This window comes from Neptunicoccus sediminis, from assembly GCF_001719615.1.
GTDB classification, from domain to species: Bacteria; Pseudomonadota; Alphaproteobacteria; order Rhodobacterales; family Rhodobacteraceae; genus Amylibacter; species Amylibacter sediminis.
Window position 1 is genome coordinate 1 of sequence record NZ_MDVX01000001.1, and the last position, 114280, is coordinate 114280.

The window sequence follows — 114280 nt, forward strand, 5'->3', positions numbered from 1 at the left end:
CTCTTCAGATACTATCAATTTCAAAGAGCCAGAGACAATAAACAACCGATGCGCCCATAACTTTAGGCGCGCCCGCCACTCGATGTCTCTATTTTGGAACCTTAGCTTCTAGCAAACCCTGCCGTCCGCGTCCAGTCCGTGTTACCGTCAGTTCCGAGTGTTTGTCCCTCGTTGCCTCCGGTGAAGCGGTGTTTAGGCCGACTGCCCGAGACCCGCAACCCCTTTTTACAGAAAAATCACAATCTTTTTGGAACCCCCTTATTTTATGGGCGTTAATCACCTCAGACACCTAAAATCCAAACCCGCAAATCCAACCAAAACCGCCCCAAATCCAACCACCCCCCCAAATCACCCGCAATTCGACCCCAAATCACCCGGAATCACCCGAGTCACCCCGACCCGAAACATCCAGAACCGGGAATCACGGGCGACTCGGGGGGCAAATGGAAAAGACCCGCCACAGGATAACTGTAGCGGGCCTTTTTATCAGATCAGCGATCCGGTCCGGATCGGGGAGATTGGCGAGCTGTCGATCAGGAGACTTCGCCAAAGCACATGTATTTCAGCTCCAGGAAATCCTCCACGCCGTATTTGGAACCTTCCCGCCCGAGACCGGATTGCTTCACCCCGCCAAAGGGGGCGACCTCGGTAGAGATCAGTCCGGTGTTGATTCCGACGATGCCGGTTTCAAGCGCCTCGGCCACACGCCAGATGCGGTTCATAGAGGTAGAGTAGAAATACCCTGCCAGCCCGAATTCCGTGTCGTTGGCCATGGCGATGACATCTTCTTCACTGTCAAAGCGGAACAAGGGGGCGAGCGGTCCGAAGGTTTCTTCCCGCGCGACCGCCATGTCGGGGGTCACGTCTGTCAGGACGGTCGGTTCAAAGAAGGTGCCGCCCAATGCGCTGCGCTGCCCGCCAAGCGCGACGGTCGCGCCCTTGGTTTTGGCATCCGCGATATGGTCTTCCACCTTGCGCACCGCCGCATCGTTGATCAGCGGACCCGTGGTGACGCCGTCCTTCATACCGTCCCCCAGCGACAGCTTGCCAATCGCGGCCTGAAGTTTCTCTGCGAAAGCGTCATAGACGCCCGCCTGCACATAGATGCGGTTGGCGCAAACGCAGGTCTGGCCGTTGTTGCGGAACTTGGAGATCATCGCCCCGTCTACCGCTGCATCCAGATCCGCGTCATCGAACACAATGAAAGGCGCGTTGCCGCCCAGTTCCAACGACATCTTCTTGATGGTGTCGGCACATTGCTGCATCAGGATTTTGCCCACACGGGTCGAACCGGTGAAAGTGATCTTTGCCACTTTGGGATTGGCGCAAAGTTCCTGTCCGATTTCCGCAGAGCGCGAGCTTGGGATGATGTTAAGCACACCTGCCGGAATACCGGCCCGTTCCCCCAGAACCGCCATAGCCGTCGCAGACAGCGGGGTAAGTTCGGCAGGGCGGGCCACAAAGCTGCACCCCACGGCCAGCGCCGGCGCGACCTTGCGGGCAATCATCGCATTTGGAAAGTTCCACGGCGTGATAGAGCCGACAACGCCAACAGGCTGTTTGATCACAACGATGCGTTTGTCCCGCTGGTGTCCCGGAATCACATCGCCGTAGATGCGTTTGGCCTCTTCCGCGAACCATTCGATAAAGGAGGCCCCGTACAGGATCTCCCCCTTGGCTTCGGGAAGGGGCTTGCCCATCTCGGCGGTCAGGATCGCAGCCAGATCATCGGCATTCTCGACAATCAGGTCGTACCAGCGCCGCAGCACAGCGGCGCGTTCTTTACCTGTCCATGCAGCCCAGTCTTTCTGGGCTTTATGGGCGTGGTCGATCGCAGCGGCGGTTTCTGTCACGCTAACATCTGTCACATCCGCGATTTTTGCGCCTGTAGCCGGATTGGTCACAGCGAAACTTGCGCCGTTGCTTACCCATTCCCCGTTAATATAGGCCCGCGGCTCCAGCAGGCTTTGGTCTTTCAGTTCAAGCATGCCTCAGCCCTTCTTTGCGGCTTCGATGGATTGCTCCAGCAGGTCGAGCCCTTCGGCAAACACATCATCCGGAATGGTGATCGGCGCAAGGAAGCGGACCACATTGCCGTAGGTGCCACACGTCAGCAGGATCAGGTTACGCTTAAGCGCTTCGGCCCGCACGCGATTGGCGAAATCTGCATCCGGTGTGCTGCCGTCCGCTGTGTTGAATTCTGCCGCAACCATGAAGCCCGGCCCGCGCACGTCTACCATCTGCAGTGTGGTCTGGCGGATTTGTTCCAGACGCTGTTTCAAACGGGAGCCAAGCTCGTTGGCGCGATTGCACAGGTCTTCTTCCTCGATCACGTCCAGAACCGCATTCGCCGCAGCGACCCCCATCGGGCTGCCGCCATAGGTGCCGCCCAGTCCGCCCGGATTGGCCGCATCCATCAGATCGGCACGCCCCGTCACAGCGGCGAGCGGGAAGCCACCGGCGAGACCTTTGGCCATAGTGGTGATGTCAGCACAGACATCGTAACCATCCATTGCGAAAAGGTTGCCGGTGCGTGCAAATCCGGTCTGCACCTCATCCGCGATCATGACGATACCATGTTCGTCGCAAAGCTCCCGCAGACCGCGCATCAGTTCTGCCGGTGCTTCGTAGAAACCGCCCTCGCCCTGTACGGGTTCGATAATGATTGCCGCAACACGGGCCGGATCAAGGTCCGCCTTGAACAGTTTGGTAATCGCACCGAGCGACTGTTCAACTGGCACATTGTGCAAATCAATCGGGAACGGCACGTGATAGACATCGGGCATCATCGCGCCAAAGCCCTTTTTATACGGCTCCACTTTCCCTGTCAGGCTCATCCCCATGAAGGTCCGGCCGTGAAAGCCGCCGCCAAAAGCGATAACCGCCGGACGGTTGGTGGCAATTCGTGCCACTTTGATCGCATTCTCAACGGCTTCGGCGCCGGTGGTGACAAAGACAGTTTTCTTGTCAAAATCGCCCGGAACCTTTTCGTTCAGACGCTCTGCCAGGCGCACATAACTTTCATATGGGACAACCTGATGGCAGGTGTGGGTAAAGGCGTGAAGCTGCTTTTCCGCCGCTGCAATTACTTTGGGGTGGCAGTGGCCGGTGTTCACCACGGCAATCCCTGCGGCGAAGTCGATATAGCGGTTGCCTTCAATATCCCAAATCTCGGCGTTGAGGGCGCGTTCGGCATAGACTTGCGTCATCATGCCAACCCCGCGCGAGATTGCAGATTCGCGACGGGAATTTACCTCTGCATTTTTCATCTGAGTTAACCTTCTGTAACTTGTGTGTGTTGTGAAAGCCCCTCGCAGGGACGGCGTGTTTTGATGGTATCGGGGATAAGGCGGGGCAAGTCATGCCCCTTTTGTTATGCGGATGTTATGCGGTCCGAGCGTTTTGCTTGAAGAAGTCTTCAAACATTTGCGCGTAATCAACGGAGTCCAGACTGGCCTCCAACCCCGCCTGCGCCTTGTCGAGCACCTCAGCAGGCAGAATATCGCCGCGGGCCTTAAGAAGATCGCCCATGAACGTGGGGGTGAACTCGGGGTGGGGTTGCACGGTCAGCGCACGGTTGCCATAGGCCAGCATCGCATTGGCGCAAAAATCGGTGGTGCCGATGATCTCGGCGTCAATGGGCACTTGGGTGATCTGGTCCTGGTGCCAGGCCATAATCCGGTCGTTGCGCCCGTCCGTACGGTTATAAGTCACCGGACCCACCTGCCAGCCGCCGCTGAATTTCTCCACCTTACCGCCCAGCGCCTGTGCAAGAATCTGATGGCCGAAACAGACCCCGACAATCGGGATCGCAGCGGCATAGGCCCGCCGCAGGAAATCTTCGAGCGGTGGAATCCAGTCGTGATCTTCATAGACGCCGAATTTCGATCCGGTGATCAGCCAGCCGTCCGCATCCATCACGGTATCGGGGAACACGCCGTCGAGAACCGGATAGGTGTCAAAGCTGAACCCCCGCCCGTCCAGCAACCGCATGAACAAGTCGTTATAGTCGCCGTGTTTCTCCCGCATCTCTTCGGGGGTGTGGCCGGTCTGTAGAATTCCAATCTTCATCGTCATACCTTTACAGTCTACCCACTTCGACGCCCTGCGCGCCTTTGGCCTTGGCCAGAAGACACAGCCAGTCATGGGCTACGGTTGCCGCCGCGATTGCGGTGATCTCGGACACATCATAAGGCGGAGAGACTTCGACCACGTCCATGCCGATCAGGTCCAGCCCTTCCATCCCGCGAATGAACTCCAACGCCTGCCAGGATGCAAGCCCTCCTGCAACCGGCGTGCCGGTTCCCGGAGCAAAGGCAGGGTCCATCCCGTCCACATCAAACGAGATATAGACGGGTGCATCCCCTGCCCGTTCCCGCGCCACTTCAATCGCAGCATCAATGCCGTTGCGATGAATCCACGGACTGGTCAGGATTTCAAAACCGAAATCATCGTCATTATAGGTGCGCAGCCCGACCTGCGTGGACTTGGACACATCAATGATCCCTTCGCGCGCAGCCCGCAGGAACATCGTGCCGTGATCCATCCGCTTGCCGTCATCGTCCCATGTATCACAATGGGCATCAAACTGGATCAGCGCCACCGGCCCGTGCTTTTCCGCATGGGCCTTTAGCAGCGGATAGGCGATGGAGTGATCCCCGCCCAGCGTCAGCAGCTTGGCACCGCTTTCAATAATCCGCGCGGCATGGGCCTCAATCGCGGGGCGCACGGTTTCGGGGTGATGGGGGTCCAGATGCACATCGCCATAATCGACCACCGACAGGGTCTCAAAAGGGTCGAACCCGAAGGGAAAGGCTTTCAGCTCTGCCAGTTGGACCGAAGCCGCGCGGATCGCCTGCGGGCCAAGCCGACAGCCCGGACGAAACGTCACCGCATTGTCAAACGGCACGCCGGTGACAGCCACATCTACACCTTCGAGGTTGCGGGAATAGTTGCGGCGCAGAAAGCTGAGCGCGCCGCCATAGGTCATTTCTTCCCAGCGTCCTTTGGTGGTGTCGCTGCGCAAAAATGCCTGATCACCGTTCTGCGCCATGTTTCTTACTCCTGCTGATTTGAAGGGCGGCAGCGATGATCCCCAGGGAAACGATGCCGATAATAATAGTGGCCAATGCGTTCACATCGGGACTGACTCCCAAGCGCACTTTGGAAAAGACGACCATGGGCAGGGTCGAGGCGCCGGGACCGGACACAAAGCTGGCAATCACCAGATCATCCAGACTGAGCGTGAACACCAGCAGCCAGCCCGACAGCAAGGCAGGTGCGATCACCGGCAACGTCACATCAAAGAACACCCGCACGGGTTTCGCCCCCAGATCCTGCGCCGCCTCTTCAATCGACAGGTCCATGTCGACCAAGCGGGACTGGATCACCACGGCAGCATAGGCCGCACCGAAAGTGGAATGGGCAATGATGATCGTCATCATCCCGCGCCCGCCCGGCCAGCCGATCAACCCCTGCATCGCTACAAACAACAGCAACAGTGACAGACCGATGATCACTTCGGGCATCACCAGCGGCGCGGTGATCATCATGCTTAGCAAGCCTTTGGTGCGAAACTTCTTGAAGCGGATCAGCACGAAAGAACCCACCGTCCCGATCACAATGGCAAGCGTCGCACTGATCAGGGCAATCTTGATGCTGACCCAAGCCGCCTCAAGGATTTGGGGGTCGCGGAACAGTTCTGCATACCATTTGGTTGAAAACCCGCCCCAAACCGTCACCAGCTTGCTTTCGTTAAAGCTGAAGATGACCAGCGACACGATCGGTGCATAAAGGAAGATAAAGCCGAGCAGCGCGACAATCTTCAAAAATCTGGATTGCTGACCCATCACTGCACCTCCGCTTCGGCGGCCTGCGCCTTGCGCAACAGCATGATCGGAATGACCAGCACTACCAGCATGACAATTGCCACAGCCGAGGCAATCGGCCAGTCACGGTTGGAAAAGAACTCGTTCCACAAAACCCGACCGATCATCAGCGTATCCGGTCCACCCAGCAGGGCCGGGATGACGAATTCTCCGACAGCGGGAATAAAGACCAGCATACATCCCGCGATAATCCCGCTTGCAGACAGGGGCAGGGTTACGGTGAAAAATGTCGTCACCGGACGCGCCCCCAGATCGGCAGACGCCTCCAGATAGGATTGGTCCAGCTTCACCAGATTGGCAAACAGCGGCAGGATCATAAACGGCAGATAGGTATAAACGATGCCGATATAGACGGCGAAATCCGTTTGCAGCATGACCAGAGGCTCGTTGATCAGGCCAATCTTCATCAGGATGTTATTGATAATCCCGTTGCCTTTCAAAAAACCGATCCACGCATAGACGCGCAGCAGAAAAGAGGTCCAGAACGGCAGGATCACCAGCATCAGAAGGATGTTTCGGGTATCCGGCGCAGCGCGGGCAATCAGATAGGCCATCGGATAGCCGACCAGCAGGGTGATCACCGTCGACACAGCCGCAATCTTCACCGACTCTATATAGGCGGACAGATACAGCGGATCATCAAACAGGAAGAGGTAGTTGCCAAAGTTCAGCGTGATGTTGAGAAAACCGTCATCCCAGTTCCACAGCGGCAAATAGGGTGGACGGGCAATGGCGGCTTCGGACAGGGAGATCTTCGCCACCACAAGAAACGGCAGAAGAAAGAACAAAAACAGCCACAGGACCGGAATGGCAATCACCAGCCCGCGGCCACGCAGCCCGATCCGGTGCAGCGCACGGCCCAGAAAGGCGCCACCGGGCAATTTTCCGTTAAGGGTTTCCTCTTGGCTCATGCTGTCACCACGACACCGGCGCGGCCCGCCCAGCCCAGATTGACCCTGTCGCCATAGGTCGGCGCATCCTCGTTGGAACGGGTCCGGTTCGACTGGCTGACGCGGACACGTTTGCCGCTGTCCAGCAACACGTGATAAACGGACACATTCCCCATGTAGGCGATTTCATCCACTGTGCCGGTCGTTCTGTTGCGCATCTCGCCCAGATCGGCCTTGCTGATCTCCATCTTTTCGGGGCGCACGGCGATAGCGATCTGCTGGCCTTCGACGCCGCTGACCGCATATGGCACATAGATGTCGGTGCCCGCCTCCGGCGAGGCGATCACCACATGGTTTTCGCCGTCCTCTTTAATGCGTCCTTCAAACAGGTTCACCGAGCCGATGAAATCCGCCACAAAACGGTTGCGCGGAAATTCGTAGATTTCATGGGGGGTGCCGACCTGTACGATCTCGCCCTTGTTCATCACCCCGATCCGGCTGGACAGGGTCATTGCCTCTTCCTGATCATGCGTCACCACAACAAATGTTACGCCAAGGCTTTCCTGAATTTTTATCAACTCGAACTGGGTTTCCTCGCGCAGCTTCTTGTCGAGCGCGCCCAGAGGTTCATCCAGCATCAGCAGTTTGGGCTTTTTCACCAGCGAACGGGCCAGCGCGACCCGCTGGCGTTGCCCGCCCGAAAGCTGGTGGGGTTTACGGGTGGCAAAACCGTCCATCTGCACCAGCGACAGAATATCGGTCACGCGAGTCGCGATTTCCTTTTTCGGCAATCCGTCCCGCTTTAGCCCGTAGGCAATATTCTTTTCCACCGTCATATGCGGGAACAGCGCATAGGATTGGAACATCATATTGGTCTGGCGGTCATAGGGGGCAACGCCCGCCTGATCCTCTCCGTCGATGATGATCTGGCCCGAGGTGGGAACCTCAAACCCCGAAAGCATCCGCAACAGGGTGGATTTACCACAACCCGATCCACCGAGCAGGCAAAATATCTCACCTTTGTACACATCGAGCGAGACATTCTCGACCGCCACAACAGAACCGAACTTCTTGGTGATATTCTTGATCTGCATGAAAGGAACGGCATCCGGCGTGTCCCATGGTTTAGCAGCAGTCGATGGTTGGCTGGTGGTCATAAAACTGTCCCTTGGATGATCGGGCCGGGCGCGCCGCCAGTCAGCGTAACGCCCGGCCTTTAGATTATTGTCCGGTCTTGATTGTGGTCCATGCACGGGTCAGGGACCGGTCATAACGGGGGGTATGGGGCCGCAGGGAGAACAGGTTGGCCTGAACCTCCTTGGACGGATAGATACCCGGATCGTTGCGCACCTCGTCATCCACGAACTCTGTCGCAGCCGTATTCGGGTTGGCATAATAGACGTAGTTGGTCACAGCCGCCGCGATTTCGGGCTTGAGGATGTAGTCGATGAACTTCAGCGCGTTTTCCGCGTTTGGCGCATCGTCAGGGATGGCCAGCATGTCAAACCCGACCTGTCCGCCTTCTTTGGGAATGGCATAGGCCACTTCGACACCCTGATTGGCCTCGGCTGCACGATCACGGGCCTGCAGGACATCACCGGAATAGCCGACAGAGACGCAAATATCGCCATTGGCCAGATCGTTGATGTACTGGGAGGAATGGAAGTAACGGATATGCGGGCGCACAGACAGCAGCAGATCGGTGGCTTTCTCAAGGTCGGCCTTGTCTTCGGAGTTCGGGTCCAATCCGAGATAGTTCAGCGCAGGCGCCATGATTTCTGACGGGCTGTCCAGCACTGCAATCCCGCAATCCGCCAGTTTCGCGGCGGTTTCAGGATCGAAAACCATGTCCCAGCTGCCGATCTTCTCTGCGTCGATCCGTTCTTCCACGGCTTTAACGTTATAGCCCAATCCGGTGGTGAACATCATATAGGGAACGCCGTGGGTGTTGTCGGGATCGTTCACCGCCAGAATCTTGAGGATCTGCGGGTCGAGGTTGCCATAGTTCGACAGGGCGTCCTTGTCGATCTTTGCGAACACACCGGCCTGTGCCTGACGTGCCATGAACTCGATAGAGGGAACCACAACGTCATACCCGCTGGAGCCGGTCAGCATCTTGGCTTCCAGAACCTCGTTGCTGTCAAACACATCGTAATTCACCTTGATGCCGGTCTCGGCCTCAAAATTCGCGATGGTGTCTTCGGCAATGTAATCCGACCAGTTGTAGACGTTCAATTCGCCCTCTGCCAGCGCACCACCCGCGCCCAGCGCAACTGCGGCACATGTCATCATTATTTTCTTCATCTTTTTCTCCCTGAAATTTGTGAAGTGAGTGTATTCAAACCCCGAGCCGGTCACGCAGCCCGTACCACCAAGACCCCATGACAGAGTAAGGCACACGGAACAGACGACCGCCCGGAAATGGATACCAAGGCACGTTTTCGAACACGTCAAAGCGGGACACGTCCCCGTCGATCGCTTCGGACAGAATGCGCCCGAACGTGTGCGAACCGGTGACGCCATGACCGGAATAGCCATGGGCGAAATAGGTGTTTTTACCGATGCGGCCCATCTGGGGCACCCGGCTGAAGGACAGGGCGAAATTGCCGCTCCACGCGTAATCCACCTTTACCTTCTTCAGTTGCGGGAACACTTTTTCCATGTTGCCCCGCAGCTTTGCTTCGATGTCGAGCGGATCGGCGCCACCGTAAACCGTGCCACCGCCAAACAGCATGCGCTTGTCGCCGGACAGACGGTAATAATCCAGAATGTAGCGAATATCTTCAACGCAGGCGTCTTGGGGCAGCAGCGAATGGGCCAGTTCTTCGCCCAGTGGCTCGGTTGCCATGACCTGCGTGGACACCGGCATAACGCGGGATGTCAGTGTCGGCACCACATGCCCCAGATAGGCATTGCCGCAAAGCACCAGCGTCTTGCAGGTCAGCGACCCTTGCGTGGTGGTCACAACAGGACGCGCCGCCTCTGTATCCACCGCCGTCACCATAGACATCTCGTAGATTTTACCGCCCAGCATCTCAAACGCCGCCGCTTCCCCAAGCGCGAGGTTCAGCGGGTGCATATGGCCACCGGAATGGTCAATCAGCCCGCCCTCATAAAGATCGGAATTGATGTGTTCGCGCAATTGCGCCTTGTCCAGCATCTCTTGGTTGTTGATGCCGTAGCTTTCCCAAAGGGTCTTGCGCTCTTCCAGCTCTTTCATATGGGCTTTTGTCAGACCTGTGAAAATGTTCTTGTCTTTCAGATCGCACTGTATGTTGTAGGTCTTGATCCGCTCGCGGATGATCTCGCCGCCTTCCTGAACCAGACCGGCCACAAAGGTAGCCGTGTCCTGACCGTAGCGTTTCTTGATTGTCTGAAGGCTGGCATTCAAACCGTTCACGATCTGCCCGCCATTGCGCCCCGAAGCGCCCCAGCCAACACGCGCACCTTCTACGATGGCCACGTTATACCCTTTTTCAGCCAGATGCAGCGCGGTGGACAGGCCGGAATACCCTGCCCCCACAACACAGACATCCACCTCATGCGCCCCCACCAGCGGCGGGCGCTCCGGTGCGGGATTGGCCGACGCTGCATAATAGCTGTCGGTGTGGCGTCCGTCGCCGGCGTAATGTTTCTGATTGGTCCCCATCACACGATCTCCAGATAGGAATGATATTCAAAGTCGGTTACATGCCGCGCAAAACGTTGCAGCTCTTGCGCCTTGCATTCGACCAACAGCGTCTGAAGCTGGGCCGAGAAGATGTCGGGCACATGGGGACCTTCGGCAAAAGCCTCAATTGCGCTGGCCCAGTCGAGCGGCAGATGCGTCAGCTTTTGACGATACGCATCCCCCGTGATCGGCGCAGCAGGCTGCATGTCCCGCTCGATCCCAAGCAACGCTCCCCCGAGAATGCTGGTCAGCACCAGATAGGGATTGGCATCGGCTCCGGCCACGCGATGTTCGATCCGCCGCGCCTTGTGACTGCCACCGGGAATGCGGATCGCCGCGGTACGGTTTTCATAGCCCCAAGCCACCCCTGTCGGCGCATGGGCGCCGGGCATCAGACGGCGGTAGGAATTTTCATGGGGCGCAAAGGTCAGACTGTTCTGCTGCATGGTCGCCAGCAAACCCGCAACCGCGCTCAGCATGGTTTGCGACCCTTCTTCGCCGCCGTTGTCAAAAACATTGTTACCGTTTTCATCCAGCAGGGAAAAATGCACATGAAAGCCGCTGCCTGCGCGGGCCCCGTAGGGTTTCGCCATGAAAGTCGCCGCAAACCCGTGTTTGCGGGCCACGCCGCGCACCAGCCGTTTGAAAAGCACCGCATCATCCGCAGCTTTCAACGGGTCATTCACATGCAGAAGGTTGATTTCAAACTGCCCTGCCCCGTTTTCGGAGATTGCAGCATCCGCTGGAATGCCCTGATCGGCGCAGGCCGCATAAACATCATTCAGAAACGCATCGAAATGCTGCAATTCGTCCAGCGACAGAACCCCGTCGGAATCTAGCCGCTTGCCCGTCACCGGAGAGTGCGGCGCACGGGGTTGATCGCCGGAGGGATCGCAGAGGTAAAATTCCAGCTCAGTTGCAACCACAGGGGTCAGGCCACGGGCCGCATAGCGTTCGACCACAGCGTTCAAGGCACGGCGCGGGTCGGATAGAAACGGCGTGCCATCCTCCTTGCGCATCCACAGCATCGCCATCGCAGCAGGGCGGTCCGTCCATGTGATCGGCAGCAGGTCACGTCCGGTGTGTTCACATATCCCGTCCGAATCACCCGTTTCGAACACAAGCGCACTGTCCTCGATGTCTTCCCCCCAAATATCCACGCTCACCACGGACAGGGGCATCCGGATACCGCCTTCGATAACCTTTTCGGCCTGATCCACAGGAACCCGCTTCCCGCGCAGAGTTCCGTTCAGATCACAAACACAGGCGAAGACCGACTCAATGTCGGGGTGGCTTTTCAACCAATTTTTAACGTCTTGAACAGGCATAAACTCTCCTTTGTGATACCGATTTAACATATGTGATACCATTTGTGAACTTGGTATTTTCTTTTTTACATCACAAAGAGAGTTTCATACTGTAAGACAAGACAACGCCACACAGCGTGGCCGCCCTGAACACGCCGGATATATCACTGTGAACATTCCAGAACTTCCCGTTGATCATGACATTACAGATCAGGAATCCGTTTATGCCCGCCTGCGCCATGCGATCATGGTGGGCACCATTGAACCGGGAACAAACCTGACCATGCGCGGTCTTGCGGAGGCAATGGGGCTCAGCCCCACCCCCGTGCGAGAAGCGGTCCGGCGGTTAAGCTCTGAAAACGCGATCGAAATCCTTCCCAACCGGCGCATGGCTATTCCCGAAATGACACTCGGGCGGTTTGAAGAACTGGTCGCACTGCGCGTCACTCTGGAAGTTCACGCCGCTGAACGATCCCTCCCATACATATCTGATTACGTTATAGAAAAACTAAAGGAAATTGATGAAGCAATGGACGAGGCACTGCGGGAAGAGAACCTCGACAAGCTGACAATTCTCAACCAGCGGTTCCACCGGATGCTCTATTCCGTCAATCCCAATCAGGTCTGCGTGCCCGCCATCGAAAGCGTCTGGCTTCAGCTTGGACCGTTCCAGAGACAAGTGGTCAAACGGGTCAAGGAATTCTATAAAATCGACCGTCACAAAGAGATCCTGACCGCCCTGCGCGCCCGTGATGTCGCCGCCCTTATGAATGCCACCGAAAGCGATATTCGTGAGGGAAGCAGCCGCAGCGGACGGCTTGTTCTGACCGAAAACCTGACCACGCGCTAACCCTCGACACGCAATGATTGTCACCCGCCCAGACAGTGCGCTGCTGGAAGACATCTTGTTCTGCGCGATGATTTTGTGATACCTTTACAGTTAATGGTATATCAAAATGGTGAGACTCATGACCGAACTTTCAAAAGCCGACTGGCACGCCAAAGCGGAACAGATTCGCAACGCAGCACAGGCGGGCGCGAAAATGATAATTAACGGCCGGAAAGTTGACGCAGCATCGGGCCGAACCTTTACCTCTATCAGTCCGATAGACGGACGGCCGCTCGCGCAAGTGGCCTGCGGGGCAGAGGAAGACGTGAACCGTGCCGTTCAGGTCGCCCGCGCTGCATTCGAAGACGGACGCTGGGCCAGCCGCCCCCCCGCCGAACGCAAACTGGTTCTGCGCAGGTTCGCAGACCTTATTCGCGCACATCGGGAAGAACTGGCCCTGCTCGAAACGCTCGACATGGGCAAACCCATTGCGGACAGCACCTCAATTGATGTGCGGGCGGTGTCGAATTGTTTTGACTGGTACGGCGAGGCCATCGACAAAATCTATGACGAAATCGCCCCGACTGCGGCCTCTGCGGTTGCGATGGTCACGAAAGAACCGCTGGGCGTGGTGGCAGCGGTTGTGCCGTGGAATTTCCCGATGCTGATGGCCGCTTGGAAGGTCGCACCCGCGCTTGCCACTGGCAATTCGGTCATTCTGAAACCCGCCGAACAATCGCCCCTGAGCGCGATCCGCCTGGCCGAACTTGCACTGGAAGCCGGCATCCCCGAAGGGGTGTTCAATGTCGTCACCGGGGACGGTCCCGAAGTCGGACGCGCGCTTGGACTGCATATGGATGTGGACGGGCTGTTTTTCACCGGCTCCACACAGGTTGGTAAGTATTTTATGGAGTATTCCGCACAATCCAACCTGAAACGGCTCGGGCTGGAGCTGGGCGGCAAAAGCCCCAACATCATCCTGTCGAGCTATCGCGACACAAAACATGCTGCCAGCACCTCGGCCCATTCTGCCTTTTTCAACCAAGGGGAAATGTGCACCTGCCCCAGCCGCCTGATCGTTGAACGCTCTATTCAGGATGAAGTGGTTGAGACACTGCTGACCATCAGCCGATCCTACGCCCCGGGCGATCCGCTGGACCCCGAAACCAGCATGGGCGCCTTGGTAAACGAATCCCATGCCAACCGTGTCCTCGCCTTTACAGACCACGCAAGAACCGACGGCGCAGATGTGATTACGGGCGGCAAACGGGCGCGCACCGAAAGCGGCGGAAGCTATGTGGAGCCAACCATTTTCAACAATGCCACAAATGACATGCGTATTGCGCAGGAAGAGATTTTCGGCCCCATGTTAACCGTCATTCCGGTGGACAGCGTGGAAGAGGCCATCAAAACCGCAAACGACAGTTGTTATGGTCTGGCTTCGGCGGTCTGGACGGATGATCTTGCCACGGCGCATCGAGTCTCCAAAAGCATTCGCGCCGGTCTGGTTTATGTGAACTGCTATGATTGCGACGACATGACAACACCCTTCGGCGGCTTTAAAGAATCCGGCATCGGGCGGGACAAGTCATTGCATGCACTCGATAAATATGTGGAGCTCAAGACCACCTGGATGAACATTGAGGGTCGGCCTTAACCAGTTAAGGCCGCGTGATGTAGCCAATCGGCAAACCCTTGCATTGTCGCACTTGGCTGGCGTCCGGCGGGGCGGATCAGCGCATAAGGCGTTGTTCCCTCCAGCCCCTGCGGGTGAATTTGGCGCAAACTGCCGGATGCCAGCGCGGACTGCACAAAAATATCCGGTAGCAAAGCCACGCCCAACCCCGCTTCGGCAGCGGAAATCACCATATCAAAATGCTGCACCCGCGGCCCTTTCAGGCTGTCGGGGGGCGGAGTGCCCAGACGGGAAAACCAATCATTCCAAAGCTCTGGCCGTGTCGCCAACTGGATTAACGGATAGCCCGCCAGCTGGTCCGGCGACACGTCCGCCGCCTTTCCGACCAGCTTGGGCGCCGCCACGGTGATCAGGGTTTCATCCAGCAAATGCACCACATCGGTCCCTTTTCGCGCCATCACCGCCCTTTGCAGCGCCGCATCGAAAGGGCTTTCGTCAAAATCTACCGGATGTAATGCCGAGGTAAGGTCGATCGAGACCTCGGGATGGGTCTCCAGAAACTCTGGCAAGCGCGGGATTAACCACGTTGAGGCCAGCGTGGGCAGCACCGCCAGACGCAACACATCGCCGCCCTTGCCAAACGCCATTGTCATCCGCGCGGATCTGTCCAACGCGGCGAGAATTTCGCGCGATTCATGCACCATCGCCCGTCCCGCATCCGACAGATGTAACCGTTTGCGCACCCGGTGGAACAGCTGCACACCAAGCCGGTCCTCAAGGGAGCGGATCGCGCGGCTGACTGCACTTTGCGTCAGGTTTAACGCAGCTGCCGCACGGGACACGGAGCCGAGATCGCCGCAAAACACCAGCGCACGCAGCTCCGGTATGCTGGGGGTGTAATTCGGGCGTAGCACCATAATATTACCAAAACTCATCAACTGTGGAATTTCTATCGTTATCAAGCTTACGGTCAATTTGCTAGTCAGAGGCAAAGAAAAGGAAACATCTTATGACTCTGAAAGCCAAAGACGCCCCCGATTTGAACCGTTTTAACTGGGAAGACCCCTTCGCGCTGGAAACCCAGCTTAACGAAGAGGAACGCATGTTGCGCGACGCGGCCAAAGCCTATGCGCAGGACAAATTGCAACCCCGCGTGATCGAGGCGTATCGCGAAGAGAAAACCGACCCCGAAATCTTTCGCGAAATGGGCGAAATGGGCCTGTTGGGTGTGACCATACCGGAAGAATACGGCGGGCTGGGCGCGTCTTATGTGGCCTATGGTCTGGTGGCACGGGAAGTGGAGCGGGTGGATTCCGGCTATCGTTCGATGATGTCGGTGCAAAGCTCTCTCGTGATGTATCCGATTTATGCTTACGGCTCTGAAGAACAGCGCAAAAAGTACCTGCCAAAACTCGCCAGCGGAGAGTGGATCGGATGTTTCGGCCTGACCGAACCCGATGTTGGCAGTGACCCGTCGGGTATGAAAACTGTGGCGAAGAAAACTGCCGATGGCTACCGTATCTCCGGTGCCAAAATGTGGATTTCAAACAGCCCGATTGCGGATGTATTTGTGGTCTGGGCCAAATCCGAAGCCCACGACGGCAAGATTCGCGGCTTTGTTCTGGAAAAAGGCATGAAGGGTCTGTCTGCTCCGAAGATTGCGGGCAAACTTTCCCTGCGGGCCAGCATCACCGGCGAAATTGTGATGGATGGCGTTGAAGTTTCAGAAGATGCGTTGCTGCCGAATGTGGAAGGTTTGAAAGGCCCGTTCGGCTGTTTGAACCGCGCCCGTTATGGCATTAGCTGGGGCGTGCTTGGCGCAGCGGAATTCTGCATGGAAGCCGCCCGCCAGTATGGTCTGGACCGCCAGCAGTTTGGCAAACCTCTCGCGCAGACACAGCTGCATCAGTTGAAACTGGCCAATATGTTGACAGACATCAGCCTTGGCCTGCAAGCCAGCCTGCGTGTAGGCCGATTACTGGACGCAGCAGAGGCCGCGCCCGAGATGATCTCGGTTATCAAACGCAACAACTGTGGTAAGGCGCTGGAAATCGCACGGATCGCACGGGATATGCATGGCGGCAACGGCATTTCGGAAGAGTTCCAGATCATGCGCCACATGGTGAACCTTGAGACTGTGAACACCTATGAAGGCACCCATGACGTGCACGCCCTGATCCTTGGACGGGCTATCACCGGCCTGCAAGCCTTTTACTAATCCTTAAAATGCGCGCCCCTGAAACGGGGGCGCCCTTTGCCTTTTTTGAATGGAATGTTTCATGTCAAACAATGGTCTGATCCTCACCATCAATCCGGGCACCACAACCACGCGGCTTGGCCTGTTTCGTCCCAATGGCGCAGAAGTCACCCCCGTGCAGGATACAACGATCGAGCACGACGAGACCCGCATGGCAGGGTTTGCGACAATTTCCGACCAGCGGGATTTTCGCGCAGCAGAAATTGCCAAGTTTCTGGCAGCACAACCCGCTGACACGCGACTGGCAGCGGTCGCAGGACGGGGCGGCATGCTTAGCCCGGTTCCCGCAGGTGTAATTGCAGTGAATGAAGATCTGGTTAATTTCGCACTGCACAGTCCACGATATAATCATGCGTCCAACCTCGGGGCGCCTTTGGCCAAATCTATTGCAGACCGGCACGGCGTTGACGCCTTTATCGTTGATCCGGTTTCGGTCGATGAACTGCCGCAGGTGGCCCGTCTGTCCGGATTTCCCGAAATTCCACGGTTCTCCTTTGTGCATGCGCTGAACATTCGCGCCTGCGGTCGCAGGTTTGCGGCTGAAATCGGGAAGCCGTTTGACCACCTTAACGCGGTGGTGGCCCATATGGGCGCGGGCATTTCAATTGCAGCCCTTAAAAAAGGGCGCATTGTAGAGAGCACGAACCGGATGGAGAACGCGCCGTTTTCACCGGAACGGGCCGGCGGGTTGCCGGTGATGCCTTTAATAGACCTGTGTTATTCGGGGAAATATACCGAAGCCGAACTGAAGCGAAAACTCTACGGCAACGGCGGTGTGTTTGCCTATCTTGGCACCAAGGACATACGGCAGGTTGAGGCGCGGATCGCGAAGGGCGACAGTCAAGCGGCCCTTGTGCTGGATGCGATGATCTACCAGATCACCAAGGCAATCGGCGCTATGGCCGCTGTGGTGGATTTTGCGCCGGACGGAATATTGCTGACCGGCGGCATGGCCCATTCCGAGCGGATTGTTAAGACACTGCAAGCAAGCTGCGGCTCCCTTGCCCCGATCCGCGTTTACGCAGGCAGCCATGAAAGCGAGGCGCTCGCGCAGGGGGCAGCACGGGTGTTGGCCGGTGTGGAAACTCCGATGAATTGGCCGGTGGAACCCGTAAGAGAAGGGATCGCAGTATGATCCGCAGCTTTGACGCACTAGAGTCCGAAATGTCCCGACGACCGCCTTTGCGGGTTGTTGTTGCAGGGGCGGATGATGATCTGGTTTTGCAGGCTCTGGAAACCGCGGCGGCACGCGGCCAGATCCGTTCGGCAACACTGATCGGTTCAGCTGCGGAAATCCGGCGGCTTTTGCCGTCTGCTTTGGACCCGTTTGCGCAGATTGTGGATGCGCCGGACCCCGAAGTTTGCGCCGTCAAAGCGGTGGCTGCCATTCGCGAGAGAGCGGGGGATGTGCTGGTGAAAGGCACCCTGAACAGTGCTGCCTATCTGCGGGCTGTGGTGGATAAATCCTGCGGACTGCGGCGTGCGCCGGTTCTGTCGAATCTGACGCTGGCCGAGATGCCCTCGCTCGACCGGCTGATCGGTGCGACGGACAACGGCATCATTCCTGCCCCCACGCTGGAGCAGAAACGGGCAATTCTGGAAAATGCCAATGGCCTGTTCGCAGGGCTTGGAAACACCTGTCCGCGGGTGGCTGCGATTGCTGCTTCGGAAAAAGTGTCAGAGCGTCAACCGGCCACCACTGATGCTGCGCAACTGGCGGCCGCATCCCGTCGCGGCGCGTTTGGTGGCATGCAGGTGGATGGACCCTTTGGCTATGACGTAGCCGTGTCGCAGGCCGCTGCGCAGCGCAAGGGACTGGACGGATCAGAGGTAGCGGGCAAAGCGGATCTGATCCTGTTTCCGAATATTGAATCCGGCAATGCCACGGTAAAAGCGTGGAAACTGCACGGCGGCGCACGCACCGCCAGCATCGTTCTGGGCGCTGCTGCGCCGGTTTTGTTGAACTCCCGCTCTGACGGCGCGGATCAACGGCGACTCGGGCTTGTTCTGGCACAGGCGGCACTGGCTGGAATGGAGATGCAGTCTTAAATCGCGGCACGGCGCGACCAGTCCGGATTGAACCATATCCCATCCCGCACGTTAGGCCACCGAAGACCGGGAAAACCGCAACGCAGGAGAGGATTTTGAAATGGCAGAGAATTCCGATTTTGACAAACGCATTACCCGACATTCCAAGTCGACAGGTTCAGGAAGTCCGGATGTTTGGGGAATTTACGAGCCGGACACAGGCTCTATCCAGTATATATGCGCCGATCCCGAGACCAAGAAAGCCGCATTGATTGACGTGGTTCAGGACTTCGATCCCAAGAGCTTTGAGTTATCGACCGATGCGATGGACCATCTGCTTGATTTCGTGAAGGAAAAGGGGCTGACCGTTGATCGCATTCTCGACACCCATCCCCATGCGGATCATGTTATGGCCTCGGCCCTGTTGAAAAAACGTACCGGCGCGCGCAACGGTATCGGGGAAAAAGTAAAGGACATCGCGGATCTGTGGCGCGACCTGTATCACCTGCCGGACGCATTTGACGTGGAGCGTGATTTCGACGATCTCTTCGCAGATAAGGATACGTTCAAGGTCGGCAATCTGGATCTGCGCGTGATGCTTTCGACAGGGCACACGATGGGGTCGATCACCTATGTCTGCGGTGATGCGGCCTTTGTCCATGACACCTTCATGCAGCCCGACAGCGGAACAGCCCGCGCGGATTTTCCCGGCGGCAGCACCGAGGAGCTGTGGAATACGCTTCAGGCAATTCTGGACCTGCCGGAAGAGACACGACTGTTTATCGGTCACGATTACGGATCAGACACCCGTGATACGCCGGAATGGGAGGCCACAGTCGCAACCCATAAAACCGAGAATATCCATCTGAAGGATGGACAAACAAAAGAAGGCTACATCAGCCTTCGCGATGAGAAAGACAAGACACTAGACCTGCCCGACCGGATGCTGGCCGCGCTGCAACTGAACCTGCGGGCCGGACAGTTGCCACAGGCCGAATCCGATGGGCATCATTATCTCAAACTACCTGTAAACAAATTCTAAAGGAGACACGTTATGGCTAAATCAATGAAAGATCTTGTCGCGGATGCCAAGAGCCACGTGACAACTGTCAGCCCCGGAACCGCCCTGAGCGCAAGCAAGGATAGCGGCGACCTGATACTCGACGTGCGCGAGCCGGACGAGCTGCAAAATGACGGGCGGATCGACGGGGCCGTACATATTCCACGCGGACTGCTAGAGGCCAACGCCGATCCCGATACGGGTAAGGGCAATGACCGCCTGCTTAATTATCGCGGGTCGGACCGCAAGGTTCACCTGCTCTGCGCGTCGGGTGCGCGGGCCACACTGGCGGCGGATTGCCTGCGCCAGATGGGGTATAACACCACCGTGATCGAGGGCGGCTTGGCAAACTGGAAAAAAGAGGATCTTCCGGTTCAGTCCTGATTTTACCATCGCAAAATCCGGCGGGTAGCGGCCGCCAGAAAACATGCGAAAGCCACCAAACCAGCGTGGCTTTCGCGTGCACAGGCGCCACAAGACCGGCTTTGCAAAATGCAGCACTCGCCCGCTTTGCCGCGCATTTTCTTTATTTTACTTGAGAAATTAATAGTAATTTAGGCAAATCTCCTCCTAAACTCGGGGATGAGGGTCTCACTCAACACCCTGAAGTGCCCATAACACCCCTCGGATTCTTTTCTGGTAGCCTCATTTTTCAGGCATGTGCTTCGGGACAACAGGAGAACGAAATGCCGACAAAATTATTGATTGGTCTGGACGGCGAAGGGTCCGGCGAGCGCGCATTGCACCATGCAAAACGATTGGCAAAACTGATCGGAGATTGCGAGATCGTTGTGGCCTATGTCATCGAATGGTCCCCTTTTACTTTTCAAACGGCAGAGGAAAACGCCAAGCGCCACCAGCGCCGCGAGGAGGAATTGAACCTTGCCCACAGCCGCGTGGTCGATCCCGCCGTCACCCAGTTGGTTGACGAAGGCTACACCGCCAGCGGCGTGGTGCGTCACGGGGACGTTGCAGAGACATTGAACAAGATTGCAGTAGAAGCAGGCGCAGAACAGATCGTCGTGGGACGCAGCTCGGAAGGCGGGTTTACACAGCGTCTGTTCGGCAGCTCTACCGGTAATCTTGTCATGCACGCCAGCATGCCTGTCACAGTGGTCGGATAAGGGGGTATTATGAGACATCAAACAACACTCTGGTCCGGCGCGGCACTGGCCGCGGTCTGCGCCAATCCCGCTTTCGCCCAAGAAGCCGTAAGCCTTGATGAAAAGGTCAATCAGACTTTCGCAGCCTTCACCGGCCCCTTTGTCAGCCTGATTTTCGCCCCCTTCCCCGGCACCTCCTTTCCGTGGATCGTGATGTGGCTGGTGGTCGCGGCGACGGTGTTTACGCTCTACTTCGGGTTCGTACAGTTCCGCTTTTTCAAACATGCAATCCAACTGGTGAAGGGCGATTATTCCGATCCCCATGACGCGGGCGAGGTCAGCCATTTTCAGGCACTAGCAACCGCGCTATCAGGCACGGTGGGGCTTGGTAATATCGCCGGTGTCGCCGTGGCGGTTGGCATCGGTGGTCCGGGGGCAACCTTCTGGATGATTCTTGCGGGTCTATTGGGTATGGCATCCAAATTTACCGAATGTACGCTTGGGGTGAAATACCGGAACGAATATCCGGACGGCACCGTTTCCGGTGGGCCGATGTACTATATTTCCAAGGGCTTTGGCGAATTGGGCCTACCCGGAGGCAAGTTCCTCGCAGTGCTGTTTTCGGTCTTTTGTATTCTTGGTGCGCTTGGGGGCGGGAATATGTTTCAGGCCAATCAGGCCCATGCGCAGATCACCGGAATCGTCGGGGAATATCCCGGCTGGATCACCGGTATCATCTTTGCCGGTGTGGTCTTTGCCGTGATCGTTGGCGGGATCAAATCCATCGCCAATGTTACCGAAAAAGTCGTGCCGTTCATGGGGCTGCTCTACGTGGGTGCCGCACTAATCATCCTGCTGATTAACTACGACAAGATCGGCTGGGCCTTCGGCCAGATTTTTGCCGGTGCCTTTACCGGACTTGGCGTTGCCGGAGGTATGGTCGGCGCGTTGATACAGGGCTTCAAACGGGCGGCCTTTTCAAACGAAGCGGGCGTCGGGTCGGCTGCGATTGCCCACTCTGCCGTGCGCACGAAAGAGCCTATTACCGAAGGTTTCGTGTCCCTGCTGGAACCGCTGATTGACACTGTTGTCATTTGTACAATGACGGCGCTGGTGATCACCATTTCCCAACAAATGGTCATTGATCCGGCCACTGGAAACTATGTTCTGAACGAGGCCGGAACCGGCATTGCCACCGTCAATGACACCTCAGGGGTTGCCCTGACCTCTGCTGCATTTGCAGCGGGGCTTAGCTGGTTTCCCTATGTTCTGGCGGTTGCGGTGATCCTGTTCGCCTTCTCCACCATGATTTCATGGTCCTATTACGGTCTGAAAGCATGGACCTACCTGTTTGGCGAAGGCCAGACATCCGAACTGGTGTTCAAAGTGATCTTCTGCGTCTTTATCGTCATCGGGGCGGCGGCCTCGCTGGGTCCGGTTATCGACTTCTCGGATGCGGCGATCTTCTCTATGGCTGTGGTAAATATCTTCGCGCTCTACTTCCTGATGAAACTGGTTAAGGCCGAACTGCATTCCTACGCCAGCCGGTTGCAATCAGGCGAGATCCGCAAATTCTCGGACTGACGATTTGCAAGCCCAAGCCACAGGCGCAGGGTCTCTCTGCGCCTGTGACGAATTAAATCCCTGCTTGATTGGTTTGTTGACTTATTAAGTCAGGTAATAGTAAACGGGGGCCTGACAGCCAGCGCCCCGCCAGCGACCCTTTGCACAAACTTTGGTGATTGCGATGCTGGCGCCCCTTCAGGCCACTTACACAGAAACCTTTTCCACCGCGGCACAGTTCCTTCTGGACGGGGGACCGTCAATCTGGGCGATCTTCGCCTTGTCGGTGCTGGGTCTGACACTGACGCTGTGGAAAACATGGCGTCTGGCATTGTCCGGCGCGTGGAACCGGCGGGGCATTACAGACGCGCTTGGCGAATTGCGCAACGGAAATATCAAGGCCGCACTGTCCCTGACAGGGCGTTTGCGCGGGGTGCGGGGCCGTTTTCTGACTGACGTTATCAACACCCGGCAAGCCCTTCCCGAAGGGGATGCAAAAGACGAAACCGCGCGAATTGCCAAGCGCCAGCTGGCCCGTGCAGCCTCCGGTCTGCGCCTGCTGGAACTGGTTTCCACCATCGCACCGCTTCTGGGGTTGCTGGGTACGGTTCTCGGCATGATTGCCGCATTCCAAGCCCTTCAGGAAAGTGGCAGTCGCGCCGATCCTGCCATTCTCGCAGGTGGTATCTGGGAGGCCCTGCTGACCACTGCGGCGGGCATGGCGGTGGCGATCCCTGCTTCTTTTGCGCTGACATGGTTTGAAAGCGTGGTGGACTGCCTGCGCCGCGATCTGGAGGATATTGCTACGCAGGTCTTCGTGATCCAGCAGGGTTTCGGGCCTGTCACCAATCCGCGCAAAGACACCGCAAGACTGGCAGCAGAGTGATGGTTTTTGCTGACCAGCCACAGCCGAGACGCAAGCCAAGTCTGACGCCGATGATCGACGTGGTGTTTTTGCTGCTGGTGTTCTTTATGCTCGCTTCGCAATTCGGACTGGATCAGGTGGTCCGCCTGCCGCTGGCCGCTGCGGGAAACGGGGCGCAAAGCTACTCCGGTCCGCCACGGCTGGTCACAATCACGCGGGAAGGTCTTCGCCTGAACGGGGTCGAAATCGCTTTGGCCGATTTGCCCGATGCCCTGCAAAGCCTGACCGACACCCTGAACGATCCCGTCATTCTGCGCGGACAGAATGCGGCCACGTCGCAGCAGGTTCTAGACGTGCTTGGCCCGCTGCAAGCCGCCGGATTCACCGCTGTCGTTCTGGTGGAGTGACCTGATGGATTTCGCATCCCCCCCGAAACGCAGTACCGGCGAGTCTATTGTGCCCATGATCAACGTGGTGTTTCTGCTGCTGATCTTTTTTCTGATGACATCCGAAATAAAACCGCCGGAGCCGTTTGAAACCACCCTGCCCGCCGCCAGTGCGCTTGGCGTGCCGGAGTCCGAATTGACCCTTCACGTCTCAACACAGGCGCAGGTGCGGTTTGAGGATTTCGCAGGAGACACCGCATGGGCACGTCTTGGCGGACGGCTGGACCCGCAGACAGCGGTGAAACTGCGCATTGATGCAGAGCTACCCGCGCCCGATCTTGCCAAAGTGCTGCGGCGGCTCGCCCCTCTTGGTGCCGGTTCGGTCGAAATCGTCGCGGTGCCGCAATGAAGGTCTATGCGGAAATGCTGGTGTTCGGGGCCATTGCAATATCGGTCCATGCGGCTGGCTTTTGGGTCGCGCCGGAAACGGGTGAAGATGGCGGTGGCCAGCAGGGGGAGATGATGCTGTCGCTGCACGGTGTCACGCCGCAAATCGAAGCTATGGTCGCAGACTGGACGCGCCCGCCGGATGTGCAGGCCGATCAGCCTGCGCCGGTGTCCAGCCCCGTGCAAACGGTGCAAACCGCCCCTGCACCCCCGCTTGAAGTGTCACAGTTTGCACCCGTGCAATTACAGGCGCCCGAAGCAGCACAAGCGGATGATCCTGCACGCGAAACGCCATCCATCAACACGCACAGCGCACCCCAGCTGCCCAAAGTTGACCCGCCGCCAAAGGTACGGCCAAAACCGCGGCCCGTTCCAAAGCAGGCAACAAAAGTCAAACCGAAGCCGAAGAAAACCGCTGCCAAGGCACAACCGGAGCAAGCGCCTAAAACCGCGCGCAAAGCGCAAAAAGCACAGGATGCCCAGCAGCAACAAAAAGCTGCGGGCGCAGGCAGCACGCAAACAGCCGGAACCCGCGGAAAGGCCAAAGTCAAATCCGGCAATGCGAAATCCGCAGCGCGGGCGCTGGATGTTTGGGGTGCGCAGGTGCGCCGCGCGATTGAGCGGCGTAAAAGGCCCGTGCGCGGACTGAAGCGCCGCGCCGCGCTGGTGCTGGAGGTTACGGTTGCTGCGAACGGTCAGGTGCTCAGCTACCGGATCGTGAAATCCTCTGGCAATGGCAAGGCGGATAAGGCGGCGCTGCGGGCGGTCAACGGGGTGCGAACCCCGCCGGCGGTGCAGGGTGTGGCGGTTTCGAAGCACAGTTTCCGCATTCCCATGCTCTTTAACCCTTAGCGCATTTCTATAGTTGACAAAAATACTAAGACTCTTGATACACAGCCGAAAGTAGCCACCCGACTCGCGTTAGGAAGTGAAAAACAACAACGCGAGAGGGAATGGATTATGAAATCCAACAGATTTATGCTGGCGGTTGTCGCCGCGATCACAGCGCAGGGCGCCCATGCCCAACAATCCACCGAGGTGGATCCAATCGTCATCAACGCCGGTCAGGACAAAGTTGCCTCCGATGTGCCGCAATCCGTGACGGTGGTTAATCAGGAACGGCTTGACGAAACGCAGGCCGCCACCATCGGTGATATTCTGGCGCAGGTGCCCGGTGTATCCGGCGTTGGCTCCAGCAGCCCGCTTGGGCAGTCCTTTAACATTCGCGGCGTCGGGGCCGGTCTGAACGCGGCGGAATCCTCTATCCTGACGCTCGTCGATGGGGAGGAGCTTTATTACGAAAGTTACCGTCAGGGATCGCTTTTTGTGGAACCCGAACTGCTGAAACGGGTCGAGGTTTTGCGCGGTCCGGGGTCTTCTACGTTATACGGTTCCGGTGCGATGGGTGGCGTGATCTTGATGGAAACCAAGGACGCCAGCGATTTTCTGGAAGGCGATGACAAATTTTCCGTTCGCCAGAAGCTGACCTTTGAATCCAACGAGGATAAATTCCAGTCAACCACGATTATGTCCTTTGCGCCGGACAACAAGTTCGACGCGCTTCTGGCGCTGTCCTATTCCGACATCGGCCAGAGCGAGGACGGCGATGGCAACACACTGATCCGCACCAACGCCAAGATCACCAACTTTCTGGGCAAGGCGAATTACACCGAAGGGGCGCACAGCTTTGGTGCCTCCTACCAGCATCTTTACAGTGACGGGGAAAATCAGGACTTTAACCAGTTGGACGGCCCACAGGTTGGCCGCTTCCCCGGGTTCACAGGTTGGGGTGTCGGGGACATCACAACAGAGTCCCAAGTGGCACGGCTGGAATACGGCTTCGCTCCAGAGGACAGCCGCTTTTGGGATCTTACAGCCACCCTGTCCTACACCAATTCCGCCAAGGACGTGCAGCAGGGCAGTCTCGCGGCTGAACCTGTGGGCGCTACATTGCTTGGGGAACGCTCTTACGAGTTGTGGAAACTCAAGGTCGAAAACCTTGCCGACCTCTCTACGGAACGCTTTGATCACTACCTGACCTTCGGGGTGGCCGCATCGCGCAAGGACCGCTCGGCCGATCCGGTGTCCTCTTCCCATGCAGAGGCGATCACCAAGACCTATGAAATCTACGCCCAAAGCGAACTGTCCCTGACCGACCGCCTGACCGTCAACACCGGCCTTAGGATCGACCATCAGAAGATTTCGCCCAAAGCCACATTTACCGCCACATCGCAATCTGTAACCGCAACCGCTGTGGAACCGCAAATCGCGGCGATCTACCGGTTGAACGACAACTGGAACCTGTTCGGGTCTCTGTCCCGCGTGAACCGGCTGCCCACAGACGACGAAATCTTTGACGCCTTTAGCGGCGGGCTGCCCAATCTGGACCTGAAAGCCGAGAAAGGCATGAACTACGAAATCGGCGCCTCTTACAGCGGGCAGGGCCTGTTCCGCGCCGATGATGCTGTCGATTTCAAACTGACCGCGTTTTATAACGATATTGAGGATAAAATCATCCGCACCGGCGGCGGTGCCGGGGTGATCGGTTTCGACAATATCGATTCCGCAATCATCAAAGGGATCGAAGCAGAAGGCCGCTATATTGCGGGGCGTTTCTCGGCCTCTGCGGGTCTGTCGGTGCTGGACGGTCAAGGGCCGAACGGGGCAAAGTTGGACACGATCGCAAACAACACCCTGACTCTCGGGTTTGGCTATCAGGTTCGACCGGACCTCAAGCTTGGCATCAACAGTGTCTTTGCCGCAGATCGCAGCCAGTCCCGAGGCGATTTCGACGGCTATAACGTGCACAACATCTACGCCACTTACCGCCCCGATCAGGGCGCATTTGAGGGGCTCGAAGTGCGGTTCGGCGTCGATAACATCACCGATGAGACCTATCAGCCCGCGACCTATCTGTCGCAAGCCGCCAAAGGGCGGAACTTCAAACTTTCCCTCGCCAAAACCTTCTGAACCGGAGACCGCAATGCTGGACCAAACTGTAACAGAGACTTTCCAAAACTTTCAGAACCTGATGCAAGAGAAAGGTGCGATGCGTGCTGTCGATGCCGCGCGGGAACTGGGCATCAGCGAGGCAGAACTGGTTGAGGCCAAACAGGTCGGCGGCGCAGCAAAACGCCTGCGCCGCGACGATACCCGCGGCTTCGCGGAATTGCTGGAGGGCATGGTCGGCCTTGGCGAAGTTATGTGCCTGACCCGCAATCAACACGCCGTCCACGAACGCTACGGAGAGTTCGACAATGTAAATATCGGCAAGGTGATGGGGCTGGTGTTAAACCGGACCATCGACCTGCGAATTTTCATGAACCGCTGGGCCTTTGGCTTTGTCATCAAGGAAGAAGTCAGCTCCGGCCTGCGCATCTCCTTGCAATTCTTCGATAAATCCGGCGTGGCCGTTCACAAGATCTACCCGACAGAAAAAACCGATCGCGCAAAATTCGACGCGCTGGTGGCGGGCTGGGTTGATGAGACACCTGCCAGAATTGAAACGCAAGCCGCTGATCCAGCACCCGTTGACGGGCCGGACAGTGACGTGGACACGGCCGCCCTGCGCACAGACTGGGACGCCATGACCGATGTGCACCAGTTCTTCGGAATGCTGAAGAAACACAAGGTCGGCCGGTTGCAGGCACTGCGTCTGGTGGGCGAGGATATGGCCTACCGCGTGCCCAATGAAGCCGTAACTTGGGCGCTGGAACGGGCCGCCGAAGCAAGTTTGCCGGTGATGGTGTTTATCGGAAACCCCGGCTGCATCCAGATTCACACCGGCGAAATCGAGAACATCAAGGCAATGGGTCCTTGGATCAATGTGCTCGACAAGAAATTCCACATGCACTTGCGTCAGGACCAAGTGGCAGAAGCATGGATCGTGCGCAAGCCTTCAAAAGACGGGATTGTCACCTCGCTTGAGGCGTTTGACGAGAATGGCCAGAGCTTCTTTCTGATGTTCGGGGAGCGGGGCGAAGGCAACGCGGAACTGGACGGCTGGCGCAGCATCCTAGACGGTTTAGGGCGGGCCTAACATGTTGAAATCCTTCACACTCGCCGCTGTCCTATGCCTGACAACCACAACGGCGGCTTTGTCCCAAACCTATGAACGGATCGCTGTTGCAGGGGGCGACATTACCGAAATCGTCTACGCCCTTGGCGCAGGAGATCGCATCGTCGCGGTGGACATCACCTCCGGTTTTCCGGCGGATACAGAAACGAAGGCGCAGATCGGCTATGTCCGCGCCCTCTCTGCGGAGGGTGTGCTTTCCCTGTCGCCCGACCTTTTGATCGGCGCGGATGATACCGGACCGGACCATGTGATCGACACGTTGCAATCTGCGGGTCTGACCGTGGCGCTTGCCCCGCTCGGGCAGGGGGCCGAACAGGTTGCCACGAAAATCCGCTTTGTCGGGGAAACGCTCGGCTTGGGGGATCAGGCTGATGCGCTGATCGCCCGATACACAGAAGATATGGCGCAGTTGAAGGCCCGCGTTGACGGGCTGACACACCGACCCAAGGTCCTGTTTATCCTGTCAGTTCGAGAGGGCGCCCCCGTGGTGGGCGGGCAGGAAACCTCGGCCAATGACATCATCGAACTGGCAGGCGGCACAAACGCCGCTGCTGCCTTTTCAGGATGGAAGCCGATGAACGCCGAGGCCCTGATCGCGGCCAATCCCGATTTTATTCTGATGTCTGGCGTCCACGCAGAGAACATCGGCGGCAGCGATACGGTGATGAACCGGCCCGATGTGCAACAGACTGCGGCGGGTAAAGCGGGCAATCTGATCAAGATGGACGGGTTAAAGCTGCTCGGGTTCGGGCCGCGCACCCCTGAGGCCGTGGCAGAGCTGATGACCCATCTGCATGGGAACGGGACTTAAGCTGTGGCCATCACTGACGCGCCCCATCGCAAGTTCCCTGCATTTAACCGACAGCAAAGCATCTTTGCGGGTCTTGTCAGCGCGGTTTTTATTATTGCGCTGGCCGAAATCGCTCTTGGGCCGGTGTCTTTGACCCTGTCCCAGATCGTGGAGGCGGTTTCGGGTAAGGCCGACCCGATGCCCACGGCTATCGTTACGCAAATCCGCGCCCCCCGTTTGGTGCTGGGTCTGGGGATCGGGCTGTCGCTGGCGATTTGCGGCGCGGTGCTGCAAGGGCTTTTGCGCAATCCGCTGGCGGATCCGGGGCTGATCGGTATCTCCGGCGGAGCCTCGGCTGCGGTGGTGGTGGTGATCGTGCTTGGCGATTTGGTTATCGGGGAAATCCCCGCCACTTTGCGTCCCTATCTTCTGCCTGTTGCCGCCTTTTGCGGTGCGCTTCTGGTCACGGCGCTGATCCTGGGGCTGTCCAGAAAAGACGGAGAGATGTCGGTCGGGCGGCTGATCCTTGTGGGGGTGGCAGTCAATTCCATCGCGGGCGCGGGCATCGGGTTTCTGACTTATATCTCCACCGACACGCAACTGCGCGACCTTACATTCTGGTCGATGGGCAGCCTTGCAAAATCCGGCTGGCCTGCCGTACTGGTCAGCGTTGTGATCATGGGGGGCAGCAGCCTCGCGCTGTTGCGCTTTACCCGTGCGCTGGACCTTTTCCAGCTTGGCGAAAGAGCTGCCTTCCATTCCGGTCTGGATGTGATGCGGATCAAGTTTGCTGCCTGCGGGATTTGTGCGCTGGCGGTGGGGGCCGGCGTGTCGATTGCCGGACCAATCGGTTTCATCGGACTGGTTGCGCCCCATATCGCGCGGATGCTGGTGGGCGGTGCCCATCGCGTGCTGCTGCCTGCATCTGCCCTGACGGGGGCGGTGCTGCTGCTGGGCGCGGACCTGTTGGTGCGAAATGTGGCACCGCCACAGGAACTGCCCATCGGATTGGCCACATCGCTGATCGGCGGGCCGTTCTTTTTGTATCTTCTGCTGCGGACGGGCAAATTATGATCACAGGACGCAATATCGACGTGGCCTTCGGGCGAAAAACAATCCTGCGCTGTGTGGATGTGGATGTGCCCTTCGGCAAGCTGGTCGCGCTCTGCGGGCCGAACGGGGCGGGGAAATCAACGCTGCTCTCGGCACTGGTCGGAGATGTGCCCACAGCCCGCGGTGACATCCGCTACAACGACACCGATTTGCACCGGATGGATGCGGCTGACCTGTCCCGCCGTCGCGCTGTGCTGGAACAGTCCCCGACCCTATCAGCAGCTTTCAGCGTGGCCGAAGTGGTCCGCCTGTCGGTCCCGATCGAATATGCCCCCGCAGAAACCGAGTCTTTGGTCACAGAAGTCACCGCGCAACTGGGACTAACCCGTTTTATCGACACCCCCGTACCGAAACTGTCCGGCGGGCAAAGGCACCGCGCCCATCTTGCCCGTGTGCTGGCGCAACTGACCGCGAACCGCAGTCTGTTTGGTCCGGGCTATCTGTTTCTGGATGAACCAACCGCAAGCCTTGATATTCAACACCAGATCGAAGTGATGAAAATCGCCCGCGTATTGGCACGCGGCGGGTCCGGTGTTCTGGTGGTGTTACACGATCTCAACCTCGCCGCGGCCTTTGCCGATTCGATCTGTCTGATGCGCGATGGTGCTGTTGTGGGTTCTGGCACGGTGGCAGAGGTCTTTACCGCCCGAATGCTCTCTGACGTCTATGCCACGCCAATTTCTGTAGAGAAAACAGAGGGCGGCCCGCTGATAATCTTGCCGGATTATCACTCTGCCGCCTAAATAAGCTGAGTAATTAAGTCGGAATTGACAAAGTTGAGCCTTTTAGTAAGTAATAGGTTTAATGTGACCAAACAAAACCAATCCGGACGTATTTTCATGACCACGCCTTCCCCCGCGAACGAACCGGCCTCCAGCAGCCTGCCGGACGACGGCCAGCCGGTCTATGACGCCCGCAAGATGCTGGCGGGCAACGCAACGGCCCGTATCCAACTGGACGATCAGACCTACATCCTGCGTCTGACCCGTCAGGGAAAACTCATCCTCACCAAGTAAGCCAGATCGCAGCGCACAATCCTGCGCTCCAGCCCCAGCCAGAGTGACAATTATGCCCAAGACCCCTTCCCCCTGCATTGACGTCTGCAAGTTCAAACGCGGCGGTCATTGCATTGGCTGTTCGATGACCAAAGAGCAGAAATCCATGTTCAAATCGTTGAAAAAAGAAAAACACCAGCACGCCTTTATAGACATGCTGGTGTTTCAACAGGCGCAGCTTGGCAAATTCGGGCACTGGCCCGAAGCCTATCGCGCAAAGTGCCGCAAAAAGGGCGCGCCCAATCCACTGGACGCGCTGACCTCAATCGAGGTGTGAGCGCAGCATCCAGGCAAATTTCTCGTGGGTCTGACCCCGCGCAATACACAGATCTTCTGTCAGCGTATCTCCTGCCTCGGCAGCGAGTGCGCCACATCCGGCCAAAGTAGCCGCCAGCGTTTCCTGTGCTTCCAGCAGCGCCGCGATCATTTCCTTGTCGGTGGCCTTGCCTTCATGTTCGGACACTTTGGAACGTTTGATCATCCCGGCCAAAGTGCCTTCGGCGTGGACGTTCAGCGCCCTGATCCGTTCGGCAAGATCGTCCTGCCCCACGAAATGGTCTTCGTAGATTGTCTGGAACAAGTCGTGCAACGGGCCAAAGGCCATGCCGGTTACGTTCCAGTGGAAATTCTGTGCCAGCATTGTCGTCACAGCAGTTTCCGCAACGCTCTGGTTCAGCGCATCTGCGATGGCTTCTCTGGCGGAGGGGGTGAGGTCTGTAGCAGTCTGTGTCATTGAATTATCCTTCATCAAGCGCGCACAAGCGGGGCATACCGGGGGAGCAGACGGGTGGCTGGCATCAGGCTGGCTTCCCTAGGGAAAAGGTAAAGCACAAATCCGGATGGACTGCAAGAGTTTAGAATCATTCTAAATCGAAAAGCGCGACACTAAAGCGTGAATCGCCCCCCGAACCGGCCAACCGCCCCGCGGATCAGGAACCGGATAGAGCGCTGCATCGTTTTGGCGATGCGACTGCGGACCAGAAACTCGACCGACGCCATATCCCCCTGCTCTGCCGCGTCCAACACCTGCAACAACCACTGCTCGTCAAAGCTCTCCTCTGTTTCGCCAACACCGTAGAACCTCGGCTTGCGCCCCAACCCCTGATGCAGACTGCGCAGCAGCGCCTCTTCAAAACGAAGCGAGCTTTGGGCTTCATCCACGCACAACAGGTTGCAAGCTGCGGAGACATCGACACGGGCGCTCGCACGGCAGCGCATGGCCGACAGCCGCAAGCGGTTTAACCGGCGCGTTTGTGCAGGGCTGCGCAGGGGCTGCCGCAGATCAATCGCCGGCTGTTGAACAGGGGTTTTCAGTGGAATCATAGCAAGGTCACGTCGCTCACGTTTTATCTCTGACTAAAATAATCAGAAATACAGAAACTGCAACCGACAGAAGTGCCGCAGGTCAAAAGCCGGCGGTATCAGGCGTTCAGACTGGCGATGAGTTGTTGGAACTTCTCCCCCTGCACCGCCACATGATCCCGCAAGGCACGGGCAGCGGCTTCTCCGTCACCGTTTTGTAGCGCCGCGACGATCAGCTCGTGCTCCGCCATAGATTGGGGCATCCGTCCGCGAAACCGCAATTGGGTCCGGCGATAGGGTTTCAGACGGTTCTGCAACCGCCGCGCCTCTTTCTCCAGAAAACTGTTCGCCGCCCCGCGATAGATCGTCTGATGGAAAATCTCGTTCTCGGCGTAATAGGTTTCCAGATCCTGCCGGTCGATCGCCTGCAGACACCGTCCGTTGGTTTCATCCAGCAGCGCCAGCCCCTCGTCGCTGATCCGGGACGCCGCAAGCCGCCCGCAGGCCGCCTCAATTTCCGCCATTGTTTCAAACATTTCCATCAGGTCCACAGGACCGGGCAAACGCACGAAAACCCCCCGACGGGGGATTTGTTCCGCGAATCCGGACAGAACCAACCGTTGCAAAGCCTCTCTGATCGGGGTGCGCGAAACGGCAAAGCTCTCGGCCAGCCTGATTTCATCCAAACGGTCCCCGTCTTTGTAATCCCCGCTGAAAACAAGCTGCTCCAGCGTCTCTGCGATCTTTTCCGCGCGGGTCAATTCGGTGTCCAATTCAGCGCCATCCTTCAGATTGAGTGCCAGCTTACATTTCTTGTATACAAAAATCTTGACCCTGAATGCAATACTGTGACTAATACCCGCAGCAACGGGTAACCGTTTGCACAGGATTTCCGGCGACCACCGGATTTGCGCATATTTAACGGGAGGAATATCATGAAAGCGAATTTTTTAACGACCGCCGCGGCGCTGGCAGCCCTTTGTCTGGGCGGTGCAGCACAGGCCAAAGAACTGCGACTGTCCCATCAATGGTCCAACAAGGACGTGCGCCACAAGGTGGCCGAGATTGTTGCCAACGAAGTTGCCGCCGCCGATGTGGATCTGGACATCAAGATTTTCGGGTCCAAATCCCTGTTCAAACCGCGCGAGCAGTATCGCCCGCTCAGCCGTGGCCAGCTTGATATGACGGTGCTTCCGCTCAGCTATGCAGGGGGCCAACAACCGGCCTTCAACCTGACGCTGATGCCCGGCCTGGTGAAAAACCACGATCATGCCGCCCGCCTTTCCAATTCTCCGTTTATGGAGGCGCTTGAAGAGAAAATGGCCGGCGACGATGTAATGGTTCTGGTGCATGGCTATCTGGCGGGCGGTTTTGTCGGCAAGGACAAATGCATCACCAAACCGGCTGACGTAGAAGGGTTGCAAACCCGCGCAGCGGGCAAGGCCTTTGAACAGATGCTGGCGGGTGCAGGGGCGTCCATCGCGTCTATGGCATCATCCGAGATTTACAACGCCATGCAAACCGGCGTTCTGAACGCGGCCAATACGTCTTCGTCTTCTTTTGTGTCCTACCGGATTTACGAACAGGCGAAATGCTACACCCCTGCGGGTGATGTGGCGCTTTGGTTCATGTATCAGCCGCTGCTGATGAACAAATCCACGTTTGACGATCTGAATGAAGCCCAGCAAAAGGCCCTGCTCGACGCATCCGCCAAGGCCGAAGCCTATTATCTGGAAGAAGCCAAGAAACAGGACGCAGCCTCTGTAAAGGTATTTGAGGATGCAGGCGTAGAAATTGCCCAGATGTCGCAGGAAGATTTCGACGCCTGGCGCGCCATTGCGCAGGAAACCTCTTACAAGCAGTTTGTGACCGAAGTACCGGACGGGCAAGCGCTTCTCGATATGGCGCTGGCTGTAGAATAAGCCACAACCGTTCAGGCAGCGGCGCGTTCGCTGCCTGACACACAGACCTCTCCGGATCGCCCCACATAACGCAAGGACGCTTTACATGGCTGGCCATACCCCTTCTGCTGCGACATCCCAGACGGGCAGCAATGCTTTTCTGCGCGCTGTTGCCGCCCTCTCCACCCTGTCCGGCTGGATCTCTGCCGCGATGATTGTCGCCGCTGTTGCGATCACCTGTCAGATGATTGTCGTGCGCTTTGTGCTGAACGGTTCCACCGTCTGGCAGACCGAAGCGGTGATCTATCTGGCCATTGCCGCGACGCTGATCGGCCTGCCCTATGTGCAGCGATTGCGTGGTCATGTGAATGTGGATCTGGTGCCGCTGGCCCTGCCGAAAAGGGCACGGTTTGTTCTGTGTATCTGCACGCTCAGCCTGACCATTGCGATGGTTTGCGTCATGCTGTGGTACGGGTTCGAGTTTTGGCATCTCGCGTATGAGCGTAACTGGAAGTCCGACACGATCTGGGGCGTGCGTCTGTGGATTCCCTATATGGCGCTGCCCGTAGGCTTTGCCCTTTTCCTGTTGCAACTGATTGCCGATCTTGTGGCTGTCATCCTTAAAATCGATCAACCTTTCGGACTGGAGGACAGCTGAATGGACCCTTTGATCCTCGGCGCTATTGTTGCCATTTCCACTATTCTTATCCTGTTTTCCGGCGTCTCTGTTGCCATCGGCCTGCTGCTGGTCTCGACCCTGTTTCTGCTGGTGTTTGACGGCGTCCGCTCGCTTGAACTGCTGCCGGAAATCCTGTTTGGCAAACTTGACAACTTTGCACTGCTGTCGATCCCGATGTTCATCATCATGGGCTCTTCTATCGCCTCAACCCGCGCAGGCGCCGATCTGTATGAGGCATTGGAGCGCTGGCTGACCCGCTTGCCCGGTGGTCTGGTGATCTCCAACCTCGGGGCTTGTGCGCTGTTTGCTGCGATGTCCGGTTCCAGCCCTGCCACCTGTGCCGCGATTGGGAAGATGGGCATCCCTGAAATGCGCAAACGGGGCTATCCTGACGGCGTGGCCGCCGGTTCCATTGCGGCAGGTGGCACGCTGGGCATCCTGATCCCGCCCTCTGTCACGATGATCGTTTATGGCATCGCCACGGAATCCTCTATCGGGCGGCTGTTTCTGGCGGGCGTTATACCGGGGCTGATGCTGGTGCTGCTGTTCATGATCTGGTCGCTTTATTCCACTTGGGCGTCGGGCAATAAATCCCTGCTCAGCACCCGCAGCTATTCGTGGAAGGAACGCTTGGAAATCCTGCCCCGTGTGCTGCCATTTCTGCTGATCATTCTGGGGGTGCTTTACGCCATGTACGGCGGCGTTGCGACACCGTCCGAAACTGCGGCTGTCGGGGCGCTGCTGTGTCTGGTCATCGCCATGGTGATCTACAGGTTGTGGAATCCCAAAGACCTTTGGGTGGTTCTGCGGGACAGCACACGGGAGAGCGTGATGATCCTGTTCATCATCGCCGCCGCCGGTGTGTTTTCTTATATGCTGTCAAGCCTGTTCATCACCCAGTCCATTGCCGAATGGATCGGCACGCTGGAAGTGAACCGCTGGGTTCTGATGGCTGCTGTGAACGTCTTTCTGCTGATCGCGGGTTTCTTTTTGCCACCCGTTGCGGTGATCCTGATGGCCGCGCCGATCTTGTTGCCGATTATCACCGCTGCCGGTTTTGATCCGATCTGGTTCGCGGTTGTACTAACCATCAATATGGAAATCGGCCTGATTTCCCCGCCGGTGGGTCTGAACCTTTACGTGATCAACGGCATCGCGCCTGAAATTTCGCTCAAGACCATTCTGATGGGGTCTCTGCCCTATGTGGGCTGTATGGTGCTGGCGATTATCCTGCTGTGCCTGTTTCCCGGCCTTGCCACATGGTTGCCCGATGCGGTGATGGGGGTCGCGAGATGAGCTTTTTCTCTGAAATGGTCGCGACCGTTTTTGAAAGACGCTACAAGCGCGGCCTTCTGAAAGATGCGGACGGGCGGTCCTTGGAGGATTTGTCCGAGGCCCTGCTTAGCAGTCAGGGAGAAGTCTCGGGTGCGACACTGGCGCGGAGCATTCTGGACCGCTACGCCCGCCTGACGCCGGATGAAAAACACCAGTTTTTCACCTTTATGGCCAAGGGTCTGGAGATTGATCCGGATACCGTTGTCTCAACGCTGAACGCCTATAAAGCCGCGCCTTCCAAGCAAAGCTACCGCGATTTCGCCACGGCTTGTGAACCCCGCCGGCAAGAACTTGCACGTCGGATGAATCAGGTGCCCGGTGCTACGGCGCAACTGGTGGCCATGCGAAACGACCTGCTAAAGCTGATGCGCAAAGACCCCGCGCTAGAGCCGGTGGACGTGGATTTCAAACATCTGTTTTCCTCATGGTTTAACCGCGGCTTTCTGGTGCTGCGCCCGATCAGCTGGAGCAGTCCTGCCGATATTCTGGAAAAGATCATCGCCTATGAAGCGGTCCATGCGATTGACAGTTGGGACGACCTGCGCCGCCGCCTGAAACCCACCGATCGACGCTGCTTCGGCTTTTTCCACCCTGCAATGGCCGAAGAGCCGCTGATTTTTGTTGAGGTCGCCCTGACACGGGGCATCCCTGACTCTGTTCAAGACCTGCTGGCCGATGGCCGCACAACGATAGAGGCTGAAGACGCGGATACGGCCGTGTTCTATTCGATTTCCAACTGTCAGACGGGCCTTGCAGGAATATCCTTTGGCAACTCTCTGATCAAACAGGTGGTTTCGGATTTGTCACAGGAACTGCCCGGCCTGTCTACATTTGTAACCCTTTCGCCCATTCCCGCGCTGAACGGCTGGCTGGAAAACCAGAATGCAGACATAAAACTTGCACAAGAAAATCCGGCGGAAACTGCGGCGCATTACCTGCTGGAAGCGAAACGGTCGGACGGTATGCCCTATGATCCGGTCGCCCGCTTCCATCTGGGCAATGGTGCGATGGTGCATAAGGTTCACGCGGGGGCCGATACCTCGGCCAACGGGCTGAAACAATCGGGCGGGACGATGGTAAATTACCTTTACGATATTCAGAAAATTTCGCAAAACCACGAGCAATTCGTAGGACAGAAAACCGTCGTAGCCTCGGGCGAGGTGCGCCAGATGGCGGCCGCCGGATCTGCGATCAGGACAGGAGACCGACCATGAACAACCCGCTGTACGACACTTTTTTCGGCAAGCATCGCGGCAAGACCACACCGTTTCTGCGGCTGGCGGACGGCACGGTCATCACCCATGACGGTTTTTTGCAAACCGCTGCGCAATACGCCAACCTGCTGACCGATCTTGGCGTAAAGGCGGGCGACAGAATTGCGGTCCAGATTGCCAAATCGCCGCAATCGCTCGCGGTTTATTGCGCTTGTGTGCAGGCGGGAATCATTTTTCTGCCTCTGAATACGGCCTATACCGCCGAAGAAGTGTCTTACTTTGTCGAAAACAGCGGTGCCCGCGTTTTGCTCTGCGATGAAAGCCGCGCAGGTGATCTTAACAGCGTTGCCAAAGCCGCCAACGCCATACTGGAAACCCTGAATGGCGACGGCAGCGGATCATTCACCACCAAAGCGGTTGAGCATCCGGTGCGCTTTGACACTGTGGCGCGGGGCGAGGATGATCTGGCCGCTTTCCTTTACACTTCGGGCACCACCGGACGCTCCAAAGGGGCGATGCTGACACAGGCCAACCTGATGTCCAATGCGAAAACACTGGCGGAAGAATGGCGTTTTACCGAACAGGATGTGCTGCTGCACGCCTTGCCGATATTCCACACCCACGGGCTGTTTGTGGCGACCAATATCACCCTGTTTGCCGGCGGGCAGATGATCTTTCTGCCAAAATTCGATCTGGACCAGATTCTCGCGCATATGCCGGATGCGACCACCATGATGGGCGTGCCGACTTTCTACACCCGTCTGCTGGATGATGCGCGGTTCACCAAGGATCTGGCTCAACATATGCGCCTGTTCGTGTCCGGGTCTGCCCCCCTGCTGGCGGAAACCCATGTGGCCTTTGAGACCCGCACCGGCCACCGGATTCTGGAACGCTATGGCATGACGGAAACCAATATGAACACCTCCAACCCTTATGACGGGGAACGCCGCGCAGGAACGGTCGGATTTGCCCTGCCGGGTGTGGAGGTGAAAATCACCGATGCCGACACCGGCGAGATCCTGCCCCAAGGCGAGATCGGCCAGATCGAAGTGCGCGGACCCAATGTGTTCAAAGGCTACTGGCAGATGCCGGAAAAGACCGCCGAAGAACTGCGCGAGGACGGATTTTTCATCACGGGCGATCTGGGGCAGTTCGATGCGGACGGCTATTTGCAGATTGTCGGGCGCAACAAGGATCTGATCATTTCGGGCGGATACAACATCTATCCGAAAGAAATCGAACTGCTGCTGGACGAAGAGGAAGGTGTGCTGGAAAGCGCTGTCATCGGCGTGCCCCATCCCGACTTTGGCGAGACTGTTGTAGGGATTCTGGTGCCACGGGCGGGGGTGGAGCTTGATCTTGACCGGATCAAGGCCAGCGTTGGCACGTCTCTGGCGCGGTTCAAACAGCCGCAAAAGCTGATTGTGCTGCCCGAACTGCCGCGCAACACAATGGGTAAGGTGCAAAAAAAGGCGCTGCGAGAGGATTACGCAGAGCTGTTCGCCGCCAAGTGACAAGCGCAAAAGCACAGGCAAAGGGGCGTCGGAAACGGCGCCCTTTTTCGTTGCAAAGGATTCCGCGAAAATCGCAAGCTATTGTGATCCTTCAAGAAACGAGATTAAGACCCTGCAGATATGAAGCTTCATAATTGCAGGGTGATACATCCTGTGACAGCGCATCCCGTAGCACTTTGCGTCAGGGGTCACTCCCACGCCGCAAGCAATTCCGGCGAGACCGCGTGATCGCTGCAAAATGCCAGCAACCGCTGCAAATCCGCATCACGCCACGCACGCTTATGGGCGCTGGAATTGTCGAACAACACCGTTGCAACGACCGTCAGAAACAGCTTTCCCAGCGCACCTACAACATAATTCTGATGACAGTCTTGCAGGCTAAAACCGGACACGCCGGACGCCTGTAATTGCTTGTGATAGTGCCGAATCAGATCCGTCTCACCCGCCCGCCGCTGCGCCGGCGCCAAAGAGCTGATGAGGAAATATGCCAGATCGCTACCCCCGTTGCCGCGCCCGGTAAATTGCCAGTCCAGCACAACCGCGCCCTTTGGTGTGAACAGCACATTATCCACCTGCAAATCCCGATGGATGCAGGTCTGCGGCCCCTGCCCCAGCAATTGTGCGAACCGCTGCGGCTGTACCGCCAGTGCGTCCCCGAGCCTGCGGAACCAGTGGGGCAGGTTCTGTTGCGGCAGTATTTCCGCCAGTCGCGCAGGATAGTCTGCCCAGCACTGCGGGAAATCGAATTCCGACAACCAACCGGATTGCGCCGCCCCAACGCCCCAAAATTCTCCGTGAATCCGCGCCATCGCGGAGATTACCGAATGGGCATCCTCCAGCGGGCACCCCTTTACAAAATCTACAGACCGCGCCGTTGGAAAATCCTCCAGCAGCGTGATGCTCTGCCCTGACGCCCTGTCAAAATCCGCATATAAATACTGCGGCACAGGCAGATCCCGCCCCGATGCACAGGACCTATAAAACCCGACTTCCCGCCGGTTTGCCTGCGCCAGTGCCTTGCGAAACTCCGGCCGCCTGGCCGATAGTTTCGCGATGATTGTTGCAGGCCCGCCCGAACCGGCCCACGCCACCCCGAGCCGGATCAGGCTCCCTCCGGTAAAGCTCTCATCCTGTCCGATGCGCTGCGCCGTGCAGGATGCTACGCTCCGGCCCAGCGCGTCGGACAACCAGTCCGGCGTGATCTCTTCCGCGTTTCGGGGGATGGGCAAGGGCATCGGGCAACCGTCAGGCAACAGAACATTTCCGCGCAGGCTTACGCAGATTTCCGCACCTTGACCAGCACTCCCTTGCCCCGTGCGCTTAGCTGCCGCGATAGGTGGAATATCCGAACGGGCTTAGCAACAGCGGCACGTGGTAGTGGGCATCTGCATCATCCATGCCAAACCGGATCGGAATTTCATCCAGAAACAGAACCTCCCCCGCGGCCACGCCGCAGGCCCGCAAATAGTCCCCGGCATAAAACACCAGTTCATAGGTTCCGGTCTTGAAACTGTCAGAAGGCAGGATCGGCGCATCTGTGCGACCGTCGTCATTGGTTGCCATCTCAACCACCAGTTCCCGCGCCGTACCGGACAGACGATAGAGCGCGATCTTGATGCCCTCGGCGGGAACCCCGCGTGCTGTGTCCAAAACATGTGTCGATAGCCATCCAGCCATGCCGTGCCCTTTCTGTGCAAACCTGAAACCCTGCTGCCTATTCAACCACCTCGCAGGCGGTGGCGCAAAGGCATTTCTGCGGCCAAACAGAACAGCAGTTTCAATCTTTTTTTGATAAACCTGACTGGCATTTTCGTATAGTTTGGCAAAGAAACACCAAAAAGAAGTCTGATCATGAACCGATATTCACGCAATATGCAGGGCTACGGCCCAAATCCGCCTGTCGCAAACTGGCCGAACGATGCCAAAATCGCGGTTCAGTTTGTGATTAACTACGAAGAGGGCGGCGAAAACTGTCTGCTTCACGGGGATGCCGCATCCGAGGCTTTCCTGTCCGAAGTGGTCGGCGCCCAGCCCTGGGTGGGGCAGCGTCACTGGAACATGGAGAGCATGTATGAATATGGCGCACGGGCCGGTTTCTGGCGGCTGCACCGTCTGTTCACAGGGGCCGACATTCCGGTCACGGTCTACGGCGTGGCGACGGCGCTGGCCCGCTCCCCACATCAGGTGGCGGCAATGCAATCCGCCGATTGGGAAATCGCCTCCCACGGTCTGAAATGGATCGAATACAAGGATTACGAAAAAGAAGCCGAACGTGCCGATCTGGAAGAAGCCGTGCGCCTTCACACCGAAGTCACAGGCGAGCGTCCGCTTGGCTGGTACACGGGGCGCTGTTCATCCAATACGGTAGACATCGTGTCCGAAGAGGGTGGCTTTGACTATTGCTCTGACACCTATGACGACGATCTGCCCTACTGGCGGGAACATGAGGGCCGTGACCAGCTTATCATTCCCTACACTCTGGACGCCAATGACATGCGGTTTGCATCGGCGCAGGGGTTCAACTCCGGCGACCAGTTCTTCACCTATCTGAAGGACAATTTCGACGCGCTCTATGCCGAAGGCAAGGCGGGCGCCCCCAAGATGATGACCATTGGTTTGCACTGCCGTCTGATCGGGCGGCCCGGTCGCATCCAGTCCCTGAAACGCTTTGTGGATTACGTCAAATCCCAACAGGATGTCTGGTTTGCACGTCGAATCGACATCGCGCGGCACTGGCAGAAAAACCACCCGCCGGTCCACGTCGACATCCGCCCGACCGAAATGGACAAACAGACGTTTGTCTCCCATTACGGCAGCATATTCGAGCATTCCCCCTGGATCGCCGAAGGCGCACATGATCTGGAGCTTGGCCCCGCCCATAACACCGCCATCGGGTTACATTCCGCCCTGTGCCGCGTGTTCCGCAGTGCCAGTGACGAACAGCGCCTTAACGTGCTGAAAGCGCACCCTGATCTGGCGGGCAAACTTGCAGCGGCCAAACAGCTTACAGCCGAGAGCACTTCCGAACAGGCTTCGGCCGGGCTTGACGCGCTGACAGATGCAGAGCGGGAAACCTTTCAGGCGTTGAACAGCGAATACACCGGAAAGTTCGGCTTCCCCTTCATCATTGCAGTCAAAGGGCTGACCAAGGACGATATTCTGGCAGCTTTCAAAACCCGCATTCACAACGACCGCGACACCGAACTGGCAACCGCTTGCAAACAGGTGGAGCGGATCGCCCTGTTGCGGCTGACAGACATCCTGCCGTAAAGCAATAATGCTCCGGCGGTCGCAAACCGCCGGAGCATTTGTCAGTCTTGTAAGGGATCATACCGTCCCACTGCAATCTGTAGTGATCAGCCTGACGAGTGATCCGAATTTGCCAGTTTAGAGGTAAACCGCGGGCTCATAACCAGCTTTTTCACCAGCAACCGCGCCTCTATTCCGATGTATTCCTGAAACGGCACAAACGGAATGTGGCTTTCGATCAGAATGGTGCTTTCGCCCACCTGAAGGTTCGGGAATATCTCATGCGGAATATCCTTGTTCCGCGTGAGCGCGGGATAGGTGCCAGTGCCAACGCTCCAGTCGATTTCAAGCCCGTCTTCCGTGTTGTCGATATTTGAGATCCGCATGTAGGTATCGCTGCTATCCACCCCCATAATGGAGGCAAACAGCGTGTTCATATCCTTGATGTACTGGTCGTCCACCTCTGTCTGGCGGGACAGAATATCCGCCACCGTGTAGGTGGCCTTCACCGAACGGGTCCAGGTGCTATAGGCATCAAAGAAGGTGAATGTGCCTGCAAACCAGAAGGCGACCAGCGGCAGGATAAACATAAATTCGACCATTGTCGCACCGGATTCGTCCCGTTTCAGGGCATTCAGGCGGTTTGTTAACCGTTTCAACAGTCGCATCAGTCAGGCTCGTTCACAAAGGCAGTATCCGCAACAAGAGGAATGCCGGTTTCAGAGGTGCCCGGAAACAGGGCAATGCCGTTGGGCATCAGCGGGTCGATGATAATGCAGGCACGAATATAGACGATCTCGTTGCGCGATCCCGGCGACCATGTGGTCACAGGTGCTATATCGTTTTCCTTGTCATAGCATTTGTAGTTCTTGGCATAGCCCACGGATGGATTGAAACGGTCCATCTCAAGGAAAAGGGTATCCGAGCAATCGTTAAACACCAGTGCTTTATCGCAGATTTCCTCCTTGATAAAATCGTGGGTATATAGCGGGCTGGCGAAAAGCCGTAACTCCCGCACCGTAATGTCGAGCGCCCGCTCCAGCATCATCTGTTTGGTCATGATGAGACCGGTTTCAAACACCCAGAAAAATCCGGTGAGAAACGTCGTCGCCACGATTACAAATTCGGCAGTGGAGGATCCGCGCTCGTCGTCGCGGAACCCCCTGAGTTTGTTAATGAACTTGAACATGACCTGCTCGCTTTATGCTTATGATTATTGTGTCAGTTTCAGTTTCTGGATGGACGCCGCGATAGAGGCGAACACGGTGGTAATGTCAGTTCCGGCAGCCGGATAGAAATGGCTTTCGGTGCTGGCACAGTCTTTCAGCTTGCCGGACGTGGTGTCGTTTGTCTCATAGCCGATTGTGTAGACGATGATCCCGGAGTTTTCGGCTGCGGTACAGGCTGATGACATCACCGTATCGGCCTCGCCCATGTTCCGGCTGGACACATTTACCAGATCGTTCAAAGCGTTTTCCCGTGTAATGTTGTCGTAATAATCAGCCGGCATTTTGCCCCAGGCTTCATCCCACGGAAGTTGCCGGTAAGAAACCGTACCCAGCGCGGTTTTGATCAGATTGAACGTCGTAGAAGAAATCCAGGAGTCATTCGAAATATCAAACAGGCTGCCGGTGGAGGGCTTGCGCAGATAGAAGTTTGTCACCTCGACCGGATCGCCATAATAGCAGGTGATCCCGTACTGGCCGCAGTATTTTTCATATTTGCTGCCTGTGTAGGTTCTGCCGTAATAGGTCAGGTGCGTGAACGCGCCTGGTTCTTCTTCAACCACTTCCCAAAGATCGGAAAGTCCGGTGCGATATTCATCCTTGAAGCGGAACTCATACGTATTGGCACCATCGCCCATCAGAATGATCACCTTCAGGGTCTCATGATCGGTGTAATCCGCCGGAATTCCAGCCAGGCCCGGATTGATGTCACCGTCAGCGATCAGGCCATCGGCAATAGGACGGAAGGAAGGATCAAGAAGGGCAAGGCCCCATTTCATGCCCAGATGTGCCGCAGTCCAGCCGCTGGTGCCAAGGCTGTCAATCTTTGTGTGCAGATTGGATTCGCTGCTTTCATAGGGCATGATTTCATATTTCGACTCCCCCATGCAGGTTTCATAACTGCTGTTGAAATCCTGAAAATCACCATACAAAGCGGTAAACACGCCCTGTTTCAGGCTGGAAGTCGGATCAATCGCCACTTCGCTGAAGCTGGCATCGGAGAAATCCAGACAGTTTGACAAAGTATGCGTTACCGCAACATTCAACCTGCTGAAGATCGAATCCGGCGGCGTCACGTTGTGGTTGAACGGAACGACAGAGATCGAAACAGTGTCCGGGTCCACACCGGTCAACATGGTCGTCACGAACTCTTTCGCAGCGGTTTTTAGGTTGCGCAGCTTGCTGCCAGCCATAGAGCCGGAAACGTCAAGCACCAGAGAAATTTCGAGGTTCGGGATCCGTTCGGAAGCTGCACTGCGCGCGGTGATCGGCATTTCTTCGATACCGGCCATAGAAAGAAACCACGTATCCAGATTGGCCGTAGCCGTCGCAGAAACTGTCCTTGCGTTGGTGGCGACAATCGAATTCACGTCTACCGTAAAGGCATCAATCGTGACCACTTTGGACATGTAGTCCTTTACAACCACATCGGGGTCTTGCGTCTGTTTCAGCGAAGCCGCTGCAAGAACCGCACGATCCAGATTGTACTGAATGGACGACCGCAGGTTTTCATGACGGGCAAGATCAACGGCCGTACCACCGACCAGGAACATTGCCGAAAATACGACGAGTATGAATACGATGATGGACCCTTTTTCATCATCCTTATACCCGCGATTAACCAGTTTCTTCTTTAATGACGTCAGCATGTGACACCCCTCTCTCTGATACGCGCTCAGAACGGTCCGAGGGAATCACCCAAGGGCCAGAATACTATTTAAGCTTGATCAATATGCCTGAGATGCGGGGCGAAAATACGGCGGATAAGCACCGTTTCGGAAACAATAAAGGCTGGATTACAAACAATTTCATTCATTTTGAGAAGGCAGATTTTCCGGTCAGACAGGGTCCAACACGCGGATTCTGTTAACTTTATAAGTATTTTGGAAAAACGCGCCAAATTTTCCTAAAATCAGGTTTTGGCCAATTTGTCGGTATATTTGGAAACACTCTGCACGGACGATGACACATTCCGGCCGCATTTCCGAAGCATCCGTTCCCTTGGGTTTCAGGCTGATTCCATTCCCCTGATCGGCAAAAACCCGATCAAAATCACCCCTGAGACTTGCCACCGCCGCCCAATTATGGCTGTAAGCCCGCATCGGCCCCGTGGCTCAACTGGATAGAGCAGCCCCCTCCTAAGGGGCAGGTTGCAGGTTCGAATCCTGCCGGGGTCGCCAGAATCCGGGGATGCAGTCTCCTGCATCTCCGGTTAACTTTTCAGATCAGGCGGCCATAACCTCTGGCAGCGCGACCACGGCGATCATTTCGACGCGCATGCCCGGACGGGCGAGCGATGTGCCGCCGGTGGCCCGTGCGGGTGGTGCCTTGGCGCAGACCCATTCGTCCCAGACAGCGTTCATGCCCTGAAAGTCGTCCATATTGGCCAGCCAGACCTGTACGGAGGCAATATCGGCCTTTTGAGCACCCAGATCGGCAACGACCTTATCCAGTTTAGCCAGCACCTGACGGGTCTGCGTGGTGATGTCGGCGGTCAGGTCGTCGGGCACCTGCCCTGCCAGAAACGCGATGTTTCCGATGGTGACGGCCTGGCTCATACGGGGGCCGGGGTTGAGGCGGGAGAGTGTCATGACAGGTCCTTTGTTAATCATTGTCACTGAGGTTTGATCCAGCACCAGCGCGAGAGGCTTCTGTGGCAGGCACAGTGGTGCGCATGGCAAATTTGTTCAGCACTGCAACGGTTGCAGCAGTGGTCTGGGCGTTGGGACTTGTGGTCGGGCAAGGCTGGTGGCAGGGGGCTTTCTCTACGCCCAGTGTCAGCGAAAGCTGCGACACACTTAAGGCGTCTGCCGCCGCATCGAGCCATTTCTCGGCCCCGTCGATACGCAATTGGCCGCCGTCCCAACACAGCACAAACGACAGATCGTTCCTGCGCCCGAGTTCCGACAAAAACGGCACCAGCAGGATCGGAGCGTTTACCGGCCCAAGGGAAAGTGCGGATTCGGGAGCCGGTCCTTCGGGCAGGTCCGCGTAATCGCAAAGTGTGGCGCCAAGGATGATCGGACAGGCCGCCTGCCCTTTCGCGTTCTGCCACGCGCCCGGTGTCACAGCAGGGCACAGATCCTCCCAGTCCAACCCCTCGGCCTGTTCCAGATGACTGCGCAATTGGGTCGGGCCGTCGATGCCGTGGGACACCAGCCAAGCAGCGGCAAACCCCGCTTCTTCGGCCATGCCCCAGCTCATACCGACACCGCGGGCCGCTTTGGTACAAAGCGCTGCCGCTTCGTTGCAGGACAAAGGCGCGTGTTCGTTTCCTGCAAACTGCGGGGCGGTTTCGCCTCGGGTCTGGTCGTGGGGATCGGCGCTCATACGTTGGCCTCCTGCTTGATTTCGTCAGGGAAAGGGGCGCCGGCAAACAGGTTGATCCGCACCCATCTGTCAGAGCGGGGATCGAACTGGCTTGCACCGAAAAACGCCAGCTTGCAGCGCAACAGGTCAATTGGCAGCATATCCGCCGCAATCAGATTGTCCCGCACTTCGGCATAGGGGTGGGATTGCGCGATCTGGGCCCGCCGGACGGCGTAGCGGTGCTCGGGGTGGGACAGCAGAAGTGCTGCCACCGGCTGACTGGCATCGTAATCTTTAACAGTGTCGTAAAGCTCTGAGATCAGACGGGCGATACACAGGGGTTGTTCCAGCGTAGCGCCTTCTTCAGTGGCGCGCTCTCCCAAGCGGGGTTCGAGTTTTTCTTCGGAAACATACCAGAACCGCGCCACATTTTCAGGGGTGCTAAAGTCTATATCAAGCGCCCAGCGGTAGTCCGTTTCCAGACATTGACGCAGCGCGGCCACTGTCATGGCCCCGTTGATATGAAAGCTCGCCGCCTCATCCGCGCCCATGTGATCGGCCAGTTCATCCACCAGCGCGCCGTGGGGTTCCAGCATCAAGGACAACAATGTCTCTTGCCCTTCAAGGCTGAGCGTCGCAGCCCCCCAAGACCACAGCGCATCCCAAGGGTGGTCTGTTGTCCAGTCCCAAGAGCCAAGCGAGTCCTCGATCAGCGAAAGATCGCGGCGCAGCTCTGCCAGTTTGGCAGTCTGGACCGGATGTTCGGAATGCCAGATCTGGGCGTTTTCCTTGGCGAGGTGCAGCACACGGGTCAGGTCTGACACCGCTTGCGCGCGGGCGGCGGGTTGCGCCCGCACCCGTGCCAGCGCTTCTTCGCGGGCCATGATCCAGTTGTTCAGCAGAACAGGGTGGCGCACAATAAACGGCGCCATGCCCAGTCCGGTGGAATTGCCGACGCCAAGACTGCGGCGGGTGGCGCGGTCCAGTGTTACCGCCTGTGTACCGCCACGCGCCGCAGCGATATGTTCGACGATATCCACTGTAAAGGCGCGGATCAGCCAGACGGTCAGCATTTCCACCTGAAAGGGCGCGGCCAGTTCGGGACGCTCTGCGATATAGATCCGGTCTGATGCGCCGAATTTGCCAGAGCCATAGACCGCTGTGGTGCGCATCAGATAGCCCACCGCGCGGATTTCTTCCGCGTCGGGTTGGCGTCCTTGTGAAAGCGCCTCAACCACATGGTTGAACAGGCGCACGGAACGGTTGGCACGGGCCAGCGTCAGTTCTTTGGATGTGACGCGACCGGCCTCCTGATAGGGGACGTTTTGCGCCAGCCTTTGGATGTCCGCGTCTGTCGGGTCGCCGTCAAACAAGGTAAAGGTCGCATCCCAAGCGGTGGCGATCACCCTGTCGGAACGCATTTCGGGCGGCAGGTCATGGGCGAAGGCAACAAGGCTATAGGTGCGTCCGGCACTTTTCACGCGGTACACCCCGTGGCCGACGCCTCTGGCATCCACCTTCCAGACCGGACGGTCAATGTCCCAATCCGCCCCCCGCAAGCGGCGCAACATCACGCGCAGGAACGACAAGCGTGTGGGATGACCGCATCCCATACGGGCCAGTCGCATCACCTCGGCTGCGGGACGCCTGTAGCGGGCTACGTCCTGCGTGGTGATCGAAGGTGTGACAGACATCGCGGTTCCCCCCAGAGACCTAAATTCGGTGAAGGTATGGCGCCCTCCGGCGCCATACCGTTTGCATCAGACCGGTGCAGTCGTGGCCGTTGGCTTGCGCCCCAGCATCCATGTAATCCGCAGGGCGTCCCACAGGGAAGGTAACAGCAGAAGCGACACAGGCACAGCCGTCACAACGATGAAGCTTTGCAGCTTGCCGATGCCCCCGGCGCCGGTAGAGATCAGGATCAGAGCCATCACACCCATCGCCAGCCCCCAGAAGGCGCGCATGGCGCTGGAAGGTTCGCCGTCGGACATGGTGGTCGAGATCACATAGCTCATGGAGTCGCTGGTGGTGGCGACAAAACACATGGTCAGCACCAGAAACAGCACCGACAGAATCATCCCCATAGGCATCGCCTGAGTAATCGCCAGCAGACCCGCAGGCAGGTTAAAGCCTTCAAACGGGCCGGAGATCACGCCGGGTTCCGCGATTTCAAAGAAGATGCCCGAACCGCCGATGATCGTGAACCAGAAGTTGGTGATCAGCGGTGCCATCACAGACAGGGTCAGAATGATCTGACGGATAGAGCGACCACGGCTGATACGGGCGATAAAGATCGCCATCAGCGGACCATAGCCCATGAACCAGCCCCAGAAGAACACAGTCCACCAGCCCAGCCAGCCTGCATCCCCGAACAGAGCCGCGTCACCGCGATAAAGGGTCAGATCAAAGAAATGGGTCAGATAGACCTGCATACCGCCAAAGAAGCCGGCGAAAATTTCTGTGGTGGGACCGGCAATCAGCATGAAAACCAGAAGGATCACAGCAAGCACAACATTGATCTGCGACAGGAGTTTGATGCCTTTGGCAAGGCCGGTGATCGCAGACACGGTGTAGATCGCAACCAGTGACAGAATGGCAATGGACTGGGTAGTGAAATTATCCGGAATGCCAGTCAACTCGTTCAGACCATAGGACAGTTGCAGCCCCAGAAAGCCGATTGGCCCGACCGTGCCCGCCACAACCGCAATCACGCAGGACGCATCTGCAATCAGGCCAATCGGCCCGTGCAAGGCACGCTCTTTGAACACCGGATAAAGCAGGGTGCGTGGTGCCAGCGGCAGACCTTTGTCATAGTGGTAATGCATTAGCATCACAGTGGTCAGCGACCCGAGGATCGCCCAAGCCAGAAAGCCCCAGTGCAGGAAACTCTGGGCCAGTGCAGCATTGGCCTGTGCTTCGACGTCCCCGCTCAGATCGCCAAACAGGGGCGGTGTGGACAGGAAATGGGCGATAGGTTCGCCTGCGGCCCAAAACACACCGCCACCGGCAAGCAGGGTACACATGATCATGGAGCCCCAGCTGAAGCTGCTGAACTCTGGCAGGGCAAGACCGCCCATGACCGTTTTGGACCCCGGCAGCACGCAAAGGACCAGACCGATCAGAAAGGTCGCCAGCAAAAGGATTTGCCAGTAAAGGCCGAAATACTTGGCCGAGAAGGCAAAGGCGCTGTCCACCAGTGCGGACAATCCTTCGATATTAAAGAAAGCATAGGCGCAAAACAGCGCGATGAACCCTCCGGTGATGGCGAAAAGCGCCTTGTCTATCCGGCCGGTTGGCTGGCCTGTTGTTCTACTCGTATCGCTCATCTTAGTCCTCCACAAAGCGATTGCACATGGCCTGCTGGCCGCGAAAAAATAGTCTTAAGGGACGGATTGCGCCCCGAAGCTCTGTTCAAAAAATTTCAACCAGTTGTCGCCCATCACGCCGTCGGTCGTGGTCTCATCCAGTCCTGCGGCCCGCAAACCGGCGCGGATTCCCGCCAGATCGCGGTTGTCATGGAACCAGTCAGGCATGGGCGGGAAACCGGCATTGTCGGCACTGCCTTCGCCATAGTCGATGACCTTGGTCCAGCGCCCGACCCGCATCCATTCAACGATACTGTCAGGCTGGTCCTGACACAGATCCGTGCCAATCCCGACCTGCCCTGCGCCCACCAGATCAACCGCCAGCGCTGCCATATCGCACCATGACTGGAGCGTGCATTGGCTGGCGTCTTTCAGGTGATGGGGATAGATCGACAGCCCCAGAAACCCGCCGCTTTTGCCCAGCGCGCGCAGCAGATCATCGGATTTGTTGCGCAGGGCGGCGTGCCAGCTGGATGGATTGGCATGGCTGATGGTGATGGGACGGGTGGAATGCTCAATCGCCTCAAAGGTAGAACGCTCACCCGAGTGGCTCATGTCCACTACCAGACCGACGCGGTTCATTTCGGCCACCACCTGACGGCCCATGCGGGTCAGTCCGGTGTCATCATCCTCGTAACAGCCTGACGCCAGCAGCGACTGGTTGTTATACGTCAGTTGCATAAACCGCAGACCGAGCGTGTGCAGCACCTCAACCAGCCCGATGTCATCTTCGATACAGGACGGGTTTTGCGACCCGAAAAAGATCGCTGTGCGGCCGGTTTCACGGGCGCGGCGTACATCGTCAGCGGTGCGGCCCTGAAAGATCAGGTCGGGGAATTGTTCAAACCAGCGGTTCCATTGCTCGATCACCAGAACCGTTTCGCGAAAGGTCTCGTGGTAAGTGATGGTGACGTGGACAGCGTCCACGCCCCCCGCACGCATCTCGCGAAAGATTTTCTCAGACCAATTGGCGTATTGCAAACCGTCGATCAGATAGCTCATGCCGGTTCACCCGCCGAAACGTAAGCGGTTTTGACCGTCGTGTAGAACTCGGCCGCATAAGTGCCCTGTTCGCGCGGTCCAAAGCTCGACGCGCCACGACCGCCGAAGGGCACGTGATAGTCGGTGCCCGCTGTTGGCAGATTCACCATCACGGTTCCCGCCCGCATGTTCGCGCGGAAATGGCTGGCACGGGCCAGTGAGGTCGTCATGATACCGGCGGTCAGACCGAACTGGCTGTCATTGGCAACCGACAGCGCCTCTTCGTAGCTGTCCACCTTTTGCACGGCGGTGATCGGCCCGAACATCTCTTCGCGGTTGATCCGCATATCGTTGCGCGTGTTCACAAAAACCGCAGGCGCCTGATAGAAACCTTCGGTCGCCATTTCCAGACGCTCTCCACCACAGAGCAGCTCTGCCCCTTCGCTCTTGCCGGTTTCGATATAGTCGAGGTTCTGGCGCAACTGGCTTTCGCTGACGACAGGGCCGATTTGCGTGCCTTCTTCTAGCGCGTGACCGACCTTGAGCGCCTTGGCAGCGGCGACCAGTTTCTCAACAAAGGCATCGTGCAGGCTGCTGTGTACGATCAGTCGGCTGGCCGCGGTGCATTTCTGCCCTGTCCCGCCAAAGGCCGAACCCGCAGCATGGGCCACGGCAAGATCAAGCTCCGCATCATCCATCACGATCAACGGATTCTTCGATCCCATTTCCATCTGCACCTTGGTCATGTTCTGCACGGCAGCAGCGGCAATGCCACGGCCTACAGGAACCGAGCCGGTGAAGCTGATCGCATCCACCTGCCCGCCTTCGACCAGACGCTGGCCCACATCACGGCCCGGTCCGGCCACAAGGTTGAACAGGCCCTTTGGAATGTCCTGACGGGCGATGATTTCTGTCAGGGCAATGGCACTGGCCGGTGTCACATTGGCCGGTTTCCACACAATCGCGTTGCCAAAGGCCAGCGCAGGGGCGATTTTCCAGGACGGCGTGGCCACAGGAAAGTTCCAGGGCGAAATGATCGCCACCACGCCCACCGCTTCGCGGCGCACGTCAATTTCAATCCCCGGACGTACACTTTCGGCTAGATCACCGTGCTGACGCAGGCATTCGGCGGCGTAATAGGTAAAGAACTGTCCGGCGCGGTAAACCTCGCCCTTGCCCTCGGCCAGCGGTTTGCCTTCTTCGCGGGACAGCATACGGCCGATTTCTTCGGCGCGGGCCATCAGTTCGGTACCGATAGCCATCAGCACATCGTGACGCTTCTGGATACCCGCAGCCCACCATGCCGGCTGGGCACGACGGGCCGCAGCAAGCGCTGTGTCCAACTGTCCGGCATCCGCCTGTGCATACATGCCGATCAAATCGGATGTGTCAGAGGGGTTGCGGTTTTCAATCTGGCTGGCCCCGTCGGTCCAGGAACCATCAATGTAAAGTTGCGTGCGATCGGTCATGACACTCTCCTATTTGGTTGGCTTTGGTCTAGACCCTCGGAGAGATTTCAGTCACTATGAATTTATTGAAGGTTCTTTCAGGAAAATTGAATGTCAGTAAAGCTTGAGATGCTCCGCACCTTTGCAACGGTCGCAGCTCAAGGCACGTTATCCGGTGCCGCAGCGGTTTTGGGGCGCACGCCCTCTGCCATTTCCATGATGCTGGCCCAGTTTGAACAAGAGGTCGGCGCCCCCCTGTTTGAAACCGACCGCAAGAGCCGTCTGTCCCCCCTTGGCCAACTGGTGCTTGAGGAAGCCCAACGCGCCACCGAAGCCTTTGACAACAGCGTCGATGCGATCCGCCGCCACGCCCTGTCCACGGCAGGTATCGTGCGCATCGCGGCCGTGCCCTCTGCGACTGTGGCGCTGCTGCCCGATGTGATCGACGCCTTTCGCAAGGCCCGTCCGGAGGTGCGCATCGAAATCAGCGACGTGGACAGTGCGGCGGTGCGCGCCCGCCTGCATCGGGACGAGGCCGACATCGGTATTGTCTCGGCAAGGCCCGGCGACCCGCTAGAGGGCGTGCGCATCCTGTCTGATGACCTTGGAATTGTCTGTGCCGAGGGCGGTGCCATCCATCAGGCCCATCTTGCCACCAAAGGCGCGTCGGACTGGAGCCTGTTGCGCCTGGAGCCGCTGATCTCTAACCCGCTGTGTGATCTGGTAGAGGATGCAACCGTCGATGCCCTGCGGGTGGCCAGTGTACTGGAGGCCCGCAATACCACCGCCATCCTGTCCTTCGTGCGGCGCGGTTTCGGGGCCAGCATCCTGCCGTTTGATGCCGTGCGCAACCAGCCCGATGGGGTTGAGTTCTTTGTACCGGCCCATACGCTCAGCCGGCGGGAATTGCGAAAGATCAAGCAGGAGCAGGACAGTCTGCGCGGCCCCGCGCTGGATTTCTGGGAACTTCTCAACCCGTGACAAAACTCTAAAGAACTTCAACCGGATGGCAGCCTGTCACATCATATTCTGCCTTGAAAACCACTTCAGCTTTTCTATTCTGAAAGAGAGTTGTCGGAAAATCGCGTGTGATCATTAGAAAATACCGGACGAGTATCGGGAGAGCCTAACAACTGTGTACCTGCATCGTCTGGTTTAGACATCATCCACAGAACTTCATAAAGTTACAGTTTGAAGGGTTGATTAACTAGGGAGAGGGATATGTCCAAAGTTGAGCGTTGCGCTGTCAGAGTATCCGGCTCTGGCGAAACTGCCATTGTGTTCCTTCACGGCTACGGCTGTGACAGCGGCATGTGGAGCAAAGTCGCGCCTGATTTTGAATCCCGCTTCAAAGTTATCACCTACGACCTGATGGGCTATGGCCAGTCCGCCATCGAGCACTATGACCGCGCCCGCTATGCCACGCTTGACGGTCATGCCGAGGATCTGATCGACATCCTCGACGAACTCGACCTTAGCGATGTGATTGCGGTGGGCCATTCTGTCAGCGCCATGACCATTGCTTTGGCGTCAAACCTGCGCCCCGATTTGATCGCGAAGAACGTTATGATCTGTCCCTCGCCAAGTTATATGAACGACGACAATTATATAGGCGGATTTGAGGAACGGGACCTGTTGGGTCTACTCGACATTCTGGACGTTAACTATCTTGGATGGGCCAGTGATATGGCCCCTGCAATTATGGGAAGACCCGAGCGCCCGGAGCTTGGTGAAAAACTGACCGAAAGTTTTTGTCAGACCGATCCCGATATTGCCAAACACTTTGCCCGCGTGACCTTTCTAAACGACCACCGGGAAGACGTGAAAAACATTGCGCAACCCACACTTGTGTTGCAGTGCCGCGACGACATTCTTGTGCCCGACACGGTGCGCGCATGGCTGAATGACAACCTGCAACAGGGCGAACAGGTCCTGCTGGATGCGACAGGCCACTGCCCGCACATGAGTTTTCCGGAGCAAACCTCCAATGCAATTCTGGCCTATTTGCAACCGACTGTCGCACGATGAACAAAAACATCCAGCCTCTCTCTGATCTGGACCTCTGGCCCGGTGGCTTGCTGGTGATGGACGGTGACGGGATGATCATCAAAACCAACGCGACCCTGCGGACGTGGCTGGGGCAGGACAGCGCGGCGCAGGTCAGCGGGGCCCGCTTTGTGGATATACTGACACGGGCGAGCCGGATCTTCTTTGAAACCCACCTCCGTCCGATCCTGATCGTCGAAGGGGCATTCTCGGAAGTGTCCCTTGAACTGGAGCGACCCGATGGCAGCCGGTTTGGCGTTTACGTCAACGCCGAGCGGCCTAACGGACAGCTCGGCGTGGCCTATTTTTGCCTCTATAGAAACGAACAGCGCCAGTCCTTTGAACGCGAACTGGTAGAACGGCGCAGGGAAAGCGACGAATTTCGTATATTGGTGGACTCTTCCCCCCATGCCATCGTCTCGTCGGATAGATTCTTCCGGATACACGCGTGGAACCCGGCTGCAGAACAACTATTTGGCTATTCAAAGGAAGAAGTGCTTGGCCAGCGGTTCGACCTGCTGCTGATACCAGAAGACGAACTGGATGAACTGCACAAAAGGGTTGCCGACGTCATCGCAGGAGAGGTCCTGCGCAGTGAAACCCTCAGACTGCACAGATCCGGACAGAAAATTCATGTAGAACGAAGCTTTGCGGCCATACGGGACGAGAACCAGACCCACGCGGGATTTGTCACCATGTACAGCGACATTTCCGAACGCAAGAAAGCCGAAACGAAAATTGAAACCCTTCTTCACGAGATCAATCACCGCTCTAAAAACCTGCTTTCCATCGTAGAGGTGATCGCCCGCCAGACCGCGCGGTCTCACGCAGGGGATGAATTTCTTCCGGTCTTCTCTAACCGGCTGCGCAGTCTGGCATCCAATCAGGATATTCTGCTCCGCAGCGGTAGCACCCATGTGGATCTTGAAGAACTGGCGCGGGCCCAGTTCACCCACCTTGAGGATGTTCTGGACACTCGGGCAAAGCTCTCCGGTCCGCCGGTGCATCTGAATGAATCCGTGTCACAGGCGATAGGGATGGCAATTTTTGAACTGGTGACAAATACTGCGAAATATGGCGCCCTCTCACAAGAGAACGGCGGGGTGAAGCTGACATGGGAGATCACCACTGGTGAAAACCCTGATCTGAAGATGTACTGGCTTGAAACCAACGGCCCCCCTGTCACCGCCCCCACCCGAACAGGGTTCGGTTCGCAGGTGACGGGACTTCTGCTCGAAAGCACCACGTCGGGCGAAACCCGTCACGACTTTGCCACAGACGGTCTGCGCTGGAGCTTTACCGCGCCGGTGGAAAACCTGACATAGCAAGGCGGCAGCGAAACCGTTGCCAGCGCCGCGAACTGCGCCATATCTCTTGCGTCAGGGCAGAAACCACGGCACGGTAACTGCATCACAAAAGGAAAGCTCTATGGGTATTACAAGCGTATTTGTCCTTCTTATCGTCGGTGCAGTTGCTGGCTGGCTGGCCGGAAAAATCGTCAAAGGCTCCGGCTTTGGCCTGATCGGAAATATCGTCATCGGCATCCTTGGCGCTTTCATCGCGACCCTGCTGCTGCCTGCCATCGGACTGCCGGTCGGGGGCGGAATGCTCGGCTCTATCATCAGCGCCACCATCGGTGCGGTGATCCTGCTGTTCCTGCTTCAGCTTCTCAAACGCAAAAGCTGATCAGCGCCCGAAGGTCATAGAGGCCCAGAAACTTTCGTAAAACGGCGTATCTTTGGCTTCGGGCCGCGCGATATGAACTGCGTTAAGCAGGACAAAGCCGCTTTCGGGCACGTCCACCTCGGCAAATCCGGCCTTATCCGTGTGTACCCGCCCCGTGGTCACGTCACCGGATTTCATGAACACATTGATCGGATAGTCCGCCACGGCCTCCCCCTGCCAGAGCAATTGCACCCGCACCCGATCCGTGTCTGGTGCATAAGGAGAGCCTTCGACCACCAACTCGAACGGCAGGCCAAGCACCTGATCACGGCCCCCGTCATAAGGGCCAACCTGCACCAGCGCCTTGGCGTTGCGGGTATAGGTCTCGGTAATGTCGATCTCGGGCCAGCCTTTTTCGCGATGCGCCTTTAGCACAAAATCCAGCCCTTCCGCCTTGAGGTATTTCTCCAGAAGGTCGGGATCACGATAGGTCAAACGGTTCGCGTTAGAATGATAGGCAAGGATGTTCAAGCCCGTCACAGGCTCTGCCACTTGTAGCGCGGGGCTGTCCCCGACAATTCCTTTGTGATCCAAAGTGCCCTGACTGTTCGTAATAGTAAAGGACTGGAACTGCGCGGGAATATAGGGAAATGTGGACCCTTTCAACTCGGACCCCACCTTGAGAAAGGCCATCATCCGCCCGTCCGGCGCCACGGTGAAATCCAGCGGTTCGATCCAATACTCATGCGCCAGTGATGGACCCGCTAATCCAAATGCCATAAACACGGCACACGCCTTCAACCAATTCATAACAGAAGTCCCCTCATGATCTTTCCAAAACCATATAGCGCGTTGCTTCTCATAGCCACTCTTGCCGCATTTTTTATCTCTCTCAGCCCGTTGCGCGCCCATGAAGCCACCCCTTCGATTATCGACATGGCCCTGAACGGCACCGAAGTGACCCTGTCGATCAATACCAACCTGGAAGCCATCATCGCGGGCGTCGCGGATGAGACGAACACGCAAAACGCCCAAGCCGGTGAGGAAGAATACCTGCGGCTGCGCGAAACAGCGCCAGAGGAACTGTCAGAGGCTTTTGCTGCCCTGCGCCCCTCGTTTGATCCGACGCTCAAACTGTCGCTTGATGGCACGCCGGTAGAGCTGAACTATGTGGATCACAGCATCCCCCCCGTCGGAGACCCCGCAATTGCCCGCGTCTCGACCCTGACCTACAATGCGACCCTGCCCGCGGCGTCCGGCACGTTGACATGGGATTTCCCCGCCGATTACGGCGATAGCGTCCTGCGGGTGTCGCTGCCCGATACCGTCGATCCGGTGATCGCGGATTACGTGGCAAGCGGTGCGACAGCCTCCGTGGATCTCGACAATATCGCCCCGCAAACCACCACAGAGGTCGTGTGGGATTACATCGTGGCGGGTTTTGACCATATCATCCCCAAAGGTCTCGACCATATCCTGTTCGTGATCGGGCTGTTCCTGCTCTCGGCCCACCTGCGCCCGCTTTTGATGCAGGTTACAATGTTCACGCTGGCCCATACGATCACACTGGCGCTCGGCGCACTTGGATATGTGAACGTACCTGGCAACATTGTTGAGCCGCTGATCGCCGCCTCTATCGTTTTCGTCGCAGTGGAAAATATCTTTACCGAGCGGCTTACCGCATGGCGCCCGATCCTGATCTTCGGTTTCGGTCTGCTGCACGGGCTTGGCTTTGCATCTGTGCTGGGCGATTTCGGCCTGCCCACGGCACAATTCATCCCTGCGCTGATCGCCTTTAACATCGGCGTGGAAATCGGCCAGCTTGCCGTGATCGCCATCTGCTTCCTTGCGGTGGGCATCTGGTTCCGCAACAAACCGTGGTATCACAGCCGCATCGTTGTTCCCGCCTCGGCCGCCATCGCAATCATGGCCGCCTATTGGGTTCTGGAACGCACCGGCTTTATCGCCTGAGCCTTCTTCTGGCCCTAAATATCCCGGGGGTCCGGGGGCAGCGCCCCCGGGTACCTTTCCGCCTTAATGATCCGAATAGGGATCAAGAGAATCCCGCAAACCGTCCCCTAAGAAATTGAAGGCCAGCACGACCACAATCACCGGCAGCATCGGGATCGCGGTCCAGGGGTAAATCTCGATCGACGCAAGGTTCTGCGCATCGTTCAGCATCACCCCCCAGCTTACCGCCGGCGCCCGCAGCCCCAGCCCCAAAAACGACAGCGCCGTTTCGCCAAGGATCATGGCAGGGATCGACAACATGGCGCTGGCGATCAGGTGGCTGGCAAAATTTGGCAGCAGGTGCTTGCGGATGATCCGGTTCGGCTTGGCCCCCATCATTTCAGCCGCACGCACGAATTCCTCTTCCCGCAGGGCCAGAAATTTGGAACGTACTGCCCGCGCAAGGCCGGGCCAGTCCAGCAGCCCCAGTATGATCGAGATCACAAAGAACACCGCCACCGGACCCCAATGGCTCGGTACGGCGGCAGACAGGGCCAGCCACAAGGGGAGTTCAGGCAATGAACGCAGGACTTCAATCACCCGCTGCACGCCCCAATCGGTACGCCCGCCAAAATACCCTGCAAGACCGCCGATGGTGATCCCCAGTATGAACGACACGGTAATCCCGATCAGACCCACAGTCAGGGAAAGTTGCGCACCATAAAAGATGCGCGAGAATATGTCCCGCCCCAGACGGTCCGCCCCCCAAAGGAACACTGTCGCCCCTTCGGGTGCGCAGAACAGATGGGTTTCGGCACGAAACAACCCGAGAAAGTTATAGTCATCCCCCTTACAGAAATACTCCAGCCGCGCCGGATTTTCGCGGTCCTGCACATAGTTCCAGCGAAAGTTCTCAAGATCTGCTTCGGCGGTGATCGGATAGACATAAGGTCCGATGAAAGAGCCTTCATGGAACAGTCGCACCATCTGGGGGGCTGCATAAAGGTGATCTGCGTTCCGCTCGTTCGGGGTGTAGGGCACCAGAAATCCCACAAACGGCAGGCTGAGATAGGCCACCAGCAGGAAGATACCCGACCATAGCCCGAGTTTATGCCGTTTGAACTTGCGCCAGATCAGCTGCCAGCTCGGGGCATCCAGGTCGGGGCGATCCAGCGACTTGATATCCTCATGCGGATCATAGGGCGCATCATCGACGTAGTGATTGTTCGGCAGCACACTCATTTCCTGCGCCCTCCAAACCGGATGCGCGGATCAAGCAGAACCAGCAAAACATCGGAAATCATCGTTCCCACAAGGGTCAGCGCGGCGACGAACAGCAGGATAAATCCTGCCAGAAACTGATCCTGCGATTTCAGCGCGGTCAGTAGCGCCGGCCCAATCGTCTGCAAGCCAAGCACGACGGAAACCAGCACCGAACCAGACACAAGCGAGGGCAGCAGGTTGCCAATATCCGCCACAAACGGGTTCAAAGACACACGGAACGGATATTTCAGGATCGCCTTCACCGGAGGCACCCCCTTGGCCCGCGCCGTATCCACATAGGGTTTTGACAGCTCGTCCAATAGATTGGCCCGCAACCGCTGCATCATGGCGGCAGCCCCTGATGTGCCGATCACGAAGGTCGGGATGATCAGGTGCAGCAACACCGATTTGATCTTCTCGGGGGACATGGGCTGTCCTTCAAACTCCGGTGCCATCAGGCCGCCGATGGGCAGGTCCAGATATTTATGCCCGTAATAGAACAGGATCAGCGCCAGCAGAAAATTCGGCGTTGCCAGCCCCAGATACCCCACAAAAGCCGACGTATAATCCACCCATGTTTTGGATTTCGCCGCGGCCAGTACACCCAGCGGCAGCGCCACCAGATAGACAAACAGCACCGCCGCCACATTCACCAGAACCGTCAGCCACAAGGCCCCGCCGACAATTTCCGCAACGGGGCGGTCAAATTCGAACGACCAGCCGAAGTCCCCTTGGATGATGCCGGAAAACCCGTGCGGACCGGGCCAGAAGCCCATCCAGATCAGGTATTGCTTCCACAGCGGCTGATCGAGCGAGTATTCCACCCGCAGAAACTCCACCTTGGAAATGCCGTCCGCCTGCCCTGTGGCCCGCAGCTCGGCAATCAGGTTGGACAGATAATCACCCGGCGGCAGGTTCATGATGAAAAACACCAGCGCCGACACCACCACAAGGGTCGCCAGCATCGTGATGAAACGATAAATCGAATACCGCAGTATGAGCATCAGTTTGTGACCTCTGGCGCAAAGAAGAATTCATCCACCCGGTGTATTCCGAAATGCGCCCCCGGATCCCAGGCCCAAAGCCCGGCCTCCGGCACATTTTTCAGCTTGTTAGACACCACGACAGGTTGCGGGGCTTCGGCCAGAATGCCGATGGCGTATTTTTCTTCAGCGTGGATTTGTAACATCTCCTGCCAGATCGCCACCCGCCGTGCGCGGTTGTTGGTCCGCTCCCATTCGGCGGCAAGATCCATCAGACGCGCCGCTTTGGGCATGTCCACAGGCTCCCCTGCTTCGGCATTTGTTTGATAGTACTGCCCCCATTTCGGCCATGCAAAAAAGTCCTGAGCACGGGGCGCAAGATAGTCGGGTGACGTATTGGGGGTTGGGATGCCATTGTCCCAGCCAAACCAGACCGCCGCCATCGACTGGCCGGAATAGACGTGCTGGCGCAGAATATCGCGGTCAAGCGGGCGCATCACCAGTTCCACACCGATATCGCGCCAGGTGTCTGCGATGATTTGCAGGGCGTTTTCGACTTCCTGACGTTCGCCCGCGGTTTCCACCAGAACACGCATCGGGCGGCCATCGTCCAGAACGCGAATGCCGTCGCCCCTGCGGTCGGTAAAGCCCAGATCGTCGAGTATCCGGTTCGCCCGTTCCGGATCATATTGGGCAAAACTGTGAAGGTTAGCCTCGCTATAAAACGGGCTGGCAGGCAGGGCTGTCATGTTCCCCTCAGAGGCCAGCCCGAAATAAAGCGCACGATTGATCATACGGCGGTCAATTCCCAGAGACAGCGCGCGGCGAAACTGCACATCGCGCAGGATCTCGCGCCAGATTGGATCGGCATGGTTCAGGTTCAGATAGATCGCAATCTGGCTTGCCGTGCCGTTCGGCCACAGGTGCACCTTGTATTCCTGCCCTTCGGATTCCCCCTTCTTCAGCACCGCCACATCGTTAAAGTCGAGCCCGCGTGCCTGAAGATCCACCTCTCCGGCGTTGGTTTTTGCCGCCACCAAACCGGAGCCGACGATGCTCATCTCGACGGTATCAATATAGGGCAGTTGCAAACCGCGACTGTCAATCCGGTGATAATAGGGGTTGCGCACAAACAGGCGGCGGCTGTCCATGCCGGTATCCGCCGGTATCCACGGCTGCAATGTCGGCAGGCTGGGGTTGTCGAATTTATACATGTTATCGCGCTTGTTGTGCAGCGCGGCCCAGCTTCGGACCTTCTTTTTCGCCACAGCTTTGGCCAGCTTCACCGGATCGGCGTATTTGGTGTGAAACTGTTTCAGATAGGCCGAGGGACGGTAGATAAACGGTGGTCTGGCCTGCGCAAGATGGGGCAGAAATCCGGGATTGGGTTTGGACCAGCGAAAGATCACGGTGGTTTCATTCGGGAACAATACCCGCGGATATTCCCCGTCCACCCGCAGGAACGACGGCGGGCCGCTGGGCGAGAGTTCGGGGTTATTGGCCACGTCATACCACCAGTAACGAAAGTCATCCGAAGTGAAAGGCGCACCATCGGACCAGCGGTGGCCTTCGCGCAGTTTAAGCACGAAAATCCGCTCCTCTGCGACTTTTACATCCGCCAGAATATCCGGCACGAGGTTATATTTCGCGTCATAGCCCACCAGCCGTGCGTAGCCGTAAACGACCATCTGCCGCACATCCTTGGAGCGCGTGACCATCGTGCGCAGATTGCCACCATGCTGGCCGAACTGCCGCCCCTTCGCGGCGAGATCGACCACCACCGGATTGCGCGGCATTCGCATCTCGATCGGGTCGAGCGCACCGGACCTAACCTCTGTTTCCCAAAAGCCGGTTTCCTGCATCACCACATCTTCCGCCAACGCGGCAAAAGGTGCTGCGGCCAATGCGGCGACAAGACACAAGGATCTGATAAAAGGCTGCAACATCATGGGTTCACCCGGACCATATGGCCCGGCTCCGTCTCGATCAGTGGCGGCAGTGTCGTGCCATGCATGGCAAAAGCTTCGGGCCAGGTATGGGGATCCCCCGCGCCCAGCGCCACTGTTTGAAGGTTGATTTTCTGGGTCACGTCTGCCTCAAGACAGGCGGCGATCAGGGCCTTTGTGTAGGGATGACGGGGTGCCGTGAACAACACATCCGGCGCCGCCTGTTCCACAATCTGCCCCTGCCGCATGACCGCCACTTCATCCGCAATCCGCGCGACAACCGCCAGATCGTGACTGATGAACAAGTAGCTAAGACCGAAATCGTCGCGGATTTCTTCCAGCAGTTCAAGCACTTGCATCTGCACCGACAGATCGAGCGCGCTGGTGGGTTCGTCACAGACCAGAAGGCTCGGGTTCAGGGCGAGCGCGCGGGCAATGGACAGACGCTGGCGCTGGCCGCCGGAAAATGCATGGGGAAAGCGGCGCAACATGTTCTTGTCCAGCCCGACTTTCTCCAGCAGCTCTGCCGCGCGATCCTTTTGCTCCTTGCGGGTGCCGATCCCGTGAATTCGCAGGGGTTCGGTCAGAATATCAATGATTTGCATGCGCGGAGACAGGGAGCTGAAAGGGTCCTGAAACACCATCTGTGCCTCACGCTGGAAGGCACGGCGCTCTGTTGTGTCCAGATGCGCCACATCGACGGGCAAAGCGCCTTTCTCTGCCCAATAGCGGATCGCTCCGCCTTCGTCTGCCGGCGTCGCGCCCAAGGCGATATTCGCAACGGTAGATTTGCCCGAGCCGCTCTCGCCCACAATGGCAAAAGTCTTGCCCCGCTCCACCGTCAGGCTGACGTTTTGCACCGCCTGAACCTCGCGGTTCTTGCCAAAGAAGCTGCCCGCGCGGGAAATGAACGTCTTGTTGATCCCTTCAAGCTGCAGGATCGGGTCCACAACGGGCCGCGCCGCAGAGGGTTCGGCGCTATGGGGGATGGCAGGGGCCGCCGCCAGCAGCTTTTTTGTGTAACCGTGGGCCGGCGCACCGATCACGATGTCGGTCGGCCCGCTTTCCATCACGCGCCCTTTGCGCAACACGCAGACCTGATCCGCGATGTTTGCGACTACCCCCAGATCATGGGTGACAAAGATCACCGCCATGCCGGTTTCCTGTTGCAAGCTTTTAATCAGTTCCAGCACCTGCGCCTGTGTGGTCACATCAAGCGCCGTGGTCGGTTCATCCGCAATCAGCAATTCGGGCCGCGCAATCATCGCCATCGCAATCATCGCCCGCTGGCGCATGCCACCCGACAGTTCAAACGGATAGGCTTCAAACGCCCGTTTCGGATCCATAAATCCCACACGGCGGAATTTCTCGATCACTTCGCCTTTTGCGCTGGCACGGGAATGGCCGCGATGCAGGGTCAGAACCTCGGCCACCTGATGACCGATCCGGTGCAGCGGTGACAGGCTGTGCATAGGTTCCTGAAAGATCATGGAAATCCGGTCGCCCCGCACATCCCGCAACTGTTTTTCGGACAGGGCGAACAAATCCACTGGTGCAGCATCCGCCGGATTGAACACAGCCGTGCCGGAATGGATCACCGCAGAACGGGGCAACACCCGCAGCAAAGAGCGACAGGTGATCGTCTTACCCGATCCGCTCTCTCCTACCAGAGCAAGCGTTTCGCCCCGATTGATCGAAAACTTTACGTCCGTAATTATCGGGGGATGGTCTCCAAACCCGATCGACAGGTCGTCAACCTGCAAGAGCGGCGCGGTCTCGGCGTTCATTCTGATGTCCCGTTTGTTCATGGCCTCTTTCAAGGCCGCAGCACCAGTTAACGCGCGGTGCAAGAAAAAAACAAGGACTGCGGTGGGTTACAGACGCAAATCGACGGCTGATTTGGGCAAAATATGCTTTAGATCGTAGATGACGCTGGGAGACGCACAAAGACCGTTGATCCTTGCGGGATCGTCTTTGGCAAAAACATCATGGGCTACCGCCAGAACAATCGCGTCATAGCGGCCCTGATCCGGTGTTTCCACCAGATCAATACCATAGATCTCTCGGGCCTGTTCGGGATCAGCCCAAGGGTCATGCACATGCACCGTTACCCCGTAATCCTGAAGCTCTGCCACCACATCCACCACGCGGGTGTTGCGCAGATCCGGACAGTTTTCCTTGAACGTCAGCCCCATCACAAGGATCTCGGCCCCTTCAATCGCGACACCTTTGCGGATCATCGCCTTGATCAGTTCAGAGGCCACAACCTTGCCCATCGCGTCATTGATCCGGCGCCCTGCCAGAATGACTTCGGGATTATACCCGACCGCCTGCGCCTTATGGGTCAGGTAATAGGGATCGACCCCGATGCAATGCCCGCCCACCAAACCGGGTTTGAAGGGCAGGAAATTCCACTTGGTGCCTGCCGCCTCCAGCACGTCGGCGGTATCAATTCCCAAGCGGTGAAAGATCATCGCCAGTTCGTTAACCAGCGCGATATTGAGGTCGCGTTGGGTGTTTTCAATCACCTTGGCAGCTTCGGCCACGGCGATGGACGGGGCTTTGTGGGTGCCCGCAGGCACAATCGCGGCATAGAGGCTGTCAATAAAATCCGCAGCCTCCGGCGTGCTGCCGGAGGTGACTTTGATGATCGTTGGCAAACGGCTCTGCATGTCACCGGGGTTGATCCGCTCCGGACTGTAACCGACAAAGAAATCGCGGTTAAACACCAGCCCTGACGCCGCTTCGATTACCGGAACGCAGTCTTCTTCGGTGGCGCCGGGATAAACCGTGCTTTCAAAGATCACCACATCGCCTTTTGACAGGACATCGCCCACAGACCGGCTCGCCGCCAGCAAGGGGCCGAGATCGGGGCGTTTATGGGCATCCACAGGGGTTGGAACCGTCACCACGTAGACGTTGCAATCGCGGATTTCTTCCACCGCATCGACAAATTGCAGGTGCTGTGCCTGCGCCATTTCATCCGGCGTGACCTCGCGGGTGAAATCCTCGCCCTTGCGCAGGCTGGCGATCCGTCCGGCGTTCAGGTCAAACCCGACCGTCGGAAACAGGCGTCCGAACTCCACCGCCAGCGGCAACCCGACATAGCCAAGACCGATCACGGCGATTCGGGCTGATTTCATATCCAACATGGCAATGCTTCCTTCTGTGCATCACACAGAATAATAGTCCCGATACCAATCGACAAAGGCACGCACGCCATCGTGAACATCTGTTTCAGGCGTATAGCCCACAAGTTGTTTCAACAATTCGCAATCTGCCCAGGTTGCAGGCACATCGCCTGGCTGCATATCCATGTAATTCCGCTCGATCTTTTGACCAATGGCCTGTTCGATCTCTTCCACGAAATCCAACAGACGCACCTTGTCCGAATTGCCGATGTTAACCACACGGAACGGCGCAGCGGGCGACAGGCTGTCGTTTTCCAGAGGCGTCCAGTTCTCACGTTCCGCCACCCGCGGGGGCGGTGCCTCTACCAGCAGGCTGATGGCGCGGACGAGATCGGTTACATAGGTGAAATCCCGCTCCATATCGCCGTGGTTGTAGACATCAATCGGATCACCGTTCAGACCGGCCTTCACAAATTTGAACAGCGCCATATCGGGACGCCCCCAAGGGCCGTAAACCGTAAAGAAACGGAACATGGTTGTGGGCAGTTTCCACAGATGGGCATAGGAATGCCCCATGTTTTCATTGGCCTTTTTCGTCGCCGCATAAAGCGTCATCTGCGTATCGGTCTTTTCAACCTCGGTGAAAGGCATCACCTCATTCGCGCCATAAACGCTGGAGGTGGAGGCCATCAGCAAATGGTCCACCGCCAGTTCGCGGGCCAGTTCCATGATGTTAAAGGTGCCAACGAGATTGGTTTCGATATAGGCGCGGGGGTTTTCAATGGAATACCGCACGCCGGCTTGGGCCGCGAGATGGACGATCACATCCGGCGCAAATTCCATCACCGGCGCCTGCAATTCCCCAAAATCGCGGATGTCCACTTCAAGGGCGCTGAAGCCTTCGTTCTGGGACAACATCCCGTGGCGGCGACGCTTGAGGTTCACGTCATAATAATCGGTCATCGCATCGACGCCCAGCACCTGCCAGCCCCGGTCCAGCATGACCTGTGCCAGATGAAAGCCTATGAACCCTGCGCTGCCCGTAATCAGAATTTTTGCCATGGTTTGCCCTTTTGCAGAAACACCCAAGCCTTAACTGCCATAGGCGCCTACTGCAATCAGGCTAATTCGCTTGAAACAACCCCTGATTTCGCTAGAACCACCGCTTATCAGGAACGTCATCTTCCAGCAAAAGGCTTTAATATGCAGTTAACTATGATTGGCACCGGTTATGTGGGGCTCGTTTCAGGGGTTTGTTTTTCCGACTTTGGCCACGATGTAATTTGCGTCGATAAACTACCCGAGAAAATTGAAGCTCTGGAAAATGGCATTGTTCCGATTTTTGAGCCCGGACTGGATGATCTGATGGCGCGTAATGTGGCGGCGGGTCGTCTCGGGTTTACACTCGATTTCGCAGACGCCGTTGCCAAAGCCGATGCCGTGTTTATCGGTGTTGGCACCCCGACACGCCGCGGCGATGGCCATGCGGACCTGACCTATGTTTATGAAGCAGCCCGCGAAATCGCCCGCGCCATAGACGGCTATACGGTTGTTGTCACCAAATCCACTGTTCCGGTCGGCACCAACCGCCGGATCGAAGAGATCATCCGCGAAGAAAATCCGGATGCGGATTTTGATGTGGCGTCCAATCCCGAATTCCTGCGGGAAGGTGCCGCGATTGAGGATTTCATGCGTCCCGACCGCGTTGTGGTTGGTGTGGAATCCGACAGAGCCCGTGACGTTATGGCGAAAATCTACCGTCCTCTGGCCGTTCGCGAGGCGCCAATCGTCTACACCGGATTGGAATCCGCCGAGATGATCAAATACGCTGCCAACGCTTTTCTGGCCACCAAGATCACCTTTATCAACGAAATTGCCGCCCTGTGCGAAAAGGTCGGTGCGGATGTGAAATCCGTTGCCAAAGGCATGGGCATGGACAACCGGATCGGCTCCAAATTCCTGAACGCCGGTCCCGGCTATGGCGGTTCCTGCTTTCCAAAAGACACCAAGGCGCTGGCACGGATCGGTCAGGAATATGCCAGCCCGATGGAGATCGTTGAGTCCGTGATCGACATCAACGAAGCCACCAAGCGGCGGATGATCGACAAGATCATGGAGCTTTGCGACGACATTGTGAACGGCAAGAAGATCGCTGTTCTGGGTGTGACCTTCAAACCGAACACCGACGATATGCGCGACAGCCCGTCCCTGACGATTGTGCCCGCACTGGTCGGCGCCGGTGCAAATGTGCATGTGGTTGATCCCCAAGGTTATAAGGAAGGCAAAGACCTGCTACCCGGCGTGACGTGGGAAGAAGATGCCTATGCTGCAATGAAAGATGCAGAAGCGGTTATCCTGATGACCGAATGGAACGAATTCCGCGCACTTGATCTGGACCGTGTGGTCAGCATCATGAAGACGCCGAAAATGGCCGACCTGCGCAATGTCTATGATCCGGCCGAGGCTGCAAACCACGGCCTGACCTACGTAAGCGTCGGACGTTAAACGGCGGTCTTTGGTGAAACCGTTACGCGGCCATGCTATCGGGGGACAGGCTGTTCGGCCTGCCCCCGTTTTTGTATCGAGATAGCATGACAGACGCACCGCCACCCCCCTTTCCAAAGCCCGCTGACGGCAATGCCGGTGAAGTGTTTGCGGTGTTCTTGAAACTTGGCCTGACCTCTTTTGGCGGGCCAATTGCCCATCTGGGGTATTTCCGTGACGAGTTGGTTACGCGGCGACAGTGGCTGACAGATGCGGATTACGCGGATCTGGTGGCGCTCTGCCAGTTCCTGCCCGGCCCTGCCTCCAGTCAGGTCGGCTTTGCCTTGGGTCTTATGCGGGCAGGATGGGCCGGAGCCTTTGCGGCCTTCGCCAGCTTCACCTTTCCATCGGTTTTTATCCTCTTCGCCTTCGCGCTGGGCGCTACCGCCGTTTCCGGCCCGATCGGAAGTGGCGCATTGCACGGCTTGAAAATCGTCGCCGTGGCCATCGTCGCGCAGGCAGTCTGGGGCATGGCCCGCACGCTTTGTCCGGATCGCACCCGTGCCACTATTGCTGCGGGTGCAATCGGTATCCTCGCCCTGTTCTCCGGCGCGACCGCCATGGTCGCCGCCATCCTGTTTGGCGCGGTAGCAGGGCGCCTGTTCTGCCACGGCACGGCACGTTATGCGCCCGCGCCGCCCCTGCCGGTTTCGCGCACCGCAGCAGCATTTTGCCTGATCCTAGCTGTCGGGTTGCTGGCTCTGCTCCCCCTGCTCGCCCCGTTTTCCCCAAGCCTGAGTGTCTTTGACAGTTTCTACCGTTCTGGTTCCTTGGTGTTCGGCGGCGGCCATGTGGTGCTGCCCCTGCTGGAAGCCGAAGTGGTGCAAAGCGGACAGGTTTCGGCGGATGCGTTTCTGGCAGGCTATGGCGCAGCGCAGGCTGTGCCCGGTCCGCTGTTCACCTTTGCGGCCTATCTCGGCGCTGTACTTGACAGCGAACCAAACGGCATAACCGGCGCAACACTGGCGCAAACTGCGCTGTTTTTGCCCGGATTTCTCCTACTGACAGGTGTGCTCCCCTTCTGGCAGAGCCTGCGGAACACCCCAAGCGTGCAAAGCCTGATGCAAGGGGCGAACGCAGCGGTGGTCGGTATATTGGGGGCCGCACTTTATTCACCTGTTTTTACCAGCGCCATCGGCGGAATGCCGGATTTGGCGCTGGCGGTCGGCTGCTTCGTTCTGCTGATGGCCTGGAAGACACCGCCTTGGGCCGTTGTAATGCTTGCGGCCGGTGGTGGTGTGCTTCTTAACCTCGCGGGCTAACCTGTTCAGGTGCGGTAAAAATAATACCTGTCCGGCGCGATATGATCCGGCCCTTGCACCTGATCGAACCCCTCCAGCGGCTGACCTGAAACGATCATCCCGCCCCGCACCATAATCTTGGCAATCAACGGGCTGAGCCGCGCGGCCTCGGCCACGTCTTCCTCTTTCACGCCATAGCCGAAGTCATAATGGGCGAGCACGATTCTCGCGTCCATCTCTGCCAGTCGTGCGAGCCCTTCCTCGGCCTCGCCTTGCAGGAAGTCCAGTTCCGGTGGCACACAGGAGGGATGACACTGCAACACGCGGTCCATCACCCAAATGCGCCGGTCCGGCATGATTTCGCGCATATGGTCATAGGTGCGCCCGTTGCCAAGCCCCATGTCCAGCCCGTCACCGGCATGGCTTTCCACCAGTTTCGCAGCCCAGTTCAATCCGTCCCGCTGGGCTGTAAACCGCCGCAGCATGCTGTCTAATCTGCTCATCTCTCTACCTCTTTGCCATGTCTTGCGCGGACCATAAATCAACTGGCCCGCCTTTGAATTTTTTCAGGAGTTCTTCGGAAAATGCCCAGATATCCGCATCATGGGCCTTATGATGTGTCAGATAACCGTAAGGCTCTGAATTGTCGGCCTGACCCAGTCGCCGCGCTGTTAGTTGTTCAACCATACGCGCAACGATTCGGGACGGCTCATCGAGTGAGCGGCTGCCCCGCCAGTTTATCGGGTCCACATGGGTGTTGATCTGCTCCATCCCGCGCTTTGACCAGCGGTTCCGGCGCGGGCCATATGTGGAAAATCCTTTGTAGCCAAGAGTCTTCAGCTTGAACTTGTGGTCATTGCCAAAGCGGTTCCACGGGGGGACAAACATCGGCACAAAATTTGCTCCGAAGCCCTCCTCCATCAACCGTAGCCCCTCTTGCAGCTCTCGCGTGACCGCATCATCCTCCCGATCCGAGGCAAATTCGCATTTCTTCACACCTGCAGGCGTGTGATCCTGATGGGCATAGCCGTGCGTGACAGGCAGCAGGTTATTGTGATTTGCCACATAAGATGGCAGATCAGGCTGCAATTTGCTTGGAATAACAGCCAGATAGACATCCACCCCGGTCTGTTCGGACAGGGCGTTCAGCTGCGCTAGCTCCGGTGTGACATGATAGGCGTCATCGTCGCGCCACCAGAACGGCAGACGCAGATCAGCGGCACGCCACGCGTCAAATTCAGTGTCTAATGGCGCCCATATGTCACTCATGCGCTTTGCTCCTGACCTTTTGTTTCTCGTAGAACTGCTCCACGATTTCAACAGCTTGTGTTGCGCCCTGAAACTGCTTGGGATCCAGCGGCTGGACCTCTGCCCCTGACAGGTCTTGCACCGCTGCGACCAGCACCTCGGGCGTGGCATCTGCTGCGCGGACGACGGTAAATCCGGTCTGTTTTGCAAGGCTCTCCGCCCGCAGGGTCTGTTCCACCTCGCCGCCCGCATCAAACGGTACGAACACTGCAGGGATGCGGGATTGCAACAGGTCCATGGCTGTGTTGTAGCCACACATGCACACCGCGATTTTTGCGCCTGTCAGCATCTGGCGAAAATCGGGCCGGGTCGGTTCGACAATCACGTTGCTGCCCTGCACCATATCTTGCAAGTCACGGATAACCCGCTCTTTATCTGCCCCGCCAACCAGCAAACGCCAGCGGTTTTCAGGGTCTAACGCCGCCGCCTTCACCGCCGCTTCAAACAGGTTCTGACCTACCGAGCCTCCGCCGGCTGTCACCAGAACCTCGCCCGCGCCTGTGCCGTTTGGATGCCCGCCGGCAGCAGGGGGCGCGACATATCCGGTATATTGCAACTTGTCCGCAAGCATCGCCCCCACCGGCCAGCTTGCCTCCAGCGGGGTGATTTCTGCATCCGAATGCACCAGAACACCGTCGTAATAGACGGCCGCAACCGCCTCTGTTTCCAACGCTTTTTGCGGCTTGGAGGGCGGCGCGAGAATATCGCGGATGGAACTGAACACCAGCGGCGGGTCGGTAGCCTCTTGCGCGCGGTTCAAGAGGGCCTGAAACTCCCCCTTCAGAACACGCCGCCCGAAGGGGTAAAGTTCGGTGATGATCACATCCGGTTCAATCTGTTCAAGACAGAACAAAAGCGCTGCCTTGCGTCTGGCAAGGTAATCTCCATCGGCCACCGCGCCCTGTTCGGTCAGAAGCGTGGTAAAATTGACACCGTCGGATTTCACCGGCGGGAGCTGGTGCAGGGTAATGCCGTCTTCAGAGAGGTTTTCCACCGGAACACCGCCGGACACCACATGGGTGTCATGTCCATTTCCGCCAAACGCGCGGCCCAAAGTAAGCGCACGGCTCAGATGGCCGGTGCCAAGAAGATGGGTCACAAGGATCATCACACGCATGGTTAACGGGCCTCCAGCCGGATCGGATCGCCGGAAACAGACAGGGCGTTTCCGTCCCATTCCATCACATACAACCTGTTGCGTTTGATCTGGAACGGGGCGGGGCCATCGAAATTCCAGCCTGTCGCCTGTGCCAGCAGAACCCGCATGATCCCGATGTGGCAGACCGCGATAGTGTCCTGTTTCAACGTGCTTACGAAAGGGACCAAACGGGCGGCGACATCGCGCGGGCTCTCGCCATCCGGCGGGCGATAGTCCCAGCCCCAATGCTCTATATCCTTAAAGCCGGAGTCCGGATCGGCTTTCAGATCAACACCCTTCCTGCCTTCCCAATCGCCCCAATCCATTTCGATCAGTGCTGGTACTTCCACGGCATCCCGATCCGCGATCAACCGCGCGGTCTGGGTCGCCCGTTGCAGCGGGCTTGCCACCAGATCGGCGTCCTCCCAACCAGCTGGCAATTTAAGCGCAGCGAGATCGGTGGCCGCCTGCTCTTCCAGCGCAATATCCGTGCGCCCCTGTATCTGCCCTGCGCGGTTCCATGGCGTGTGGCCGTGACGGATAATCGCCAGTCTGATCATTGTGTTGCCTCTTTGAATTGAACCGCTCCGGCAAGTGTCTCTACCGCTGCGCCGCGTAAGTGCTGTTGCGCGTACCGGCGCTGAACAGAGTCTTGTGGCCCTTTGTCAAACGCCTGATCTATCGCCGCGCCAAAGGCTTTGGCATCATCCGGCGGCGTCAGAATTCCTGCGGGGCCGACCACATCCCGCACCCCTACGCGATCCTCGGCCACGACCATCAGACCGGCGGCTTGTGCTTCTATATAAACCATTCCGAATGCCTCGTTCACGCCGGGCCAGACGAACACATCCGCTGCGGACATTTCGGTGGCCACCCCTGCGGCATCCAGTGCCCCGACAAATGTAATGCGCTTGCCAAAAGGGGCAAACAGGTCTTGCACCTCTGCGCCGGCAGGGCCATCCCCGACGATGCGCAGGCTCCAGCCGTCTGACTTTACGAAATGCAGCGCTGCGGCGAGGTTCCGGTAGGACGCCAGTTTATCGCCCCTGCGCAACATTCCAACTGCCAGAAGTGTCTTGCCTGCCGATCTGAAAGACCCTTCTGGCAGGCTATCACGATCGAGAAACGGCCGCAGATGCACCAGCTTTTGTGTCTCTGGACGGGCCTTTTCCAGCTCCGGCAAATCCCGCCCCGTGAAGTAGAAAATCACCGCCGCCGCATCACTGGCCGCATCGGCGCGGCGGGCGAAATCGGCCCAAGGCCCGTGCAGACGTTTGGGTGCGCGGCTGGCTTCGACCAGATGATAGGGAATGCCCAGCGCGGCGCAGACTCGCGGGCCGATCAGGTCGGGGGCTTTGTAATAGTTGTGATAGGTGATCCAACTGTCCCAGACCGCCCCCTTGGCAATCAGACCCTTTGCGATGCGATCCGCCTCTGCCACCAGCGCGGCTTGCGCCGTTGTATCGCCCCGTGCTTCGCGGCTGCGAAAGCGGCTGACCAGTTCCACCGCGCCCAATTGCGCCAACGCGTGCATCAATCCCCGCGCGATAGTGCGGTCGCCGCTCGGGGTGTCGTGATCCGGCGGTTTCAGCGGCGCATAAAAAGCGATGCGCGGGGGGCGCCCCTGCGTCATGAGATCAGCGTGTTGAGACGCGCGGAGAGTTGCGATATGCCCGCATCCACCCCGAAATCCGCCACCAGACGGTCATAGGCCGTATCTGCAAATTCCCTGCGCTGTTCGGGATTGCGGGCCAGATCCATAATCGCAAAGGTCAGGGTTTCCGGAGAGTCTTCGACCAGCAACCCGTGCACGCCGGAGCTGATAAATTCGGGAATGGCGCTGACCGGCGTGGACAGGATCGCCAGCTTTTGTGACGCCGCCTCCATCAACACATTGGGCAGGCCGTCCCGATCCCCGTCTTCGGCAATGCGCGAGGGCAGCACGAACAGATCATGGCTGCGCATCGCCTCAACCACTTCAGGCTGGTCACAGGCGCCGCGCCACGTGATGCGGTCGTTGATGTCCTCGGCTTTGGCCATTGCCTGAAGATCGTCCTTCAGATCACCGCCGCCAATGTGGGTCCAGTGCCAGTTCAGATCATCGGGCAAGAGCGATAGCGCTTTGACAAGCCGGTCAAATCCCTTCTTTTCCACCAGACGCCCGACAGACAGCATCCGGAAAACCCCGTCATCGGGGCGCTGCGCCGGGGGCAGCGGGAAACGGTCCAGATCAAGCCCGTGGTACAGCAGACTGACACGCTCGGCGGGTTCCGCCATCTGTTGCAGATGCGCCGCGCCAAACCCTGTGCATGTCACACCAAAAGCAGCCCCAGTGCCATCATTCGCCAATTTCTCGCGGATTTCCCAATCCGGCGAGGTCCAAATGTCCTTGGCATGGGCAGAAAAGGACCAGTCGATGCCACGGATCAGCGCCGCATAACGGGCCACGGATGATGGCGTATGCAGGAAATGGGCGTAAAGACCCTTGGTCCCCGCAGGCAATTCCGCCGCCAGCACACAAGCCTGCCCGAAGCGGCGCACCCTGTTGCGGGTAAGATCGCGGCGCAGGTCCTGCATCCAGACCTGATGGGCCTTCTTGAATCCCGGCATTTTACGTGCCTTGGACCAGCCGCGAACAACACGGGCTTTTTCGTGGTGCAGATATTCCGGCAGATACCGCACCCTTGCGCGGGTTTCTTCATGCAGCGGATGGGTTTTCTTGTCAGTGGGAAAACGCAGCGACCAGATGTCAAAACTGTGCCCCGCCCGTTCCAGCGCAACCAATTCCTGCGCAATGAACGTTTCGGACAGCCGTGGCCAGCCTTTGACGACAACCGCCAGTTTCGGGTCTTCAGCGCTCATTCTGCGGCCTTTATATCCGGTGTATCCAGCAGGTCACGGACCCGCGCAACGATATGATCCAGCCCTTCCAACAGGTCGGGATACTGCCCGGTAGAGGGCAGCGGCTGGTCCGGCAAGGCGCGGATGGCGTTGATCATCACATCCGTTCCCGGCCCGTCGCGATCAGGATCAAGCATGCGCACCAGCCCCAGTTGTTCGGCCCGTGCTGCGCGGATGTATTGCTCCAGACGGGGGATTTTGCGCGGCATGATGATCGCCCGTTTGTCAAAAGACAGGATTTCGCAAAAGGTGTTATACCCGCCCATCGCGATCACGCCGATCGCATTGTCGATCAGGTTCTCCATCTTGCTGTCAAACCCGAGCGAAATCACCCGCCCGTCGAGCTTGGCGACACGGTCCTCAAACTGCGTGCGGGTATCGCCGGACAGGAACGGCCCGTAGATGATATGGGCTTTGGGCGAGAGGGTCGGATCGGCTTCATAGGCGCGCAGCACCTGATCCACCAGCCTTGCCCCGTCACCACCGCCCCCCGGTGTGACCAGAATATAAGGCTCTACTTCAACCTCCGGTCCGTGATCCCATGTCTCGCGGCGCAGGTATCCGGTGTAATGCATCCGGTGGTTTATTTCATCGGGGTAGGACACGCCCTGCAACGGATTATAGATCGACTTCAGCCCGTAAACCCAAATGTCATGGTAAAAATCTTGCATCGCGGCGACGGCGCCCTTGCGCTCCCATTCCGCTGCAAGGGTCTCTCCCTCATCCAGCACATCGCGCAAACCAAGCACCAGTTTCGCGTTGGTATTGGCCCGCAACCACGCCAGCGTTTCCATCAGCTCACCGCGAAATCCGTTGGGTTCCTTATCCACAATCACCAGATCGGGTTCAAAATTTTCAGCCGCCGCACGGATCAGTCCGGCCCGAAGCGCGGTGGTTTCGTCAATATCAAGGCCCAGCGCCTCGGAGGCATAAGACCCGTCCGTCAGTTTCGTCACACCGGGCAGGCGGATGTGATCGACCCTGTCAGGAAAGGTAAACCGGCCCGCAACAGGCGATCCGGTCAGGATCAGCGCCGAGAGATTGGGGTCAATTTCTGTCAGTGCACCGGCAATGGTGCGCGAGCGGCGCAAATGGCCAAGGCCAAATGTATCATGACTATACAGCAACACACGCGGCGCACGCCGGCCCGACTCTTTCGGCCGCGATCCATCAGAACTCATATTAAAACGACCTTTGCGTCTAGCTGTTGCATGTGGGACCTGAATATAGCCTGCAAAATCACATTTACGCGCCTTTTCCCGCTTCCGCCACGTTTTTTCCGCGGAAAAAGCCGCCCGCGCCCGAGGCAATAGGCCCGATGCACCCCGATCCCCGTGATACACAGGCGCACTTAGCAAGTGATGCGTGAATGAACAGGGACAAATTCCACGGCTCACAGGGTCTTGAGCCAGTGTTACAAATTCGCGGTGTCAGCCCCGCGCTTTTTTCGAGGAACGGTCCAAGGCAATTCTGTTCCGCCCTTTCCCAGTGCGCCAAACCGCACTAAGGTCAATTACGCCATCAACAAAGGGTCGCATATGACCATCATCCGCTCTCTTCGCCTGTGCCTGATAACTGCGCTTTTCGCGTTTCTGGCCGGAATTGCACAGGCCCAATCCCACGGAAGCCAGGCGTCCAATCCAATGGACGAGATCATAAAATCCGCTACGGATTCAGGGATGCAGGTGATTGTGATCAATCCCGATGGTCCGGAAAAAACCGACGAACAGACAGAGGCAGAGCAATACCAAGGCTCTTTGCTGATGAAAACGCAGGAGCGGGCCTATACATTCCGCACCACCCTGCGCAACCGCGTCGCCCGTGCGCCCGAGGCGTTGGAAGAGATCATCTTTATCCTGAACGGGCAAAGTCCAACGGGGCATTATTCAATCTATTTCGTAATCCTTCTGTCCACTCTGGCCAGCCTGCTTTTGTCCGAGTTGATCGTGCGCGAGACCTACGGAAAGAGGCTGGTGGGGCCGTGGTTCATCGGCTTACAGACGCCAAACCCGATCGGCTACACCGACAAACTGCCAATCCTGTTGCTGCGCACTGTACTGGCCGTCATCGGTCTGGCGCTGGTGGTGATGATCTCTTACGGCGTTGGCATCGCCGTATTTGGAGAGTCCGAAGACGGCACGGTCCGGCTGACCGTGGCCTATATTTACCTCACTTATATTGTCACCCGCTCTGTCGTGTTCCTGTGGCGGATGATCCTTTCGCCCTATCTGGAGCAATACCGCATCCCGCATTTTTCCGACAAGGATGCACGCAAGCTGTTCTACTGGCTTTTGAATGTGGCCACCGTCTCGGCTATTGTCGTCAACTTTTGCGGCTGGATGAAGGAACTGGGGCTTAGCTATGACATCCATGCGCTGCTGACCTCTACGCTGACGTTATTCGTGGTGTTCCTCAACGTGGCGATGGTGCTGGTCAATCGTCGGGCGGTCTCTGAGGCGATCCTCAACGGTGAGCGGTATGAAGACGCTTCCCTGCCCACAAGAATAGCATCACAGGCCTGGGCGCCGCTGGTGATTGCCTATTTCTTTATCGCATGGGCAGAGATGACCTATCGTCTGATTGAGGCACAGCCCCTTGGCCTGCCCCTGATCACCGGCTTTTATCTGGTGCTGTTAACTGTGATCGTGGTCTATGGCATCGTCGGCTATCTGATTGAACGTTTCTTCCACCGCCAGCGTCTGCTGGAACAATGGCGTGCCAAAGCTGCAGAGGACAGCCACGGTCCTGATCCGGACGCAGGCATCACACAGGAAGAAGACACCGAGGACGAACTCGCGCCTTTCCTGAATACCCACAAGATGCACACATACGAGGATCTCTCCCGCCGTATCGCCAATATTCTGGCGGTTGTTGCGGCGTTCTGGGCGATCTCGGAAATCTGGCAAATCGACATCGATATGATTGCCACCACCCGATTTGACCGGATTTACGACATCGTGACGATCCTGTTTATCGGCTATGTGATCTATCATTTCGTCCGCATCTGGATTGACCAGAAAATCGCAGAGGAAGGCGGCGATGCGGTAGAGGTCGCACCCGGGGACGAGGGCGGCGCGGGCGGTGCATCTCGGCTGGCCACGCTGCTGCCACTGTTCCGCAACTTTCTGCTGGCGATCATCTTTGTGGCCTTCGCACTGATTGCCTTGACCAATGTCGGCATTAACGTCTCGGCGCTGTTTGCCGGTGCGGGTGTTGTCGGTCTGGCCATCGGTTTCGGGGCGCAGGCGCTGGTGCGGGATATTTTCTCGGGCGCGTTCTTTCTGTTTGATGACGCGTTTCGCAAGGGCGAATATATCGACATCGGCTCTGTTAAAGGCACGGTTGAGAAAATCTCGGTCCGTTCTTTCCAGTTGCGCCATCATCTTGGGCCGCTGCACACGGTGCCTTTCGGGGAAATCCAGCACCTGACGAACTTCTCCCGCGATTGGGTCATGATGAAACTCAAGCTGCGCGTGACCTATGATACGGATGTTGAAAAGGTCCGCAAACTGGTCAAGAAACTGGGGCAGGAACTGCTCGAAGACGAAGTGGTCGGGCACCAGTTCCTGCAACCGCTGAAGTCCCAAGGCGTGATCGAGATGCAGGACAGTGCCATGATCATCCGCGTCAAATTCATGACCAAACCGGGCGACCAGTGGATTTTGCGCAAACGGGTCTATCAGGAAATCCGCGACCTGTTTGAGCGGGAAGGCATCCGCTTTGCCCATAAAGAAGTGACCGTGCGTCTGGCCGATGTGGACCCCGAAGATCTTACCAAGAAGCAGAAAGAAGCCGTCGGCGCTGCGGCGCTAGCGGCGATAGACGATGAAGAAATGCAGGGTCAACCTGAACAGAATGACGGCGACGACCGTTAGACCCTGAAAGACCACATAAGAGGAGGAAATCATGTCCCGTATCAACAAAACCACCATAGGCGACGTGGAAATCATTGCCCTGACCGACGGTGAAACCCAATTCGGCGCAGAGCTGTTCCCCGGCACCGAAGAGTCCGAGATCGACGCGCTGCTGAAGTCGGCCAATGCCGACGCCATCGACACGAATTTCAACGCTTTCATCGTAAAATCGGGCGGGGATACGATGCTTGTAGACGCCGGTCCGCGCGATCTGTTCGGTCCGACCTGCGGGTATCTGGGCGACGCGATGGAGGAAGCGGGCATCGGTCCGGATGAGATCACCCACCTGTATTTCACCCACCTCCATCCCGATCACATCGCAGGCGCCCTGACCAAAGACGGCCAGCCGGTGTTTGAAAAAGCGCAGATGCTGGTGTCCGAAGCGGATCACAAATTCTGGTCCTCCCATGCCTTTACCGATGAAACGCTGGTGCAGTGGCAGCAACTGGCGCAGGCAACTCTGGCGGCTTATGGTGCGCGGACCGAACAGATCAAGGACGGCGATACGCTGGTGCGCGATGTCACCGCGCTGAACCTGCCCGGCCATACCCCTGGCCATATGGGGTTTCTTGTGGACAGCAAATCTGACAGTTTCGCCCATGTGGGGGACATTGCCCACGCACAGGTGCTGCAATTCGCCAACCCGGAGATTGGCATCGCCTTTGACATCGACCTCGATCAAGCCCGCGCCACACGCAAACGCACGCTGGATATGGTGGCGACGGACGGGATGAAACTGTCGGGCGGTCACATGCTGCGCCCTAACATCGGCAGGCTGGAACGCGCTGGTAAAGGCTATATTTTCAAAGAGGACTAAGCAGTTGACGGATATGAAGAATAAATCGGTTATCATCACAGGCGCCAGCCGTGGCATCGGTGCCGCAGCCGCCCGCAAGTTTGCAGAACAAGGCGCCAAAGTAATGCTGTGCGCCCGTTCCGGCGGAGACATCGAAGAGATCGCCAACGACATCACCAGGAACGGCGGCACCGCAATTGCGCAGAAGACAGATGTGGCGGATTACGATCAGGTACAGGCTGCCGTGGACCGCGCCAATTCAGAATTCGGCGGGCTCGACATTCTGATCAACAATGCGGGGGCGCTCGACCCTGTAGAACGTCTGGAACATGCAACCGTTGCGGCATGGGACACCATCATCGACGTAAACGTCAAAGGCGTGTTCTACGGCATCCGCGCCGCCCTGCCAGTGATGAAAGCAACGGGCAGCGGCAGCATCCTGACCATCGGTTCGGGGGCGGCAAACAGCGCTTTGGAAGGCTGGTCCCATTATTGCACGTCAAAAGCGGCCGTGCACCATCTGAACAGCTGCCTGCACGCAGAAGAGGGCGAAAACGGTATCCGCGCGCTGGTTCTCTCACCCGGTACAGTGGCCACGGAAATGCAGCGGGTGATCAAGAAATCCGGCGTTAACCCTGTAAGCCAGCTCGACTGGGAAGATCACATCCCGCCGGAATGGGTGGCCGACACGCTGGTCTGGATGGCCACGCCCGACAGCGATGATTATCGCGGCGCAGTGGTCTCTCTGCGCGAGGAAACCATCCGCAAACGGGTGGGTTTGGTGTGATCGACGTTCAAAACGAAAACGGTCTGTGGCGGGTCACGCTGAACCGCCCCGACAAGGCCAACGCGCTGACGCCGGAGATGCTGGGGCAGGTTGCGACTCTTGCGCAGCAGGCGCACCGCGATCCCGAATTGCGCTGTTTCATCCTGACAGCAGCGGGCGAGCGGGTGTTTTGTGCCGGTGCCGATGTGGGGCGCGGCGAGGATATGTACGCCTTCACCCAAAGCCCGCTGTGGTCGGACGCATCCGGTGCGATTGCCGCGCTGCCCTGCCTGACCATCGCCGCCTTGAACGGCACGTTAGCAGGGGGCGGCTTTGCGCTGGCCCTTGCCTGTGACCTGCGGATTTCCACGCCGGCGGCAAAGTTTTTCTATCCGGTATTAAAACGCGGCTTCCTGCCCCAACCCGATGACGTAAAGCGTCTGGCAGCCCTGATCGGTCCGGCCCGCGCGAAACTGATCCTGATGGGCGGTCAAAAGCTCGACGCGGCCGAGGCACTGCGAATCGGGCTGGTGGAACGGGTGCTGCCGCTGGCAGAATTCGACAGCTTCCTGGACACGCTGACCTGTGATGCTGCCGCAGCGAAACCCCAAAGCATCGCTGCCATTAACCGCCTGTTTGACGATCTGAACGCGACCCAATTGCAGGACTGCTACACGGCCGCCTACGAGGATGATCCCGCAGCCATCGCACGGATCACAGGCCGGCCGCAGGACGCGCAAGCGGTTTAAGGCAGGCCATGCAGACAGATCATACTCCCGATGCGCTGGTGGTTGGCACCGGTCCGGCAGGTCTGATGGCGGCGGAGATGCTTGCCCGTGCGGGGCTGTCTGTGCTGCTGGCCGAGGGGAAACCTTCGGCCGGACGCAAGTTTCTTATGGCGGGGAAATCCGGTCTTAACCTGACCAAAGACGAAGAAGATACCCCGTTTCTGGCGGCGTTTTCATCGGCGGGTGAACCGCTGCGCAAGGCTCTGTCGGAATTCGGGCCGGAGCAGGTGAAACGCTGGGCAGAGGATTTGGGACAAACCGTGTTCACCGGATCATCCGGTCGCGTGTTTCCAAAGGTGATGAAAGCCTCTCCGCTGCTGCGTAACTGGCTGCAACGATTGGATAAAACAGGCGTCACCCTGCGCACCCGCTGGCGCTGGACCGGATGGGAGGACGCGTGTTTCCAGTTCGACACGCCTGATGGAAGACAAACCGTCACACCAAGAGTAACCGTCCTCGCGCTTGGCGGGGCAAGTTGGGCGCGGCTCGGCTCTGACGGGGCGTGGACGCCGATTCTAGCCGCCAAAGGCGCGAGTATCGCCGACTTTGCACCGTCCAACATGGGGATCACCGTTGATTGGTCGCCCCATATGGAACCCCGCTTCGGCAGCCCCCTCAAATCCATCGCCATAACCTGCGGCGGCAAAACCACCACGGGAGAGGCTGTTATATCCCGCACAGGGTTAGAGGGATCACTGATCTACCAGTTCTCTGCCCCGTTCCGCGCCGGGGCAGAATTGCAGATGGACCTGTTCCCCGATCTTGACGCAGAGCAGCTTCAGCAAAGGATCGACAAAGCCGGTGCCAAGACGTCTCTGACCAATGTTCTGCGAAAATCCCTGCGGCTGGACCCTGCAAAAACCGCGTTGTTTCTGGAATTTGCCCGCCAGACACCCCGCGCTAATCTCGGGTCTACACTTAAAAACTTAATAATTCCCTACACCTGCACTGCGCCGCTCGATCAGGCGATTTCTGTGGCGGGTGGTTTGGACTGGGACTCGGTCACTGAAAATTTTGAACTGACCTGCGCCAAAGGCGTTTATTGCGCGGGCGAAATGCTCGACTGGGAGGCACCGACAGGCGGCTATCTGATCACTGCCTGTCTTGCCACGGGGCGGGCCGCAGGTCTGGCAGCGGCCCGCGCTGCACAGACCTCAAAGCCTTGAAAATCAAGACGGATTCCGTGTCGCATCTGCCTTTTTATAGGCATCGCGATTGATGTTGCGGCGCACGTAATCCCGCAGCAGGTCGCTCTCCAGCGGGAAGCCGGAGCTACGCATCCAGCCCGCACAATGGGTCAGCAGGATGTCGGGCACCGTGAACCTGTCGCCCATCAGAAACTCCCGCTCTCCCAAACGCTGCTCCAGCGCCTGAAGCGAGCGTTCCATCTCCCAGATCAGAATATCTTTGATCGCTGGCACGCGCTTTTCTTGCGGGTTAACGAATTTGTTGCGCGCAGCAGTCCAGAGCGCGCCGTCAATTTCGTCGCAAATGAATTGGGTAAAGCTGTCCTGCTCGGCCCGCTCCAGCGTGCCGGCCGGATAGGTCAGCGCGTCGTGTTTGTCCGCAAGATACTGAAGAATTGCCACAGAATCGATGATCGTCGCATCGCCAACCTTCAGACAGGGAATCTTGCCTGTCGGGTTCAGCGCAGCGGCGGTTTCGCCCCGTGGCGGTTCTGCTACTAAATCATAGGCGAGCCCGAGCTCCTCCATCGCCCAAACAACCCGAAACGCCCGAGTTTTCGGTGATCCAACGACTGTGTACATCTGTTTTCCCCTTAAGACCTTCTTAACATTGATATGCGAATAAAGGCCCGTTCCACCAGTGCCATCTCTGGCGGTTTTCTGGCAGAGCGTAACGTCAGATCGGTGTTCATCAGATCGTCGAGCGCCTTTTCCAACCGCCCCGCCCCAAGCCGTTGGGCCTGTCGCACCAGACGATCCTTGCGCGGTCCGAACACCGGCGGGCGGGCACGGGATAATGCCGTGTCAGGGCCTTGGGGGTGGGTTGCTGCGGCGTGAAGCGTGCGAAAGTGGCGGGTCGCTGCAATACAAAGCGCCGTCGGGCTGACGCCCTGCCCGGCCAGCCGCTTCAGCGTGGGAACAACATCCGCGCTGCGCCCTTCGGCGGCGGCATGAACCGCATCGTCAAGATTCGCATCCGATGTCGCTGGCATACAGGCGTCAATGTCATCGCCGGCAATCGGGGTGTCATCCCCGAATTTATACAGGCCAAGTTTCTCGATGGTTTGGGCCAATTCTCCCGGATCAAGCGTGCGGGCCAGCGTCAGCAGATCATCCATAGTGGATTGGGACAGTTGCGAAAGACTGGCCTCTTTTGCCATCCGCTCGATGTCAGAACGTCCCGGCGGATCGTCGTAAATTCCGATGGCAACAGAGCGAGGATCGCCCTCAAACGCCTTGCGCAGTTTGGAACGGGCATTCAGACTGCCCGCCGTCGCCACCAGCGTGGCGTCTTCCTTGGTCCATTCCTTCAGGGCCGTGGCCAGCACATCCGACAGACCGTCGGTTGCGCTTTCGACAAAAACCACACGGGGGCCGGGAAAAAAGCCTTGCGCCTTAAGTGCGTCCAGCACGCGGGCCGGTTCCTTGCGCAGATCCGCCCCGTTGATGCGTTCCAGCCGCATTTCCTCTTCAGCCTTCGGACCGACCAACGCCTTGATCAACTGCTGCCGTTTCAGCGAAACCCGCATGGCATCCATGCCATACAACAGGATACCGGCGCGGGCGCCTTCGGGTTTGGCGATAAAGGCTGACGCCTGCGCACCGGAGAGTTTCATCCCGCCCAGCCGTTTGACGTGATCGCGATGCGCTGGGCAATCTGATTGGCGAGCGCTTTGGCAAGGCGGGTATTCGCATCCCGTTTTGCCACGCTGGATGGATAGGTCGCAGAAGTGGAGCCATAGGAGGTTACATTCTTAACGCTATCTTCAAAAACCACCTGACGGGTAGCGCTGTCGCGAACTGCGAAGGTTGCTATTCCGGTCAGGTTGGTGCGGGTTGTGCCCTCATCGGCGGTCACGGCGAGGGCGCTCTCGCTTAGAGCCAGAGAGAAGCTCAGGACATAGGGCGCGCTGTCACCAGCATGGCCGAGACGGTCTTCCAACTGCTGGCGCAATTCAAAGCCGTTGCGCCCCTTAACCAGATCAATTGCTATCTGTCCGCGCAGGTTGGCCGCGGTTTTGCCCTGTTGGTAAACAGGTTCAAAGCCGCAGGCCGCGACGCCGCCCGAAAGGGCAAGCGCCAGAAATATCCGTCTGTTAAACAACAACATTCACAATCCGCCCCGGAACCACGATCAGCTTTTTCGGCTCTGCGCCGTTCAGCATCTTGATCACAGTCTCGTTGGCCAGAACCAGTTTTTCAACCTCTTCTTTGGGCATGGATTTCGGCACGCTGATTTCGTCCCGTCGCTTGCCGTTGATCTGGATGGGCAGGGTGACTTCGTCATCCACCAGCATGGCAGGGTCGGCCTTGGGCCAGTCCGCCTGCGCCACCAGTCCTTCACCGCCCAATTGCGCCCAAAGTTCCTCGGCCAAATGTGGTGTCATCGGCTGCATCAATTGCGCCATCACCTTCAAAACACGGGTGCGAGTCGCCTTGTCGGCTTTGGATTTCGCCAGCGCATTGGTGAGTTCATAGAGTTTGGCCACGGATTTATTGAAAGCAAAGCCTTCAATCCCCTTGGTCACTTCGTCAATGGCACGATGACAGGCTTTGTCGAGCGCGAGATTATCCGCATCCGATCCTGTCTCAGGTGCAGAGTCCAACTCATCCGCCAGACGCCAGACCCGTTGCAGGTGTTTCCAGGCAGCCTCGGCACCGGAGGCTGTCCATTCCACATCCCGTTCGGGCGGGCTGTCGGACATCACAAACCAACGGGCAGTGTCCGCGCCGTATTGATCAATAATATCCTCCGGATCGACCACGTTCTTCTTGGATTTGGACATCTTGATAGATGGTCCAACCGTGACAGGCCGCCCGTCCTGCGTTTCATAGCCACCCTTCACGGGTTTGATCTCATCCGGGTTCAGCCATTTCCCGTCAGGATCTTTGTAGGTTTCGTGGCATACCATGCCTTGTGTAAACAAAGCGTTAAACGGTTCGGTCGCACTGTCAGGCATATGACCGGTCAGATTCATCGCCCGTGCAAAGAAACGCGCATAGAGCAGATGCAGAATCGCATGTTCCACGCCGCCGATATACTGATCCACATTCATCCAGTAGGACAAATCCGCATCCACGGTCGGCGTATCGGCGCGGGGGGCTGTGAAACGGGCGAAATACCAGCTTGAATCCACGAAAGTATCCATCGTGTCGGTTTCCCGCTGCGCCGGCGCACCACATTCTGGACAGGGTACATCGCGCCATGTGGGGTGCCAGTTCAGCGGATTTCCCGGACGATCAAATGTCGCATCCTTGGGCAGTTCCACGGGCAGGTTCTCTTTCTTTTCCGGAACCACACCGCATTTTTCGCAATGGACCACAGGAATTGGGCAGCCCCAGAACCGCTGGCGCGATGCGCCCCAGTCCCGCAGGCGGTAGTTCGTCGTGCCTTTGCCCCAACCCGCCTTTTCAATGTAGGTGATTGTGGCATCAATCGCTTCCTGTCCGGTGGCCTCGTCCAGACCTGCGAAATGATCCACCCATTTCACCTTTTCGGTCTTGGGCGGAACGAAAGCCTCTGTCGCGACAGGGGTCGCATTGTCGAGCGCAAAGAAAGTGTCGATTACTGGTAGATCGTATTTACGGCAGAAATCCAGATCCCGCTGATCATGGGCCGGACAGCCGAAAATCGCCCCAGTGCCATAGTCCATCAGGATGAAGTTAGCGATCCATACTGGCAGTTCGCGGTCTTCATATAGTGGATGCTTAACGCGGATACCCGTATCCATGCCAAGCTTGGGCGCGGTTTCAATGGCCTCTTCGGTGGTGCCACCCTTGCGGCATTCCGCAACGAAGGCCGCCACTTCTGGGTTTTCTGCCTCCAACTGCTTGGCAATCGGGTGATCCGGCGAAATGCCAACAAAAGACGCCCCGTTCAATGTGTCAGGTCGCGTGGTGTAAACGTCGATTCTCTCGCCGCCATCGACCCGCTCAAAGGAAAACTCCAGTCCGCGGGACTTGCCGATCCAGTTCTGCTGCATCAGACGAACCTTATCCGGCCAGCCGTCAAGTTGATCAATCGCGCTTAGCAGGTCTTCGGAAAAGGCACTGATCTTAAAGAACCACTGTGTCAGTTCCTTACGTTCCACCAGCGCACCGGAGCGCCAGCCGCGACCGGCCTCGACCTGTTCGTTGGCCAGAACAGTCATATCCACCGGATCCCAGTTCACCACGGCCTTTTTGCGGTAGACCAGCCCCTTATCCATCATGTCGATGAACATCGCCTGTTGCTGGCCGTAATATTCCGGATCACAGGTGGCGAGCTCGCGGGACCAGTCAATCGACAGGCCCATCGGCTTCATCTGTTCGCGCATATCCGCGATATTCTGATAGGTCCATTCCCCCGGATGCACACCTTTTTCCATAGCGGCATTCTCGGCAGGCAGACCAAAGGCATCCCAGCCCATCGGATGCAAGACATTAAAACCGTTGACGGATTTATACCGCGCGACCACATCGCCCATCGTATAATTGCGCACATGTCCCATATGGATGCGACCCGAGGGATAGGGGAACATCTCCAGCACATAATACTTCTCGCGGGATTCATCGCGCTCTGCTTTGAACACGGATGCGTCGTCCCAGGCTTGTTGCCACTTCGGTTCCACCACACGGGCATTATAACGAGACATGTTTTCTTCCTTACACAGCAAAACGCCGGACAATCTGCCCGGCGTCAATAACTTCAACGGGCGGTATCAACCGCGTTATAGGTTTTTATCGCGCACACGCAACTGACGTGCGCGGGTCAGGATCGCATCTTCTACACGGCGCACGGTTTCAGCACTGGCCGGACCGCTGCGATTCTGGATCGACAGCTTTAACGAACGGGCATCAAGCGCGGGATCCTGCACCAGAACGGTTGCACGGTACTGTTGCGCACTGCCCGGCGCACGCCCCCACCCCATCACCAACACCCCTGTGAAGGGGTCAGCCGATTCGACCGGCAGAAAGCTGAGCGTTTCCAGCGCGGCACTCCAGAGGTATTTATTCACGCGGACATTTGTATTCTCATCCGGAGAGCGCAGGGCATCAAAGATAGAGATAGTATCGCCACCAGCCTCGCCCAAGGCCCGCTCCATCGCACCGGAGGACGGATCCTCGCGGGAGGGGTCAGGTGTTACCGCTACCGGACGGCTTAAAAAGCCGCCGCTGCTGCGCCCCGAATTGCCAAAACTGCCACATCCAACAAGCGCACCGCATAAAATCGCGATCAAACCTGCCTTAATACCAAAATTCATCATGCTCTACGCCCCAAGCTTTACAGCTGTTTCTTTCATGTACCGTTCCTTGCGAATACGAACAAGTTCTTATTCTGCACACGGGGGATCGGACTGTTATACATAAGGAAGCTCCAAGTGGCGACAAATGACTGTGGCATCATTGCACCAACTCAACGCTTATCATTCAGCTCTTGGTACAGACGCTTGATATTCGAGGCCCGGAGAGTGAAAAGCATACACACTCTTTCCGGATACCTCGGATAGAGGTGCACCTTTTAACCTAACGAGGGAAAACTATGAAAAAAGTTCTCTTTGCAACCACAGCACTCATCGCAACAGGCGGCATGGCCGCTGCTGATGTATCGCTGTCCGGTTCCGGCCGCTTCGGCATTGTATACAACTCCGCAATGGACGCCGCTGGCCAGTCCAAAACCAAAATCGAAAAGCGTATGACCATCAACGTTGATGGCACTGGCTCCACAGACTCAGGTCTGGACTTCGGTGGCCGCATCCGTCTGCGTTCCGATGAAAACGACGCCGCTTCCGCTGCTGCTTCCGCAAACGTGTGGATGGGCAACGACATGTTCCGCATCACAGTGGGTAACACTGAAGGCGCCATGGTTAACCGCATCGGTTACTTCCAAGGCTCCATCGGCCTGACAGGTCTGCACTGGGCAAACGTATCCTTCAACATGGGTAGCGTGTCCCGCTTCAGCCTGAACACATACAGCTCCCGCGGTAACGCAGGCGATGTTGTTCGTCTGGACTTCAACGTAGCTGGTTTCGGCGTGTCCCTGTCCACAGACTCCACAGGCGATCACCTGTCCAACCGTTCCGAAGATGCAATCGCTGTATCTTACAACTTCGGTGACTGGAACGTTGCTGCTGGTTACGCCACAGACGTATTCAGAGCCGGTGCAGAGCGTGACATGTTCTCTCTGTCCGCTGCTGGTAACATCGGTGACTTCGGTGTTGGCATTCAGTACTCCGATCTGGAAGACGTAGCTTCCAAAGTTGTTCTGAACGGTGAGTATGACTTCGGTCAAACAACTGTCGCTGCATTCGTTGCGCACACTGACGAAGACACTGTTGGTTCCGCAGGTATCGGTGCTGGTAACGAAGAAACAGAATACGGCATCGGCTTCACCCACTCCCTGGGTGGTGCAGTTCTGGCCGGCGGTGTTTCCCGCAACTGGCAAGACGAAACAATGGCTGACCTGGGTGTCCGCTTCAACTTCTAAGTTTTCTTAGAAGTCGTTTCGAGAAGAGCAGACCTTCGGGTCTGCTCTTTTTTTTGTGCGCTATCGGCATCCAATCAAATGATTAGAAGATGACGTTATTTCCCTCCACCCCATTGAAATTGCATGATTAATAGACATCTCACATTTTTGTGATAATTACCCAAGGGAATCTATCGAGAATAACCTTCCTCCCGCTAAAGGCTTTGGGTATTTGTGGGGTGGCAGCCCGTGCTGCCATCCTCCCGTTGGCGCTTGCGCCATTCCTCCCACTATCAAAAGAGAAACAAAATGAAAAAAGTTCTCCTTGCAACGACAGCGATCATCGCTTCGGCCTCTGCCGCAGCCGCTGACGTAACACTGTCCGGCTCCGGCCGTTTCGGTATCGTATATGACAGCTCCCAAGATGCCGCGAACGAGTCCAAGACAAAAATCGAAAAGCGGATGACCATCAACATTGATGGCACAGGCTCCACAGACACAGGTCTGGAATTCGGCGGCCGCATCCGTCTGCGTTCCGATGAAGGCGACGCCTCTGGCGCAGCCGGTTCCGCCAACGTCTGGTTGGGCAACGACATGTTCCGCATCACGGTCGGCAACACCGACGGCGCATTGGTGAACCGCATCGCTTACTTCGACGGCACCGTTGGCCTGACAGGTCTGCACGACGCGGACAACTCCTTTAACATCGGTACATCCCAGTTCCTGCTGAACACATATTCTTCCCGTGGGAACGCGGGCGATATTGTGCGTCTGGACTTCAACGTGGGTGGCCTTGGCGTATCCCTGTCCACAGACTCCACAGGGGATCACCTGTCGAACGGTTCCGAAGACTCCATCGCCGCATCCTACAACTTTGGTGACTGGACTGTCGCCGGTGGTTACGCGAAAAACGCGAACAACTCCGCTGCCAGCGCTGGCGAGCAAGACCTGTGGTCTTTCTCTGTTGCAGGTCAGATTTCCGACTTTGCAGTGAACGTGAACTACTCCGATCTGGAAACTGTCGGCTCCAAAGCGGTTCTGTCCGGTTCCTACACCTTTGACGCCACAACTGTGACTGCATTCGTGGCACACACAGACGAAGACAGCTTCAACTCTGCTGGTATCGGCGCCACTGGCGACGAAACAGAATACGGTCTCGGCTTCACCCACAACCTTGGTGGTGCAGTTCTGGCTGGCGGTGTATCCCGCAACTACACAGAAGAAACCATGGCGGACCTCGGCGTTCGCTTTGCCTTCTAAGTTAGGCTGACTATCAGGTGCACAGGAAGAGTAGGCCCGTCGGGTCTGCTCTTTCTCTTTTTGGGCTTGCCCAAATCAAAACAGACAGGCATTCATTCGCCATGTCCCTATCCGAAATCACATCCCGCATCACCGCCGCCGAAGCTGAGTCCAACCGGCCCACCGGCAGCACCCGTCTGATCGCCGTCTCCAAGGTGCAACCCGATGAGCGGGTCCGCGCTGTCTTGCAGGCGGGCCATCGACTGTTCGGAGAAAACAAGGTGCAGGAAGCCCAAGGCAAATGGCCCGGCTTTCGTGAAGAATTCGGCGCAGTTGAGGTCCATCTCATCGGCCCGCTGCAAAGCAACAAGGTCAAACCGGCAGTGGAACTGTTCGACGCGATCCACACGCTGGACCGCAGTAAACTGGCCCGCAAGATTGCCAGCGAGGTTCAGGCGCAGGGGAAATCTCCAGAGCTGTTTATTCAGGTCAATACCGGCGAAGAACCACAAAAGGCAGGTGTCTTGCCTGCGGATGCAGACGCCTTCATTGCAGAATGCCGTGCAATGGATCTGACCATCAACGGTCTGATGGTCATTCCCCCTGTCGACGAAGAACCCGCGCTGCATTTTTCCCTGCTGCGCAAGATCGCAGAGCGTAACGGGCTGACCGGTCTGTCCATGGGGATGAGCAGCGATTTTGAGCGTGCTGTGGCTCTTGGCGCGACCCATGTGCGCGTTGGTTCTGCCATTTTTGGCGCGCGTGCTCAACAAGCGTGATCCTAGCGGATGATCAATCGAGAGCGTTCGGTCCAGCCTGACAGAATGTCGACCAGATCCCGTTCATCAAAAGCGATACAGCCTTCGGTCGGGTGCCGTGGCTTGCGCCATTTGTGCAGGAAGATCGCACTGCCTGCGCCCGCTTTGGCATCCGGCCAGTTGTAATTCACAATTGCAAAAATATCGTAGAGCGGATCGGCGCGGCGCAGTTTTTCGTGGCTGAAACGGTAGCTGCGCGATTGCACCTTGTGATTATAGGCCGGATCACGGGGATCGTCTGACCAAAGGTCCCCCAGATGGATCGGCCAACAGTCCAGCGTGGGGGCCTCAAAGCTGATCCGGTCGCTGCGATAGCCCACACCACCCAGTTGATAGGTGCCAAGCGGCGTGATCCCGTCCCCTTCGCCCTGTTTCACGCCAATGCCGCCGCGCCCCACGGCACAGCAAAACCGCCGCCCCTGAAACCGCGCGCCCCATCGGGTGACAACGAGATCATCAAAGCCGGCTGTCATAGGAAATGCCCGCTCTTCTTGGCTTTGGTGTCAAGGTATCCGGTGTTCTGCGCCGTGCGCCCCACTTGCAAGGGCACCCTTTCGGCCACGGCGATTCCTGCCTCTTCCATGCGGGCCACTTTGGCAGGATTGTTTGTCATCAGACGGGTGGATTTGAACCCGAGGCTTTGCAGAATTTCCGCGCCGAGCCGGAAATCACGTTCGTCATCTTCAAACCCCAGACGGTGATTGGCCTCAACCGTGTCAAAGCCCTGATCCTGAAGGGAATAAGCCCGCATCTTATTGGCCAGCCCGATGCCGCGCCCCTCTTGATTAAGATAGAGCAATATGCCCTCTCCCTCGATCCCGATCTGCGCCAGAGCCGCCTGCAACTGCGGCCCGCAATCGCATTTGAGAGAGCCGATAACATCGCCCGTGAAACACGCCGAATGCAGCCGCGACAACACGGGTTTGTCCCGCGCCGGCCGACCCACCTCGATGGCGTAATGTTCCTCGCCGCCGTCCCGCTTGCGATAGACGTGGACCCGCGATTTCTGGGAGACATGCAGCGGCACCCGCGCATGGGCGATCTGATCCAGCGGCATTCGCAGCGCAGCACCGGCCACTATTTCTGCCACGTCCAGCACCAACAACCCCTCCGGCTCGGCGGCGACAGGGGCCAGAATTGCACCGGGCAGCAGCCCTGCGGTTTTGCACAGACGGATAACCGTGCGATCCACCAGGGCCGACCCGTCCCGCAGATAGAGGAACGGTCCCTTCATCGGCATCACCAGATCAAGCGAGGGATCGGCCATTGCGTGAACCCATGTTGCGGGCGCATCAAACGGCACAACAATCCGGACAAGATCACCGTCATAGGCCGGTGCCGACAGGGTTTCTGCCCGCCGGTTCGTTAACGCGATGTGCAGCGCGTCTCCGACATCGCGCATCTGCGCCAGCCGCTCGGAACTCAGCGTTTCGATCGCCGCCACAACAACCCGCGCATCGCCGTCGCGCAGCACAACAGGCACGCCCATCCGCAGATCGGCCCGTGCCCGCGCAATTTTCTCATCCAGTGTTACAGAAAACGGCATTTCGATCCTGTTGCTTGAAACATTTTGCCCGCCTTCTATATCTCTCATAACGCAGAAGTGAAACATTATAACGAATTTTAACACGTCCCTGTGAGGCGGATTGATAAATGCTCCCGAGACGCGCAATTTCATCCCGAGACGAGGAGATGCTCGATGAATAACGTTAAGAAAATCCTGATGGTGGATGATGATGACGACCTGCGCGAAGCGTTGGCGGATCAATTGGTCCTGACTGAAGAATTCGATGTTTTTGAAGCCGAAAACGGCGCCGATGGTCTGGAGAAAGCGAAACAGGCACTTTACGATCTGGTGCTTCTGGATGTTGGCCTGCCAGATATGGACGGGCGCGAATTGTGCCGTCTGATGCGCAAACAGGGTGTGAAATGTCCGATCGTGATGCTTACGGGGCATGACACGGATGCGGACACCATCTTGGGGCTGGATGCCGGCGCCAATGATTACGTGTCCAAACCTTTCAAGTTTCCGGTTCTTCTGGCCCGCATCCGTGCGCAATTGCGCCAGCATGAACAATCCGAAGACGCAGTATTCAATCTTGGGCCTTACACCTTCAAGCCGTCTGCCAAACTGTTGGTCGATGAAGCGGATAAGAAGGTTCGTCTGACGGAAAAAGAAACCAATATTCTCAAGTTCCTGTACCGTTCACAGGACGGCGTTGTGCCAAGAGAGGTTCTTTTGCACGAGGTTTGGGGCTATAATGCAGGGGTGACGACTCATACGTTGGAAACCCACATCTACCGGCTGCGTCAAAAGATCGAACCCGATCCCGGCAATGCACGGTTGTTGGTGACTGAATCAGGCGGCTATCGTCTGAACGCGTAAAGCACAGAAAATCGCAGGGCTTTTCATAGTTTTTCCCTGCACTGACCCGCCGGTCCGGCGGGTCTTTTTTTGCCCTGCGGATTCCTCTAAGGTGCGGCGAAATTATCAAAGGTCTGCCCCATGCCCATTAAAATCTGCACATGGAACATCAATTCCGTGCGCCTGCGTGAACCCATCGTCATGAAACTTCTGGAAGAGGAACAACCGGACGTTTTATGCTTGCAGGAATGTAAAAGCCCCGTCGAGAAAATCCCGACAGAGAATTTCGCCGCCCTTGGATATTCCCACATGGTTGCCCGCGGGCAGAAGGGCTATAACGGTGTCGCGATCCTGTCCAAACGTCCTATTATCGACGCAGGCCACCGCGACTTTTGTGAAAAGGGTGATGCCCGTCATGTGGCGGCGCAGTTGGACAACGGCATGGTCATTCACAACTTCTATGTACCTGCCGGTGGCGATGTGGCCGACCGAGAGGTGAACGAGAAGTTCGGCCATAAGATGGATTTCCTGACAGAGATGCGCGACTGGTTCCACAGCGAAGCCCCGTCAAAATCCGTGATGGTCGGGGATTTGAACATTGCGCCCCGCGAAGATGATGTCTGGGACCACAAGAAACTGCTCAAGGTGGTGTCCCACACCCCGATTGAGGTCGAGAAACTGGCCGAGACCCAAGACGCTGGCAAATGGGTGGACATCACCCGTCAGGATATTCCCGAAGGGCTGCTATATACGTGGTGGTCCTATCGGGCGAAAGACTGGGATGCTGCGGATAAGGGGCGTCGTCTGGATCACATCTGGGCCACACCCGATATTTCCGCAAGCGGCCATGCCAGCCGTGTTTTGCGCGATGCCCGCGGGTGGGAAAAGCCGAGCGACCACGCCCCGTTGTTCGCCACTTTTGATCTGGATTAATCCGCAACAGGGCCGTGACAGCATGGTGACTCCAGCGCGTTTCTGGCGCCAGACCTTGTTCCACGGCCCCTGTTCGCCTACATCACAATCAACCCAAGTCTAATTGCAAGAGAGACATATGTTGGAATTGAACGGCGCTGACGCCTCCGCCCCTGCCGGTGATCTGATCACAGACGGCTCTGAAGCGACCTTTATGCAGGACGTGATCGAAACCTCGCAAACCACCCCCGTGATCGTTGATTTCTGGGCGCCTTGGTGCGGCCCGTGCAAAACGCTCGGTCCTGCGCTCGAAGAGGCTGTGGCAGCCGCGGGCGGTCGCGTGAAAATGGTAAAGATCAACGTGGACGAGAACCAGATGCTCGCAGGTCAGTTGCGGGTGCAATCCATCCCGACTGTTTTCGCCTTTCACGAAGGCAAACCCATTGATGCGTTTCAAGGTGCCCTGCCCCCAAGCGAGATCAAGACATTCGTTGATAAAATCGCCGCCCTTGCCGGTGAACCGGACAACGGGCTGGACGATGCGGTTGCAGCCGCAGAAGAGATGTTTGAACAGGGCGACATCGCGGATGCGGCCCAAACCTTTGCCGCCATCGTCGAAGAAGACCCTAGCCACGCCGCTGCCTATGCCGGTCTGGTGAAATCCTGTCTTGCGCTCGGGGATAGTGAACAGGCCAATGAACTGCTGGACAATGTGCCCGCTGCTATTGCGCAGGACACTGCGATCCTTGCAGTGAAGGCACAGGCTGAACTGGCCGCTACTGCCGCTGATGCGGGGGAAACCGCCGAACTGCGTGCCAAGCTTGACGCGGATGAGGACGATCATCAGGCGCGTCTCGATCTGGCAATGGCGCTGCTGGGCGAGGGTAAAACCGAGGAGGCGGTCGCAGAATTGCTGGAAATTTTCCGGCGCGACCGTGAATGGAATGACGGCGCGGCCAAGGCACAATTGTTCAAGGTTTTCGACAGTCTAGGCCCGACGGATCCCGTCGCACAGAACGGACGTCGCAAATTGTCATCAATGATCTTTGCCTAACGCGGATCGGGGGCTATGTTTGAAGCATGATAAACGTCATCGACCTGCCCCCGAAAATTCCCATATTTCCGCTTTCAGGCGTGCTGCTTCTGCCGCGCGCCCGATTGCCGCTCAACGTGTTCGAGCCGCGCTATCTGGCGATGCTGGATGATGCGCTGAAAACCGACCACAGGATGATCGGCATGGTACAACCCCGCGAAATTCCGGGCAAAAAGGATGAAATGTCCCTGCAACAGATCGGTTGCGCCGGTCGGGTCACATCCTTTTCGGAAACTGAAGACGGGCGCTATCTTATCACGCTCTCAGGCATCAGCCGCTTTCGCTTGCGCGGTGTGGAAGACGGGTTTTCCCCCTATATCAACGCCGCCGTAGACTGGTCCAGCTTTACCGCCGACAAGGGCGCACAGGACATCGACCACCAATTTGACCGCCCCCGCTTCTTACAAACCCTGTCCCGGTATTTCACCGCAACTTCGCTGTCTACCGACTGGGACAGCCTGAAAGAGGCAGATGAAGAACTGCTGATCAACTCGCTGTCTATGCTTTGCCCGTTTGATCCGTCCGAAAAACAGGCCTTGCTGGAAGCGCCCAATCTGGCGAACCGCCGCGAAACGCTGGTGACGCTGATGGAATTTGCGCTGGCTGGCGATCCCGGAGAGGATCCGATTCAATGAGCGATATGCAAAAAACCGATGCCAAAATGCTCGAAGCGCTGATCTGTCCGGTAACACATACCCAGTTGCGATACGACCCCGAGGCGCAAGAGCTGGTGTCGAAAAAGGCCCGTCTGGCCTTTCCGATTCGCAACGGCATTCCCGTGATGCTGATCGACGAGGCGCGTCCGCTCGATTAAACCGCGCGGCCTTGCATCAGGCGGGGTAGCTCCCCTGTCAGACCGGCCGCTTGCCGGATCAGTCCGCGCCGTGCCGTTGGCAGCGCATTCACCGCCCCAAGCCCCAGATCCCGCAGACCGCGCAGCAGCGGGTTGTCGTTTGAAAACAGCCGGTTCAGACCATCCGTCGCCACCGCAAGGCTGGCTACATCAAAGCGCCGCCATTGCTGGTAGGGTTGCAGGGCAACAGGGCTGCCGATGTCCTGCCCGCGCCGCGCTGCATCTGCCAACACCTGTGCCAGCGCAGCCACATCCCGCAGACCAAGGTTCAACCCCTGCCCCGCAAGCGGATGAATGCCGTGGGCAGCATCGCCCACCAGCGCCACACGCTCTGCCACAAAGGATTGCGCCAGCGACAGGCCCAGCGGATACATGAACCGCGTGCCAGCCAGTTTGATTTCGCCCAGAAACGCGCCAAAAGCGGGACGCAGACAGGTCAGATATTCTGCATCCTCCATCGCCTGAATTGCCTCGGCGCGGTCGGTGCTTTCGGTCCAGACGATCGAACTGCGATTACCCGGCAAAGGCAGGATCGCCAAAGGACCGGAGGGCATGAACATCTGATGGGCACAGCCCTGATGGGGCAGCGCGTGTTCTACCGCGCAAACCAGCGAGGCCTGTTTGTATTGCCATCCGGTGCGCCGGATACCGCTGCGCTGTGCCACGCTGCTCTGGCGTCCGTCACTGCCGACCAGCACCCGACCGCGCAGGGTTTCCCCGTTGTCGAGCGTGACGGTCACGCCAGCCGCATCCACCTCTTGCGCCACAACCAAACGCCCTGACAGATGGGTGATGCGGTCATTTTGTGCCACATGATCCAGCAGCGCACGGCGCAGGTAGCGATCCTCGATCATCTGCCCCATCGGACCCTCTTCGATCTCGTTATGATCGAAATGCAAGAAATAGGGCGAAGCTCCTTCACCGGGCCGCCCATCGGACACTTTAATATCAAGGATCGGCTGGGCATGTTCGCGCAAACCGTCCCACAGCCCCAAAGCCGCAAGCATCCGCTGCGAAGTCAGCGCCAGCGCATAACCGCGCCCGTCAAAATCCGCGTCCGTGCGGGTATCTACCGCAAGGGGGTCAATCACCGTGCTGCGAAATCCGGCCTGTGCCAGCGCCAGCGCAAGGGCAGACCCGTTCAGCCCACCCCCCGCAATCAGAATATCCGTGTCCATAGTCATAGGCTGAATATGGGCGCTTCTGCGGGATTGTCCATCGGTCATTCCGCCGCTAGGGTTCGATCCAAATACGAAGGAGACCCGTGATGGCACACCCCTGGCTAAGCGCGACCGCATCCGATCTGGGGCGGGGCATCGCTGCAGGCAAGATTGACCCTGTGGACTTGACCGAAACCTATCTGGAAGCCGCTGAGTCCCACGACTTCAGCCAACGGATCTTTACCCATGTCACCCGTGATCGCGCCCTGTCCGAAGCGAAGGCCGCCAAGTCCCGCGCAGATGCCGGATTGCGCAACAGCCTGCTGGACGGGGTTCCGGTATCCTGGAAAGACCTTGTGGATACCGCCGGAATCGAAACAGTATCGGGTAGTGATCTGTTAAAGGGGCGCGTTCCAACACAGGACGGCGAATGCCTGCAACATGCGACCCGCGCGGGGCTGGTGTGTATGGGTAAAACCCATATGTCGGAACTGGCGTTTTCCGGTTTGGGGTATAATCCTGTCACCCAGACACCGCCCTGTGTGAACAATCACGCAGCCGTTCCGGGGGGATCATCCTCGGGGGCGGCGGCCTCTGTTGCGTTCAACCTGTCCGCGGCGGCGATAGGCTCGGACACGGGCGGTTCGGTGCGCATTCCTGCGGCTTGGAATGATCTCGTCGGGTTGAAAACCACTTCCGGTCTGGTCTCGCTCAAGGGGGCTGTGCCCCTTGCCGCCAGCTTTGACACCATTGGCCCGCTGTGCCGTTCGGTTGAGGATAGCGCCCACCTGCTTTCCGCCCTGTCCGGAAGCGCCCAAGTACCCGATCTGAACGGGGCGAATCTGTCGGGTCGTCACTTTGCCCTGTGTAAAACCTCGGTTCTGGAAGATCTGGACGACGGCATCGCCACCGGATTTCAGGATGCGATTGACCGTCTGGCGGCCCGTGGTGCCAGAATCACCGAAATCGACATCCCTTTCCTGCCAGAACTGCTCGCCCTGTCTCCCGTTGTCTTCACGGTAGAGGCCTATGCCCAGTGGAAGACGGAACTGGAAGCGAATCCGGAGGCCATGTTCCCCGAGATCCTCGAACGGTTCCGCGGCGGGCTGAAGTTCAGCGGCGTGGATTACGTGCGGGCGCAAAAACGCATGATGCAACTGCGGCAGGACTATCTGACCCATGTCGCAGGATATGACGCGGTGCTGTTGCCTTCTTCGCCCATTCTACCCCCGGATCTGGAACGGCTGAAAAACGAAAGTGCTTACTATCAGCACGCCAATCTGATGGCCCTGCGCAATACGCGGGTGGGAAATCTGCTGGGCCTGTGCGGTCTGACCCTGCCCACCGGCACGCCGAGCGTCGGGTTGATGGCGATGGGCACCCCCTTTGGCGAGCGCAAGCTCCTGCGGGTGGGCGCGGCACTGGAGGCCGCGCTAAACGACTGAAACCGTTAATTTATCGACCACAGAAATCGCGCGGCGGGGCGCAGGGCAAAAAAGCCACAATCGCCCCGCCTTGACCAAAAGAGGTTTGGCCCGATCAGAATTTTTGTCTAATGTGGGGAAAACGGGGCGCTTAGACCCCATACCCTGAGGCAGACATGAAATTTCCAGAGCGGTTCTCGAACCTGCCAGAATACGCGTTTCCGCGTCTCCGTGCCCTGTTGGATCACCATCCCGCAGGCGGTGACGTTTTGCATATGTCCATTGGCGAACCGAAGCACGCCTTCCCGCGATTCGTGGAAGAAGAGATCACGAAACACGCGCATGAGTTCGCGAAATACCCGCCCAATGACGGCGCACCCGAACTGCTGGGCGCAATTGCGGACTGGATCAAGCGGCGTTTTGATGTCGCGGTTGATCCGGCGACTCAGGTGCTTTCGCTGAACGGCACCCGCGAAGGGCTGTTCAATGCCTGCGTTGCCACCTGCCCCGAAAAAAAGTCCGGCAAGACACCCTATGTGCTGATGCCGAACCCGTTCTATCAGGTATACGCCGTGGCTGCGGCGGCTGTTGGTGCGACCCCTGTTTTTGTGAATGCCACAGAACAAACCGGCTTTCTGCCGGATTATGCAAATGTCCCCGGGGACATCCTGAACGATACAGCCATCGTCTACGTCTGCTCACCGTCGAACCCGCAAGGGGCTGTGGCGGATTTTGACTATTGGCGCGATCTGCTGGCTTTGGCCGAGAAATACGATTTCCGTATCTTCGCGGATGAATGCTACTCCGAAATTTACCGCGACACGCCGCCCACAGGGGCGCTGGAGGCGGCGCAAAAGCTCGGGGTTGATCCGGAACGGGTGGTGATCTTCCATTCGCTGTCCAAGCGGTCCAACCTGCCCGGATTGCGGTCCGGTTTTGCTGCCGGTGGACCGGCAACGATGGCGCACCTGAAACAGCTGCGCAATTATGCAGGCGCCCCCCTGCCTCTGCCGATCCAGCGGGCGGCGACACGGGTTTGGGCGGATGAGAACCACGTGATCGAAAACCGCGCCTTGTACCGCGCGAAATTCGAACTGGCCGATGAAATATTCCACGGCATCAACGGCTATGTTGCACCGCAAGCCGGATTTTTCCTGTGGCTGCCTGTGGAAGATGGCGCAGCGGCTGCATTGAAGCTGTGGCAGGCGTCCGGTGTGCGGGTGCTGCCGGGTGCATTTTTGGGACGAGACGTAGACGGGACAAACCCGGGCCACGGTTATATCCGTGTCGCTCTGGTGGCTCCGATAGATGAAATGACGCGCGGATTGCATGACATCCGCCGTCATTTGTACTGAGAGGTAGGGACATGGCGTATCAGGCGCGCACACGCGATCCATTGTTGGAAACCCATATGCAAGAGGCCATCCGCAAACGCGGAACCGAGCTGATCGGTCTGGCGATGGTCGGCTTTGCCATCCTTATGGGTGCGATGCTGTGGACCTATTCCCCCAAAGACCCAAGCTGGCTGTCCGCAACTTCGGCACCGGCGCAGAATATTCTGGGCACATTCGGGGCGTCGATTTCCTCTCGCCTGATGCTGACAATCGGCTGGGCCTCTTGGTGTTTGCCGGTGCTGTTCTTTGTCTGGGGATCGCGTTTTGTGCTGCATATCGGGGACAATCGTTTGCTAAGCCGCGCGGTCAGTATTCCGGTGTTTGTCGCGTTCACGGCCGTGTTTCTGGCCACCCATGTCCCGCTGGAAAGCTGGCAGCACGGGTTTGGCCTTGGCGGTCTGTCCGGCGATGCAGCAGTGGGTATTCTGATGGATCTGGTGCCGTTGCAACTGACCCTGCGGCTGATCGTGATCACGCTGGCGCTGGCGTTTCTGTTTGTGGTGACATCGCTCTTTGCGCTTGGCTTTTCCAAACAGGAACTGTCCTACATCAGCCAATATGCGCTGGTTGCCGTGATCCTGACCTATGCCTCTATCGTGTCCTTCCTGAACCTTGTGGTGCAGGGCGGTGCCAAAGGTGCCGTTGCTGCCAGAACAGGACTGGAGGCCCGCCGCGCCACCCGTAAGGAAACCGCTGCGCAAAAAGCGCCTCTTGTGGCAAAAGAAGAGGCCAAGGCTGAACCGGATGCGATTGAGAAAATCAAACCGCTGCGCGGCATCACCCTGCCCAAACTGAAACTTCCGACCCTGCGCAAAGCCCAAACCGAACAGGAGGCCGAGGACGACGAAGCGCTGATCGAACCGCTGCCCCCCGAAGTGCAAGAGGAACACGTCCACGACGAAGACCGTGTGCGCAACCGGATCAATGATGCGATCAAAACCAAAGTGCTGCGCGCCCGCACCCTGCGTGTGCAAAACACACCGCCGGAACCTGTCGTAACCGAGAATATCTTCCGCGATTCAGCAGATGACGGCTATGCGGTGATGCCAGCCCTTGGCGGTGCATCCCGCGGCTATGGGGATGACGTGGCCGAACCGCCTGTCAGCTTCCAGTCCGTCCGTGCCCGTGCCGAAGTCGCGGCACCTGCCGCCCCTGCCCCGACGCAGGCCGCAGAACCCGTGGCACCGGCCCGCCCGCGCCCACCCCAACCAGAGGCAAAACAGGTCGTACAACCCCGCGCCCCGCGCACGGCCGTAAAGCAGAGCAAACGGGCACAGGAAGAGGCCCAGCCCAGCCTGTTCAAAGGCGCGGAAGAAGAATACGAGACCCCGCCACTGGACCTGCTGGCCCATCCGTCGAGCATCGTGCGGCATCACCTGTCCGATGAGGCACTGGAAGAAAACGCCCGTATGCTGGAAAACGTTCTGGATGATTACGGCGTCAAAGGCGAAATCGTTTCCGTACGTCCCGGCCCTGTTGTCACCATGTACGAACTGGAACCGGCCCCCGGTTTGAAAGCCAGCCGCGTGATCGGTCTGGCCGATGACATCGCCCGGTCCATGTCCGCGCTGTCTGCCCGTGTGTCCACCGTTCCGGGCAAATCGGTGATCGGCATCGAACTGCCAAACGAAAAGCGGGAAACCGTGCTGCTGCGCGAGCTTCTGGCCTCGCAGGATTACGGTGACGGCGAACAGAACCTGCCACTTGCGCTTGGCAAGGATATTGGCGGCAAGTCGATGATCGCCAACCTTGCGAAAATGCCTCACCTGTTGATCGCGGGGACTACCGGTTCGGGTAAATCCGTGGCGATTAACACCATGATCCTCAGCCTGTTGTACAAACTTTCGCCCGATGAATGCCGGATGATCATGATTGACCCGAAGATGCTCGAACTGTCGGTTTATGACGGCATTCCGCATCTGTTGTCCCCTGTTGTGACCGACCCGAAGAAAGCGGTCGTGGCGCTAAAATGGGTCGTCGGCGAGATGGAAGAGCGCTATCGCAAGATGTCCAAAATGGGCGTGCGCAATATCGGCGGCTATAACGCCCGTGTCGAAGCCGCCCTGAAAAAAGGCGAGGATTTCACCCGCACTGTGCAGACCGGCTTTGATGATGATACCGGCGAACCGGTGTTTGAGACAGAGACCTTCACACCCGAGAAAATGCCTTACATCGTGGTGATCGTGGACGAGATGGCCGACCTGATGATGGTGGCCGGTAAAGAAATCGAAGCCTGCATCCAGCGTCTGGCACAGATGGCCCGTGCATCGGGTATCCACCTGATCATGGCCACACAGCGCCCGTCCGTTGACGTGATCACTGGCACCATCAAAGCGAACTTCCCAACGCGGATTTCGTTTCAGGTGACGTCGAAAATCGACAGCCGCACAATCCTCGGGGAGATGGGCGCAGAGCAACTGCTGGGCATGGGCGACATGCTTTATATGGCTGGTGGCGGTAAGGTGACGCGGGTTCACGCGCCTTTTGCCAGCGACGAGGAAGTCGAAGAAGTCGTGAACCACCTCAAGGCGCTTGGCGCGCCGGAATATGTATCCGGTGTTGTCGAAGGTCCGGCAGACGACAAGGAAAGCGACATTGACGCGGTTCTTGGTCTTGGCAGCAATACCAACGGCGAGGATGCGCTTTACGATCAGGCTGTGGCCATCGTGATCAAGGATCGCAAATGTTCCACCAGCTATATTCAGCGCAAACTGTCCATCGGCTATAACAAAGCGGCCAAACTGGTTGAACAGATGGAAGAACAGGGTGTCGTCAGTCAGGCGAACCACGTCGGCAAACGGGAAATTCTGGTGCCCGAACAACATTGACGAATGCAGACACAAGGCGGTTTTCCGCCTTGTGTCCCCCCCATCACAGTCCTGTGTAACTATGTGGCTTTTGCCATTCCCGCGGGCGACCTATATTAGAATTATGAAACGTAGATTTTTCCTCGGCGCTTTGTCCGCCTTTAGTATTGCAGCACCGGCTCTGGCGCAGTCCCAGCCGCTGTCGCTGAACGAACTTTCCAACTATCTGAACACTCTGACCAGTGCGCAGGGGGCGTTTACGCAGGTCAATCCGGACGGCACCCTGTCCAAAGGGACGTTTTATCTTAAACGACCGGGGCGGATGCGGTTCGAATACGAGCCACCCAATGACGCGCTGGTGGTGGCCGGACAGGGCAAGCTGGCGATCTTTGACAAAAGATCGAACAGTGGCGGACAGCAGTATCCGCTGCACCGCACGCCGTTGCATATCATCCTGAAAGACAAGGTGAACCTGAACGCCAGCGGCATGGTTGTCGCGCACCAGCACGACGGAACCGCCACCACTGTCACGGCCCAAGACCCCCAGCACCCCAATTATGGGAATGTTAAGCTGGTCTTTACCGCCAACCCGACAGAGTTGCGACAGTGGATCGTAACGGATGAAAGCGGGCAGAAAACCACCGTGGTTCTGGGCAAGTTGGAACATAACAAGCGCCTGCAGGCGCGATTGTTCAACGTGGACCGGATCGCCAAGGAAGGCGACATCCGCTAACCCTTTGCACAGGCGGAACCCAACCGGAACCGCCTGTCACGCCAGCCCCGTTTAACGACAGGTGTTAAGCTGCGCCCCGTAAAGGATCGCACGGGCCTGAACCTTGGCCGCGACATTCAAAAGCCACTGCTGGTTGCGATAGCTGCCCCGTTTGTATCCGGTGTGGCCCTGATGATAGGCGAGATACTGGTTATAGGCATCGGTCTTGGCGATGCCGTTGCGCTTGGTGCTTTCGTTCATGTACCAACCCATGAAATCCACCGCATCTTCAAAGTCGTGACGTTTGGCACGTCGGTTTCCCGTCGCTTTTTTATACCAGTCCCACGTGCCGTCGATCGCCTGAGAATACCCATAGGCCGAAGACTGCCGTCCCATCGGGATTACCCCCAGCGTGTACTTTCGTGGTGTACGCGCGTGGGATTTGAAATGGCTCTCGTGGTAAATCGTGGCGAGGATCACCTCGCCGGGGACACCGTATTTCCGCTCCACCTTCTTGAGATCACGGGACCAGCCCCGTTTTTCGTCCAGAATAGAACAGGCATTGTCCAGATTTCGGGGGGGATCGGAACGACCACCCGAGCAGGCGGTCAGGATCAGGATCGCGATAAGGATCGTGCTGTATTTCATATCTGCCTCGATGCCGGTCTGTGAGTGCCGGATTTTGAGTGATGTTACACCAAAACGCAGGTGAAAAAAAGAGGCGGGATTTGGGGGCTAGAGGAATAACGCCAATGTGAGCGGGATCGCTGCGACCGATAATAGGGTGGACACGACCACCAGACCGGCGACCTCTCCGGCGGCGGCACCGTATTTCTCTGCCAGCAGATAGGATGTCACCGCAACGGGGGTGGAAATCTGCAGCACCAGCACCGCCAACGCCACGGGTTCCAGCCGGAAAAACCGCCCCACAGCATAGGCCACCAGACTACACACCAGTATCTTGACCGCAGACAGAACCACAGCCCGGAGGATGTTCTGCGGCGTCAGTCGCGCCAGTGCCACGCCAAGGGTGATCAACATCAAGGGAATGGCCATTTGTCCGATCAGCGAGAGCGTATTTGTCAGCCAGACCGGCGTGCTCCACCCTTGCAGCAGGAACAGCCCGCCCAGCAGTGTGGCCCAGACCATCGGCTCTTTCAGAACCTTGAGCGGCGATCCGCCGCCCGACACCAGCCAGATCCCGAAGGTAAAGGAATAGATCCCCATCAGCGCAAATATCACAACCGCATACCCCATCCCCGCCTCGCCAAAGGCAAACAACGCCAGCGGCAGGCCAAGGTTTCCGGTGTTCCCGAAAATCAGCGGCGCCAGATAGGTCTGCATGTCCAGCTTGAACACACGCACGATAATGAAAAACACAATTGTAACAGCGACATAGGCGGAACACGCCGCCCATATCGTGTCAAACAAAGTGCCACGGTCTATGTCCGTTTTCATCAGCGCGGTAAAGATAAGCGCCGGCACGCCAAGGGTCATCGACAGCCGTGTGACGAACTGGACGCGATACTCGTATCCAAGCCGGACCCAGACCACGCCGATCAGCGCCAAAAGGAACACAGGTGCGACAACTTGCAATACTGTTAAGAATAGTGTCACGTACTGTTTCCCTGAAATTCCTTGCATTCAATCCCTCAATATCGGACAGAATGTCAATGGAATCGTAAGATTCTTGTTACGCGGGTTGTGGGGAATCAGGAGTAACCATGTTTGAAGCGGAAGCTAAATTCACAATCGGGCAAGTCGTTCGCCATCGTAAGCATCCCTTCCGGGGTGTGATCTTTGACGTCGATCCCACATTCTCGAATACCGAGGAGTGGTGGGAGAGCATTCCCGAGGACAACCGTCCCAAAAAGGAGCAGCCTTTCTACCATTTGCTGGCAGAAAATGACTCTTCCTATTATGTGGCTTATGTGTCCGAACAAAATCTAGAAACCGATCCGACCGGTGCGCCGGTGGACCATCCAGAAGTGATCGCAATGTTCGGAGAGCTGAACAACGGTCAGTACCGGCTTGAGGTTCAACTGAACTGAGCCATCCGCCGGAACGGGACGGCCCGTCCGTCCAAGGCTGAGGCCGATGCGCCCGCCTTACCAGTCAGGATGCCGATAACCGCAGGATTTTAACACCAATGCGGTTTAACATTCCAAGACCAACATGCAGCAAAACCGCCATGCCTTCCAGTTTACTGGCAGGTCAGGCGGCTTTTGCTGTTGGTCCGGTCTGGTGCAGGTTCCAAGACCTTGGGAATGTTGTAAAATCCGGATTATCACCCTGCATATATGAAGCGTCTTAAATGAAGCTTCATATATGAAGCTTCATAATTGCAGGGTCATAAAACGGCGCACCCCGCAGATATTCCGCGCAGGCCGATAGGTCAGCCAGTTATCCGGCAGGCCGTCGTCTTGCAAAACCTCCCAACTTCAATAACCGAGCGCGCATCCGTCTTTGCGTGGATCGGACCCGCCTTCCAGAACGCCGGTTTCGGGGTTGATCACAATTGCCTGCGCCCCACCAATAGCGACATCAGGGGTGACAATGTCATGCCCCATCGCCATCAGGTCCTGTCGCAGATTTGCGCCATATCCCCGTTCCAGTTGCAGTTTTCCATCGGCTGCAAAGCTGCGCGGCGCGTCGATTGCTTCTTGCACCGACATCCCGTAATCCACCATGTTCGACACCAGCCGCGTGTGCCCTGTGGACTGGTACTGCCCGCCCATCACCCCGAACGGCATGATAACCTTACCGCCCTTGCGCAGCATCGCCGGAATGATCGTGTGCATCGGCCGCTTGCCCCCGCCGGCTTCATTGGGATGGCCCGCCTCCAGAGAGAACCCCGAGCCGCGGTTCTGAAAATTGATCCCGAATTTGTCAGAGGCCAGCCCCGCCCCGAAGGAATGGAACACCGAATAAATCAGCGAAACGGCCATTCTGTCCCGATCGACCACAGTCAGATAGACCGTTTCCTTATGCACGCTTTCCGAGACCACGGTGGCCGAGGGCATGGCTTTGTGCGGGTCAATTAGCCCTGCCAGTTTCGCCGCAGTCTCTGCCAAGGTCATATAGTCCAAGCGGTCCATATAATCCGGATCTGCCAGAAAACGGTTGCGGGTATCATAGGCCAGTTTGGTGGCTTCCGCCTCTATATGAACCCGCTGGGAACTGAGCGCACCATAAGCAGGCATGTCGAAATGGGACAGGATGTTTGCCAGCAGGATTGCCGTTGCCCCCTGCCCGTTGGGGCGATGCTCGACCAGTTCCACATCCTTATAGGTGCCGCTGATCGGGTCGGTATAGTCGCAGGCGGTCGCTGCAAAATCATCCAGCGTATGCACTCCGCCCAGCGCGTTCAAAGAGGCGACCATATCTTCGGCCACTTCGCCTTCGTAAAACCCGTCCCGCCCTTCCAGCGCCACACGCTCCAGCACTTCTGCCTGATCGGGCGCGCGGAAAATCTGTCCCGGGGTTGGTGCTTTTCCATCCAGAAGGTAGAAATCCCGTGCCGCACCTTGCAGGAAATCTGCCGCGCGGTGCCAGTCAAAACAGGTGCGTGGTGCCAGCGGGACACCGGCACGGGCGTAATGGATGGCTGGGGCAAGGGACGCCTTCAGTCCCAGCTTGCCATAGTCTTGCGACAACCGGCAAAACGCATCAATCGCGCCGGGAACCGTCACCGCCGCCGCATCGTGCAGCGGCATGGTCTTATGCCCCGCCGCCCGCAGCTTCTCAGCCTCAAGCGCGGCCGGTGCGCGTCCCGATCCGTTCAGTGCCACAACCTCTTCGCTGCCCGCAGGTTTGAGCAAGACAAAGCAATCGCCGCCGATGCCGGTCATTTGCGGTTCACACACCCCCAGCAAAACGCCCGCGGCAATCGCCGCATCCACCGCATTGCCGCCCGCCTCCAGCATCTGCACCGCAACCTTAGCCGCCAGCGGGGTGGATGTGGCACACATGCCGTTTACTGCAAATACCGGAGAGCGTCCGGGCAGGTGAAAGTCGCGCATTAATTATGGTCCCCTCTGGCGCGGGTCGGATCCTGTCACACAGCCGCGCAAATATATCTGTCCCCCGCAGACAACAGGGAATGGTTTGCGCCTAAAGAACTACAGCAGGCCAGAAAGGGCAAACGTAAAATTAACATCGCATAAACCTGCCGGAAAAGACCGCGCGAATCTGCCGTGTATGATTGGGGGGATAGGGCCCCGACGCAGCACCCATGGGTGGGGGCTGATATGAGTGCTGCGTCAGGGGCAAGCATTGTTTCAGCTATGAGATAAGTTTCACCCGCGATCTGGGCGAAGAAAGGGAGGGAATGCGGCAAGAATAAGGTTTTTCGCGATAGCCCCGATCGGGGCGTTCTGCTGCACTGGCACACTTCACCAGATGAGAGCCTGCCAAAATGAAAAAACCCCGACCGAGACGCCAGTACGCGGCGGTCTCGTCGGGGTTGGTACTCGTTACTCACTATACGCGTAGGGCCTTTATGCCCCGTGACCTTGACAATTCTGTGCACGGATTGGGGCATTTCAGCGGTGTTTTAGCGCCCTATTTCCGGCAAGAAAGACGCTTGCCATTCACGGTTGTGCGGACCAAACTCTTTACATGAACATGCACACAGTCACTTCGCTCTCTTCTCGTCGTATAGACGGGGAAAAGATCCACTTCCACCGGACGGAGCTTGGCCCCATCATGTCCCTTTACGGACGGATGGTTGCCGCCGGTGAATGGCGCGATTATGGGATTTCGGCGCTAAAGGATGTGGCGATCTTTTGCGTTTTCCGGCGCAGCGCGGAACATGCGCTCTACCGGATTGAAAAGCGCCCCAAACTGGCGGCGAAACAGGGGATGTATGCGATCATCGGCATGGACGGGCGCGTTCTGAAGCGGGGCCATGACCTGAAGGCGGTGCTGCGCGTGCTGGAACGCAAATTGATCCGCACCGTAGACTAGGCCCGCTCAGGGACGGCGATAGGCGCTGACCTTGCGGCTTTCCGCGTCCCTGATCCGTTCGGCCACCAGCGCAAGCGGCTCTACCGTAGTGCACATATGATGCCCGTTTGCGTGGATCAGTTGTTGCGCATCCAGCATCATCCCCACATGCCCCTTCCAGAACACAAGGTCCCCCCGTTGCAGTGCTGCGCCCTTTGGCACTACATCAAAGAACGCTTCCTGCTGGTCGCTGTCGCGGGGACAGTCCCGACCGGCGGCGCGCAGCGCGGCATGGACCAGACCGGAACAATCAATCCCGAGGCTGCTGTCCCCGCCCCATAAATAAGGCACGCCCAGAAAGCGCAGCGCGGTTTCGGCTGCGTCTGTGGTGACAGCGTCAATCGCGCCAACCTGCTGGTCCGGCACAAATCCCTGCGGCGTCTTCCAGAAACCGTCTTGTCGGTCCGAACAGGTCAGAAAACTGTCAAACGGCAGCGTCAGGGCCGGAATGGTCTTTATCGACCGTGTCGGGTAAAGATGCGCACCGAAGGTTCGGACGCGATGGGTGGGCGCCTCCATCGCGCACAGATGGGCGGCGTTTATATACCCCACATATCCCGAAGGCTCGGCAAAACCGAAGGCGTAACCCTGACGGGTTTCCAGCACACAGAAGCGCTCTCCGTAGACAAGCTGCCGGTCCAGCGCCCCCTCTGGCGCGGCCAGAATATCGGCCACCGGAACCTGAACGGTCAACAGATCACCGTCAGTCAGGGGAACCTCCCCCACCTGACCGGAGAGACTTCTATGGGCCACCCGCCCGTTGCTGCGCCAGAGGCGTCGATCGCTCATGTCGTGATCCGCTGCTCGATGACTTCCAGCATGGCGCGGGCAGACTGGCAGGCCCCGCCAAGCGTGCGGCCCGCTTTGGGCGCAGGGGTCCACCCGTAGATGTCCAGATGCACGAAACGGTCGGTCTGTTCAACGAAGCGGCGCAGGAACAGCGCCGCGGTGATTGATCCGCCAAACCCGCCTTTGGGTGCATTATCAAGATCGGCAACATCCGGTTCGATCATAGGCTCGTAAGCATCCCAGAACGGCATCCGCCACAGCGGGTCTTCTACTTTGGCGCCGCAGTCGGACATCTGGGCAGCCAGCGTATCGTCCTCTGTATAAAACGGCATCAGATCCGGCCCGAGAGCCACGCGCGCAGCGCCAGTCAGGGTTGCCTTGCACACCAGCAGATCGGGTTCTTCCTCATCCGCAAGGGTCAGCGCATCGGCCAGCACCAGACGACCTTCGGCATCGGTGTTGTTGATCTCGACGCTCAGCCCTTTACGCGACATCAGAATATCCTGCGGGCGATAGGCCCCGGCCGAGATTGAGTTTTCCACTGCTGGCACCAGCACGCGAAGGCGCACAGGCAGGTCCAGCGCCATGATCATTTTGGCAAGCCCCAGAACCGTCGCCGCGCCGCCCATATCCTTTTTCATCAGCCCCATTGATCCGGCCGGTTTGATGTTCAGACCACCCGTGTCAAAACAAACGCCCTTCCCAACAAGCGTGATCTTGGGCGCGCTTTCATCGCCCCAGATCATATCCAGCAGGCGGGGTGCCTGATCAGACGCGCGCCCGACCGTGTGGATCATCGGGAAATTCTGCGCCAGCAGGTCATCGCCGCGAATGACTGCGGTTTTCGCTTTGTAGGCTTGCGCCAGTTCCAGAAAGGCGGCTTCCAGACCGTCCGGCCCCATGTCCGACGCAGGGGTGTTGATCAGATCGCGGGTCAGGGCGTCTCCGGCGGCGATGGCTTCCAGCCGCGCCGCATCCACGCCTTCAGGCGCGACCAGCGCGGCCTTCGGCGCAGGTTTTTTCTTGTAGCGGTCAAACACATATCCGCCCAGCAACCACGCCAGCGCCGCTTGGGTTTTTTCGGCACCAGTCAGCCCTGAGGCCAATGTAAAAACCCCTTCGGGCAATTGTGCCGCAACTGCACCCATATGCAAGCGGTCCCGCTTGCGTTGGGTTTCCGTGCCCCACCCCACCAGAACACGGCCCAGACCATTCTCACCGGGAACTGTCAAAACCTGACCGAGCTTGCCATTAAAACCGTTGGCTTTGGCCCAAGCTACTGTGCCTTTCGGGGCATGTTCTTTGAAATGGGACAGCCCTTTCGTTGAAATCACATCAACCGGAATTGCAGTTTCGGAAGCGGTGGCGAATTTGGGTGACATGGGAACTCCTTCAGATTCCCGCGCAGCCTACACCCAAAGCGAAGCGCTTTGAAACGGGATAATCGGAAAGGACAAGGGCGTTCCTATCAGTCGTTTGGCAGCGGATTGCTTGGCACCGCCCCCGACAGAATACTGACATCGCGGCGCGGGAAAGGAATTTCGATGTTGTTTTCATCCAGCACATCCCAAAGGGCCAGAAACACATCCCCGCGCACATTTGTCAGACCTGCCGTGCTGTCCCTGATCCAGAACCGCAGGGTGAAATCAATCGAACTGTCCCCGAAATTCACGATGTGACAGACCGGTTTGGGGATCGGCACCACACGGGACACCGACAGGGGGGCTTCGGAGGCGAGTTTTTTCACCTCATGGGGGTTGCTGTCATAGGACACACCGAAATTGATCTCCAGCCGCACCAGATCAGAAGAATGGGACCAGTTGATCACCTGACTGGTGATGAAGTCCTCATTCGGGATCAGATATTCGCGCCCGTCCCGTGTCAGCACGCTGGCATAGCGGGCGCCAAGTTGGGTGATCCAGCCAAATGTCCCGTCGAGCGAGATCACATCCCCCGGTTTAATGGATTTATCCAGCAGGATGATTACACCGGACACAAGGTTGGAAACAATCTTTTGCAGGCCAAACCCGATCCCCAGACCAATCGCACCGGAAAGAATTGCCAGATTTCCGATGTCAAATCCGACCACCCGCAGGCCGATCAGGAAGGCAATGGTATAGAGCATCAGTTGCAGGGCTTTGTTCAGCAGCACACGGATCGAGGGGGACATATCCTCGACCTTGTTGATGCGCTGCGATCCTGCTTTGGATAGAAAGCTGGCCACCACAAACAAGGTTGCAAGGGACACAATTGCGATCAGGACGGTGAGCAGGGACACCCGCGTCCCGCCCGTTTCCAGCGCGATGGAATCCAGCGCATTGGCGGCGTTTTCGCGCAGGCCAAAGATGGTCAGCACCACAAAGATACCCGCCGCCCAGCGCACCAGTTTACGCACCGGGCGCGAACGGATCAGCCGTGTTGAAACCACAAGGACCAACCACCAGAGCGCAAGTGTCGCCGCCAGAGCAATAAAGTAAGAGCGGCTCGGCCATGTGATCTCGCGCATGACGAAAACCGTCGCCCAGGACATCAGAACAAAAACAAGCAGCCACAGACGCTGGTTCAACACTGCGCAGATGCGCAGGACCCATTTCGGTAAACCGTGGGATTCCCCGAGAAATTCGCGCACGCGGGGGCGGTAGTAGCGGTAGATCCCGTAAGACACTATTGCAAGCACGAGGATTATGGCAAGTTGATAGCCGCTCCACGGTTGGGTCAGACGGTTGATCAGACGCTCGCCCATATCAAGCAGAAGGACCGACTGCTCTGTGAGGGTTGGCAAGGCTTTTATTGCCTCGTCAATGATGGCAACCGGCTCGGTTCCTGTGTCTTCGGCCAAATAAAATCCCCTGCTGTAATCCTGTTGGTTACAGGATATACATATTGCGAATTTTTATAAGGGAAATGATTGCCCGTCTGTTAGCACTGGTTGCAGGGACAGTCATCCGCGCCCTGAACAGATCGTTAAGGAGATCTCATGTACCGTATTCTGCGCCTTGTGAGCGTGCTTGCCGTGTTGGGCCAAACGGCCTCTGCGCAGGAGCTGGGCCAGTCCATGCGGCAGTGGTGGGTGGAATGTGACAGCCACGGGGATTGTAGCGCCGACATCGACGGCTTCACCGCAGATTATGAAACGCTTACCCTGCGATTGCTGCGCGACGGGACGGCGGGCAGCGCGATCCTGCTAGAATTGACGCCGGAGTCGCTGATTGGCACAGGCACCGCTATCCGGTTTGACATCCCGAACGTGGCCGAGGGGATCAGCCGCAAGGTCGGACCTGTGAGTAACAACAGCTTTACCCTGCCAGAGCCGGTGGACAGCCCGCTTCTGCACGGGATCATGACGGGAGAGACCCTGTTCGTGACCATAGATTTTCCAAATGCACGGGGCGTTCAGGTATTTGAAGTGCCGCTGGCAGGAGCAATCGATTCACTGACGGTTATGGATATTGTCCAGCAACGTCTGGGCCGCAAAGATGCCATCGTCGCACGGGGTGCAGCACCAATGGACAGCCCGTCAGACGTTTTCCCACGGCACCACGCAGGCATTGGAGATGCGGATAGCGGGCATTGGGCAGGGTCCGACACAATCGACGCGCCGACCGAGGAAGGTCCGAACGGGTCCTATATAGATGTCATCTACACGCCTGCCGACATGCCCGCAGCGGTTCTGGATTTTGGCCGCGCGGAGCCGGATTGCGGCGATCCCACCGGTCCCTTGAATGAAATGGGGACAATTGTGAACAGGGACCAGACCGGACGCACCACCTATCTGGTGCCCTGCCGGATCGGTCCTGCCAATGTCAGTTACTTTGTTGTGATGCAGGACCCCGACAAGGGCGGCGAGTATACATTGCAGCGTTTCGAACTGCCCCCTGGCCATAACGCGCCGGACCGTACACGGATTATGAACCCGCAATGGCTGGCCGAACGGAACCGTCTTCTCTCAACCCGCTATGGTGACATGAACCTGAACTGCGGGACCTATGAAGTTCACGACTGGAACGCGCAGCAGCAGCGCTTTGAGCTGACGAGCTACAGGGCAAAGGAAGATTGCAGCGGTCCCCATGTCGAGCCGCAGAAGTTTCCGCTGGAATGGACCCTATCCGAGATGGGCCAGTAACGCGAAACGCGCTTGAGGCCGGTCTTTGGCCATCACCCTGCAGGTAAGAAGCTTCTTATATGAAGCTTCATTTATGAAGCGTCTAATATCACGCGTCTTGTATCACGCTTCATTTATGACGCTTCATATTTGCAGGGTGATACCCCGGCCTGCCCGCAGCCAGACGACTCAGCACTTGCGAGACTACGCACTTCGGTCTATTCCAACGCAGTATGACACACAGATTCACAATGGATGACCGCTCCCGCCTGCCGTGGCGTTTCCACGGACAGGTTGTTCTGCGCATCCAGGGGCTATCCGCGTAATTTTCTACGCTCGCCAACTCCAATAGCCAATCTACATAGCGGGAGGATCAAATGTCCGCACCTAAAACACTCTATGATAAAATCTGGGATGCCCACGTCGCCCATGAAGCCGATGACGGCACTTGCTTGCTGTATATCGACCGTCACCTTGTCCACGAAGTGACATCCCCCCAAGCGTTTGAAGGCCTGCGTCTTGCAGGCCGTACCGTGCGCGCGCCGGAAAAAACCATTGCCGTGCCGGATCACAACGTACCAACCACGCTGGACCGCGCCAATGCGGAAACCATGACCGAGGACAGCCGCATTCAGGTTGAAGCGCTGGACACCAACGCCAAGGAATTTGGCCTGCACTATTACCCTGTGTCTGATGTCCGTCAGGGGATCGTGCATATTGTCGGACCGGAACAGGGCTGGACCCTGCCGGGCATGACCGTGGTTTGCGGCGACAGCCACACGGCCACCCACGGCGCCTTTGGTGCGCTGGCTCACGGCATCGGCACCTCAGAGGTGGAACACGTTCTGGCAACGCAAACGCTGATCCAGAAGAAATCCAAGAACATGAAGGTGGAAATCACCGGTTCCTTGCGTCCGGGTGTGACTGCCAAAGACATCACCATGTGTGTGATCGGGGAAACCGGCACGGCTGGCGGCACCGGCTATGTGATCGAATATTGTGGTCAGGCCATCCGCGAACTGTCGATGGAAGGGCGTATGACCGTCTGTAACATGGCTATCGAGGGCGGCGCCCGCGCCGGCCTGATCGCACCGGATGAAACCAC

Annotated in this window: 107 protein-coding genes and 1 tRNA gene (1 of these 108 cut by a window edge); 55 read left to right on the forward strand and 53 right to left on the reverse strand. The window is 57.7% G+C overall.

The genetic code is table 11. The features are described from left to right. Window positions 1-533 precede the first annotated feature (533 nt). The 10 genes from BFV97_RS00005 to BFV97_RS00050 all read right to left on the reverse strand — a co-directional run bounded on the left by BFV97_RS00005 (window position 534) and on the right by BFV97_RS00050 (window position 11776). On the reverse strand, window positions 534-1988 hold the full coding sequence (locus tag BFV97_RS00005; RefSeq protein ID WP_069298274.1) for an NAD-dependent succinate-semialdehyde dehydrogenase: 1455 nt from the start codon (window positions 1986-1988) through the stop codon (window positions 534-536). A 3-nt stretch (window positions 1989-1991) separates the two neighbouring features. Continuing rightward, entirely contained in the window at window positions 1992-3269 is a 1278-nt protein-coding gene (locus BFV97_RS00010) for a 4-aminobutyrate--2-oxoglutarate transaminase (RefSeq protein WP_069298275.1), read from the reverse strand. Between the two features lie 115 nt (window positions 3270-3384). After that, window positions 3385-4071 (reverse strand): type 1 glutamine amidotransferase, encoded by a 687-nt coding sequence (locus BFV97_RS00015; RefSeq protein ID WP_069298276.1) that lies wholly within the window; start codon window positions 4069-4071, stop codon window positions 3385-3387. A 10-nt stretch (window positions 4072-4081) separates the two neighbouring features. After that, entirely contained in the window at window positions 4082-5053 is a 972-nt protein-coding gene (gene speB / locus BFV97_RS00020) for an agmatinase (protein WP_069298277.1), read from the reverse strand. Then, window positions 5037-5849, reverse strand: a complete 813-nt coding sequence (locus BFV97_RS00025) for an ABC transporter permease subunit (RefSeq protein WP_069298278.1) — start codon at window positions 5847-5849, stop codon at window positions 5037-5039. The genes speB and BFV97_RS00025 overlap by 17 nt, the downstream gene beginning before the upstream one ends. Continuing rightward, window positions 5849-6724 carry an ABC transporter permease subunit gene (locus tag BFV97_RS00030; RefSeq protein WP_425412258.1) on the reverse strand — a complete coding sequence of 292 codons (876 nt, stop codon included), beginning with the start codon at window positions 6722-6724 and terminating at the stop codon, window positions 5849-5851. Before BFV97_RS00030 ends, BFV97_RS00025 begins: the two co-directional genes overlap by 1 nt. Before the next feature lie 71 nt (window positions 6725-6795). Next, complete coding sequence (locus tag BFV97_RS00035; RefSeq protein WP_069298280.1) at window positions 6796-7935, reverse strand: ABC transporter ATP-binding protein; 1140 nt, start codon at window positions 7933-7935, stop codon at window positions 6796-6798. Between the two features lie 64 nt (window positions 7936-7999). Further along, window positions 8000-9082, reverse strand: coding sequence for a polyamine ABC transporter substrate-binding protein (locus tag BFV97_RS00040; RefSeq protein WP_069298281.1), 1083 nt, complete (start codon window positions 9080-9082; stop codon window positions 8000-8002). Window positions 9083-9116: 34 nt separating this feature from the next. Further along, entirely contained in the window at window positions 9117-10427 is a 1311-nt protein-coding gene (locus BFV97_RS00045; RefSeq protein WP_069298282.1) for an NAD(P)/FAD-dependent oxidoreductase, read from the reverse strand. After that, a complete protein-coding gene (locus BFV97_RS00050; protein WP_069298283.1) occupies window positions 10427-11776 on the reverse strand; it encodes a glutamine synthetase family protein in 1350 nt (449 codons plus the stop codon). Before BFV97_RS00050 ends, BFV97_RS00045 begins: the two co-directional genes overlap by 1 nt. 148 nt (window positions 11777-11924) lie before the next feature. Between BFV97_RS00050 and BFV97_RS00055 the strand changes: the two genes are divergently transcribed. Together BFV97_RS00055 and BFV97_RS00060 are read left to right on the forward strand one after the other, a co-directional pair. Next, window positions 11925-12605, forward strand: coding sequence for a GntR family transcriptional regulator (locus BFV97_RS00055; protein WP_245667504.1), 681 nt, complete (start codon window positions 11925-11927; stop codon window positions 12603-12605). Between the two features lie 118 nt (window positions 12606-12723). Beyond that, complete coding sequence (locus BFV97_RS00060; RefSeq protein WP_069298285.1) at window positions 12724-14241, forward strand: aldehyde dehydrogenase; 1518 nt, start codon at window positions 12724-12726, stop codon at window positions 14239-14241. Here the strand turns inward: BFV97_RS00060 and BFV97_RS00065 are convergent. After that, the gene (locus BFV97_RS00065; protein WP_245667506.1) at window positions 14238-15155 is read right to left on the reverse strand and encodes a LysR family transcriptional regulator; all 918 of its coding nucleotides are present in this window, start codon (window positions 15153-15155) and stop codon (window positions 14238-14240) included. The two genes, BFV97_RS00060 and BFV97_RS00065, sit on opposite strands and share 4 nt — an antisense overlap. Window positions 15156-15229: 74 nt before the next feature. Between BFV97_RS00065 and BFV97_RS00070 the strand changes: the two genes are divergently transcribed. The 18 genes from BFV97_RS00070 to BFV97_RS00150 all read left to right on the forward strand — a co-directional run bounded on the left by BFV97_RS00070 (window position 15230) and on the right by BFV97_RS00150 (window position 31242). Next, window positions 15230-16438, forward strand: a complete 1209-nt coding sequence (locus BFV97_RS00070; protein WP_069298286.1) for an acyl-CoA dehydrogenase — start codon at window positions 15230-15232, stop codon at window positions 16436-16438. A gap of 61 nt (window positions 16439-16499) precedes the next feature. Further along, window positions 16500-17612 (forward strand): butyrate kinase, encoded by a 1113-nt coding sequence (gene buk, locus BFV97_RS00075; protein WP_069298287.1) that lies wholly within the window; start codon window positions 16500-16502, stop codon window positions 17610-17612. Next, window positions 17609-18526 carry a phosphate acyltransferase gene (locus BFV97_RS00080; RefSeq protein WP_069298288.1) on the forward strand — a complete coding sequence of 306 codons (918 nt, stop codon included), beginning with the start codon at window positions 17609-17611 and terminating at the stop codon, window positions 18524-18526. Before buk ends, BFV97_RS00080 begins: the two co-directional genes overlap by 4 nt. 100 nt (window positions 18527-18626) lie before the next feature. After that, on the forward strand, window positions 18627-19547 hold the full coding sequence (locus BFV97_RS00085) for an MBL fold metallo-hydrolase (RefSeq protein WP_069298289.1): 921 nt from the start codon (window positions 18627-18629) through the stop codon (window positions 19545-19547). Window positions 19548-19559: 12 nt separating this feature from the next. Further along, window positions 19560-19949, forward strand: a complete 390-nt coding sequence (locus tag BFV97_RS00090) for a rhodanese-like domain-containing protein (RefSeq protein WP_069298290.1) — start codon at window positions 19560-19562, stop codon at window positions 19947-19949. A gap of 302 nt (window positions 19950-20251) precedes the next feature. Next, entirely contained in the window at window positions 20252-20689 is a 438-nt protein-coding gene (locus BFV97_RS00095) for a universal stress protein (RefSeq protein WP_069298291.1), read from the forward strand. Between the two features lie 9 nt (window positions 20690-20698). Further along, window positions 20699-22252 carry an alanine/glycine:cation symporter family protein gene (locus BFV97_RS00100; RefSeq protein WP_069298292.1) on the forward strand — a complete coding sequence of 518 codons (1554 nt, stop codon included), beginning with the start codon at window positions 20699-20701 and terminating at the stop codon, window positions 22250-22252. A gap of 163 nt (window positions 22253-22415) precedes the next feature. Next, window positions 22416-23117: a MotA/TolQ/ExbB proton channel family protein gene (locus BFV97_RS00105; RefSeq protein ID WP_083225483.1), complete on the forward strand. Its 702-nt coding sequence runs from the start codon at window positions 22416-22418 to the stop codon at window positions 23115-23117. Beyond that, the gene (locus BFV97_RS00110; protein WP_069298294.1) at window positions 23117-23503 is read left to right on the forward strand and encodes an ExbD/TolR family protein; all 387 of its coding nucleotides are present in this window, start codon (window positions 23117-23119) and stop codon (window positions 23501-23503) included. Before BFV97_RS00105 ends, BFV97_RS00110 begins: the two co-directional genes overlap by 1 nt. A gap of 4 nt (window positions 23504-23507) precedes the next feature. After that, on the forward strand, window positions 23508-23891 hold the full coding sequence (locus BFV97_RS00115; protein WP_069298295.1) for an ExbD/TolR family protein: 384 nt from the start codon (window positions 23508-23510) through the stop codon (window positions 23889-23891). Further along, the gene (locus tag BFV97_RS00120; RefSeq protein ID WP_069298296.1) at window positions 23888-24781 is read left to right on the forward strand and encodes a TonB family protein; all 894 of its coding nucleotides are present in this window, start codon (window positions 23888-23890) and stop codon (window positions 24779-24781) included. Before BFV97_RS00115 ends, BFV97_RS00120 begins: the two co-directional genes overlap by 4 nt. A gap of 108 nt (window positions 24782-24889) precedes the next feature. Beyond that, a complete protein-coding gene (locus tag BFV97_RS00125) occupies window positions 24890-26899 on the forward strand; it encodes a TonB-dependent receptor domain-containing protein (RefSeq protein WP_069298297.1) in 2010 nt (669 codons plus the stop codon). A 13-nt stretch (window positions 26900-26912) separates the two neighbouring features. Beyond that, window positions 26913-27968, forward strand: coding sequence for a hemin-degrading factor (locus BFV97_RS00130; RefSeq protein WP_069298298.1), 1056 nt, complete (start codon window positions 26913-26915; stop codon window positions 27966-27968). Between the two features lies 1 nt (window position 27969). Next, complete coding sequence (locus BFV97_RS00135; RefSeq protein ID WP_069298299.1) at window positions 27970-28818, forward strand: heme/hemin ABC transporter substrate-binding protein; 849 nt, start codon at window positions 27970-27972, stop codon at window positions 28816-28818. 3 nt (window positions 28819-28821) lie between these two features. Further along, window positions 28822-29871 carry a FecCD family ABC transporter permease gene (locus tag BFV97_RS00140; protein ID WP_216635934.1) on the forward strand — a complete coding sequence of 350 codons (1050 nt, stop codon included), beginning with the start codon at window positions 28822-28824 and terminating at the stop codon, window positions 29869-29871. Beyond that, the gene (locus BFV97_RS00145) at window positions 29868-30653 is read left to right on the forward strand and encodes an ATP-binding cassette domain-containing protein (protein ID WP_069298300.1); all 786 of its coding nucleotides are present in this window, start codon (window positions 29868-29870) and stop codon (window positions 30651-30653) included. Before BFV97_RS00140 ends, BFV97_RS00145 begins: the two co-directional genes overlap by 4 nt. Window positions 30654-30749: 96 nt before the next feature. After that, window positions 30750-30926: a hemin uptake protein HemP gene (gene hemP, locus BFV97_RS18345; RefSeq protein WP_083225431.1), complete on the forward strand. Its 177-nt coding sequence runs from the start codon at window positions 30750-30752 to the stop codon at window positions 30924-30926. 52 nt (window positions 30927-30978) lie between these two features. Beyond that, window positions 30979-31242, forward strand: a complete 264-nt coding sequence (locus tag BFV97_RS00150; protein ID WP_069298301.1) for a DUF1289 domain-containing protein — start codon at window positions 30979-30981, stop codon at window positions 31240-31242. On the opposite strand, the gene BFV97_RS00155 is transcribed toward BFV97_RS00150, so the two are convergent. The 3 genes from BFV97_RS00155 to BFV97_RS00165 form a co-directional block, all read right to left on the reverse strand. After that, window positions 31228-31698, reverse strand: coding sequence for a Dps family protein (locus BFV97_RS00155; protein ID WP_069298302.1), 471 nt, complete (start codon window positions 31696-31698; stop codon window positions 31228-31230). The genes BFV97_RS00150 and BFV97_RS00155 overlap by 15 nt on opposite strands. Before the next feature lie 152 nt (window positions 31699-31850). Beyond that, window positions 31851-32288 (reverse strand): hypothetical protein, encoded by a 438-nt coding sequence (locus BFV97_RS00160; RefSeq protein ID WP_069298303.1) that lies wholly within the window; start codon window positions 32286-32288, stop codon window positions 31851-31853. Window positions 32289-32386: 98 nt separating this feature from the next. Then, complete coding sequence (locus BFV97_RS00165) at window positions 32387-33040, reverse strand: GntR family transcriptional regulator (protein WP_069298304.1); 654 nt, start codon at window positions 33038-33040, stop codon at window positions 32387-32389. 162 nt (window positions 33041-33202) lie between these two features. Between BFV97_RS00165 and dctP the strand changes: the two genes are divergently transcribed. From dctP to BFV97_RS00190, 5 genes are all read left to right on the forward strand, one after another. Then, entirely contained in the window at window positions 33203-34189 is a 987-nt protein-coding gene (gene dctP / locus BFV97_RS00170; protein ID WP_069298305.1) for a TRAP transporter substrate-binding protein DctP, read from the forward strand. Window positions 34190-34274: 85 nt separating this feature from the next. Further along, on the forward strand, window positions 34275-34826 hold the full coding sequence (locus tag BFV97_RS00175; protein ID WP_069298306.1) for a TRAP transporter small permease: 552 nt from the start codon (window positions 34275-34277) through the stop codon (window positions 34824-34826). Then, window positions 34827-36143 carry a TRAP transporter large permease gene (locus tag BFV97_RS00180; protein ID WP_069298307.1) on the forward strand — a complete coding sequence of 439 codons (1317 nt, stop codon included), beginning with the start codon at window positions 34827-34829 and terminating at the stop codon, window positions 36141-36143. Beyond that, window positions 36140-37396: a malonyl-CoA decarboxylase gene (locus BFV97_RS00185; protein ID WP_069298308.1), complete on the forward strand. Its 1257-nt coding sequence runs from the start codon at window positions 36140-36142 to the stop codon at window positions 37394-37396. Before BFV97_RS00180 ends, BFV97_RS00185 begins: the two co-directional genes overlap by 4 nt. After that, complete coding sequence (locus BFV97_RS00190) at window positions 37393-38910, forward strand: malonate--CoA ligase (protein WP_069298309.1); 1518 nt, start codon at window positions 37393-37395, stop codon at window positions 38908-38910. The genes BFV97_RS00185 and BFV97_RS00190 overlap by 4 nt, the downstream gene beginning before the upstream one ends. A 188-nt stretch (window positions 38911-39098) precedes the next feature. Here the strand turns inward: BFV97_RS00190 and BFV97_RS00195 are convergent, their stop codons facing one another. Beyond that, the gene (locus BFV97_RS00195; RefSeq protein ID WP_069298310.1) at window positions 39099-40145 is read right to left on the reverse strand and encodes an oxidoreductase family protein; all 1047 of its coding nucleotides are present in this window, start codon (window positions 40143-40145) and stop codon (window positions 39099-39101) included. An 85-nt stretch (window positions 40146-40230) separates the two neighbouring features. Then, window positions 40231-40587, reverse strand: coding sequence for a hydroxyisourate hydrolase (gene uraH / locus BFV97_RS00200; RefSeq protein ID WP_069298311.1), 357 nt, complete (start codon window positions 40585-40587; stop codon window positions 40231-40233). A gap of 174 nt (window positions 40588-40761) precedes the next feature. On the opposite strand from uraH, the gene puuE reads away from it, so the two are divergent. Then, complete coding sequence (puuE, locus tag BFV97_RS00205) at window positions 40762-42180, forward strand: allantoinase PuuE (protein ID WP_069298312.1); 1419 nt, start codon at window positions 40762-40764, stop codon at window positions 42178-42180. An 86-nt stretch (window positions 42181-42266) separates the two neighbouring features. Here puuE and BFV97_RS00210 read toward each other — a convergent pair whose 3' ends face one another. From BFV97_RS00210 to BFV97_RS00220, 3 genes are read right to left on the reverse strand one after another with little or no spacing between them, the layout of a single operon-like run. Then, entirely contained in the window at window positions 42267-42827 is a 561-nt protein-coding gene (locus BFV97_RS00210; protein ID WP_069298313.1) for a TadE/TadG family type IV pilus assembly protein, read from the reverse strand. Beyond that, window positions 42827-43348 (reverse strand): TadE/TadG family type IV pilus assembly protein, encoded by a 522-nt coding sequence (locus BFV97_RS00215; protein WP_069298314.1) that lies wholly within the window; start codon window positions 43346-43348, stop codon window positions 42827-42829. Before BFV97_RS00215 ends, BFV97_RS00210 begins: the two co-directional genes overlap by 1 nt. 24 nt (window positions 43349-43372) lie before the next feature. Next, the gene (locus BFV97_RS00220; protein WP_069298315.1) at window positions 43373-45034 is read right to left on the reverse strand and encodes a VWA domain-containing protein; all 1662 of its coding nucleotides are present in this window, start codon (window positions 45032-45034) and stop codon (window positions 43373-43375) included. A 454-nt stretch (window positions 45035-45488) separates the two neighbouring features. Here BFV97_RS00220 and BFV97_RS00225 point away from each other — a divergent pair. Further along, window positions 45489-45565, forward strand: a tRNA-Arg gene (locus tag BFV97_RS00225). Window positions 45566-45610: 45 nt separating this feature from the next. Here BFV97_RS00225 and BFV97_RS00230 read toward each other — a convergent pair. The 6 genes from BFV97_RS00230 to BFV97_RS00255 all read right to left on the reverse strand — a co-directional run bounded on the left by BFV97_RS00230 (window position 45611) and on the right by BFV97_RS00255 (window position 52509). Beyond that, on the reverse strand, window positions 45611-45976 hold the full coding sequence (locus BFV97_RS00230) for a RidA family protein (RefSeq protein WP_069298316.1): 366 nt from the start codon (window positions 45974-45976) through the stop codon (window positions 45611-45613). Between the two features lie 13 nt (window positions 45977-45989). Then, window positions 45990-46715 (reverse strand): DUF3726 domain-containing protein, encoded by a 726-nt coding sequence (locus tag BFV97_RS00235; RefSeq protein ID WP_083225433.1) that lies wholly within the window; start codon window positions 46713-46715, stop codon window positions 45990-45992. Further along, window positions 46712-48388 carry a hypothetical protein gene (locus BFV97_RS00240; protein WP_069298317.1) on the reverse strand — a complete coding sequence of 559 codons (1677 nt, stop codon included), beginning with the start codon at window positions 48386-48388 and terminating at the stop codon, window positions 46712-46714. Before BFV97_RS00240 ends, BFV97_RS00235 begins: the two co-directional genes overlap by 4 nt. Before the next feature lie 66 nt (window positions 48389-48454). Further along, complete coding sequence (locus BFV97_RS00245; RefSeq protein WP_069298318.1) at window positions 48455-50020, reverse strand: BCCT family transporter; 1566 nt, start codon at window positions 50018-50020, stop codon at window positions 48455-48457. A gap of 54 nt (window positions 50021-50074) precedes the next feature. Beyond that, window positions 50075-51061, reverse strand: a complete 987-nt coding sequence (locus BFV97_RS00250) for a membrane dipeptidase (protein WP_069298319.1) — start codon at window positions 51059-51061, stop codon at window positions 50075-50077. Beyond that, entirely contained in the window at window positions 51058-52509 is a 1452-nt protein-coding gene (locus BFV97_RS00255; RefSeq protein WP_069298320.1) for an aldehyde dehydrogenase family protein, read from the reverse strand. The genes BFV97_RS00250 and BFV97_RS00255 overlap by 4 nt, the downstream gene beginning before the upstream one ends. A 90-nt stretch (window positions 52510-52599) precedes the next feature. Between BFV97_RS00255 and BFV97_RS00260 the strand changes: the two genes are divergently transcribed. The 4 genes from BFV97_RS00260 (at window position 52600) to BFV97_RS00275 (ending at window position 56220) form a co-directional block, all read left to right on the forward strand. Continuing rightward, window positions 52600-53469: a LysR family transcriptional regulator gene (locus BFV97_RS00260; protein WP_069298321.1), complete on the forward strand. Its 870-nt coding sequence runs from the start codon at window positions 52600-52602 to the stop codon at window positions 53467-53469. A gap of 240 nt (window positions 53470-53709) precedes the next feature. Beyond that, complete coding sequence (locus BFV97_RS00265; RefSeq protein ID WP_069298322.1) at window positions 53710-54516, forward strand: alpha/beta fold hydrolase; 807 nt, start codon at window positions 53710-53712, stop codon at window positions 54514-54516. Next, window positions 54513-55859: a sensor histidine kinase gene (locus BFV97_RS00270; RefSeq protein WP_069298323.1), complete on the forward strand. Its 1347-nt coding sequence runs from the start codon at window positions 54513-54515 to the stop codon at window positions 55857-55859. The genes BFV97_RS00265 and BFV97_RS00270 overlap by 4 nt, the downstream gene beginning before the upstream one ends. Window positions 55860-55962: 103 nt before the next feature. Beyond that, window positions 55963-56220, forward strand: coding sequence for a GlsB/YeaQ/YmgE family stress response membrane protein (locus BFV97_RS00275; protein ID WP_069298324.1), 258 nt, complete (start codon window positions 55963-55965; stop codon window positions 56218-56220). On the opposite strand, the gene BFV97_RS00280 is transcribed toward BFV97_RS00275, so the two are convergent. Beyond that, complete coding sequence (locus tag BFV97_RS00280; RefSeq protein ID WP_157888244.1) at window positions 56221-56979, reverse strand: DUF4198 domain-containing protein; 759 nt, start codon at window positions 56977-56979, stop codon at window positions 56221-56223. Between the two features lie 45 nt (window positions 56980-57024). On the opposite strand from BFV97_RS00280, the gene BFV97_RS00285 reads away from it, so the two are divergent. Further along, on the forward strand, window positions 57025-58170 hold the full coding sequence (locus BFV97_RS00285) for a HupE/UreJ family protein (RefSeq protein ID WP_069298326.1): 1146 nt from the start codon (window positions 57025-57027) through the stop codon (window positions 58168-58170). A gap of 63 nt (window positions 58171-58233) precedes the next feature. On the opposite strand, the gene BFV97_RS00290 is transcribed toward BFV97_RS00285, so the two are convergent. From BFV97_RS00290 to BFV97_RS00315, 6 genes are all read right to left on the reverse strand, one after another. Then, the gene (locus BFV97_RS00290; RefSeq protein ID WP_069298327.1) at window positions 58234-59391 is read right to left on the reverse strand and encodes an ABC transporter permease; all 1158 of its coding nucleotides are present in this window, start codon (window positions 59389-59391) and stop codon (window positions 58234-58236) included. After that, complete coding sequence (locus BFV97_RS00295; RefSeq protein ID WP_069298328.1) at window positions 59388-60416, reverse strand: ABC transporter permease; 1029 nt, start codon at window positions 60414-60416, stop codon at window positions 59388-59390. Before BFV97_RS00295 ends, BFV97_RS00290 begins: the two co-directional genes overlap by 4 nt. Continuing rightward, on the reverse strand, window positions 60416-62341 hold the full coding sequence (locus BFV97_RS00300; protein WP_172827896.1) for an ABC transporter substrate-binding protein: 1926 nt from the start codon (window positions 62339-62341) through the stop codon (window positions 60416-60418). The genes BFV97_RS00295 and BFV97_RS00300 overlap by 1 nt, the downstream gene beginning before the upstream one ends. Then, window positions 62341-64128: an ABC transporter ATP-binding protein gene (locus BFV97_RS00305; RefSeq protein ID WP_069299005.1), complete on the reverse strand. Its 1788-nt coding sequence runs from the start codon at window positions 64126-64128 to the stop codon at window positions 62341-62343. The genes BFV97_RS00300 and BFV97_RS00305 overlap by 1 nt, the downstream gene beginning before the upstream one ends. An 87-nt stretch (window positions 64129-64215) precedes the next feature. Further along, a complete protein-coding gene (locus BFV97_RS00310; RefSeq protein ID WP_069298329.1) occupies window positions 64216-65493 on the reverse strand; it encodes a nucleotide sugar dehydrogenase in 1278 nt (425 codons plus the stop codon). 21 nt (window positions 65494-65514) lie between these two features. Beyond that, a complete protein-coding gene (locus BFV97_RS00315; RefSeq protein ID WP_069298330.1) occupies window positions 65515-66534 on the reverse strand; it encodes an NAD-dependent epimerase/dehydratase family protein in 1020 nt (339 codons plus the stop codon). Window positions 66535-66675: 141 nt separating this feature from the next. Here BFV97_RS00315 and BFV97_RS00320 point away from each other — a divergent pair, with 141 nt between their 5' ends. After that, the gene (locus tag BFV97_RS00320) at window positions 66676-67977 is read left to right on the forward strand and encodes a UDP-glucose dehydrogenase family protein (protein ID WP_069298331.1); all 1302 of its coding nucleotides are present in this window, start codon (window positions 66676-66678) and stop codon (window positions 67975-67977) included. Window positions 67978-68063: 86 nt separating this feature from the next. Then, window positions 68064-69278, forward strand: coding sequence for a chromate efflux transporter (gene chrA / locus BFV97_RS00325; protein WP_069298332.1), 1215 nt, complete (start codon window positions 68064-68066; stop codon window positions 69276-69278). Between the two features lie 5 nt (window positions 69279-69283). Here the strand turns inward: chrA and BFV97_RS00330 are convergent, their stop codons facing one another. The 7 genes from BFV97_RS00330 to BFV97_RS00360 are packed head-to-tail and all read right to left on the reverse strand — an operon-like array spanning window position 69284 to window position 75785. Further along, complete coding sequence (locus BFV97_RS00330; RefSeq protein WP_069298333.1) at window positions 69284-69760, reverse strand: class I SAM-dependent methyltransferase; 477 nt, start codon at window positions 69758-69760, stop codon at window positions 69284-69286. 4 nt (window positions 69761-69764) lie between these two features. After that, window positions 69765-70526, reverse strand: a complete 762-nt coding sequence (locus BFV97_RS00335; protein WP_069298334.1) for a polysaccharide deacetylase family protein — start codon at window positions 70524-70526, stop codon at window positions 69765-69767. Next, on the reverse strand, window positions 70519-71682 hold the full coding sequence (locus BFV97_RS00340; RefSeq protein WP_069298335.1) for a glycosyltransferase family protein: 1164 nt from the start codon (window positions 71680-71682) through the stop codon (window positions 70519-70521). Before BFV97_RS00340 ends, BFV97_RS00335 begins: the two co-directional genes overlap by 8 nt. 2 nt (window positions 71683-71684) lie before the next feature. After that, the gene (locus BFV97_RS00345) at window positions 71685-72263 is read right to left on the reverse strand and encodes a histidine phosphatase family protein (protein ID WP_069298336.1); all 579 of its coding nucleotides are present in this window, start codon (window positions 72261-72263) and stop codon (window positions 71685-71687) included. Further along, window positions 72260-73336: a glycosyltransferase gene (locus BFV97_RS00350; RefSeq protein ID WP_069298337.1), complete on the reverse strand. Its 1077-nt coding sequence runs from the start codon at window positions 73334-73336 to the stop codon at window positions 72260-72262. The genes BFV97_RS00345 and BFV97_RS00350 overlap by 4 nt, the downstream gene beginning before the upstream one ends. Continuing rightward, on the reverse strand, window positions 73333-74565 hold the full coding sequence (locus tag BFV97_RS00355; RefSeq protein ID WP_069298338.1) for a glycosyltransferase: 1233 nt from the start codon (window positions 74563-74565) through the stop codon (window positions 73333-73335). The genes BFV97_RS00350 and BFV97_RS00355 overlap by 4 nt, the downstream gene beginning before the upstream one ends. Then, window positions 74562-75785, reverse strand: coding sequence for a glycosyltransferase family protein (locus tag BFV97_RS00360; RefSeq protein WP_069298339.1), 1224 nt, complete (start codon window positions 75783-75785; stop codon window positions 74562-74564). Before BFV97_RS00360 ends, BFV97_RS00355 begins: the two co-directional genes overlap by 4 nt. A 357-nt stretch (window positions 75786-76142) precedes the next feature. Between BFV97_RS00360 and BFV97_RS00365 the strand changes: the two genes are divergently transcribed. The 5 genes from BFV97_RS00365 to BFV97_RS00385 are packed head-to-tail and all read left to right on the forward strand — an operon-like array spanning window position 76143 to window position 82034. Beyond that, window positions 76143-78479, forward strand: coding sequence for a mechanosensitive ion channel family protein (locus BFV97_RS00365; RefSeq protein WP_069298340.1), 2337 nt, complete (start codon window positions 76143-76145; stop codon window positions 78477-78479). Window positions 78480-78510: 31 nt separating this feature from the next. After that, a complete protein-coding gene (locus tag BFV97_RS00370) occupies window positions 78511-79335 on the forward strand; it encodes an MBL fold metallo-hydrolase (RefSeq protein ID WP_069298341.1) in 825 nt (274 codons plus the stop codon). 13 nt (window positions 79336-79348) lie between these two features. Beyond that, on the forward strand, window positions 79349-80101 hold the full coding sequence (locus BFV97_RS00375; RefSeq protein WP_172827897.1) for an SDR family oxidoreductase: 753 nt from the start codon (window positions 79349-79351) through the stop codon (window positions 80099-80101). Beyond that, entirely contained in the window at window positions 80098-80829 is a 732-nt protein-coding gene (locus tag BFV97_RS00380) for an enoyl-CoA hydratase/isomerase family protein (RefSeq protein ID WP_069298343.1), read from the forward strand. Before BFV97_RS00375 ends, BFV97_RS00380 begins: the two co-directional genes overlap by 4 nt. A gap of 8 nt (window positions 80830-80837) precedes the next feature. Then, the gene (locus BFV97_RS00385) at window positions 80838-82034 is read left to right on the forward strand and encodes a TIGR03862 family flavoprotein (RefSeq protein WP_069298344.1); all 1197 of its coding nucleotides are present in this window, start codon (window positions 80838-80840) and stop codon (window positions 82032-82034) included. Window positions 82035-82037: 3 nt separating this feature from the next. Here BFV97_RS00385 and BFV97_RS00390 read toward each other — a convergent pair whose 3' ends face one another. The 5 genes from BFV97_RS00390 to BFV97_RS00410 form a co-directional block, all read right to left on the reverse strand. Then, window positions 82038-82637: a glutathione S-transferase family protein gene (locus BFV97_RS00390; protein ID WP_069298345.1), complete on the reverse strand. Its 600-nt coding sequence runs from the start codon at window positions 82635-82637 to the stop codon at window positions 82038-82040. A gap of 11 nt (window positions 82638-82648) precedes the next feature. Beyond that, window positions 82649-83671 (reverse strand): DNA polymerase III subunit delta, encoded by a 1023-nt coding sequence (gene holA, locus BFV97_RS00395; protein ID WP_069298346.1) that lies wholly within the window; start codon window positions 83669-83671, stop codon window positions 82649-82651. Next, window positions 83668-84165 (reverse strand): LPS assembly lipoprotein LptE, encoded by a 498-nt coding sequence (gene lptE, locus BFV97_RS00400; RefSeq protein ID WP_069298347.1) that lies wholly within the window; start codon window positions 84163-84165, stop codon window positions 83668-83670. Before lptE ends, holA begins: the two co-directional genes overlap by 4 nt. After that, window positions 84152-86689, reverse strand: coding sequence for a leucine--tRNA ligase (gene leuS / locus BFV97_RS00405; protein ID WP_069298348.1), 2538 nt, complete (start codon window positions 86687-86689; stop codon window positions 84152-84154). Before leuS ends, lptE begins: the two co-directional genes overlap by 14 nt. Window positions 86690-86764: 75 nt before the next feature. After that, complete coding sequence (locus tag BFV97_RS00410) at window positions 86765-87301, reverse strand: DUF3576 domain-containing protein (RefSeq protein ID WP_245667508.1); 537 nt, start codon at window positions 87299-87301, stop codon at window positions 86765-86767. Between the two features lie 275 nt (window positions 87302-87576). Between BFV97_RS00410 and BFV97_RS00415 the strand changes: the two genes are divergently transcribed. From BFV97_RS00415 to BFV97_RS00425, 3 genes are all read left to right on the forward strand, one after another. Beyond that, entirely contained in the window at window positions 87577-88521 is a 945-nt protein-coding gene (locus tag BFV97_RS00415) for a porin (protein WP_069298349.1), read from the forward strand. 288 nt (window positions 88522-88809) lie between these two features. Beyond that, window positions 88810-89760: a porin gene (locus tag BFV97_RS00420; protein WP_069298350.1), complete on the forward strand. Its 951-nt coding sequence runs from the start codon at window positions 88810-88812 to the stop codon at window positions 89758-89760. Window positions 89761-89861: 101 nt separating this feature from the next. Continuing rightward, entirely contained in the window at window positions 89862-90518 is a 657-nt protein-coding gene (locus BFV97_RS00425; RefSeq protein ID WP_069298351.1) for a YggS family pyridoxal phosphate-dependent enzyme, read from the forward strand. 2 nt (window positions 90519-90520) lie between these two features. Here BFV97_RS00425 and BFV97_RS00430 read toward each other — a convergent pair whose 3' ends face one another. Beyond that, the gene (locus tag BFV97_RS00430; RefSeq protein ID WP_069298352.1) at window positions 90521-91030 is read right to left on the reverse strand and encodes a L,D-transpeptidase family protein; all 510 of its coding nucleotides are present in this window, start codon (window positions 91028-91030) and stop codon (window positions 90521-90523) included. Beyond that, the gene (gene ribA, locus BFV97_RS00435) at window positions 91027-92103 is read right to left on the reverse strand and encodes a GTP cyclohydrolase II (protein ID WP_069298353.1); all 1077 of its coding nucleotides are present in this window, start codon (window positions 92101-92103) and stop codon (window positions 91027-91029) included. Before ribA ends, BFV97_RS00430 begins: the two co-directional genes overlap by 4 nt. Window positions 92104-92256: 153 nt before the next feature. On the opposite strand from ribA, the gene BFV97_RS00440 reads away from it, so the two are divergent. The 5 genes from BFV97_RS00440 to BFV97_RS00460 all read left to right on the forward strand — a co-directional run bounded on the left by BFV97_RS00440 (window position 92257) and on the right by BFV97_RS00460 (window position 95741). Beyond that, window positions 92257-92943: a response regulator transcription factor gene (locus BFV97_RS00440; protein ID WP_069298354.1), complete on the forward strand. Its 687-nt coding sequence runs from the start codon at window positions 92257-92259 to the stop codon at window positions 92941-92943. 120 nt (window positions 92944-93063) lie between these two features. Next, window positions 93064-93855: an exodeoxyribonuclease III gene (gene xth / locus BFV97_RS00445; protein WP_069298355.1), complete on the forward strand. Its 792-nt coding sequence runs from the start codon at window positions 93064-93066 to the stop codon at window positions 93853-93855. A 118-nt stretch (window positions 93856-93973) separates the two neighbouring features. Then, window positions 93974-94888 carry a thioredoxin gene (gene trxA / locus BFV97_RS00450; RefSeq protein ID WP_069298356.1) on the forward strand — a complete coding sequence of 305 codons (915 nt, stop codon included), beginning with the start codon at window positions 93974-93976 and terminating at the stop codon, window positions 94886-94888. A gap of 26 nt (window positions 94889-94914) precedes the next feature. After that, on the forward strand, window positions 94915-95562 hold the full coding sequence (locus BFV97_RS00455) for an LON peptidase substrate-binding domain-containing protein (protein WP_069298357.1): 648 nt from the start codon (window positions 94915-94917) through the stop codon (window positions 95560-95562). After that, the gene (locus tag BFV97_RS00460; protein WP_069298358.1) at window positions 95559-95741 is read left to right on the forward strand and encodes a Trm112 family protein; all 183 of its coding nucleotides are present in this window, start codon (window positions 95559-95561) and stop codon (window positions 95739-95741) included. The genes BFV97_RS00455 and BFV97_RS00460 overlap by 4 nt, the downstream gene beginning before the upstream one ends. On the opposite strand, the gene BFV97_RS00465 is transcribed toward BFV97_RS00460, so the two are convergent. Then, window positions 95738-96964 carry an FAD-dependent monooxygenase gene (locus BFV97_RS00465; protein WP_069298359.1) on the reverse strand — a complete coding sequence of 409 codons (1227 nt, stop codon included), beginning with the start codon at window positions 96962-96964 and terminating at the stop codon, window positions 95738-95740. The genes BFV97_RS00460 and BFV97_RS00465 overlap by 4 nt on opposite strands. A gap of 83 nt (window positions 96965-97047) precedes the next feature. Between BFV97_RS00465 and BFV97_RS00470 the strand changes: the two genes are divergently transcribed. The 4 genes from BFV97_RS00470 (at window position 97048) to BFV97_RS00485 (ending at window position 103298) form a co-directional block, all read left to right on the forward strand. Further along, on the forward strand, window positions 97048-98385 hold the full coding sequence (locus BFV97_RS00470; RefSeq protein WP_069298360.1) for an amidase: 1338 nt from the start codon (window positions 97048-97050) through the stop codon (window positions 98383-98385). 155 nt (window positions 98386-98540) lie between these two features. Next, window positions 98541-99719, forward strand: a complete 1179-nt coding sequence (locus tag BFV97_RS00475) for an aminotransferase class I/II-fold pyridoxal phosphate-dependent enzyme (protein ID WP_069298361.1) — start codon at window positions 98541-98543, stop codon at window positions 99717-99719. Between the two features lie 11 nt (window positions 99720-99730). Continuing rightward, window positions 99731-102586 (forward strand): DNA translocase FtsK, encoded by a 2856-nt coding sequence (locus BFV97_RS00480; RefSeq protein ID WP_069298362.1) that lies wholly within the window; start codon window positions 99731-99733, stop codon window positions 102584-102586. A gap of 103 nt (window positions 102587-102689) precedes the next feature. Then, window positions 102690-103298 (forward strand): LolA family protein, encoded by a 609-nt coding sequence (locus tag BFV97_RS00485; RefSeq protein ID WP_069298363.1) that lies wholly within the window; start codon window positions 102690-102692, stop codon window positions 103296-103298. A gap of 51 nt (window positions 103299-103349) precedes the next feature. Here BFV97_RS00485 and BFV97_RS00490 read toward each other — a convergent pair whose 3' ends face one another. After that, complete coding sequence (locus tag BFV97_RS00490; protein ID WP_069298364.1) at window positions 103350-103925, reverse strand: transglycosylase SLT domain-containing protein; 576 nt, start codon at window positions 103923-103925, stop codon at window positions 103350-103352. A gap of 87 nt (window positions 103926-104012) precedes the next feature. Continuing rightward, window positions 104013-104894 carry an AEC family transporter gene (locus BFV97_RS00495; protein WP_069299007.1) on the reverse strand — a complete coding sequence of 294 codons (882 nt, stop codon included), beginning with the start codon at window positions 104892-104894 and terminating at the stop codon, window positions 104013-104015. A gap of 107 nt (window positions 104895-105001) precedes the next feature. Between BFV97_RS00495 and hspQ the strand changes: the two genes are divergently transcribed. Further along, complete coding sequence (gene hspQ / locus BFV97_RS00500; protein ID WP_069298365.1) at window positions 105002-105328, forward strand: heat shock protein HspQ; 327 nt, start codon at window positions 105002-105004, stop codon at window positions 105326-105328. Window positions 105329-105718: 390 nt separating this feature from the next. Here hspQ and BFV97_RS00505 read toward each other — a convergent pair whose 3' ends face one another. Continuing rightward, window positions 105719-107299, reverse strand: a complete 1581-nt coding sequence (locus BFV97_RS00505; RefSeq protein WP_069298366.1) for a gamma-glutamyltransferase family protein — start codon at window positions 107297-107299, stop codon at window positions 105719-105721. A 598-nt stretch (window positions 107300-107897) separates the two neighbouring features. Here BFV97_RS00505 and BFV97_RS00510 point away from each other — a divergent pair. Next, window positions 107898-108245 (forward strand): DUF2794 domain-containing protein, encoded by a 348-nt coding sequence (locus tag BFV97_RS00510; RefSeq protein WP_069298367.1) that lies wholly within the window; start codon window positions 107898-107900, stop codon window positions 108243-108245. A gap of 6 nt (window positions 108246-108251) precedes the next feature. Here the strand turns inward: BFV97_RS00510 and BFV97_RS00515 are convergent, their stop codons facing one another. From BFV97_RS00515 to BFV97_RS00525, 3 genes are all read right to left on the reverse strand, one after another. Continuing rightward, the gene (locus BFV97_RS00515) at window positions 108252-109073 is read right to left on the reverse strand and encodes a C40 family peptidase (protein ID WP_069298368.1); all 822 of its coding nucleotides are present in this window, start codon (window positions 109071-109073) and stop codon (window positions 108252-108254) included. Then, entirely contained in the window at window positions 109070-110455 is a 1386-nt protein-coding gene (locus BFV97_RS00520) for a leucyl aminopeptidase family protein (protein ID WP_069298369.1), read from the reverse strand. Before BFV97_RS00520 ends, BFV97_RS00515 begins: the two co-directional genes overlap by 4 nt. A gap of 86 nt (window positions 110456-110541) precedes the next feature. After that, window positions 110542-111912, reverse strand: a complete 1371-nt coding sequence (locus tag BFV97_RS00525; protein ID WP_245667509.1) for a mechanosensitive ion channel family protein — start codon at window positions 111910-111912, stop codon at window positions 110542-110544. Window positions 111913-112050: 138 nt separating this feature from the next. Between BFV97_RS00525 and BFV97_RS00530 the strand changes: the two genes are divergently transcribed. After that, window positions 112051-113196, forward strand: coding sequence for a DUF1176 domain-containing protein (locus BFV97_RS00530; protein WP_069298370.1), 1146 nt, complete (start codon window positions 112051-112053; stop codon window positions 113194-113196). A 356-nt stretch (window positions 113197-113552) separates the two neighbouring features. Next, window positions 113553-114280, forward strand: partial view of a 3-isopropylmalate dehydratase large subunit gene (leuC, locus tag BFV97_RS00535; protein WP_069298371.1) — the 5' portion only. Its footprint extends 682 nt past the window's final position; 728 of the gene's 1410 nt are visible here — the first part of the coding sequence; its start codon is at window positions 113553-113555; the stop codon falls past the right edge of the window.

What these genes read in the sequence shown, in the direction of transcription:
- BFV97_RS00155 (WP_069298302.1), bottom strand. Translation starts at nt 31,698, where the DNA reads ATGACACAGACTGCTACAGACCTCACCCCCTCCGCCAGAGAAGCCATC.
- holA (WP_069298346.1), bottom strand. Translation starts at nt 83,671, where the DNA reads ATGAAACTCTCCGGTGCGCAGGCGTCAGCCTTTATCGCCAAACCCGAA.
- BFV97_RS00180 (WP_069298307.1), top strand. Translation starts at nt 34,827, where the DNA reads ATGGACCCTTTGATCCTCGGCGCTATTGTTGCCATTTCCACTATTCTT.
- BFV97_RS00060 (WP_069298285.1), top strand. Translation starts at nt 12,724, where the DNA reads ATGACCGAACTTTCAAAAGCCGACTGGCACGCCAAAGCGGAACAGATT.
- BFV97_RS00290 (WP_069298327.1), bottom strand. Translation starts at nt 59,391, where the DNA reads ATGAGTGTGCTGCCGAACAATCACTACGTCGATGATGCGCCCTATGAT.
- BFV97_RS00065 (WP_245667506.1), bottom strand. Translation starts at nt 15,155, where the DNA reads ATGAGTTTTGGTAATATTATGGTGCTACGCCCGAATTACACCCCCAGC.
- BFV97_RS00010 (WP_069298275.1), bottom strand. Translation starts at nt 3,269, where the DNA reads ATGAAAAATGCAGAGGTAAATTCCCGTCGCGAATCTGCAATCTCGCGC.
- BFV97_RS00320 (WP_069298331.1), top strand. Translation starts at nt 66,676, where the DNA reads ATGCAGTTAACTATGATTGGCACCGGTTATGTGGGGCTCGTTTCAGGG.
- BFV97_RS00110 (WP_069298294.1), top strand. Translation starts at nt 23,117, where the DNA reads ATGGTTTTTGCTGACCAGCCACAGCCGAGACGCAAGCCAAGTCTGACG.
- BFV97_RS00370 (WP_069298341.1), top strand. Translation starts at nt 78,511, where the DNA reads ATGTCCCGTATCAACAAAACCACCATAGGCGACGTGGAAATCATTGCC.
- BFV97_RS00090 (WP_069298290.1), top strand. Translation starts at nt 19,560, where the DNA reads ATGGCTAAATCAATGAAAGATCTTGTCGCGGATGCCAAGAGCCACGTG.
- BFV97_RS00330 (WP_069298333.1), bottom strand. Translation starts at nt 69,760, where the DNA reads ATGAGCAGATTAGACAGCATGCTGCGGCGGTTTACAGCCCAGCGGGAC.
- BFV97_RS00120 (WP_069298296.1), top strand. Translation starts at nt 23,888, where the DNA reads ATGAAGGTCTATGCGGAAATGCTGGTGTTCGGGGCCATTGCAATATCG.
- BFV97_RS00040 (WP_069298281.1), bottom strand. Translation starts at nt 9,082, where the DNA reads ATGAAGAAAATAATGATGACATGTGCCGCAGTTGCGCTGGGCGCGGGT.
- BFV97_RS00160 (WP_069298303.1), bottom strand. Translation starts at nt 32,288, where the DNA reads ATGATTCCACTGAAAACCCCTGTTCAACAGCCGGCGATTGATCTGCGG.
- BFV97_RS00460 (WP_069298358.1), top strand. Translation starts at nt 95,559, where the DNA reads ATGAGCGATATGCAAAAAACCGATGCCAAAATGCTCGAAGCGCTGATC.
- BFV97_RS00425 (WP_069298351.1), top strand. Translation starts at nt 89,862, where the DNA reads ATGTCCCTATCCGAAATCACATCCCGCATCACCGCCGCCGAAGCTGAG.
- BFV97_RS00270 (WP_069298323.1), top strand. Translation starts at nt 54,513, where the DNA reads ATGAACAAAAACATCCAGCCTCTCTCTGATCTGGACCTCTGGCCCGGT.
- BFV97_RS00515 (WP_069298368.1), bottom strand. Translation starts at nt 109,073, where the DNA reads ATGAGCGATCGACGCCTCTGGCGCAGCAACGGGCGGGTGGCCCATAGA.
- BFV97_RS00085 (WP_069298289.1), top strand. Translation starts at nt 18,627, where the DNA reads ATGGCAGAGAATTCCGATTTTGACAAACGCATTACCCGACATTCCAAG.
- BFV97_RS00350 (WP_069298337.1), bottom strand. Translation starts at nt 73,336, where the DNA reads ATGACGCAGGGGCGCCCCCCGCGCATCGCTTTTTATGCGCCGCTGAAA.
- BFV97_RS00050 (WP_069298283.1), bottom strand. Translation starts at nt 11,776, where the DNA reads ATGCCTGTTCAAGACGTTAAAAATTGGTTGAAAAGCCACCCCGACATT.
- BFV97_RS00295 (WP_069298328.1), bottom strand. Translation starts at nt 60,416, where the DNA reads ATGCTCATACTGCGGTATTCGATTTATCGTTTCATCACGATGCTGGCG.
- chrA (WP_069298332.1), top strand. Translation starts at nt 68,064, where the DNA reads ATGACAGACGCACCGCCACCCCCCTTTCCAAAGCCCGCTGACGGCAAT.
- BFV97_RS00490 (WP_069298364.1), bottom strand. Translation starts at nt 103,925, where the DNA reads ATGAAATACAGCACGATCCTTATCGCGATCCTGATCCTGACCGCCTGC.
- BFV97_RS00430 (WP_069298352.1), bottom strand. Translation starts at nt 91,030, where the DNA reads ATGACAGCCGGCTTTGATGATCTCGTTGTCACCCGATGGGGCGCGCGG.
- BFV97_RS00285 (WP_069298326.1), top strand. Translation starts at nt 57,025, where the DNA reads ATGATCTTTCCAAAACCATATAGCGCGTTGCTTCTCATAGCCACTCTT.
- BFV97_RS00255 (WP_069298320.1), bottom strand. Translation starts at nt 52,509, where the DNA reads ATGACCGATCGCACGCAACTTTACATTGATGGTTCCTGGACCGACGGG.
- BFV97_RS00485 (WP_069298363.1), top strand. Translation starts at nt 102,690, where the DNA reads ATGAAACGTAGATTTTTCCTCGGCGCTTTGTCCGCCTTTAGTATTGCA.
- BFV97_RS00070 (WP_069298286.1), top strand. Translation starts at nt 15,230, where the DNA reads ATGACTCTGAAAGCCAAAGACGCCCCCGATTTGAACCGTTTTAACTGG.
- BFV97_RS00135 (WP_069298299.1), top strand. Translation starts at nt 27,970, where the DNA reads ATGTTGAAATCCTTCACACTCGCCGCTGTCCTATGCCTGACAACCACA.
- BFV97_RS00130 (WP_069298298.1), top strand. Translation starts at nt 26,913, where the DNA reads ATGCTGGACCAAACTGTAACAGAGACTTTCCAAAACTTTCAGAACCTG.
- BFV97_RS00345 (WP_069298336.1), bottom strand. Translation starts at nt 72,263, where the DNA reads ATGATCAGACTGGCGATTATCCGTCACGGCCACACGCCATGGAACCGC.
- BFV97_RS00250 (WP_069298319.1), bottom strand. Translation starts at nt 51,061, where the DNA reads ATGAGCTATCTGATCGACGGTTTGCAATACGCCAATTGGTCTGAGAAA.
- BFV97_RS00215 (WP_069298314.1), bottom strand. Translation starts at nt 43,348, where the DNA reads ATGTTCAAGTTCATTAACAAACTCAGGGGGTTCCGCGACGACGAGCGC.
- BFV97_RS00275 (WP_069298324.1), top strand. Translation starts at nt 55,963, where the DNA reads ATGGGTATTACAAGCGTATTTGTCCTTCTTATCGTCGGTGCAGTTGCT.
- BFV97_RS00310 (WP_069298329.1), bottom strand. Translation starts at nt 65,493, where the DNA reads ATGTTGGATATGAAATCAGCCCGAATCGCCGTGATCGGTCTTGGCTAT.
- speB (WP_069298277.1), bottom strand. Translation starts at nt 5,053, where the DNA reads ATGGCGCAGAACGGTGATCAGGCATTTTTGCGCAGCGACACCACCAAA.
- BFV97_RS00115 (WP_069298295.1), top strand. Translation starts at nt 23,508, where the DNA reads ATGGATTTCGCATCCCCCCCGAAACGCAGTACCGGCGAGTCTATTGTG.
- ribA (WP_069298353.1), bottom strand. Translation starts at nt 92,103, where the DNA reads ATGCCGTTTTCTGTAACACTGGATGAGAAAATTGCGCGGGCACGGGCC.
- BFV97_RS00420 (WP_069298350.1), top strand. Translation starts at nt 88,810, where the DNA reads ATGAAAAAAGTTCTCCTTGCAACGACAGCGATCATCGCTTCGGCCTCT.
- buk (WP_069298287.1), top strand. Translation starts at nt 16,500, where the DNA reads ATGTCAAACAATGGTCTGATCCTCACCATCAATCCGGGCACCACAACC.
- BFV97_RS00210 (WP_069298313.1), bottom strand. Translation starts at nt 42,827, where the DNA reads ATGCGACTGTTGAAACGGTTAACAAACCGCCTGAATGCCCTGAAACGG.
- BFV97_RS00510 (WP_069298367.1), top strand. Translation starts at nt 107,898, where the DNA reads ATGAACATGCACACAGTCACTTCGCTCTCTTCTCGTCGTATAGACGGG.
- BFV97_RS00470 (WP_069298360.1), top strand. Translation starts at nt 97,048, where the DNA reads ATGGCACACCCCTGGCTAAGCGCGACCGCATCCGATCTGGGGCGGGGC.
- BFV97_RS00300 (WP_172827896.1), bottom strand. Translation starts at nt 62,341, where the DNA reads ATGTTGCAGCCTTTTATCAGATCCTTGTGTCTTGTCGCCGCATTGGCC.
- BFV97_RS00195 (WP_069298310.1), bottom strand. Translation starts at nt 40,145, where the DNA reads ATGCCCTTGCCCATCCCCCGAAACGCGGAAGAGATCACGCCGGACTGG.
- BFV97_RS00390 (WP_069298345.1), bottom strand. Translation starts at nt 82,637, where the DNA reads ATGTACACAGTCGTTGGATCACCGAAAACTCGGGCGTTTCGGGTTGTT.
- BFV97_RS00385 (WP_069298344.1), top strand. Translation starts at nt 80,838, where the DNA reads ATGCAGACAGATCATACTCCCGATGCGCTGGTGGTTGGCACCGGTCCG.
- BFV97_RS00045 (WP_069298282.1), bottom strand. Translation starts at nt 10,427, where the DNA reads ATGGGGACCAATCAGAAACATTACGCCGGCGACGGACGCCACACCGAC.
- BFV97_RS00100 (WP_069298292.1), top strand. Translation starts at nt 20,699, where the DNA reads ATGAGACATCAAACAACACTCTGGTCCGGCGCGGCACTGGCCGCGGTC.
- BFV97_RS00410 (WP_245667508.1), bottom strand. Translation starts at nt 87,301, where the DNA reads ATGATGAATTTTGGTATTAAGGCAGGTTTGATCGCGATTTTATGCGGT.
- BFV97_RS00360 (WP_069298339.1), bottom strand. Translation starts at nt 75,785, where the DNA reads ATGAGTTCTGATGGATCGCGGCCGAAAGAGTCGGGCCGGCGTGCGCCG.
- BFV97_RS00455 (WP_069298357.1), top strand. Translation starts at nt 94,915, where the DNA reads ATGATAAACGTCATCGACCTGCCCCCGAAAATTCCCATATTTCCGCTT.
- BFV97_RS00005 (WP_069298274.1), bottom strand. Translation starts at nt 1,988, where the DNA reads ATGCTTGAACTGAAAGACCAAAGCCTGCTGGAGCCGCGGGCCTATATT.
- BFV97_RS00245 (WP_069298318.1), bottom strand. Translation starts at nt 50,020, where the DNA reads ATGAGCGATACGAGTAGAACAACAGGCCAGCCAACCGGCCGGATAGAC.
- BFV97_RS00305 (WP_069299005.1), bottom strand. Translation starts at nt 64,128, where the DNA reads ATGAACGCCGAGACCGCGCCGCTCTTGCAGGTTGACGACCTGTCGATC.
- BFV97_RS00025 (WP_069298278.1), bottom strand. Translation starts at nt 5,849, where the DNA reads ATGGGTCAGCAATCCAGATTTTTGAAGATTGTCGCGCTGCTCGGCTTT.
- BFV97_RS00230 (WP_069298316.1), bottom strand. Translation starts at nt 45,976, where the DNA reads ATGACACTCTCCCGCCTCAACCCCGGCCCCCGTATGAGCCAGGCCGTC.
- uraH (WP_069298311.1), bottom strand. Translation starts at nt 40,587, where the DNA reads ATGGCTGGATGGCTATCGACACATGTTTTGGACACAGCACGCGGGGTT.
- BFV97_RS00145 (WP_069298300.1), top strand. Translation starts at nt 29,868, where the DNA reads ATGATCACAGGACGCAATATCGACGTGGCCTTCGGGCGAAAAACAATC.
- BFV97_RS00125 (WP_069298297.1), top strand. Translation starts at nt 24,890, where the DNA reads ATGAAATCCAACAGATTTATGCTGGCGGTTGTCGCCGCGATCACAGCG.
- BFV97_RS00520 (WP_069298369.1), bottom strand. Translation starts at nt 110,455, where the DNA reads ATGTCACCCAAATTCGCCACCGCTTCCGAAACTGCAATTCCGGTTGAT.
- hspQ (WP_069298365.1), top strand. Translation starts at nt 105,002, where the DNA reads ATGTTTGAAGCGGAAGCTAAATTCACAATCGGGCAAGTCGTTCGCCAT.
- BFV97_RS00015 (WP_069298276.1), bottom strand. Translation starts at nt 4,071, where the DNA reads ATGAAGATTGGAATTCTACAGACCGGCCACACCCCCGAAGAGATGCGG.
- trxA (WP_069298356.1), top strand. Translation starts at nt 93,974, where the DNA reads ATGTTGGAATTGAACGGCGCTGACGCCTCCGCCCCTGCCGGTGATCTG.
- BFV97_RS00220 (WP_069298315.1), bottom strand. Translation starts at nt 45,034, where the DNA reads ATGCTGACGTCATTAAAGAAGAAACTGGTTAATCGCGGGTATAAGGAT.
- BFV97_RS00375 (WP_172827897.1), top strand. Translation starts at nt 79,349, where the DNA reads ATGAAGAATAAATCGGTTATCATCACAGGCGCCAGCCGTGGCATCGGT.
- xth (WP_069298355.1), top strand. Translation starts at nt 93,064, where the DNA reads ATGCCCATTAAAATCTGCACATGGAACATCAATTCCGTGCGCCTGCGT.
- puuE (WP_069298312.1), top strand. Translation starts at nt 40,762, where the DNA reads ATGAACCGATATTCACGCAATATGCAGGGCTACGGCCCAAATCCGCCT.
- BFV97_RS00505 (WP_069298366.1), bottom strand. Translation starts at nt 107,299, where the DNA reads ATGCGCGACTTTCACCTGCCCGGACGCTCTCCGGTATTTGCAGTAAAC.
- BFV97_RS00355 (WP_069298338.1), bottom strand. Translation starts at nt 74,565, where the DNA reads ATGAGCGCTGAAGACCCGAAACTGGCGGTTGTCGTCAAAGGCTGGCCA.
- BFV97_RS00440 (WP_069298354.1), top strand. Translation starts at nt 92,257, where the DNA reads ATGAATAACGTTAAGAAAATCCTGATGGTGGATGATGATGACGACCTG.
- dctP (WP_069298305.1), top strand. Translation starts at nt 33,203, where the DNA reads ATGAAAGCGAATTTTTTAACGACCGCCGCGGCGCTGGCAGCCCTTTGT.
- lptE (WP_069298347.1), bottom strand. Translation starts at nt 84,165, where the DNA reads ATGTTGTTGTTTAACAGACGGATATTTCTGGCGCTTGCCCTTTCGGGC.
- BFV97_RS00365 (WP_069298340.1), top strand. Translation starts at nt 76,143, where the DNA reads ATGACCATCATCCGCTCTCTTCGCCTGTGCCTGATAACTGCGCTTTTC.
- BFV97_RS00150 (WP_069298301.1), top strand. Translation starts at nt 30,979, where the DNA reads ATGCCCAAGACCCCTTCCCCCTGCATTGACGTCTGCAAGTTCAAACGC.
- BFV97_RS00260 (WP_069298321.1), top strand. Translation starts at nt 52,600, where the DNA reads ATGTCAGTAAAGCTTGAGATGCTCCGCACCTTTGCAACGGTCGCAGCT.
- BFV97_RS00465 (WP_069298359.1), bottom strand. Translation starts at nt 96,964, where the DNA reads ATGACTATGGACACGGATATTCTGATTGCGGGGGGTGGGCTGAACGGG.
- BFV97_RS00335 (WP_069298334.1), bottom strand. Translation starts at nt 70,526, where the DNA reads ATGAGTGACATATGGGCGCCATTAGACACTGAATTTGACGCGTGGCGT.
- BFV97_RS00095 (WP_069298291.1), top strand. Translation starts at nt 20,252, where the DNA reads ATGCCGACAAAATTATTGATTGGTCTGGACGGCGAAGGGTCCGGCGAG.
- BFV97_RS00240 (WP_069298317.1), bottom strand. Translation starts at nt 48,388, where the DNA reads ATGTCTGTCACACCTTCGATCACCACGCAGGACGTAGCCCGCTACAGG.
- BFV97_RS00315 (WP_069298330.1), bottom strand. Translation starts at nt 66,534, where the DNA reads ATGGCAAAAATTCTGATTACGGGCAGCGCAGGGTTCATAGGCTTTCAT.
- BFV97_RS00185 (WP_069298308.1), top strand. Translation starts at nt 36,140, where the DNA reads ATGAGCTTTTTCTCTGAAATGGTCGCGACCGTTTTTGAAAGACGCTAC.
- BFV97_RS00235 (WP_083225433.1), bottom strand. Translation starts at nt 46,715, where the DNA reads ATGAGCGCCGATCCCCACGACCAGACCCGAGGCGAAACCGCCCCGCAG.
- BFV97_RS00530 (WP_069298370.1), top strand. Translation starts at nt 112,051, where the DNA reads ATGTACCGTATTCTGCGCCTTGTGAGCGTGCTTGCCGTGTTGGGCCAA.
- BFV97_RS00080 (WP_069298288.1), top strand. Translation starts at nt 17,609, where the DNA reads ATGATCCGCAGCTTTGACGCACTAGAGTCCGAAATGTCCCGACGACCG.
- BFV97_RS00340 (WP_069298335.1), bottom strand. Translation starts at nt 71,682, where the DNA reads ATGCGTGTGATGATCCTTGTGACCCATCTTCTTGGCACCGGCCATCTG.
- BFV97_RS00475 (WP_069298361.1), top strand. Translation starts at nt 98,541, where the DNA reads ATGAAATTTCCAGAGCGGTTCTCGAACCTGCCAGAATACGCGTTTCCG.
- leuS (WP_069298348.1), bottom strand. Translation starts at nt 86,689, where the DNA reads ATGTCTCGTTATAATGCCCGTGTGGTGGAACCGAAGTGGCAACAAGCC.
- BFV97_RS00105 (WP_083225483.1), top strand. Translation starts at nt 22,416, where the DNA reads ATGCTGGCGCCCCTTCAGGCCACTTACACAGAAACCTTTTCCACCGCG.
- BFV97_RS00415 (WP_069298349.1), top strand. Translation starts at nt 87,577, where the DNA reads ATGAAAAAAGTTCTCTTTGCAACCACAGCACTCATCGCAACAGGCGGC.
- hemP (WP_083225431.1), top strand. Translation starts at nt 30,750, where the DNA reads ATGACCACGCCTTCCCCCGCGAACGAACCGGCCTCCAGCAGCCTGCCG.
- BFV97_RS00035 (WP_069298280.1), bottom strand. Translation starts at nt 7,935, where the DNA reads ATGACCACCAGCCAACCATCGACTGCTGCTAAACCATGGGACACGCCG.
- BFV97_RS00280 (WP_157888244.1), bottom strand. Translation starts at nt 56,979, where the DNA reads ATGGCATTTGGATTAGCGGGTCCATCACTGGCGCATGAGTATTGGATC.
- BFV97_RS00175 (WP_069298306.1), top strand. Translation starts at nt 34,275, where the DNA reads ATGGCTGGCCATACCCCTTCTGCTGCGACATCCCAGACGGGCAGCAAT.
- BFV97_RS00190 (WP_069298309.1), top strand. Translation starts at nt 37,393, where the DNA reads ATGAACAACCCGCTGTACGACACTTTTTTCGGCAAGCATCGCGGCAAG.
- BFV97_RS00480 (WP_069298362.1), top strand. Translation starts at nt 99,731, where the DNA reads ATGGCGTATCAGGCGCGCACACGCGATCCATTGTTGGAAACCCATATG.
- BFV97_RS00265 (WP_069298322.1), top strand. Translation starts at nt 53,710, where the DNA reads ATGTCCAAAGTTGAGCGTTGCGCTGTCAGAGTATCCGGCTCTGGCGAA.